Origin of the sequence: uncultured Aquimarina sp. (assembly GCF_947495315.1) — a bacterium.
GTDB lineage: Bacteria > Bacteroidota > Bacteroidia > Flavobacteriales > Flavobacteriaceae > Aquimarina.
On sequence record NZ_CANLYD010000006.1, the window covers coordinates 230686 to 346028 of the forward strand.

The window sequence follows — 115343 nt, forward strand, 5'->3', positions numbered from 1 at the left end:
AGAATTTAGATGAATATTAATTTTTAAATGTAAATAAAATATAAACTTTTCATAAATTAAGTATTTAAAGTTGATTTAAGCTGTATTTTGATTCCGTTAACCATCACATAATCAGTATAAATACAAAATATAAGGTGTATGGAATTGCAAAATAAATTTCTGATGTTATTAATTTTGATTGAAATTAATTTAGGACAGGCTCAATATAAAGAGAATGATTGGAAGGAAAGAGATACTTGGATGAAAGTGTCAGAGATATTTGAGATAGCAGAAATCAAACCAGGCAGTAAAGTTGCGGATATAGGCTGCCATGAAGGGTATTTATCGATTCATATGGCTAAGGTAGTTGGAGCATCCGGAAAAGTCTTAGCAGTCGATGTTAGAGAAGATAGATTAGAGAAACTGGATGAGCACCTGAAGAAACGAAAGATTAAAAATGTAAAAACTATTTTAGGAGATTATGACGATCCAAAACTACCCGATAATTCCTTAGACGTTGTGGTCATTTTGGATACGTATCATGAAATGGATGATTATAAAGAAATATTAGCACACGTTAAAAAGGCTTTGAAACCAACAGGCAACATTGTACTCATAGAAAAATTTAAGGAACATATGCTAAATAAGTCCAGAGATGAGCAAATGGAGGCTCATACATTAGCTATGCATTATGTGAAAGAAGAATTAGAAACAGCAGGATTTACAATAAAAAAGGAAATTGAAGACTTTGGTAGATGGAAAAAAGAGGAGGATAAACAAATATGGATTTTAGTAGGGACAAATAAGTAATGAATATTCGAATTCTTTATTTCTGAATATATAGAATTTACAATGAAAGTTAGAAAAACTATTTATTTAACTTCTCATAATATTCACTCTATTGATTTGCAAAAAAAAAAATAGTGTAAGAAGCAAATTTGGTTTTAAAAAGAGTTTGCGCACATTATAATTTATAGAGTTTAGCAACTCCATTGCATTAGATTTCATTTATATTTGTAAATGAAATGAAGTTTTTTACAATCATATTATCTTTTTTTATATTAGGCTTGGCACTTATACCTTGTTCCGATGCATTTAATCCAGAACATCAAGAAGGAGTATCATGTACTGACGAACATGATCATTCTCAGGATACCGATGACTCTTGTACTTCAATATGTATATGTGCTTGTTGTGGAGTAACAATTACGCATGAGTTGTTGAAACAATTTAATGTAGCTATAAGAACCGTTATCATTTCTAAAGATGATTGTATCTATCAATCAGACTATACTTTTTATTTCTTTCCCAATATATGGCAACCACCTCAGGAAATTAGCTAGAAACTCAGTTGGCTTATGCAAAAATTGGCCATAGATCAAATTTGGAGAATTAAAAAAACTAAAATTTAGAATGAAAAATATATTATGGAGCATAATGCTCTCTATATTACTATGTGCATATGCTAATGCACAAACAAGTACCTTAAAAATAAAGGTACTATCAGAATCTAATAGCGAGCCTCTTGTTGGAGCTACTATCTACTCACCACAAATAGAAAAAGGATCTGTGACGGATCTTGATGGTATGGCAACTATTAATGAAATTCCGTCGGGAATTTATGATTTTACGATATCATTTTTAGGTTTTGAATCAGTTAAAAAATCAATAAAGGTTCCGTATAAAGAAGTATTGGTTATAAAACTAAAAGAAGAAGGAGAATCTTTAGAAGAAGTAGTTTTACAGTCCAATCGAAGTACCAGAATCATCAAAAGAATTCCTACTAGAATCGAGTTTATAGGAGCAGAAGAGTTAGGAGAGAAAAATGCTATGAATGCTACTAATATTTCCATGGTATTGAGAGAAAGTACAGGGATACAGATGCAGCAAACATCTTTAAGTAGTGGAAATTCCAATATTAGAATTCAAGGACTGGATGGGCGATATACGCAGCTATTAAGAGATGGATTTCCTCTATATGGAGGATTTTCTAGCGGTTTGAGTATTATGCAGATACCTCCTTTGGATATAAAACAATTCGAAATCATAAAAGGAAGCTCCTCTACACTCTATGGTGGAGGTGCCATTGCTGGACTGGTAAATATGATCTCTAAAACTCCTGAAGAAGAGCCTGATCTGGATATTATGCTTACACAAACACACGCATTGGGTACAACAACTAATGTTTTTTATAGTAAACGAAATAATAAATTTGGTGTTACGCTATATGGGTCAGGTCATTATCAAAAGGAATTTGATCCAGAAGATGATGGGTTTAGTAATTTACCACGAACAAAATCTGTCTCGATTAATCCTAAAATATTTTATTATCCATCAGAAAAAACCACGTTTTGGTTTGGTGTTAATGGAACATATGATGATAGGATAGGAGGTGATACGAATGGAATAGAAAATAATGATAATAATAATTTATACACAGAAGAGAATATTTCTAAACGTTTGAGTACTCAGGCAGTTTATACAACTGAAATAGATTCTGTACGATCATTAAACATAAAAAATAGTTTTGCCTATTTTAATCGTGACCTTACTGTTCCAAGCCTAAATTTTAAAGGGAATCAGTTCAATTCGTTTACAGAAATAGCCTATAATAAGCAGGGTGTAAGAGCTGATTGGACTTTAGGCGCAAATTTATATACTGTAGATTTTGATGAGGAATCCACTATTTTAGAACGCGATCAAAGCGATATCACGGCTGGATTGTTTATAAATAATATCTTCGACATTACTGATAACTGGATAGTAGAGACAGGTTTTAGAGCAGATTATGCTAAAGACTGGGGATTTTTTCCTTTACCAAAAATATCACTTCTCTTCAAAGCGAACAATTCGTTTTCAAGTAGAATAGGAGGAGGTTTAGGGTATAAAATTCCAGATATTTTTACTGAAGAAGCTGAATTTATTAATTTCAATAATGTATTGGCTATCGATAAAGATGGTTTAGACATAGAACGTTCTTATGGCGTAAATCTGGATTTTAATTATGATACCTACTTAACTGATGGGATTAGTTTTTCTATAAATCAATTATTTTATATGACAGCAATTCAGGATGGTTTATTGTTAACGGATACCAATACCGGTTTTTTTGAATTTGAAAATGCACAGGATGATATTGTTAGTAAAGGAGCGGAGACCAATATTAAATTTAGTTATAAGGATTTTAGATGGTTTCTTAATTATGCGTTTATTGACACTCGTTTAAATTACCTTAATGGTAATCCGCAAAAGCCCTTAACAGCAAGGCATAACGCAGGAAGTGTAGTGATGTATGAAAATAAAACATGGAGAATAGGTTTTGAAACCTATTATATAGGTAAGCAATTACTATCTAATGGAATAGAAACTACGGATTTTGTTTTAATGGGGTTATTAGGAATGCGTAATTTTAGTTGGGGAACAATTTTTGTAAATTTCGAGAATTTTACGGATAGAAGGCAAAGTAGATTCTCTCCATTGGTATTACCTCCAACTAATGATCCTACATTTACCGAAATTTATGCCCCTACAGATGGATTTATTCTTAGTGCGGGTGTTATTATAAAACCCTTTGGGCAAAAAGAACATCATTAATTCATATAATAAAGGATGCCTTGTTTCTTTATAACAAGGTATCCTACAAGTTTCGAGCTCCTAAACTAATCTAAACTTTCGTTTTAGTACCATTATATCTTAATGTCAATAAAGATTATAGCTTATTATTGTTAGCTATTTCTAGTCTATAACCGACACCGTGAACGTTTACAATTTTGACCTCCGAATCTTTACCGAGTTTTTTTCGTAGTTTAGAAATAAACATATCCAGACTTCTACCTACAACAACACCATTATCTTCCCAGACTTGTTTGATAAGCTGTTCTCTCTTAACAATCTGGTTAGGATAATGCGCAAAAATAGCTAGTAACTCACTTTCTTTAGCTGTCAATGAAATTTCAGTTTGATCTTTGTTTAACTTCTGCTGATCTGGATAAAATATAAGTGTACCCAGAACGATTTGGTTTGATGAAACTATTGGATTGTTTTCTCGATGTTTCTTTTTGAATAGGGTAGTACTAGTAATTATAATAATAAGCAATACTAATAAAGAAAAGGTGTACATATTACCCATTTCGCCATATAAAGAAGTAGTTTCTTCTTTGAACATAATAACCTGGATAGTATAACAACTTACAGGAAGTTTTCTGCCTAAGCATGAAATTTCAATTTCTTTTACAGGGCCTAATATTTCATAGCTATAGGATACTTCTTTTGTCTCACAATGAATCACCTCTGTAATATAATTGTCAGGGAGGTCTGTTTTTTTTAATTCAGCATCAATAATTGCTACTAAATCTTCTGGATTAATTGTTAATTCTTGCTGAAAAGATAACTCAAATTTATAATCAGAAATCTCTTTTATCGGTAATACTAAAGATGTAGAGTCATTATTTTTTAATAATAACTTGTTTCCAACAGCTCTTAAGGCTACTTTAATCTTTTCTGCATAAAACAAATCTTCTTTTGGAGAAAAACTATGAATCGTCATTATACTCATCAATAAGATGATAGCGGTTATTAGTATTTTGAATTTATTCTTCACGTTAAAAATGTTTCTTATTTACAAATAACTAAAAATTTACAATTGCTATACACTTTTTTACAATTGATTTAGCATTGTAGGATAGGGGTTGGATTATTTTCGTCTCAACTAAAATTTAAAAATATTATAATAGATGAAAACTAATGTAAGAATTCAACTTAATAAATTGAATACCAATATTGTTAAAATATACATAAGCATGCTTGTACTTATGGTGTTTTTTGGGTGTTCGAGTAAAACGGACTTTACGAGTACAGCCTCAGGACTTCAATATAAAATAGTAAAACCCGGTTCAGGCCCTGCAGTTGTGAAGGGACAAGAAGTCCTTATTCATGAAACTACAAAATACACTAATGAATTTATAGTATACACTTCTAAAGATAGACCGAAACCTATTAAAATTCTGGTAGGAGGTAATCAGGTTATAGATGGAGTTGATGAAGGACTGTTAGGTATGCAAAAAGGAGAGATTCGTAAACTTATTGTTCCGCCTTTATTGAGCAAAAGAATGGGAAATGCAACATTTCCTCATCCAGATTCTACATTGTTGTATGATATAGAATTGATCGATATTGTACAAAAGAAACCTGTTCCAAAAATTACTCAAGGAAACATTTTAAAAATAGATAAAGAAAATAGTAATTTAAGATGGGAAGGATTTAATAAACTGCAAAGTGATGGACATTATGGATCTGTAGCTTTTGATAGCGGAGAATTTCATTTAAAAGACAGCAAAATTATTGGCGGAACTTTTGTAATTGATATGAATACCATTGCAAATATAGATGGTGGATATAGTGAGATGTTAGTAGATCATCTGAAAAATGAAGATTTTTTTGATGTAGAAAAATATCCCGTTTCTAGACTTTCGATACTTGTAATAAAATATCTGGATGATTCTAATATTTTGGTAACGGGGGATTTGACAATAAAAGATGTAAAACAACCTATAGAATTTAATGCTCTTTTGACTTATAATGATAAGAAATTGATCTTTACATCAAAATTTGTAATTGATAGGACAAGATGGAATATACATTACAAATCTGGTAGTATTTTTAATGGTTTAGGTGATGATTTGATCTCGGATGAAATACAGTTTGAAGCGACTTTATTAACAGAATAAATAACCTTTCAGTATCTGATTTTATTCATTAGCAAACAAATTGTAGAAAAAAATAACATATTTTATGATAAAAATTCTGCAAAAATGCATAAAAGGAAGTAGTTTTGCAGCCCTAGAAATCAGAAAATATGTCGGATACCACAACAGAATTACAAGAAAAAAAAACAGGTAAGGATTTATATAGCTATCAAAAAGGAGCGATTAATAAGATTTTCAAAAGTTTTGAAGATGCTCGTGAAGATTACCACTTGTTATATCAATTGCCAACAGGAGGTGGAAAAACAGTTATTTTTTCTGAGATTGTAAGACAATATCTGAAACATCACAATAGAAAAGTGTTAGTGATGACACATCGTATCGAATTGTGTAAACAAACATCTACTATGCTTACGGGGTTTGGTGTTGATAACAAAGTAGTGGATAGCAAAGCAAATCTGGATGATCAGGATAAATATAGTTGTTTTGTAGCAATGGTAGAAACTTTAAACAATAGACTGAATGAGGGTAAGTTAGATATTTCTGATATCGGTTTAGTGATTATTGATGAGGCACATTATAATTCATTTACTAAGCTATTTAAATTTTTCGAAAAGTCTTTTATTTTAGGAGTTACGGCTACGCCATTAAGCTCTAATATAAAATTACCAATGAAAGACAATTATGACGAGTTAATTGTTGGTGAAACTATAGAGTCCCTAATTGAGAATGAATTTTTGGCGCGAGCAGATGTATTTGCATATAATATGGGATTAACTTCCCTGGAAGTAGGATCTAATGGAGATTATACGGTAAAATCTTCAGAAGATTTATACACCAATAGTAATATGCTTAGTCAGCTATTGCAATCTTATGAAAAACATTCTAAAGGGAAGAAGACGTTAATATTTAATAATGGTATTAACACTTCATTACATGTATATGATACTTTTAGATCGGCAGGATATCCTATTGCACACCTAGACAACACGGCTACTAAGAAACAGAGAAAACAGATTCTCCAATGGTTTAAGGAGACGCCTGATGCTATTTTAACTTCTGTAAGTATTTTGACTACAGGATTTGATGAACCTACGGTAGATACTATTATCTTAAATCGTGCAACAAAATCATTGACTTTGTATTATCAGATGATTGGACGTGGTTCTCGTATTCTGAAAAATAAATCTACATTTAACGTTATTGATCTAGGAAATAACTATCATCGTTTTGGGCCTTGGGGAGCAGATTTAGATTGGCAGAAAATATTCAACTCTCCCGATTATTATATGGATAAACTCCTTAATGATGAGGATATTGAGAATAAATTCAGGCACGAAATGCCAGAAGAATTAAGAGCTGAATTTGCTAATTCTGAAGAAGTGTATTTTGATATTAAAGAGACCTATAAAGATTCTGTTAGAAAAGGAGAGTCTTCTAAAGTTGTTTTAGAACGATCCATAGCACAACACGCAAAGATTTGTATAGAAAACAGTGAAGATGTTTATGACGCTATAGCTTTAGCCAAGATGTTAGGAGATGATATAGATCATAGGATACAGAGTTATGCTAAATGTATAAGCAGAAGTACTTATAATTTTTTATCCTGGTTAAAGGATGATTACAGAAAAAAGCTGAATACTTATTTGAGGGAAAATTTTGATACCAAATTCGAAGAAATTCATGGTAGACCTCCTGAATAATCTATGATCGTTTATTTTTATTCTTTTGGGAATTTCCAGGCTATAAATCGACTTTGTTTGTTTCCTTGAGACATCTCTACAGTTTTGTGAACCGCTTTTAGTTTATTAAGCTGTTTGTGAATTTTTGGTAAATTATCTTTTTTGGAAACTAAAGAAGTAAACCAGCCTACCTGAGTTTTGTAATTTACGCTTTGCTTAATCATTCGTTTAATAAACAAAGCTTCACCACCGTTACACCATAGTTCATTAGCTTGTCCACCAAAATTTAATACTAAAGGTTCGGCTTTTGTGTTAATTGAAGACAGATTTTCTAATTTACGCAGTGTTCCTTTGGTAGCTTCTTTTTCTGAAGAATGAAAAGGAGGGTTGCACATAGAAAAATGGTAATATTCCTTAGGTTTAATAACACCTTCAAAAATGTTAGCATTATTCTCTTGGTGTCTTATCTCAATGTTATTTTTTAAATTAGAAGTCAGATCTACATTAGTCTGAGCAGCAGAAACTGCAGCTGTATTAATATCTACACCAACCATTTTCCAGTTGTATATTTGAGATCCTAAGATGGGGTAAATACAATTTGCACCGACACCAATGTCTAACCCTTTTATTTGATGACCAATACTATCTTCTCCTAATAGATCAGCAATATGATGAATGTAATCAGCTCTTCCTGGAATAGGTGGGCATAAATAGCCTTTTGGAATATTCCAGTCATCTAATCGATAATGATGCTTTAGAATTGCTTTATTCAGTTCTAGTACAGCATTATTGTTAGAAAAATCAATACTCTTATTACCGTAGAGGTTTATCAAAAGATAATTTGATAAATCCTGATGAGCTACAACTAGGGCATCAAAATCGTAAGGCGAATTATGAATATTATTTGGATGCAAAATAAAAATAGAATTAGTAACGCGTAAATATACAGATTATAATTCCTGATATACTGAAGGAATTTATAACATTATTGGTAATGTCAAAATAGATAAATTAAATCATGATTCTAAGAAAATTGTGGAGCTAAATTAACAAGATGGAATACTATCTAGAGGATATTATTAAAAGAGTTTTTTCTTGATTTTGTTCTTGTTTAATTTAATTTTATCGATTAAAAATGCGTTTGAACGATAAATTTAAAATTTATATTATGTTAAATAAATGTTAAAAATAGTAATATTTTATTTCTCATAAATAAGGTTTAACCATAATATAAGTGATTTTATAGAGTAATAAAAGAATCTTCTGTTCAAATATATAAATACATTCTATTGTATAAAAAGTCAATAAATTCCCTTAGTAAAAGGTGATAATTCCCTTTATGTATTTCAATAGCACAAATTAAAAAATAAAATATAACTCTTTAAAATATACAAGTATATTATTTTTTATAAGGGAAAATACCCTTATTATGTATTCTATTTATATTTATATTTACACTATTAAATCGTCATAGATGTTTTCACACAATATCAATCTAGCGCAATTAAAGATATTATTGCCTTATTGATCATCTTATTTGAAAACTCTCTTAAAGTGAAAATTATGATTATTAATTTTTGTTATAATAACTATAACAGGAATTAACTTACAAATTTCACTACTCACAAAATGTATTCAAGTCATTTTTGACAATGTGTGAATGCATTATACCCAATAACCAAAATTGTGTAATATCTAATATTCGATTTATGAAGTTTTTTACAGTTGTACTATTCTTATTCTTTTTTATTTCCTGTACGGTTGAAGATGATTATGTTCCTTTCCAGATTGAACAAGTTTTTTCTGATGATCTTCAGCAAACCATTAAGGTTGATATTATTTATGTACAGCCCTCTATAACTTCCAGTCAATCTTCTTTCAATTTAGATGAAACAGCTTTTATCCAGAATCTGAATGGTAGTTTTTTTCATAGATATGGCATTGGACTTGAAATTGGAGACATTAAGACACTTGTAAATGACGAATTGTATGATTTGAGGGATAATAGTGGAGAGGAGTCAAGGGTGTTTTTAACTCAAACACAGAATTTGTATAACAAAAATAGAATGAACATATATGTCGTAAAGAGGGCTCATACCTCTGCAATAGCTGGTATAGGAAAAGATCAAAGGGCTTTAATTACTGATGAGTTTTTGTTTACGCCGACGGCTCCACATGAAATTGGTCATGCTTTAGGGTTGTTTCATTCTACAATAGAAGGGAATGTAATGAGTAAAATAAGACCACATATGAGAAAGGATTTCACAAATGCGCAAGTTGATCAAATGAAGAATACTATGAAAAAAATTGAAAATTTTTAGGTTATGATTTTTGCTATGATTCATGTCTAGACTGTTTTTTAATTTTCTATACTATTCTTTTCAACTAAGTTTACTTTTTTTTATGTAATTAATAATGCTATCCCGGTTACTCCTATGTTGAGCTACTCTAATTTCTTTTGTTATAAAGCAAAAGATGAAACAGGCTGTAAAAACAGCCTGTTTTTTAATAATCAAAAGATTTTGGAAAATCATCATATCATTTCACCAACATGGATAGGGTTCAATTCATTGATTTCCTCGTTACTATATATTCGCGATTTAATGATGAATCTAACTCCTAATGGAATTTCTAAAGAGAAACTAGAACCGCGACCTTCAATTACATCCACAGTTAATTGTGTGTGTTTCCAGTATTCAAATTGATCTGCTGACATATAAAAGTCACAGTTATGGATTGTGCCTAGCCAAACATCTGTTTCATTGATCATCAACTCGCCTTTTTCAAAACACATAGGTGATGATCCGTCACAGCACCCTCCACTTTGGTGAAACATTAGTTCTCCATGTGCTGCTGTAAGGGTGTTTATAGTTGTTTTGGCAGCTTCTGTAATCTTAACTCGTGGTGTCATGTTTTAGTTTAATTTTTAGAAAAATCCAAGAGGTTTTTTGTCATAAGAAATGAGCATGTTTTTAGTCTGGCGGTAATGGTTAAGCATCATTTTGTGATTTTCTCTTCCAATACCAGATTTCTTATAACCACCGAAAGGAGCATGAGCAGGATATGTATGGTAACAATTTACCCAAACGCGACCAGCTTGTACGGCTCTGGATATCTGATAGGCTTGATGCATATCGCGAGTCCAAACACCTGCACCTAAGCCATATAATGTGTCATTGGCTATTTCTATAGCTTCCGCTTCATCCTTGAAAGTTGTTACACAAGCAACAGGACCAAAGATTTCTTCCTGGAATACACGCATTTTATTATTTCCCAGTAATAAAGTTGGCTCAATGTAATATCCATTTTCCAGGCCTTCTACATAAGCGGCTTTACCACCTGATAGTACTTCGCATCCTTCATCTTTACCTATATTAATATAATTAAGGATCTTTTCGTACTGATCATTTGATGCTTGTGCTCCCATCATAGTTTCAGGATCTAATGGGTGTCCTAGTTCGATTGCTTCGGTGCGTTCGATAACTCGTTCTATGAATTGCTCATAAATACTTTCCTGGATTAATATCCTGGATGGACAAGTGCAGACTTCACCTTGATTAAGCGCAAATAATACAGCGCCTTCGATACATTTGTCAAAAAACGTATCATCTGCTTCCATGATACTCTCAAAAAAGATATTAGGAGATTTACCTCCAAGTTCTAATGTAACAGGAGTAATATTTTTAGAGGCATATTGCATGATAAGCTGACCTGTTGTAGTCTCACCTGTAAAAGCTACTTTTTTAATTCTGGTACTAGAAGCTAATGGTTTTCCAGCTTCAATTCCAAATCCATTGACTACATTAAGAACACCGTCCGGAAGTATTCCTTCAATCAATTCCATAAGGATCATAATTCCTACTGGAGTTTGTTCCGCAGGTTTTAGTACAATACAATTTCCTGCTGCCAGGGCAGGAGCTATTTTCCAAGTTGCCATTAAGATCGGAAAGTTCCAGGGGATAATCTGGCCTACAACACCTAAAGGTTCTAAAATGTTTATTGAAACTGTGTTAGAGTCTAATTCACTCGCTGATCCTTCTTCTGCACGAATTACACCTGCAAAATATCTAAAATGATCAACGGCTAATGGGAGGTCGGCCGCTAAGGTTTCGCGCAAAGCTTTTCCGTTATCCCAGGTTTCTGCTCGTGCTAGTGTATCCAGGTTTTTTTCGATTACATCAGCAATTTTTAATAAACAATTGCTACGAAATGTAGCAGAAGAGTTATTCCATTCCGGAGCAGCTTTCCATGCTGCGTCGATAGCTAGTTCAATATCTTCGGCAGTTGATCTGGCAATTTTGGTGAAGCTGGTTCCATCAACAGGAGAAATGTTGTCAAAATATTGGCCTTTAACAGGAGCGGTCCATTTTCCACCAATGTAGTTGTTGTATTGGTCTTTGAAGTCAGGTCTTCTTACCTTACCTTTTGGGGTTGGTCTTACGATACTCATAGTAATAATAGAATTAAAAAGGTTAAAACAGTTGTTAGAATAGGAATTCTAGTTTTTTGTCAAGCAAAAAGATGTAATATGCTGACAATAAAGGACGTATCCTTAAATATACTATATTTTAAAGAATTTTAGAGAATGAAAATTGTTAATATTACTATTAATTTTTGTGAAAAATCTGTTATAAAATTATATCAAACAGCATAGATCAATACTGAAAATTTTTATTGATTATAAGGTGAATTGAAGGAGTGGTAATAGTATTAATCAGCTCTTTACTCTTATCGCTTCAAAGGTCTTAAATAGTATCCCTTTATAAGCTCTTATGTAACATAAATCCGTATTATCTGAATCAATCCATACTTTTACAGTATATGTTTTTCCGCTATCCGCATTATAGATAGTTCCACCAGATAATTCTCCATCTTCAAAATTTAGGTCATTAAGAATATCTATTCCTAATAGTTGACGCTGCCTAAGAGTAGGATTGGGATTTTTGTTGTCTAAGCCATTAAGGTTTGAGATAGGTTGTTCTGCTCGTTTATTAATTTTTCCAAAAAAACGATCTCCATCCTTGTAGATCTCTATTATAGAGCCACCTTCTATACGCCATTTACCAATATATGTTTCGGGTTTTATTGATGATATGCAAAGAGAGGCTAAGAACAAAAAGAGAGTTAATCTCATCGAGAAGAATGTGTTATTTAGATTAGTTTTCTTCGGAAATATAAGTATAAAAGTTTGATTTTGGTTTTATCACAATCAATTATACTAAATATTGCGTGATCATTTCAGGGAATAATCAAGAAAAAACAGCACGCCATTTTATGTAGCAGCTGTAAAACTAATCATTATCGCGATCCAGCGAACTAACGGACTATTTATTGTTATCTATAATATCTTTAATATCCACTTCCATATAATCAGCAATTCTTTGTAGTCGTTCAAAATCTTTAGCAAGATTTTTTCTTTTTACTACATAATCTCCTGCTTGTGGACTTACCCCTAAAGTTTTAGAAATACCATATACCGTTTTAGCTCCTTTGCTTTTTTTTAGGAGCTTTTTCAAATTCTTATTTACCATAATTCAAACATACATGTATTTTTTTAATATTCAAATAAAATTTTATTAAAAAAATATTTGTATAATCAAATTATATATGTATATTCGTCAGAACAAATCTGAAAAATCATCACTTATGAAACTCCTTATTATTACTGCATTATTCTGTGTGTCTTTTAGCTATGCAACAACAAATCCGAGAAACGAAAAGGAAAAAAATAAAAAAGAGAAGAAGGCTGTTAAAGAAGAAAACTCATTAGTCTCTAAGAATTTTCATTCTGTAAAAAAATGGAAAATGACAATTGAATATAAAAGTGGAGAGGTGATTTCTAAGACAATTACTTTAGATCAAAATTCATCTGTAAGTCCAATGGAAAGTGCTTTTATTGAGGCGGAAAAATATATGAAAACATTAAAAAATGTAAAAAGCTATAATGTGTCTCCAGTTGCAGGCAATTCTTTTGTTTTGTTGGCAGGAAACTAAAAATCTTAAATGAGTCTCAAAACTACTACTGAGATAATATACCTACTTAATTATGGAAAAGGCAGTTAATCACACTGCCTTTTTTTAATTTATGGTAAACCTTAATGAATACTTTTGATTAATACTTTCTTCGTTAGAACTGTTCTTGATTTCTTTATCAAATAATCGACTAAGGTTGTTACCTGCTAAATCTTCAATTTCTGGATTACATAAAATTTGATAATTACCTTTTTTCCAAGGTTCTCTTGGTTGGAATGATAGTATAGTCTCTTCTTCTAATAGTTGCCATGTACCCTTTATTTCTTGCATACTATTGTCGATTATATGAATGTTATCTTGGATGCTACCATAATCTATAGATTCACTACATTCAATTAAAAGCTTTGATATAGAATTAATTTCCGGAATATCTATTTTCCAGTCATCTATAGTCGGTTTTATGCGATCTGTATTTCCTATACTGAAAGAATGTATAAAATCTTCTTGCATAGAAACTCCGTTATTATCTTTTATATCTTTTGTAACTATCAAGCGATATGTTTCTTTGTTAAAAACAGGTCCTAATTGTTTATTTGGCCCTAAACCTCGTTTCTGTCTTCCTGGTTCTATCCATAGTGTTAAGAGTGTTCTATCATCAGAAATAAGTGGGTTTTCTAATGGAAGTATGGTTCTAGGTAGTGTATCTCCCACAACATTAATGAATCTAATGTGATCATATACAAAGGTGGTGTTAATCGGTCTTGAAAATCTGATATATAACTTTAAAAGATTGGAAGGTAGGATAGGAGCAGATGGGTATATTTCCGTTACTGAGAGAGATTCATAACTATCAGGAATTGTTAGTTTGAAATATTCTATGATATGATTATATACTAAAGTGTATTTTTGACTCCATCCAAATGGGACTACAGGTATAAATAGGATCCCATTATCTGTCTTAAGGGTTTTTCCCAGAATTGGAGTAGAAGAATTCAACTTATCCTCAGAAATCTCACCCTTGAATACGAGAATCCTTCCTTTCTGTAGTTTGTCGTTTTTAATTAGAATTTGGTTTTTAGTAAAAGTGAATTCAAGTGATGACTGAGCTTGCATTACTTCCATTAAACTAATAAAAACTAATAAAATCTTGAAAAGATTCTTCACAATAAAATATCAATAAAAAAATGAGTTGTACGTTATAAATTTCATTATTTAACCCACCAACTATTTCCTGTTTTTAGCGCTAGATTTCCATTAGATTCTCTTTGTACCATAAGAAAACTATCACCTAGTTTATCTAATTGCTGTACATTAACAAATGGTAGGTTTACATAATCTACACCCACTGCAGCTCCTTTTTTAGAGACAGGTGTAGTAAGAGAGCCTTCATATGCTTCAAGATCTTTAAAATCCATTTTCATTAATGGTCTATTGCTATTAGCAATAAGTAAATAACGACTTCCTTCATTTTCAATCTCAATCATATCTATCGGAGAGTTTCCACTTCCTAGTTCAGCAACTGTTCTACCTTTATTATGTTCACCAGGTTTAATTTCATTCATAGGAAAAACAACCAATGGTGTACATGTATAGCCTGCAACTACGTGTGGATTTCCATTAATATTAGTTGGAATAAACGCTTTTATTGGAGCATGAGTCTCGTATTTCCCGTGTGCAGCGTGATAAATCTCTAAGGAGCTATAGTTTTGTTTTTCAATAAAAGGAAAATCAATTGATCTAAATGTAGAAGCAAATTCTTGATTGCTCAAACCTGATAACAATACTTTTCCTTCCATATATTTAATATCAGCCACAGCCCATTTACGTAATTTGCGGCCTCTACGATCTTGTGCTTCTTCGGTAACAGGGTTGAGTAAAGTTGTTTTGCTATAGGAAACATTGTCAAGTGGAACCTGCTTTAGCACATTATCTTCTACTCTTAATAATATGGGTACTCCAGAACTGTGGTTAATAGAGAGATAGATATTGTCATTCTCCGGATTTACCACCATATCTGTAATCTGTATCTGATCGATGGTCGTACCCATCATATCAGCTATTAGTTTGTCCAATTGATCTAATTTTACTTTAGAGTTATCTAATTTCGGATGTTCGCTAAGGTCGACTGCTACAATCTGGGCGGCATTACTGTCGCCAATAAATAGAATGCCTTCAGGACCAAACGTCATTTTATGAATAGAAGTAATGCCTGGATTACCGGTTTTAAAATTTGCTTTTAATATAGAATTTGCTTGAGCATTATTAACAAAAAAGGATAGGATCAATGAAATAATGAAAGTGATAAGTGTTTTCATGATGTGTGATTTATGAATAGATCAATGGTTTTAAAAGTAATAAAAATGAAGAATTCTTACAGTTAAATAATTGCCAATACTGTAATTCTGCATAGAATTAAATCTCAAGGTTCACTTTTGAAAACTGATTAACTTTTTACTTATACTAATCACACAGAAATTCTATAAAAATCTTATTTGAAACCCTTTATAATATTTAAAACCGGAAAATGGATGCTATTTTCCGGTTTATACTATCATGATCTTTTTATTAATTCAATTCTCCTTCACCTACAGGCTCACTAGCCGTAGATATTCTAGAGTTATTAAATCCGTTGTCATTATTGAAGTAGACATAAATTGGACTTTCATTTCGTAACATGTCTATCAAATGTTGCAATTGATTGTGATGATAATAGAAACTATAATAAGAACCGGATTGTGTTGCATTCGGAAGAACCGCATCTGGATCTTCTATAAACCTAACTGAGCAGGTTTGTCCACCAGATCCTCTTAAAATTAAATTTGTTTTTCCTGCATTTCTGGAAGACCAGTTATAATACGAATACGTCTGAACTTGAAAAGATGATTGTGCCATAATTATTTTATTTTTTTGTGTAGGCACAATCTATATTTTGTTAATTCAAAATTCAAGAGTTAAATAACTGATAATTAATAGGGTAAAACCCCTTGTCTTTTCAGTTTAAAATAACTGCTCTTTAACTAATTCGTAGTAACTAGAGCTTACTGGTATTTTAGTTTCCGATAAGAAAAGGTCTTTTCCTTTTAGTGATGTGACTTTATGCTTATTGACAATAAATGAGCGGTGAACCCTCATAAAAGAGCTATCTGGTAATGCTTCATTAAGAGATTTTAAGGTTTGATGACTCATTATTTTTTTATGAACTGTATTAAAAACAACATATTCGCTATCACTTTCTATATAAAGAATGTCACTATACTTAATTTTGTGTAAATCATATCCTGATTTAATCGTAATAGTCTCTTCTGTATCTAGAGATGTAATGTTTTTATTGATCTTATTTACAGCGACCAAAAACCGATCAAAAGTGATAGGTTTTAGTAAATAATCTAACGCATTTAACTCAAACCCTTCTAGTGCATATTCAGAATAGGCAGTTGTGAAAATTATTTGGGTGGATGGAGGAATTATTTTCGCAAAATCAGTGCCTTTTAATTCCGGCATTTGGATATCTAAGAAAATAACATCAATTGATTCATCTTTAAAAGATTCCATAGCTTCAATTGGGTTTTCAAACGAACCTATTATATCAATAAAATCTAATTTATCGATATACGTTTTTAGAAGAGCTCTTGCTAATTCTTCATCATCTATTATAAGGCATTTAAGCATGATCAATAAATTTTATGTTTAACATAACCTTAAATTTCTCTTCAGATTCATCAATTTCTAATTGATGTGTTTCCGGATATAATATACTCAATCTTTTTTTAACATTTTCTAGTCCAATTCCGCCAACATTATCTTTCTGTATCTTTTCTTTCGGAATGCTGTTTTCAATTTCAAATACAATATTTTGTGTCGTAACGTTGATTTTTATATGTATAAATGAACTATTGGGCTTCTCAATGTTACTATGCTTAAAAGCATTTTCAATAAAAGGAATGAATAGCATTGGAGCTATCATCAAATTATTGTCAGAAACATTAAAATTAGTTTGTATAGGATATGGTTTACTGCTTTTTAGCGAAAATAACTTGATATAGTTTTCGATATAAGTGATTTCTTTTTCGAGTGGTACTAGTGGTCGTTCACATTCATATAATACATACCGAAGCATATTAGATAAATAACTAATACTTTGTTGTGTTTTATCAGAATCCATTACGGAAAGCGCATAAATATTATTAAGAGAATTAAATAAGAAATGCGGATTGATCTGTGATTTAAGAAGTTTAAGCTCAGTCTGAAGGTTCTCATTTTTACTTCTAATGGTTTCTTCTTCTTTCTTCTGCGCAAATAAAAAAGTTTCTATAAATGTGGCAATTACATATGAAATGGTTAAGAACAGTAATGTAATCAAAAACTTGGATGGAGGCCTTCTGGGCAAACGTCTTAAGTCTTCAATCGGAGGCATTCTTGGAGGAGTGAATAGATTAGAAGAAATAAATGTGCATATACCTATTGCCGAAATAGAAATTACTAAAAAGAGCACATATTTTTTCTTAAATAAAAATTTCTCTGCAAGATAAAATATAAGACCTGCGATAAGAAAAACCTGAAAGCCAAAAACTAACAAATTTTCAATAAACAACCTATGATTACCAACTTGACCTAATGATAAAATCATCCAGACAGTTAACCATAAAAGTATTTGAAAAAAGAATCTTTTTGATGTACTCATATTGCAAATTAAGGAAAAATAAAGTCAGTGATTTTGCAAAACTTGGTTCAAATCTTTTTTATAAATGCTATCTGTGTACTATAAACTATCATCCACTGAAAAGATAGTGTTATTCACTGAAAACAGGGATTTGCTCCACTACTTTTGTTTAATTTAATAGTCTATATAAGAAATAATAATACATATAGATATGAATTTGAGAAGAAATAAAATGAATTTAGGATTGTTAATAGGATTGTTAGCTTTTATGGTGTCTTGTACATCAAATGCTCAATCTAAAGATAGCAAGGAAAGAGGTCAAAAACCTCCAAGTGTAGAAGAAATATTTAAAATGATGGATGCTGATGAAGATGGAAAACTAACTAAAGAAGAAGTAAAAGGACCATTAAAAAGAGACTTCTCTAAAATCGATACAGATGAAGATGGATTTATTACAAAAGAAGAGTTAGAGAAAGCCCCTAAGCCAGAAAGAAAAGATCCTCCGAATAGAGAACAATAGAATAATATTAATTAACTAAACCCTAAAATAATGAACCTGAACCTGAAAAGAAACAGAATAATGGCAATAATACCTGGACTATTCATGTTAGTCATCACTTTTATTGCTTGTAGTGGTGATGATAACAACATCAATACGACAGATAATGATGGAACAGTTGCTGAACTTCATGCAGCCTTTGCTGAGTTTGATATAGACGAAACTGATATTTATCTAGATGGATCTAATGTGGTAATAGAAACTACAGGAAGACCAAATCATACTAGTTCTTATTGGGGAGTGGGCAATGCGTTATACATAGAGGAGCCTGATGTTGCAGCAACACCGAGTTTGATTCCAAATTTTGATGGTTCTGCTACTTTAAGGGTTTCTACTGATCCTCAATTGGCAAATAGTACAACGTCTACATCTCTTGGAGCTATTGGGATAGCTATAAGCGGAGCAGCACTTTTTAACGATCAAGAAGGGAATGGAGCTTTAGATCAAGCTGCAGCATCCTTAGATTATTCTGGAGGACATATTGGACCAGCAGAATATCATTATCATTTAGAACCAAGAGCTTGGTCAGATGATGATGAGGATCTTATAGGGATCATTGCGGATGGTTTCTTTATTTATGGTAGAAAATGTAATTCTACAGGAACATATCCTACAGATTTAGATACGTCTGGAGGACATACAAGTACTACTCAGCATACAGACGAGGCTGAATATCATTATCATATAATTAATGAATTATATTCTACCACAGGTAGTTATATAGTTTTTGCCGGACCATATAATGGAACTCCAAATGCAATTAATTAAAGTAATTTATATCGCCATTTTCCTTTGTTTGATCAGTTGTAAAAATACTTCAGAAAGTATAGATATATACACTGAAAATGTTACAAGTATTCATAATAAACTGGTGCCTAAGAAAAAGTTAGTTCTTAATTCAAATGAGGGGAAATGGTATTATAATAAACAACCTTTTTCTGGATATGCAGTGAGTTACCATCCAAATAACGCTTTAGAGGAAAAGATTGGTTACTATAAGGGAAAAAAACAAGGAATAGCCCAAAAGTGGTTTTCTGACGGAACACTACGCAAGCAATGTTTATATAAAAGCAATCGTCTTGATGGAGTCGCAGAAATCTGGTGGAACAATGGCTCTTTAGCTTCAAAATCAAATTATATAAATGGAGAAAAGCATGGTATTCAACAAAAATGGTATCCGACCGGACAGTTATCTAAACAAACCCATATGAATCGTGGGAAAGAAGAAGGTATGCAAAAAGCTTGGTTAGAGAATGGTAAAATATACGTCAATTATGAAGCTAAAAATGGTCGCATTTTTGGTCTTAGACGTTCAAATTTATGTTATGAACTGGAAAAAGAAGTGGTGCAATATCAATAAAATAATATATTTATTTATAGGTTTTTCGATTATCGTAAGTGGTTGTAAAGATTCTAAAACAAAGGAAACAAGTAGGGTAGAGTCGTTACCTTATTTTAATGAAGCTACATTTACTCCGCATTGGTTAACACCTGGTAGTCAAGAAGAAAAAGAATTTCATGTAATACCAGATTTTACTTTGATAAATCAACTTGGAGATACGATTACAAATGAAACTTTTGAAAATAAGATATATATAACAGATTTCTTTTTTACCACTTGTCCTGGTATTTGCCCAAAAATGACTGATAATATGTCTAAGCTTCAGAAAGAATTTAAAGATGATTCAACCATAATGTTACTGTCTCATTCTGTGACTCCCGAATATGATTCTGTTCCTGTATTGCAAGAATATGCTAAAGCGAAAGAGATTATCGATAATAAATGGCACTTGGTGACTGGTGATAGAAATCAGATTTATGATTTAGGAAGGAATCATTATTTTGTGGAAGAGGATCTGGGAGTAGAAAAGAATGAAGATGATTTCTTGCATACAGAGAATTTTTTATTAATTGATAAAAACAAACATATCCGTGGAATTTATAATGGGCTCAATAGAGCTTCAATTGCACAATTAATTATTGATATCAATACATTAAAATCAGAAAAGAATTTTTAAAAGTTTATTACCCTAAGACTATAATAACAGAAGATATAGTTTCTTCTGCATTTATGGACAGATTTGTTTATTGAAAATCTCTGTAGTTATTATTAATTACAGAGATTTATTTATGAAACAACTTCTAAAAGCATAAAACATTATAATTTATGTTTAAATCAATATATAAAGGATGAAATTATCTTATAATCAAAAGGCTGAATTCTTAAGAATCCAGCCTTTCTTGATATCAATCATCTAAAATAAACAATTCTTCATAGCAATTTCACCCCATTGACTTTTCTATAAAAGCAGTTTCAATTAAATAATTGATCTATCTATACTTTTTATATGAATAATTAGTTTTTACTAGGCGTGTTCAAACCAAGATATACTGGTTTTTGCTGTTACACATAATTCATTACTAGCATTAAAAAAACTATTTCTAACAATTAGTTTTTGTTGTTTTTCATCAAATGACAAGAGTTCCATATTTATAAAAAAATCTTGCATGAACATTAAATGTTTTCTGATTTTTTTTGTTTCTAAGAATTCTTGCAAATCAAAGTTGATTGTTTTTCTCTTTTGCTTAGCGTATCCTTTTTCAAATAAATAAGCACTAAGTATTGACGATGTATAGCTTTGATAAGCATTTTCCTGCATTACCATAAAATCATCAACATCTTCTCCTTTAACTTTAAAATTTCTTCTAAACATTTTATTCATAGTATAATTTGTTTAATATTTATTTTGATAGTAGCCTTACTTATCTACAGACCGGCCTCTTTCATTGCTTTCAGTTTCTTTTTTTTCTTATTTCCAATTTGGAAAGCTCTTGAAATATTAAAACCGAGATGTATATCACCTTCAAAAAAATCATCTGTGGATTCAGTGATAAAACTTTTTTCTATCATAGTTATAGAATTAGAGAGTATTATCTGGAAGATGTGTCCTCCAGTTTCTATATCTACTCCAAAGGCTAATGAATTTGATGCATCAATTGATTCTAATGGGTTTACTGTATAAAAGTATTCTCCATTAATCGAAACTCTCTTCGTTAATTTCACTCTACTGCCAACACCGACAGCAAATATGCCATGTGGATCTTCATTGATTTTGACAGAATTTCTATGAATATAAGTAGGAGTAATTTGTAATGAAAACCCCGAACTGAATTTTCTAGCCATTAATACTTGAGTAACATAAGACAACTTTTGACTAAAGCTCGGTTCATTATTTGGATCAAAATCTTTTAGCGTTCTATATGCAATACTCGTAAAAAGAGAGGCTGTAAAAGGAAATGAATTTTTACCAGTGCTTTGTTTTAAGAACTTGTACTTAACAAATCCATCGTATGTTTTATCAAAACTACTTCTACCAACTCCTAGCATGATATCATCAGTTAATCCATACTCAAAAGCAAAACGAATGTTGGATTGATCTAATCCATATAGTTCATCAGCTCCCAAATTAACTCTACCAAAACGATGTGATATCACAAACTCTAAGGTTCCTTTTTTTCGATTCTCGATTGAATGTCCGTTTAATATTCGGGTTCCTTTAAAAGTAGAGGTAATGTAATTTTTAGTTTGTGGAGTTTCATCTTCTAAAATATCCAGCAGATCTTGGGCAAATGTTTGTGAACTAATCACCCATATCATAAAAATAATTAACTTTTTTTTCATGTTATTTTTTATATGGTTTATGATCTAATTCGAATGTAACTTTTATTGTCTCAGCTATGTTATTTGCAACTATTGATGGTATTTTAATTCCGAAATCAGCAACTTTTACCGGAAAATCTCCTGTTAGCTTTATGCTTCCCTCTGTCTTATTGATTTTTCCTTTTGTTTCTATTTTTTTAGTAATTCCATGAATAGTAATATCGCCCACAATGGTTACCATTGGTTCGTTTTCATTTGCATCACTAAAGTCCAGTATTTGACCTTTAAAAATTGCTTTTGGATATTCATCAGATTCTACATAGTTCTCATTAAAATGCTCTTGCATTAATGATTTTTCGAACATAAAGGATTTCATAAGTATAGAAATAGCGATTGTCCCTGTTGATGAATCTATGATACTCAACACCTGGTTATTGTCTGCTTTAATATCTTCTATAGGAGTGCTGGAAAAAAATGATGTATATCCTTTTTTTGTAAGAAATTTACCCTGTCCGAATGAAACGGCAGAACATAATAAACTGAATAATAATATATTTAATAATTTCATTTCTTTATAATTAGATTGTTAATTAATGATTACACATTTTACCAATATTACATCCATTAAATATCCGGTACAGATGCCTTTAATATTGATTTTTTGACCTATTTTTAGGTTACTTGCTTTTTTGTTTTCTTCGGGTAATACATGACATATTACACTCTCGATATCATCATTTTTTCTCAAAGTGATAATAGAATTATCGTTTTTATCTGTGTCAATTTCCGCAATGGTTCCACTAACCTGAATTATTTGTTCTAAGTATTTTGAGTTTGCTTCTGTTTCGTTATTTAGAAACTCACCTAATAAAACACCTGCTTCCATTGATAAATCTGGTGTAGCTGCTGATACATCTATATGAGGTTTATTATATATATTGAAGTAGATAAAAGCACCAGCTAATAGAATAATTACTCCTCCAGCAATAAGAATTCTTTTGTTTATTTGTTTCTTCATTGGATTTGATTTAATTGTTTAAAGCACCACTTTCTATCCAACAGCGAATCAATTCTATTTCCTCATTGCTTAATGAACCGCCTTGTGGCATTGTTCTGTTAACAACTTGAGTTCTTACTCTATCCGCATTATTACTAATGCCATCATAAGTTCTTAAATCAGGAAATTGGCTTCCTCCATGACAGCTTATACAGTTACTATCGATAATTGGTTTAATGCTAGCTGCAAAGGAAATAGTGGTATCACAAGATTCTTCGTCAACTATACCAGAATCTTCTTCTACGTTAGTCTCGCAAGAGAAAAGAGTGATACTGAGTACGATTATCAGTGTGTTTTTAATTTTTGAGAGAATGTTCATTTTTGAAAAGAATTTTAAGTATAAGAGGAAGAAAGAAATTCTTATCTTCCTCTTATGATCAACTAACTAACTACTTATAAATAAACCAAGTTTTAATCTTCTAAAGTTCTGTAGTATCGGTATTAACAATTGGCCAAATACCTGGATTAGGAACATTGATTCCATAATTATCTCCTCTTTCTACATCTTGTCCAAAATAGTATAAAGGCCTTCCTTTATAGGTTAATTGTGGTGTGCCAAAAACATCGATGGTTCCAAAATCACTAGCATCAAGAATACTAGGTAATCTATCTATATCTATATGAAAAACTGGCCATGCTGCATTGTTAGAAAAATCTTCTGAAGTGAAGCTGTTTTTATCTTTTGTATCTTGGCTAAAGCTATATATGGTTCTTCCTTTACTACTTGTCATATAAAAGGTAAGCTCATCTCCAGGAGCATAATCACTAGTGAAATTTTGATCGTTTCCATCACCATCTCTACCCACTAATTGAGCTTCTGCATACATTAATGAATAATCCGGTTTGGCAATGTACCAGTTATTACCAATTTTATCACCGTTAGTATCGCCTGCTGCATTATCATTAGCAAAATAATATAATGGCCATCCTTTATATGTATTTTGTTTTTCTCCATCAGTTCTAGTTATTACACCAAAATCATTAGCATCTAAACCATCATCTAGAGTTAAGTCAGCTTTATAAAATATAGGCCAAGCAGTTTTACAATTACCTGAGCATTCTGATTGTTCTTTAGTATCTCTCGAGAAGAAATAAAGCGACATGCCTTCAGAATCGGTAAGAATTTTTCCGTGTACAGTGTTATCAGCTAGTTTTACATTATTAGCTTCAGGTTCTGTGATAATTTGTTCGTCTGAGTCATCACTACTACAACTTGATAATAATAATATTGAAGTGAGTAATAAGAAAATTGATTTTTTCATTTTTAAATTATTTATGATTTATGCTACAAATAACAATCAATGAAGGAGGTGAAATCAAATTAATGTATGTGAGAAGGAAAAAAAAGCCTTAAAAAGGAAAAAAAAGCTTTGAAATTATAAAACGCTTTTTGCTTTCAAGATTATATAAAAATCGAAGGAAAAATAAAAACATAAACACTTGAAAACAAGTGTTATATGTTGTCTTTATTGAGGTGTGTTCACATAATGTCTACCTAAATTATCTTTAAAAAAAGAATCCAGATCGGTCAAAATAGATGTTTCAAAGGAAAGATAGTAAGTGTTAATGTATGTTTATAAACTTTAAAAAGAATGTGTGATACAAAAAACAAATTTGCATTAAATATTTAGCCATTGTCTAAATTCTGCGGCTTTATTTTTACTTATAATTATTTCTACATCGGCATCTCTGATCAAAATTTTAAGTTGGCTATTTCCATATTTGATAATTTTTGCTATAGCAGTAATACTTATTATAAATTGACGATTTGCTCTAAAAAAGAGAGAAGTATCCATATTCATTAATATATCATCTAAGCTATCATTACTTGTGGATTTTTTGCCATCAAAACATACTATATATGTTATTGTGTTTTCTGTGTATATGTATGATATATTATTTATAGGAACAGGAATCAATTCATTCCTGATATAGGTTAGAATTCTTTTTTTGCCAGATTCCTTTGAAGATTCTACTGTTGATTCTACTGATTCTTCTTCAGTGTTTTTAACTACTTTTTGCTGATATGCAATAAGATCAGTATTTAATTTAGATAGGTTAAGTAATTCACTTTCTAAACTTGTGTTTTTTTGTTCTAATTGTTTTTCGTAATAGCTCCCTATAATTCGAACAGCAAAAAAAGAAGATAAAATAATCAATCCTCCCATTAGAGCAAAAATGGTATAAAAACTTGTTTTTAGCTTTCTTACTTGTGTAGATATTTTACTTAGGTTTACTTGTGCTGCTACAATTAGATCAGAGCCTTTTACTGGCGATATATAGACAATCTCAGATACGATTTCAGCGTTAGCAATGCTATCATTTTGCTTTCTTTGATTTATGAGTAAATCATATAATTTATCAGAACTATCTTCCTCATTTAGTGATTTTATTAGCGATTGATCTGAATTTACTTTTAAGCCTACTTTTGTGATATCGGGATGACATACTTGTTTTCCAGACCAATCAAACAAACAAATAAAAGAAGCTTCATTTTGAGTATTTTCAATAGCTTTTTGGATACTATTGACTATTTTTAATTTATCGATATCCTCTATTGTCCAATATTGAGCTAGTTTGGATATTTCGTTAGCTTCTCGTTTACTAGATTCTAATTGTATTTCTATTAATTGATTCGCACTTACTTTAATAAAGTACTTTACTCCAAAAGAAGCGATGATTAAAAAAATTACAGATATAGAAATAAAAGTTAAGAAATATAATTTATCTTTTCTCATTGACTATGTACCTATCGTTTTTAATAATTTAAAACTTAATATACTTATTGATTTTTTCTGAAACGAAAATACTATAATTTTCCTCCTATTGTTTTTAAACATTAAAATAATTATTGATCATTTTAATGTTTTTTTTTCCTTTTCAAACTCTGTTTTTCCTTTTTACACAGGTTATTAAGGATAGAATATCCTAATAACCGTTAATTTGTCTGTACTTTTAATTTTAAAAAATAAAACATGAAAGCAGATACATACTATAAACTTTTATCATTGTTAAGATTATATTTTATAAATTCAAAATAAGCACTAGTTTTGCTTTGATAACAAATGAGTAAAAAAAATAAAATAACTTGTTCTATTATCACCTTACTATTGTTAGGAGGTCTTTATATCTATTTTGAATTTTATAATTATCCACGTATTGATATCGATAAGGTATCTACGGAAATAAAAACGAGCTCTAAAAATCTTACAGCTTCATTTATTCAAAATGAAAAAAATGCAAATTCAATTTATAAAGGTAAAATAATAGAAGTAGAAGGTGTAGTAAAAGAAGTTTCTTTTTTAAATAACCGAAATACAGTAATATTGTATGGTGATAATAAATATTCTGGCGTATTATGTGATATGCAATCCAATCAAATGATTGAGATAAGAAAACTTGTAAAAGGCCAGAAGATTATGCTTAAAGGAGTTTGTAAGGGATTTCTTAAAGATGCTATATTACTAAATTGTATGCTGATTAACCAACAAAGCAATGAATAGAATTATTATTCTACTATCTCTTTTGATCAATTTTACAGACTCTGATAATAGATCAGATCAAGTTATTACGCGTCAAGGACAGGTATCTTTCTTTTCGTATACTTCTGTAGAAAATATTGAAGCCAAGAACAATCAAGTTTTAAGTATTATTGATTTTTCGAGGAGTGAGATAGCTATAAGTATGCTAATGAATGCATTTGTGTTTAAGAAATCACTAATGCATGAACATTTTAATGAAAGCTATATTGAATCGGATTTATATCCTAAAGCTACTTTTCAAGGTAGTATTATCGATTTTGATCCTTTAGCGGAAGGAATTCAAACCAAAATGGTAAAAGGAACACTTACTATTCGTGATATTGCTAAGGAAGTTGAAATTAAAACAAGTATTGAAAATATCGATGGAACGTATTTAATAACGGGGGATTTTGAAGTCGTGGTTAAAGACTTTGAGATTAAAATCCCTCCAATCTTAGCGCCCAACATAGCTAAAAATATATCAATTAAATTCAGATTTGAATATCAACCTTATGAAAAATAATATACTTTTTCTTTTGTTTATACTTATGCTAATTGGATTTAGTATTTCTGTGAATGCTCAAGACTTATTGGATAAACTAGAAAAAGAATATCCTGATAATACTGAGTACGAAATAGCTACGTTCAAAGGAACTCGTATTTCGTTAGGACATTCTATAGAAAACCGAAGAAAAGGAGTTTTAGAAGTAAAGGCTATGAATCTATTTTGGAACATACCTAATCGTCCCAGCCAAAGTTTTGTCGCTGATAAATGGACGGCCAGAATAGCTTTAGAATATGGTTTGTCTAATAGGTTAACTTTCGGAGCAGGAGGTACAACTTTAGAAGGAATCTTTGATGGATTTTTAAAATATAATCTCATACGACAGGTAAAAAAAGGTAAGGGATCTCCTTTTAGTGTAACTCTTTTTCAAAATGCTTCTTATAGAAGTAATGATGGTGGTATAGGGCTATCTGATGATTTTATAGATCGTACAGCATTTACTAGTCAGGTTTTAATAGCACGTAAATTTACCTCTCAGTTTTCATTACAACTATCACCTACATATATTCACAGAAGTTCTTCTTTTGATGAAGATCCAAATAATCATTTTGCATTAGGAATAGGAGCAAGGTATAAGGTAGGTGGTCATATATCTATAGTTTCAGAGTATTATTATTTAGCGAACCCTTTGAAATCAATTGACACTTATGATGCTTTTGTTTTAGGGGTTAATTGGGAAATGAGTGATTTAATGCTTCAATTTCAGATGACAAATGCCAGAAATATGGTGGAGGATGCATTTATAACACAAACACCTAATAATTTCAATCTTAGTGACGGAAATTTCGTTTTCGGTTTTAATGCAACGTATGTTTTACATTTTAATCAGAAAAAATTGTAAGACACGACTTTTATTTAAACAATCACGTTGGTAATAAATAAGAAAAAGAGGCCTGATTAAATTGATCGGGCCTCTTTTTTGTAATATGTACTTACTATTATTTCTTTTCAGCTTTATCTGCGACAATTCTGTTTTCACGGTTAGCTAATTCCCAAGCAGTATAAAATACCAATCTAGCTCTATTTTCTAATAAATCATATTCTATTTTATCAGGAGTATCACTTGGTTGGTGATAATCATCATGGGTACCATTAAAATAAAATATAACAGGAATATTATTTTTTGCAAAATTATAATGATCCGATCGGTAATAAAAACGATTAGGATCATTTTCATCATTGTATGTGTAATCCAATTCTACGTTGGTGTATTTAGTATTTACTTCTTCAGAAATGTTATGAAGTTCAGTACTTAACTTATCACTACCTATTAAATATACATAGTTTCTATTCTCGCTTTTACGTTTTGGGTCTATTCGACCTATCATATCAATGTTTAAATCTGCTACTGTGTTTTCTAATGGAAAAATAGGATCGATATCAGTATAATAGCGAGATCCCAAGAGACCTTTTTCCTCTCCAGTAACATTAAGGAATAAAATAGATCTTTTTGGTCCATTGCCATCTTTTACTGCTTTTGCGAAAGCTTCTGCAATTTCTACCACGGCAACAGTACCAGATCCATCATCATCGGCGCCATTATACACTTTGCCATCTTTAACTCCTTCGTGATCTAAATGAGCAGATATTACTATGATTTCATCCGGTTTCTCGGATCCTTTGATAAATGCAGCTACATTTTCTGAAGTTACTTTTTCAGAAACATTTTTGTAATCCAAAGTCATTTTAGTTTTTATGGTATTGGATATATCGTTTGTCTCGATATCACTTAACAAAGCTTTAGCCAAACTAGTATTAATTAGGAAGAAGTAAGCTTCTTCAGAATTATCAGAAAGCGTCATTCTACCAGACGCATTGCCAAATTGTGCTACAGCCATCTGATAAACTTCTGGGAAATAGAATAATATTGCCTTAGCACCTTTTTCTTTAGCGGCATTGCGTTTTGCTGCAAATTGCTGTCTCATATTAGACCATTTTGATCCTTCCGAAGTGCCAGTGATTGTAAATGTTCCATCAGTGTTTTTCGGTTCGCCTGATTTGATAAGAACTACTTTATCTTTGATATCTATATCTCCATAACTTGAGAATTTTTCGTCATCAATTCCAAATCCTGCATAAACGATTTCATCTAAAGAAAAGTTATCCGTTTTTCCCGATGAAAGAGAGATGAAATCATCTTTATAGGTAAAAGATTTATCATTAACACTAAGTTTTACATCAGGGTTACCTATAATATCAAGTGGTACTTCCTGAAAATAATTGCCATCACTTTTTGCAGCGGGCACACCATATTTCATATAATGGTCTTTCAGAAAATTAATAGCCAATTTTTGTCCTGGCTTACCAGTTTCTCTTCCTTGAAACTCATCGGAAGCATATGTGTATAATGCAGTTTTTAAATCTTCGGAAGTAATTGTATTGGCATAGGTCACTGGATCGTTAGTAACCTTTTTTGTCTCTGTTGATTTTGTTATTGTCTTAGTAGTACCACAAGCCGCAATAAGAGCTGTTACTGCTAATACAGAAAATATTTTTTTCATAAAAAATGTGTGAATGTTAATTTTTTGATTTTGCCAAAAATACAAGAATTTCCATATCATTTTGTTAAGTGACTGCAAAAATAAGCGTGATCTGATATTTTAGGGTACTTTTAATTATAATCCATAAGGATAGAAGTAAGCATAAATAGATCAAATTATATTTGTAATTTCGTTCTGTACATTTAAACAAATGATTAAAAATGTCTACTACTAACCAATGTAAAAATTGTGAACAATCTTTTGATGAATCCTTTGAATATTGTCCCTATTGTGGACAAGAAACTGCTGATAAGCTAACTTTTGGAGTGCTATTTAGTAATACGATAGGTAATTATTTTGCCGTTGATGCTCGTTTTTTCAAGAGTTTTATCCCTTTGATGACAAAACCAGGGGTCTTGGCAAGACTTTTTGTTGATGGAAAACGCCTTTCTTATCTCCATCCAGCGCAGTTTTATCTTTTTATCTCAGTTGTATTCTTTTTTGCTTTTTCGTTTACTGTTAGAAAAGCAGATGATAATCTAAATAGGACAATTAAAAAAGAATTTAGCAAAGAAAGCACTTTAGATCCGGAAGAAATAAAGAAAGATTCCATTGGTCTGGAAATTGCTAAAAAGGCATTAACGGAGAATGCAGGTCTTTCCAAAATAGCGGAAAAAGATCTTAAAGTTTTTGATTCTGTAATATCTGCCGAACAAAGATCCTCAGAAAATTCATTCAGTTTTAAACGAAAGCAAATGGATTCTTTAATAGCTATTGAGGCTCCTTTGGAAGAAAAATTAAAATTTATGGGATTAAACGAAGAGGATAGTGGGATCACTAAAATATTCTATACACAAATCCTAAAGTTTTATGAGCAAAAAGGGGGTGGAATCTTGAAGACATTATATGACACCATTCCTATTACTATGTTTTTGATGTTACCATTATTTGCTTTCATTCTAAAAATATTTTACTGGAAAAGAGCAACTTTTGCACATCATATGGTATTTAGTTTTTATTTTTTCACATTTGTTTTTACCTCGCTTTGTTTTCTAATTTTAATGAATTCGATTGTCGAAATATCTATTTGGTTGCAGGTTTTGTTCTTTTTATCTTTTATTATTTATTTAATCATTGCATTTAGAAATTTTTACAAGAGTAGCTGGATAGGAGCATTTTTTCGAGGATTGGTTGTTACTTATGTATATATGATGATTATAGTACCATTTGCTTTTAGTGGTATTATCTTGGTTTCAATATTTTTATATTAAAAGAATGATTAAAGTTTCTGGAGCAAACTATAAGTATTACTAAAAAGAAGTCAGTAATGAAATTAAATATAAACAATACTTTTTCTGAAGAATTGCCTTCAGATCCAGTACTTGAAAATTCCCGAAGACAGGTTAGAAATGCTTGTTTCTCATATGTGACTCCAAAGAAAACAAGTAACCCAGAGATGTTACATGTTTCAGAAGAAATGATGATGGAATTAGGGTTTTCTAAAGAAGATGTTCAATCAGAAGAGTTTTTACAGATAATGACTGGTAATAAGGTTATAGAACATACTAAGCCTTATGCTATGCACTATGGTGGACATCAATTTGGAAACTGGGCCGGACAATTAGGAGATGGTCGTGCTATCAATCTTGCTGAAGTTGTGAATGATTCAAATCGTTGGGCTATTCAGTTAAAAGGAGCTGGTGAAACTCCGTACTCTCGTACTGCTGATGGTTTAGCCGTTTTACGGTCTTCTATTCGCGAGTATTTATGTAGCGAAGCGATGTATCACTTGGGTGTTCCAACAACACGAGCATTGTCTCTTGCGGTTACAGGAGATCAAGTATTAAGAGATATGTTATATGATGGAAATGCAGCGTATGAAAAAGGAGCTATTGTATGTCGTGTAGCACCTTCTTTTATTCGTTTTGGAAACTTTGAAATCTTGGCGGCTCATGGAGATCATAAAAATCTAAAACTTCTAGCTGATTATACGATAAAGCATTTTTATCCAGAAATAAAAGATCGCGGTAAACAATCATATGTTGCACTTCTAAAAGAAGTCAGTAAAAGAAGCCTGAAAATGGTTATTGATTGGCAGCGAGTGGGTTTTGTTCATGGTGTTATGAATACAGATAATATGTCTATTTTGGGATTAACCATTGATTATGGTCCATATGGATGGTTAGAAGATTATGATCTAGGATGGACTCCAAATACCACAGATAGGCAATTTAAGCGCTACAGGTATGGAACGCAACCGGAAATCGTACTTTGGAATTTGTATCAACTGGCCAACGCATTGTATCCGTTAATTGAAGAAATAGATCCAATAGAAAATGTTTTAAATGAATATCAAGACGCATTTAAACAGGAATATATTGATATGATGTATACCAAGATTGGAATTTTCGCTAGTGAAGAAAAAGATCATCTATTTATACATGAGTTAGAAGAATTACTTCAGGCTGTAGAAACTGATATGACAATCTTTTTTAGAAATCTTGCTAACTATAGAAAAAGCAACCATATTCAAGGAATTGAAATTATTTATAATGCATTTTATAGTCTTAAGGATTTAAAAGATGATATTGTGAGTCGTTGGAATGCTTGGTTTTTAAAATATGATAATAGATTAAAGGAGGAGGTGTTGGGAGATGAACAACGTAAACAGAAAATGAATACCATAAATCCTAAATACGTTCTTCGCAATTATATGGCTCAATTGGCGATTTATGATGCTGATAAAGGTGATTATAGTTTAATAGATGAGTTATACCAAATGCTAAAAAAACCATATGATGAGCAACCAGAATATGACAAATGGTTTGTAAAACGTCCGGATTGGGCTAGAAACAAGGTTGGTTGTTCTATGTTATCCTGTAGTTCATAGTATCGCTATGTTGTTAGAGCACATAAAAAGAATTCCGGAAGGGTATTCTGAAGGAATGTACAAAAACATAAGATATAGTATTACTAAAGAGATTTTTAATAACGGAAAGTCTTTCAAAATATATGGCAAAGAACTTCAAGGAAATGATTTTATTAGTTTAAACTATTATATCACCTCCAATTCTGAATTATTAAAACCTTGCGAAATGCCTGAACAAAAAGTTATAGACTTCTTGAAAAATACACAATTATTATAGTGTATTTTTTAATTGATTTACAGATGCTTATGTTGTCTTATTTCAATTTTTAGTTTATGTTATTTTTCTCCAGGATGATATGTTTTTTTAGCACGTTTTAAGACATCATCTTTATAAAAAGCAGCTTCTTTAAATTGTACATCTACATATGGTTGTATTTGATCATCAAAATGTGGTGAATCTGGATTACCACTTTGGCCTCCGGCTAAACTGGTTTTCGCTTTTACTTTATTTCCAAATTCTACAACAGCAACAAAACTATTTCCTCTGGTACCATAGATTTTTTTGGTGTTATTTGTATAACGCTCGCCATACGCAGCAAGTGCTCCCCAACGTCCTGAAGCAAATCCAACAGCTGTACTTGGTTTAGAATCATCAAAAGGTTGTCTGATATTTCCATCAACACGCTGAAAACGATTGACTTCACCCCAAGGAAGAATCCCTCCAAAATCTTCTTGTAACTGAATAAGAGTTTCTTTAAAAATAGCAAGCCTTTCTTCTAAGGGTGATTTGGTGCCGAAATAGGTGAGAAGTGCCATATCACTGATACGCTCTTCGGGTCTTTTTCCTTTTCTAGCATAATTCGTTCCATAAAAATGAGCTAACGTCATGGCTTTAGATTCTTTTGATGTTCTATAATCCCAATTTCGTAAGATTTCGATACTACTTCCTAATTTTTTGGTTTTATCTATTTTATCATACGCTTCTACCAATCCAGGAATTAATTTTGCAAATGCAGGTAGATATGGATCGTACGCTAATGCTATTAGACTATCTATAGTATAATCCTTTTTGTCTTTTAGTAATTCAATAGCGTGAACACCTCTGAAATTTTCTCGATCTATTGACATATAGCGAGGATACTCTTCTTTTTTAGGACTAAATTCTAATGCAGCGGTATATGGCGTAGAGTTACAATTTTGTAACCAGCCATTTTTCGGATTTAAGAGTGTTATCGCTTCATCAACTGGATGTAAGCCATTCCAGTCGGTTTTAGGATTACTGCCATCAACTGCTTTAGTGTAATCAAATGATGGATCCCTAACGGGAATAAAATTACCATGAAAGTATGCAATATTTCCTTCGGCATCCGCATAAACAGTATTATTAGATGAATTTGTCTTTATATCCATCATAGTACGAAATCCTTTATATCCATTCTGTTTTGTGCGGATATATGATTGTTCTAATGCTTTGACAGGTTCCCACATTAGCGCAGTTGCTGCCCATTTTCCTTCTTTAAGATGTGTGATAGGACCATGGTGTGTACGATATGCGGGAAATGTTTTTTCTTTTATAGAATCACCTTCCTTATACTTTAGGGTAATATCATATTGATCTATAGGGCGCAGTTCATCACCGTATTGATACATTGGTTTCCCTTCTTTCTTAACCGTTGTTTCTATAAATTCATCAATAACATCTGTATAAGTAGAGGTGTGCATCCAACCTGTTTTTTCATTAAAACCTTGATACACAAAAAACTGTCCCCAAGTTACAGCTCCATATGCATTTAAACCTTCTTCGCTTACTACGTGTACTTCTCCTCTAAAATAAAATGAAGTATGCGGATTAATTAATAACATTGCATTTCCAGATTTTGTAAGCGATCCTGAAATTGCTATTCCGTTAGAACCTTGTGGTTCTAGCATTTCCTTTTCTTTTTGAAGTGAAAGTTCTTCGGCGATTGGCATTTCCATATCGCCTTCATACATCGCTTTGATTTTACGAGTAGAAACGCGCTCTATATCTCCACCAATGGAACCTTCACTAAAATACATAGGCATCCATGGTTCAAAATGTGTAAGTAATCGAGGTTTTACTTCTGGATGTGTTTCCAAATAATAATTGATCCCATCGGCAAAAGCAATACATAATTCCTTAAGCCATTCTGGACTACTTTCATAATTAGCTATGGCTTCTTTTTCTGTCATAAAAAGCTTTGCTCTTAAATCACTATAAATAGCCTTTTCTCCTTCCACTTCGGCTAAACGACCGATTGCCCAAATATAATTTTGTTCTACACGATTAAAATCATCTTCGCATTGAGCGTATAGTAAGCCAAAAACAGCGTCCGCATCTGTTTTTCCATAGATATGAGGTACACCAAAATCATCTCTAATGATGGTAGTATTTAGTGAATGTTCTTGCCATCGTTTTTCTTCTTTAGTAATTTCTACTTTTGTTTCTGTTTTACAAGAAAATAGGAGGAAAGTGGTAATACCAAAAATTATGACTTTAAATCGTATCATAGAGCTTATTTTATAATCGGAAGAAAGGGTAAGTAATTATTTTAGGAGTGTATGAACTCCGTTTTCTAATGTATATAATGTGGTGATTTCTTTTTGAGTAAGATGTCTGTTATAAATAGAAAGTTCATCCATTAACCCTATATATCCTAATCCTAAATAAATATTTGATTTATCTAATTCCCAGGTAAAAGGATCCGTAATGTTTTCTCTTTTTCCTTTTAGTTCACCGTTTATATACAAAGAAGCTTTGCCTGTTTCTGTATTTAGGTTTTCAAAATTAATAAAGATATGGGTCCAGGTACCCTTGGCAAATGGTGGTTTAGAGACTGGAATTAATTGATTCTTAAAAACAGGGTCATTATTATCAGATATGGTAGTATCTTTTTTCCAAGAAATTTTATCTCCAATAACTCCAAGCCTGAAATCTCTAGGGTTTTCTTTTGTAAAGTCAACCCATATGGATGCATCGTTATAACTAACATCTGTAATTTGAATGGGATCGCAGTATCCAGGTTTTAGATCTGTAGCAGGATCAAGGTTTAGCCAAAAAGATACAGCACCATTCCAGTTTTCAGTATTGTAAGCAATATTATCGGTACTAGGATAATAGATATACCCCTTACTATCAGAACCGTATAGCAATCCATCGCCATGTAAACCTTGACCTTTGGCGATACTAATATCTTTTTTATGGATTCCTACCTGAGCAGAATCTCTGGCTTTACGAGAAGGTACCGTATATAATTGTGGATCTCCTAATGCAAAATCTGCCTGAACACCTTTATCAAAAGAAGCATAAAATGTAAGTGCTTTTTTTAATGCAGTTTTTGTAGTATCCTTTTTAACTACATCGTTTTGGGTTTTGTCTTTTTTGTTCTTGTCTTTTCCACAAGATACTGCAATAAAAGATAGTGCTAAGGTAAAAATAATACTGTAGTAAAGAGAAGATTGTGTAGATTTCATGAGATGATAGGTGTGTGTTTATATGGTTATAAATATATAAAAATATACCCACCAAATAATGAGGTCGTTAATAGATAGGAAAGTTTTAAATAAATTTTATGATATCAAAGGAATCAAATTTGAAAGAATGAATTGAAACAAACGTCCTACTGTATTAACAGCTTTTAGTGTTTTGATTAATCTTATAATTCTATTGAGCGATATAACATCTATTAAGTATTAATTTATAAACACTTAATCTTCAGATAATACATTGTGCATGGTTTGAAATATTTTTTCTATTGTTAAAATGAATATTACGCTAACCATAATACATACTAGTATAATAGGTGTTTTTTGAATAAATTTTAGAGCAGAATAAATAATATCTAAAAACACGCTGTTTATCTCCATTTGCTCTGAATTAGTATACATTTCGAAAAACAAAGAAAGAAGAAGAATACTCGAAATGATAGCACCTAAAACTTTCTTGGATATCAAAGGTTCAATTACTTGAGTATCATCATTCTTTTCTATCAAAGAAACAACACGTTTTGTGAAATCACTATCGATAGGGTCTAGCGTATTATGGAATAAAATCTCATCTGATTTAACATCTTCTGTTCTTAAGAAAGTTTCATTCTCCAGAAGTATTTTCAAAAAATCTCCTGTAAAATCAGCTTTAGGATGCTCTAATTGCTCATTTTTAATCCATTTTATTAGAAGTTTGTCTTTTTTATTCATTTTATAGAATATTTTTTAATTCATCTTTCAATAAGTCATTCAATTGTTTTCTTAACTTCTTTCTTGCTCTAAATAATTTAATTTTAATATTTGCTTTAGATAAACCAGTAATGACGTGTATTTCTTCAATACTGTTTTCATCAATATAAAATAAGGTAATTAAAAGTCCTTCTATACTGGGTAATGAATCGATCGCTAATTTCACAAAATACTGTTTATCTTTATATTGTAGACTTTCTTCCTGAGAGATGGCTGAGGACTTTAATTTCTCGTGATCTTCATTAACAATCGTTTGTGTATTGATTTTGTTTTTCCGAAGATCATACAGTGCAGTCCTGTAGGTAATAGTATACAGCCAGGTAGAAAATTTCGATTCTTTCTTAAAAGCGTGTATTTGTTGATATACCTTTATAAAACTTTCCTGAGCTATATCTTCTGCTTCAATTTTGTTTTTTACGATTTTTAAAGCAATGTTATACACCATATCCTTGTACTTATCCACAATATATGATAATGCTTCAAAATCTCCTTGCTGTATTTTTTCGATATATATAAAGTCTTCTTCCGAGCTCATCCATACTTAGGATGCTATTTTATGTCTAATGGTTACACTTAATTTGTTTTTAATCAAAAATTAATTAATCATTATCTACTAATGTGTAACCACATATCTAAAAAGTGCATCTTATTAGATAACAGTTAAAAAATTTAAGAATATGGATGGAAATATCTTAGTACCTATTTCATTTTTAGTTTCTGTGTTTGGAATCATTTACATATATATTACCTCCAGACATAGGGAACGTATTACCATGATAAAATATGGAGTGAATGCTTCTCAATTAGCAAATAAGAAAAAGGATTTAGCACAATCATTAAAATATGGAATGTTTCTTATAGGTATTGCTGTAGGGATTTTAGTGGGATACGGTATAAATTTATTCATGCCAGAAAAAGATCACCCCGTATTTTATTTTTCTATGACATTTTTATTTGGAGGAATCAGCATTATTATTAACTATAAAATGGAAAAAAAGAAAACAAGTATCTAAAAATTAGTCTATTACTATATTAGAATTTATAATCAAAATAATCATTTCATCAATCAATTTTAATCAACTATGACACAATCAAAACGAGTAGGTATAAAAATCATTTCGGTATGCATCTACATGCTTTCAATAGGCACAGTACAATCTCAAAATTCTACAGTACAAGTTGGAAAAATAGATATGTTATTTAATGACTGGAACCAAGGTGAAACTCCTGGAGCTTCGGTTGCAGTTATCAAAAATGGAACTATTATTTTTAAAAAAGCGTATGGCTTAGGAAATATCGAAAATAATATCCCTAATACAACCTCCAGTCTTTTTAATATAGCATCTAATTCTAAGCAGTTTACTGCATTTGCAGCACTATTACTAGAAGAAGAAGGAAAATTATCCTTAGAAGATGATATTCGAAAATACATTCCTGAACTTCCTGATTTTGGATATACTATAAAAGTAAAGAATCTCGCACAGCATACTCATGGAATACGAGGTGTAATTTACCTATTAGGAATGGCAGGGTGGAATATAGAAGATGTTATCACAAAAAAAGATGTTTTTAAGTTATTTAGACAGCAAAGAGAATTGAATTTTCCGCCAGAGACCGATTTTTTATATAATAATTCTGGATATATATTACTGGCAGAAATTATAACAAGGGTATCAGGAAAACCATTTCATATGTATCTGAGAGATCATATTTTTATGCCTTTGGAAATGAGAAATACTATAACATTAGAAGATAATAGTAAGATCATTAACAATATATCATATCCATATTATTATGATGGGAAATCATATAAAGTAGCTATTAGAAATTCAAAAGATATCGTAGGGCCTACTGGTATCAGAACCTCTACAGAAGACTTAACTAAATGGTTGAAGAATTTTGAAAACCCAAAAGTAGGTAATAGAAAAATGATGACTAAATTAATCACTCCAACTATATTGAAAAACGGAGATACGTTATCTTACGCCTTAGGTCAGGTAGTACATTCATATAAAAATCACAAAGTCATTAGTCATGGAGGTTCAGATGCGGGATATAAAAGTCAGATTTTACGCTTTCCTGAGGAAAAACTATCTATTATTGTTTTAACAAATAATGGATCCTTAAATGCAGAAGAAAAGGCATATCGGATTGCAGATTTATATTTAAATAATGATATGAAATCTTTAAAAACCGGACCAAATCCAAAAGTACTATCAACTCCGGCTATCACGGAAGAAACGTTAACCAAGTATGAAGGAAAGTTTCAATTGCAACCAGGTTTTGTATTAGAATTCAATCAGAAGGAGGGAAGTCTATTTATTACAGCTACTGGACAAGGGACACTACCTTTAGAAATAATTAGTGAAACTCAATTCAGGATTAGAAGAATAGATGCTATAATCACATTTATAAAGGATAAAGATGGGGTTGTAAACATAGTAAGTTTTGATCATAATGGAACTGTTAATTCTGCAAAAAGAATAACCTATGATATTGATAAATCTATTCTAGAAAAGTATGCTGGTACTTATTATAGTGAAGAGTTAAATACGTCCTATAAATTATCAATACAAAATGGTCAATTAATTGCCAGTCATCAACGACAAGACAATACTAAACTTACAGCATTAGAACGTACTAAGTTTACTGGGAACACATGGTTCTTTGGGATATTAGACTTTATAATTCATGAAGATGATGTTACTGGGTTTAAAGTTTCTTCGGAAAGAGTAAAGAATCTTTGGTTTGAAAAAAGGATTTGATTATTGTTTTTGAATGAAGCAATAAACACCTCTTCATTTGTGAAATTCTTCTATAGAATATAGTGATAACTAATACACTTTGAATTCGTTACGAAAGAACATGTATCGTAACGAATTCAGAGTGCAAAGGATGTCATTATTTTCTCAACTGATACCTTCTGGTTAAGAAACCAATAGTTCCTAAAGTTATAGTTACTATTATTAGTGATATTATATAATTAGAACTATGAATAAGTCCACCGAAATAATCAGCAAATGGTATTTTATTAATGTTTGCATATGTGATCATGAAAAATAGTATTTCGAATAGTTTTTTTCCTTTAGTAAGTATCCCTAGTGCAGAAGCCAGCAAAACAATAAATACGGATCCTGTTATGATATAACCTACAGATGAAAAATCCTGTGTAATTATCAATCTAATTAATAGAGGAGTGGCTAAAAACAATATGATGGCTATCCCAGCAATTATTTGTGAGGTTAATAATCGACCTAACGGTTTATGCGAACTAAATGCAAAATAATGAACATTATGGTAAATTTCTTTAGATGATATTTCCGAAAGCCGATGTACTTGTAAAAACCATAGTATGGGTAGGATCAATGGGTATGCAATCTCAACGGGAGTTATTGCTAGCAAAACCATTCCTATAAGATTTATAGCCCATAACCATCTTTTTCCTTTTCGGAAAAGTAACATTAGTTCAGTTTTTACTAGAGAAAATATTCCATAATCAATTTCAGATTGATATAAATTCGATAGAACGATTTCTTTACCTTCCTTTTTATTAAAGAATTTAGGAATTGTACTTGTGATTTTAGGTCTGTCTTTTGTGTTAAACCGGTGAAAAAATGGAGATATACATACAATTAGTATTGTTCCCAGTAAGATCCACGCTATTCGACTTATTAAAAAGGATAAAGGAAAAGATATTCCATTGAATTCGAATTTCTTTGGTTTCTGAACATTTCCTAAAACATACCCTATCGATAAATTAGTCTGCTCATCCACTTGTAAAATATTTTTAACACTTTCTTCCATTTGATGCATTACTATTTTAGTTCCAAAAGGATCTAATACATATTGAATCTCATTTGGGGAAGTAGAAAATACGGTTGCAGAAAATAAAAAGAAGAAACCTATATTTTGAATTACTGAATATTTTTTGAATAGAACTTCGAAAACTACTGCCAATACAGCAATAAAAAACATAGCCGGAATAGGAATCAATAAGTATGGAACTATAAATTGTGACAGTTCAAAAGGAAACCCTTCATTGTATAAAAAGAAGAGAATTATACTCATGATGAAAATAATAAATACAATGGTAGATAATATCAAAAAATTACTGAATACCTTCGATAATAAATATCTAAAGTTAGATGCAGGCGTAGCGGCAGTTATTTGTCCAATTTTGGTTACTTGATCAGTTTTAATGCTACTATTAACAAGATAAAAACCAACCAATGATAAAAACACACTCGTCATAATTGCAGTTACATAACCAAACCAGGCCGAATTGTAATATCCAACATAATCAGAAATTCTTATGGTTGAGTATGATGCATTGGGCTCTGGTACAAATGTATACGCTACTGCTAAACTAATACACAAGGTTATTAGAAAACTATAGGTTCTGGTACGTTGTAGATAATCGAACTTTATGGTTGATAAAAATGATTTCATAATAAATGTATTAGTGAGCATTATAGACTCCGATATGTATATTGTTTAAGAAAATCAGAGCAGTGATTAGAATCATTATAAAAACAATAGAAATTCCTGTCATTGCTTTTTTATTTATTGAATTTTTCATGGTTTTAATTTGTTTTAGTTAAGTATAAATATGCATCTTCTAGATTTGCTTGCTCAGGGATAGAATGTTCCTTTGGAGTTTCCGAAATGTATCTAACGTTTAGCATTCCTTCTTTTCGGGAAGTACTCACCACTATTTGATTATTTTTAAAATTTGTAAGTTGTTCTTTATCTATGATAATGCTAAAAACCTTTTGATCTACGTGTGCTATCAACTTTTCTTGATCCCCATATGAAAGCAAAGAGCCATTTTTCATTACGGCGACTTGATCTGCAATTGTATCAATATCTGATACAATATGGGAGGACAAAATCACGATACAATCCTGTGCTAAATCCGAAATAAGATTTCTAAAACGAACTCGTTCTTCTGGGTCAAGCCCAACCGTTGGTTCATCAAAAATTACAATTTTGGGATCATTAAGAAGTGCCTGTGCAATTCCTACCCGTTGTTTCATTCCTCCAGAATAACTTCCTATAGGTTTTTTTGCAGCGTCTAATAGATTAAGTCCATCTAGCAACTGCTCAATTTTTGATTTGAGATTGGATCCTCCAATACCTTTCATCGCTGCTATATATTCTAAAAACTCAAAAGCATTAAGGTTAGGATATACTCCAAAATCTTGAGGAAGAAAACCTAGCTGTTTTCGCATATAATTAGCATCTTTCAGAATATTGTTTTTATTCAAAATAATGACTCCTTGTGTTGGTTTACTTACTGTCGCTATCATTTTTAGAAGTGTAGACTTTCCAGCTCCATTAGGTCCTAATAACCCTAATATCCCTTTCTCTATAGTTATAGAGAAATCTTTTAAACCATACTTATTTCTATTATATTTTTTTGATACGTTTTGAATTTCGAGTGTCATAATTATCGATTTTATTTACTTAATGCTTTTTTGCTAATGGTCGTTACAAAACCATTTTGGCTAAACGATAAACTATTAGTATCATCTTCTATTTGTGTTAATACAACTCCAACAGTAGTGTCATAAAGTGATTTGTCATCTTTTTGGATAAGTTCACTTTTAACCCCTTGAGCTTCAGAAACTAAATACATTTTATCATTCTCAAGAATAATTTCCAAAGTGAGATTAGCTTCTTTAAGCAAATAAGTTCCGGTATATTTTTTGAAATTGTTTAAATCAATACTTTTGAAACTTTCTATAGGTTTATTATTCATATATGCTATTAGGTCAGTACTAATAGATTGTTTTGATGGAATTGACTTTGTATTAGTGAAAATTAAGTACAAATCTTTAGTGATTGGATTATATTCATTCCTGAATGCATACCCAATATTGTTTCCACCGTGTCCGTAATAATTCACTCCATCCTGATTGGATTTAAATAATCCATACCCATAATATTGGTTTCCAGATTCCATCATCATTTTTACTGTCTCTTTTTTCAGTAATTGTTCTGTTTCGAATAAGGATCGATAAAATATTTCCATATCTGTTAGGGTAGAAGCCATACTACCAGCTGCATACGCAATATTTGCAAAATAACGGTAGTCTAAATAGTCAGTCACATCTTTTCCTTTGTGATAAGGTGTGGCTAAATTCGGAATATTTCTATGCACGTATGGATGAGTGTTTTTCATTTTTAAAGGAATGAGAATGCGCTCTCGCAACAAATCAAAATAACTTTGATCTGTGATTTTTTCAATAATTTTTCCTAAAAGAAAATAATTGGTATTACAATAGTCGAATTTACCAACCATCTTAGAGCTTGATTTCTCTACTTGTTGTAATAAAGCAGTATTGTATAATGAATCGTTTTTTGCATAGAAAATATCTTGAATGTTTCTTCCTATTACTTCATCTAAACCACTTTCGTGTGTTAGTAGAGTTTCTATAGTCAAGGATCCATCTACGTTTTGTATTGGTGTTAAGTATTTACCAACACTGTCAGTTAGTCTTAAATTTCCTTTTTCGACTTCCTGAAGTATTAGTATTGCAGTAAAAGTTTTTGTTGCGCTACCAATATTAAAAACACTATGCGCTGTTAGATTAAAATTACCTAAACTGATTGTCTTTATTTCGTTATTTTTTTTGATTAAAATAGCTACTCCTTTGTTTTGTTCTTTTAATACGGAATTATATTTTTTAGAAATAATATCTAAATCATTTGTTTGGCCATATCCAATATACTTTATAAGGAAGAATACTAGTAATACGATTAATTGTCTTGAAGTTTTCATAAATCTGTTATTATAATTTGTTGGATCAAAACTCATTTAATTTAAGTTTAGAATAAAAAAAGAATGATGAGAGGAAGTGATAGAATGATATTAGGATAAAAATCATCTTAACACGAAAAAGAGGTCACATAGACCATAAAGGATAACTTACATCATTAAAAAGTGTTATTTCAAATACCAAAACCTATTTTTGATAAGAATTTTTAATCGGATACTATGTCAAAAATAGATACTTGGGTAGATAATAAGCTCTTACAAAACATAACAATATGGTTGTTTTTGATGCTTATTTTTATGATGGTCATTCAAGCAGAAAATAGATTTGTTACAAGTTTGAGTATTATCGCTTTTATAATGCCTCCAGTGTATATCTGTAACTTAAAGATATTGCCATTATTTTTCAAAAGTCAAAGAGCCTTGGGAACAACTCTCTTTCTTCTTAATATTTTCTTATTTACTTTTTTAGGAGTCTTTCTTTTGAGTAGTTTCTTTAATAATTTTCAATGGAAAATGCTTTTAAATGTTTTTGGAGGTCTGTTATTGGTGATCCTTTTCGGAACAGCCTTAAAACTTGCCAGAGATAGTTTTTTTCGTCGCCAAGAGGAGAAGGAAGCGGAGTTAAAACTTCTGAAAGCACAATTGAATCCACATTTTTTATTTAATACCTTGAATAACCTATATGGATTATCCGTAGTGAAATCAGAAAAATTACCTGATTTAATGTTGAAACTTTCTGACCTACTGCGGTATAGTTTGTACGAAACTAAAGAAATGTTTGTTCCTTTAGAAAAAGAAATTAAATATCTCGAAAACTATATCTCTTTAGAGAAAATACGCTTAGAAGATAAAGCAGATATTCAATTAAATATAAGTGGTAATATATCCAGTACTGTCATAGCACCAATGTTGCTAATTGTTTTTGTGGAGAACGCTTTTAAACATTTAGGAGTTCTGGAGAGTGTGAAGAGTAAAGTGTTGGTTGATGTTCGAGTAGGAGAGAGTTCACTTGTTTTCCAGTGTGTAAACACAACTGATTCTTTAGATATAAAGCATAATGATCTCGAAAAAGGAAAAAGCGGTATTGGTTTAAAAAATGCTAGAAAACGTTTAGATTTGATATATCCAGAAAAATATCAATTAGAAATAGCCGAACAAGAAGATTCTTATCAAGTAGCATTAACTCTTAATTTTTGAATGTGTGAAAATATTACAATGTTTAATAGCAGATGATGAGCCAATAGCTCGCCAGATCATTGAGAATTATATTAAAGAAATACCTTATCTAGAGGTAGTTTCTACGTGTAAAAATGCTTTTGAAGTTATGGCTTTTTTACAGGAAAACAATGTGGATTTATTATTCCTGGATATCAATATGCCCAAATTGTCTGGTATCAGTTTATTAAAGACAATGCAGCAAAAACCTCAGGTTATTATTACTACTGCATATCCAGAATATGCAGTAGAAGGATTTGAGTTATCCGTGACAGATTATTTACTCAAACCTTTTTCTTTAGAACGATTTATACAGGCTGTTATTAAGGTGCAACAAAAATCAAAGAATAATAATGTCAATAACGTGGCTATAGAGAAAGAAGATACTATTACATCTATATATGTAAAGAGTGATAAAAAGATTATCAAGCTTGATTTTGATGCTATCAATTATATAGAAGCGTACGGAAATTACATTAAAATATATACGGATCAAATGATTCTGACACCTACAACACTATCAGATTTTGCAGAAAAACTATCAGATGATTTCATAAGAATACACAAATCATTTATTGTAAATTTTAATAAACTGAAATTAATCGATGGTAATCAAATGGTATTAAAAAATGATAGTAAATTACCAATAAGTAAGTCTTACCGAAAAATGGTTTTAAATAAAATCGACAACGCTTAGCGTACTATAATTGGGATTCGTAAGATCATTTATCTAAATAATTGAGTAATATTAGTTTTATACATCGTTCCGATGGGTATTATATGATCCGAAATTAATATTCTATTTCCTTCGATACTTTTTATATGCTTTTTAGCCACTGCAAAGGACTTGTGTACCTGCAGAAAATCATCATTAGCTAGTGTCTCTATTAAATCAGTTATTTTTTCTCTAACAGTGATGGTTTCATCAATAGTTACCACCTTTACGTAGTTCCCGGCAGATTCCAAGTACTGAATAGCACCAAGTGGAACCTGTGTATATTTTTTATTGCTTTTTAGAAAAATACTTTTTTCTTCAGTTTCTAGCTTTACTTCCGAAGTAGATGAGGGTTTAGATGTTGTGGTTACTGCCTTATTGACTGCTTTTAGGAAACGCTCGAATCCAAAAGGTTTTAATAAATAATCGGTTACATTAAGTTCATATCCTTCCAAAGCATATTCGCTGTAAGCAGTTGTAACAATGACTTTGGGTGGCGAAGGAAGTGTTTTTAAAAAATCAAAACCTTTAAGTTTCGGCATATTAATATCAAGAAAAATTAAATCTACTTCATTAGTACTTAGGTATTCCAATGCTTCTAGCGCATCATAACAATCCTTCATTAACTTCATGTTTGGTAACAAATCGCAATAACGTTTGATAATACCGTGTGCCATATGTTCATCGTCTACGATTATATATTTGATCATATTTGTTCTAACGTTAATTGTACTTTATACACATCTTCTGTTACAGCAAAAGATAAAAAATGTTTCTTTGGATACACTAACTCTAGTCTTCTTTTTAAATTTTTAAGCCCAATACCTGGTTCTTTTGCGAGTTCTGTAGTGTCAAAATTATTTTCTATTTCAAAATGAATTTCTTTGGCTGTGGAAGTCAGGTTTAATCGAACAAAGGCATTTTCTCTTAGATTTTCTAAACCATGTTTAAATGCATTTTCCAGTAATATTATAAATAATAAAGGCATTATTTTGGATTTTTTATCTTCAATATTACAATTAAATTGAACATCGGTTTTTTTATGGTAGCGCATTTTATGAAGTTCGATATAATTCTGAAGATATTCAATCTCTTTATTAATTGTAACAAAATCGTGTTCTCCCTCATAAATGCTATATCGCATCATATCAGATAATTTTAATATTAACTCTTGAGCTTTTTTCGAATCTTCTTCTACTAAACCATACAGGTTATTAAGTGTATTAAAAAAGAAATGGGGATTAACTTGGCTTTTTAAGTGTAATAACTCAGTTTTAGTTTTTTCATTTTTAAGTCTAATGATGGATTTTATCTGCCTAATTAGCCAATTTAATATAAAAACCAAAACCATTAAAAACATCACTGGTATTAGAAGATCCATTAGTAAATCTTCCTCTTCTAATAATACTAAAGTTCCTTGTTTAGTTGCTTTTGCCTCGAATGTGTAGAAAACAATACTAAAAATAACGATAGAAATATTGATCATCAATGACCAAAAACCTAATCCAGGGACATTCAATTTTTTAAAAGCAGTACTTTCTCTTTTATCAATTCGATATCTGATATAAAGAAAGAGTACTACATAGGCACATGAAATTCCAAAGAGTATACTGAGTACTCCATGAGTCGGATCAGATTCCAGCATTCCTATCAAATAAAACACACCCAATAGAATAGCAATAACTAAGATTTCTTTTCGTATTAATGCGTTTAGGTCTTTGATATAATTTTTTCTTGTTAGAAACCAAAATAATAGCAAATAACCAAGTGTCCCAATAGAAGTTAATGTCAATAAAGTACCGGTGAATTTAATATCCAGTTTTATTAAGAACAAACCACTTATTAAAGAAAACACAAAGAGACTAAGTGTTATAAATACCCGATTATATCTGTCATTTTGTAACATCATACCCAATAATACTTAAATAAAGTATATCCTCCAAAGAAGTTGACATACACTGTTCATCTCTGTATGAACAATATCAAATCAGGGATAAACTTATTTACCATTTGTAGATCCTATTTGTATACCTATTTATATCCAGTTGATCACTATTATTTAATTATAAAAAAGCTTCTTGATAAGTTTAGAAAAAAATAAACAGTTTAATCAAAAAACGAACAATATGGAATTAACCATTAACAACTTATCAAAAACATATGCTAACGGAACCAAAGCATTACAAGATATTTCACTAAACATCCCAACAGGAATGTTTGGTTTGTTAGGTCCTAATGGAGCAGGAAAATCAACGTTAATGCGCACGATTGCTACTTTACAAGATGCGGATGAAGGCTCCATAACTCTCGGCGACACAGATTTGTTAAAGGAAAAAGATGAAATTAGAAAAGTGTTAGGATACCTACCTCAAGAATTTAGTTTATACCCTAAAGTATCCGCAGAGTTTTTGCTAAATCATTTGGCAGTACTTAAAGGATTGTCAAATAAGAAACAACGAAAAGAAGTTGTTGAAGCACTTTTGCATAAAACAAACTTATATATGCATAGAAAGAAAAATCTGGGAGGTTTTTCTGGAGGAATGAAGCAACGATTTGGTATTGCACAAGCTTTACTTTCTAACCCTAAACTTATTATAGTAGATGAACCTACAGCTGGACTTGATCCAGCGGAGCGAAACCGTTTCTATAATTTATTGAGTGAATTAGGAGAAAACACAGTGGTAATCCTATCCACTCATATTGTAGAAGATGTTAAAGAACTATGCACTAATATGGCTATCATCAATCAGGGACAGGTACTCCTAAAGGGAAATCCAATACAAGCTATCGAAGAACTTGAAGGTACGGTATATCAAAAAACGATTGAAAAAAGCGAACTAAATAGCTATAAGCAAGAATTTGCAGTCATTGCTGAAAAGTTTATACAAGGGAAACCAGTTATTCACATTTTGAGCAAAAATAATCCAGGGAAGGGATTTAAAGCTATTCCGACAGATTTAGAGCACGTATACTTCTCTAATATTTTTGGTGGACTTCAGAGCTAAACTATATGTTAATAGACATAGATACTTAACACTTTTCAATTCTCATTTAATACTAATCATCATGTTATTCGAAATATTCAAATTTGAAATTAAATACAGGGCAAAACGTCCTGATACCTATCTGTACTTTTTCATTCTATTGTTGTATTCAATGCTCGCGGTAGATATTATTTTTGAAGGTAATCTTAATATTCTAAAAAGAAATGCGCCTTATGTTATTGCCAGAACAATGACCATTAGTTCTGCATTTTTTCTGATGATTACTTCTATGATCATGGGAGTTGCAGCGTTACGAGATTTTGATCATCATATGGAATCATTGATGTTTGTGAACCCAATCAGAAAACGAGATTATCTATTGGGACGTTTTTTAGGTTCTTTTGTGATATTGCTGGTTATTTATGCTGCCTTGCCCTTAGGGATGATACTTAGTGAGTTTTTACCTTGGAGGAATAGTGATGCTCTGTTAGCCTTTAATCTTTGGCATTACCTGCATCCATTTCTAACGCTCATACTTCCTAGTTTGTTTTTTGGAGGTGCTGTATTTTTTATAAGCGGTGCTTTAAGCAGAAAATTGATGGTTGTCTATACACAAGGAGTACTACTATTAATGATGTATATCTTCTCGATGCAATTAGCAAATGGATCTAAAAATTTATTTCTATCTGGCCTTTTAGAACCATTTTCATTTCAAACAATTAGTTTGGTTACTCAATATTGGACGGTAGTAGAACGAAACACTATGATGCTTCCGTTAGAAGGTATTCTTTTGTATAATAGATTGTTATGGATGTCTATTGGATTGATAACTTTAATAGTCGGTTATTATAGGTTTGCTTTTAACGTGATTAAAAATGGTGTTATAAAAAGAAAAACTATCAATACAGATCTTAAAACTAAAACTAATGAAGAAATAGACGTGATACTGATTTCTAATAATAGTGTTTCTATGAATCCTAGAAAGATTGGTCTTCTTTGTCATCATTCTTTATTTTATTTTAAATCAATTCTAACATCAGTACCTTTTTTAGTAATTACAGCTTGTGCATTAGGAATCATACTCATCAGCTCAATAAGTTTAGATACAGCATTTGGTGTAGATAGTTATCCTACCACCTATATTATTGTAGGAGAGTTACTAGAAAATACCATACTATTTTTTTTATTGATCATCATATTTTACTCAGGAGAACTGATATGGAAGGAAAGAGATACAAAACTCAATCTAATTTATGATGCTTTGCCAGTTTCAGATATGGTGTATTTAACAAGTAAGTTGATAGGTCTTGTGCTTTCTTATAGCGTTTTGATGATTCTTATGATTCTTACCGGAATCCTTTTTCAAGCTTCTAAAGGATATTATGAATTTGAAATTGAATTGTATTTCACTTTCTTTTTCATTGAAATACTTCCGTTTTTGTTCCTTTTTACGATTATCTGTTTTTTCTGTCAAACGGTACTTAATCATAAGTTTTTATCTCATATCATAGCCATAGTTTTTACTTTCTGTGCTACCATTGGATTACAAGTATTAGGGTATGATCATGGATTATACAATTTAGGAGGTCCTGATTTAGGAATATATTCAGATATGAATGGTTATGGCCATTTTTGGGAGCCTTATATATGGTTCAAGATCTACTGGATTACGTTTTCAGCAATACTATTTATTGTAGCAATAGTTTTTGCAATTAGAGGTACAGAAACAAATATCAAAAGACGCTGGAGCTCAAGTAAACTAAGATTCACAAAACCATTAATGCGATTTGGTATCACTACGCTCTCTGTTTTTTTATTATCAGGTTGTTATATTTTTTATAATACTAATATTATTAATAGTTATTCAACCGTTGCTACACAGCAGGAACATAGAGTAAATTATGAAAAAACGTTAAAGAAATATGATCAACTCATACAGCCAAAAATTGTAGATGTTAACCTAAAAATAGAGCTATATCCCTATCAAAGAGATTATACAGCAGAAGGGTATTTCATACTAAGTAATCCTCACGATACCGTAATCAGTGAAATTCATATCCAAAAAGCACCTAATGACCAAGTAGAAATTGAATATTTAAATATCGAAAAAGGAGCCAGCGTCAACAAAAAACACGAATTATATGGGTACTATATTTATGAATTAGACCAACCATTACAGCCAGGTGATGCTATAAAAATGGAATTTAAGCAAACCCATACCACGAAAGGTTTTACAGAAGGCGCGAGTACTAATATCGTATACAATGGGACATTACTAAATAACTTTTACTTACCAACAATTGGATACAATAAGCATATTGAGTTAGAAGATGATTCAGAACGAAAAGAATATGGTTTACAACCACGAATGAGAAGAGCTAAAATAGATGATTCAAAAGCAGTTCTAGAAGGTATGTCTTCAGGTGACGGCGAAGAGATTAATTTTGAAATCATTATTGGGACTAGCATAAATCAAACTGCTGTAGCTCCAGGTTATTTACAGAAAGAATGGGAAGAAGGTGAACGCAAGTATTTCCACTATAAAATGGATAAACCTATGTCTAATTTCTATTCTATTATATCTGCAGAATATGAGGTAATGAAGGATCAATGGATATCGGAAGATTCAAGCCTTAAGCAAACAGTAGATCTTGAGATATACTATGATAAAGGACACGAATATAATCTGAATCGAATGATGCATGGTATGAAAAAGTCTTTTGATTATTTTACTGAAAATTTTGGTCCTTATCAATATCGTCAGATGAGAATCGTAGAAGCTACCAGTTATAAAAAGAGAGCACAATCATTTCCAAATACAGTACCTTTTTCAGAAAATATTGGTTTTATTATGGATATTGATGATCAAAAAGATGTGGATATGGCTTTTTATGTAACCGCTCACGAAATGGCGCATCAGTGGTGGGGTCATCAGGTAAATCCTGCTAATGTACAAGGAAAAGCTATGCTTTCCGAAACCTTAGCTCAGTATTCAGCTTTAATGGTATTGAAAGAAGAATATCCTGAAGAAAAAGTACAACAGTTTTTACATTCCAGAATGGATAATTATCTGAAAGGAAGAGCTAATGAGAAAATTAAAGAAATGCCACTAGCATTAGTAGAATCGGGACAACAATATATCTATTATGACAAAGGATTGATTAATATGTATTCCTTACAGGATTATATTTCTGAAGATAGCGTTAATGTAGCATTAAGAAGGTTTATTAGAGATTGGGATAGTTTTGAAGGTTTAAAAAAGACCAAAATAGACAGATATGCTACTACCAAAGATTTATTACCATATTTTAGGGAAGTAACTGCAGACAGTTTGCAATATGTGATTACAGATTTGTTTGAAACTGTTACACTTCATGAATGTCAGATAACGGAAGCTACTTATAACAAGGTTTCTGACAATCAGTATAAAGTAAAACTGAACTTAGATGTAGATAAGTATAAAGTAGCCGATATTAATAACGAAAGTAACATTCCGGTAAACGACTGGATTGACATAGGGGTATATGCACAAGGAACCAATGGAGAAGAAGAGTTGATATACCTAAAGAAACATAATATCACCAAACACGCTACAGAATTGCAAATTATAGTAGATCAAAAGCCTACTAGAGTTAGTGTGGATCCTAAAGGAAAAATAATTGATAAGAAAATAGAAAATAATTCTAGATCATTTTCAGAAAACGAATTATCGTTTTAGACGCTAGTTTTATAATATAATAGGGTAGTTCTATATGGTATTTAAGCACTTAATGGAATTACTTTATTATCAATTTTACATACCCATCAATTCCATTTCCCCATTCATCAACGTCAGGCCAAATAGTATCATAATTATATTTTTGTTTACTCAAATCATCATCAATATCCAGTAATCGTTCTCTTTGTTTATAATTAAATACCAGTGTTTTATGAGATTCTACAGGGTGATTTTTTAGAATACTAGCGATAGTTTCAAAATTTGGATGTCGATGCCGTCTTCCATTACTAGAAAAAAGATAATATTTTGCTTGTATCATTTTTATCAATTCAGGACTATTATTTTTCCATGCTCCGTGATGGGCAACTTTAAGAGCATCGATTTGTAATGGTAATTCATCTTCGGGGATCAACTTTTTTAATTGTTCTTCCACCTGGTTAGGAATTGCATCTCCGAGAAAGAGCATTTTTTTACCGTTGTATTCTAACAAAAAGATAATAGAAGATCCATTAGTAGGGGAGTTGTCCTCTTTCTCCCAAAATTTGGTATAGTTTTCCACCCAATCCCCAAAAGTGGATACCAACATTTCTTCATCAAGAATGGCTTCATCAAGATCTGCTTGTCTCATTTCTTCCATCATTTTCTCAAAAGCATCATCAAAAAATGCATCCTGGTTGATCTTACCTGCAAACATTTTTTTGAGATAACGATACCATGTATTCGCCATTTTATCAAGCGATGATTGCGTTGGACCTAATAAGGTTAAAAAAAGATCATTCGATAATTTTAGTTTTAATGGCTCGTCTGCTTTTACCGCTAATGAATTAAAAGTAGTATTCCAATTATAGGTATGTTTCAGCAATAAACTTCCTAAGGATGTGCCTTGTTCGTAACTTACTAATTGAATTTCGTCTTCCGTTTCTGCACTTTCTTTTCCTCCAATAATGTCAATCATAGGAGTCTCTCCTTCAAAATCACCATCATCTTTATCCTCAAAATTAAGATGTCTATAGCTATTAAACCATACTTCATCTATAGCAATCACAGATGGATTGTCAGCAGCTCCGTTTTCTTTAATAAAAGCTATAGCGCCTGATATGTGGTCAGCATCAATATGGGTTACTATAAATTTTGCGAGTCGGCGACCTTCGTTATGAAGGGCTTTTAACCTGGGTTTTACATAATCCCGAAAGGTAGAAGTGTATCCGGCATCAATCAAAATGAGAGCTTCGCCAAAATCTAAAAGTATTGCATCACCGTTTCCCGCTGGAAATAATTCGATGGATATAGGGTTTGGCATATATGTTTTTTATGAAGTTAAATAGTATGATGGATTATCTTAATAGTAATACAATCAAATTGTTGTAAATTAATGATAATTGTTATTTTCCCCAATTTTTATTACCTTAATAGTCACAATATCATCTAATGGCCGACCCTTTAATTAAACTGTTTCGTAAGAGAACAGTGCTTGTTCGTGCAAAAAACTCAATAGGAACAGGTACCCTCATCGCTCCAGGAAAAGTTCTTACATGTGCACATGTTGTAAGAAAGTCAATAGATAATATAGGTTCCATCAAAATATTGTTCCCAAATTTAGAAGAACCTGGTCATTTTGAATGGGAAGAGAGTGCAGTAAAAGTATATGTTTCTAAAATATATGAAGAACCAAATGAAACAACTGATACTGAAAGTGAATTAGCATCTTTAAAAAAAGAGTATCCAGATGTTGCTATTATAGAAATCTCCAAAAAAGATCACTCTTTAATGATGTTTCCGGATATTGATGACATTCCTGATGATTTACAGGATCGTCAATTTTTAGCATTTGGTTTTCAAAAAAAGGATAGAGATCTTAAACGAAATGTTCCCCAAGCAGTAAGCCTAAATTATAATGGCGAAGAAATTGATTCTGATGTTATTAGGAAATTAGTATTTGTAAATGGATTGATAAGACCCGGAATGAGTGGTGCTGCTTTAATAGAAAGAGAAACTGGTAACATCATCGGTATTATACAGATGACCCGTAACCCTAATGATGATCTTGGGGCCTTCGTAATACCTGTAGATATTATTTGGAGAGTTTTTAAGAGATGGGAAGAAGATGGTGATACTAATATCTTTTCCGAATTAACGAGTAAAGCAGTTAAAAAACAGATTCAGGAAGAATATAATCTGGAATATCCCAAATATCCAATGTATCGCAAATATGGGATTAGGTTGATCATTTTGCCAGTATTAATTTTTCTGTTGATTTGGTGGATGTTTTATCATCTTGGACAAATACAAGAATCTGGATTGATAGCAATAATATTGGTAACTGTTACAATCACAGGTAAAATAATGGGAGATTGGCTTGGTGAAGATATAAATAGTGAATCAAGCAAGCTTAAGAATACCATTGGATCATTATTTTTTGGTAATATATCATTGATAAGTCTTGGTGTCATTACATTCTTTTTATGGACGTTTACTACATCTGTATGGGTTCATGGAAATTCAGAATTTGATAAAGTACCAATTACCTTGTTTAGTGGTAAAGAATTTAAAGAAGGACGGCAAAAAAGCTTGAATCCAATAGGTGACACAAAATTTTTGATATGGACAACATTTATAGGTGATTCTGTGAAGATTGTTCCAGAAGGAAGAGAAGAATTACCTCTCTTTGTTTCTCCATTTTCTAAAAAAGAATTGTATTACCCCAAAAGCTTTTTACGAGAACCTATATTATTAATACGCTTTGATCCTAAGCGAGCAAGATTAATGAAAAAGTTTCGTTTAGAGGTCCGAATAGAAAAGCACAATAGTGAAGTTATCAAGTTTACGGATAGCATATTACAAGATAAAGGAGCAATGGTATTAGGAAAACGAAAGTTGAAAATTACCAAAGAACGTGAAAGAGAGTGGAAGCAATTCCACGAAAATGACCAGTTAACTGCTGCTATATTGGAAAAATGGTCGCAGCATTGGAAAAAAATAAAGCCCCATAATGAAGTTGACTTAGATATAGATGATAAGATTACGGTAAAGGTTATTAAAAAGTCAGATAGCACTGTTGTAAACGAACAATCGTATCGGATACGATCTGATAACACAGATAAATTATTAAAATTTACATTTCAATAACGGGGATTATGGGAAAAACAAGAATTAACGGATGGATCACTTGTACATTTCTACTCTGTACAGTACTGGTTATGGCGCAAAAACCGGAAATACAAGTGAGTTTTGATATCACTTCAGATAATTTATTTTTTGAAATATTTGAAAGCGATATAGATGAAATGAAAACCAAAGCATTGCCAATACTCATGGATGGACTTAATGAGTATATAGGATTCGTCTCTTTTTTAAAGGAATCTGCATCAAACAAACTAACGATCACATTAAAAAATAAGAATGTTGGTAGTACAGGTTTTAATGAAGAGTATTGGTTATTTTTTGAATTAAAGGATTCAGAAAACTCAGTATTTTCTCATGAATGGCAGTTTCTGGATTACGAAGAGTTTGATGCGTATCAGAGCTCTACTGTAATGATGTTAGAGAAGTTACAAGAAGATTGGAAAGCTTATTTAAATAAATCATATAACCAGGAATTGGTAAGTATTTTGTTTGATAAAATCTCAATCACTATTCCGGATGGTAATCATTATTATATCGATGATACTTCCGGTATAAAAGAGGCGATTCTTCCTTTTAAAAAAGAAGTGCTGATGATGGATCCCATTGATAGTGAGTTTAAAGTGATTGTCAATGGTAAGACCAATAGCGGAGTTCCTACAGTATCTAAGCATGAAGAAGCTCAGTTTTCAGGGACTGTGCAGGAAAATATGGCAGGAATACCTTTACCTCTAATGGGATGCCTAAGAATACAGCTTAAAGAATTACCTGTTATGGAACTACTTAATGGGGAAATCTTTATTACTAAATACAGAAGGAAAGTATATACTACTATTGCTACTTCGAGTGACTTTTTTGAATCTAACATTGAGTAAGATGAAAACTAAAAATTTATTTTCGATAGTATTTACTGCAATACTTTTTACCTCTTGTTTTGGGCAGGATGGTGCTCCTTCTCCCGCGAGCTACAAAGAGAGTAGTAGAATATTAATAAAAGATGTGAATCTTACGATTGGAGAGTTTCTTGCAAAAGGTGAGGTAGCAGAAGCTGCAAAACATATAAAAAATAAAATGTCCGATTGTCTTGAATTGGGAGATGGGAGTAAGCTTTGTGAGGCTGGACTAAACTTTACAAGTGGTTATTTATATCAGCAAGCGGCGCTTGAAGATGTCAAAAACAGTAGCGCATATCAAAAAAGAGCGCTTACTTATTATGAAAAAGTTTTGGCTTCATATCCTGATAATAAGGCTGCTTGGTCAAATTTTATTCAGTTGATTGAATTACAGGATATTGATCCGTCAATAATCAAAAAATTAGAAGGAATGGCCAAAAGGTATCCTTCAGAACGGATTAATATTTATGTACGGATTGGTGACATGTATAAAAGTGATAATGATTTGCAAAAAGCTTGTGATTATTATCAAAAAGCATATGCAGAAGACCCATTTTCAGAAAAAGCTTGTGGTGCTATGGTAGCATTGTATACAAGATATGAGTTTTCTTGTGTCACGCGGAACAACATCAGGCAGTTAGCATTAGATTGTCAGGAAATTGATCTACCCAATTATTCAGAAGAACTTCTAAGGAAAGAACTAATCACATCTTTTAACAATAAAAAATATAAAAAGGCCTTAGAATCTTTAGTGCTATGGACTCATGTAATGGTAGATAATAACTGGCTTAATTCGAAGAAAATCAATAGATTAAAAGTTAAATTGTTTAGAGGTCAAGAAAGTGAAACCAGAGCTGAGAATATAATTTATAATGCATTAAATGAACTTCAGCGTATAATTCAGGCAGAACAAATAGAAGATATTGGTGATATCCAGTTTTGGAATGGATATAGTCCGGAAATTTATATGTCTGGTGAATGGAGTAAGATCAATCCAAAATCAGTGCTATATAAAGTTTACCACACAAAAGGAAAAAAAGCATATTTCAGAGGTGATCTAAAACAAGCTGAAACTTTTTGGCAAGCTGCACTAGATGGAGTAAGGAATTCTGATCGTGCATTTTACACCTATGTGGCATCGGATATGGCAAGATTGTATAATAATAACCCACGTTTAGATCCTTCTGACAAGAAACTAAATAAGCTTATCATCAGGCTTTTTAATATGAAAGGTGCTGCATACGGAGATAACGATCTACGAATGATCCGAAAATACCATATCACACTTGGAGGTATTTTTTATGACAAGAAGAAATGGGATGGACCTGGCGGAGCAAATGCTAAATTTCAGCTAAGCAGGGCAGTATCAAGTCGATTCGGACCAATAGTAAATCCAAAACTTAGAAGAATGTTAGGAGATGTCTACAACGAGTTAAATCAAGATAGTAATGCTATCAATGCTTATACTAAGTCTGTTGAAGATTATTTATCGCTGGATTTGATAAAAGATGCGGATAAACTTATGGGGATCACTAGAGAGAAGTATAGTACCGCAATGAATTCAAATCAGTTAAAAAAGATTAATGGAATTCAAATCATAATTGATTGGAGAAAAGAAACTAAGGACCCTAATAATGACCTGCTTAAAAATAAGGTAACCGTGACGGATTATTTGGAGAAAGTTTCTACAGCAGAAAATGAAGCTAAAAAAGCGGTATCCGATAAGTTTGTAAAACTTCAGTTTTTTAAAGGTCTTTCGGATTTAGGAGTAACGATTTCTGAGGATCGAAAGATTGATAGACAAATCATTTTAGCGAATGCATTAGGAAAGATAGATAAAGTATACCAACTATCTTCGCCAACAGATTTTAATAGAATAAAAAACATAAAAATTACTTTAGAACAAAGTGTAGCGCAGCCAAAAAGATTAGAGAGCGCACAAATGCATAAAAAAGCAAATCTATCCTATAGCACTTCAGGATCAAAATCTGGTTTCAAAACATATAGTGTTACCGCCCTTAATAAGGAAATTGTTGTTCCTGATCAATTATTTGAATTAAAGGGAGTTCTTAAGGACCATTATTCTGTAAATCAAGTAGTAAAAGAAGCGAAAATTGAAATACTTGATGGAAAATTTAAGATTAAAAATTAACCTTAAATTTTCCGTCTTAACTATAGAGGTTATTTCATATACATAAAACCCATCATATTAATTGTTTGTTTGTATGAGTCCTAAAACAAAAAGCATCAATAGTGTATATTTTGTTGATGCTTTTCAATAAACAAAATTAAATATGTTATCAATAGTTGGTTTTAAAACCCAACAAATAGAACGATTACTTTCGAATACTTATTTTGCTGAAATATGATTGTTTATTGTCTAGGATTTTTATAATATAAACACCAGTATTCAAATGTTTTAAGTCCAAAGTCGCTGATCCTCCTTTAATACTTTCCGAGTGTAATCGTTGACCAGCTAAATTATAAACCTCCACTTGAGCTGAAACCGAACCGGAAATAGTGATATTTAATAAATCAGAGTTGTTCAAAGGATTAGGATATACTAGAGGAGCCTCTTTTGCTATCCCTTCAGGGGATTTGTTATCTCCTTTAAAACGATCTCTACCGGCTAGCCATTCCATATCCCAGCGAACACCTCTTAGTAAACATCCTTCAACACCCATATCAACTCTACCTGGACACAATGGTTCATCATCCGAATCATTTATAGGTCCATTTCCGCATTGAACATCATTATATATATTGTCTCCATTATTTCTGGATCTAAATAAAGGATGTTTTTCTAATTCATCACAAATATCGACTACACTGTACTGAGTTCCATTAACAATTACTTTTTTACTACCTAAATTGTGATCAAAATTAGTACTACACCAGCAAAATCCATTAGCCTCGTAGCTATCATGCCAAGAAACTCCTCCTGGGTTTAAAGGAATATCTCCACAATCCTGTATTAAAATGAGGTGTGCTATGTTGTATTCACAATCTCCACCTGCATATCTAGCAGCTACTTGATATTCTGCATTACTTAAACCCGTAAAACTATAAGAACCAGCGTTGTCATTAACGGTAATAGGGTATGAGTTTCCTCCATCAATACTGAATTGAATTTGTGTATACGCATCAGAATCTTCGAAATTGATAATAATTTGACCATTATTGTTGGAACAACCAGGATTCGTTTGCGTAATTGAAAGTCCTCCAAAAAAATCTGAACAATCTCCACCAATAGTAGTACAAGCCAATGCAGAGACGTTCGGTCCTGTAACTACCATATAATCAATATTACCAAGTCCGGAGCTATTCGTAGCTTCAAGGCGTAGGTCTTTTACTCCAGCAGAAAGATTCACTGTTACTGATTCTGTTTCCCAAGTAGTCCAACTTCCCGTAGTATTAAAACTGATATTGTTCGCTACTGTGGATCCATCAACAACTAATTTTGCAGATCTGTTACTTGTACTGGCATATCTCCAAGTAATGGTATATGATCCAGCTGATCCATCAATTTTCCAATCTATCCCATTCCCAAGTGCGTTAGCTGTATTGACAAATCCTGTTCCTGTATGCCCATTATGATTGTTGTCAATTGAACCATCATAAGAGCAGAATCCGGTTTCCTCTTCTTGAATAGTTACTGTATTATTGTTATCAATCGTACTTTCCGATATACTAATATTCGAAATATAATAAGTTTCGGAAGCTACGCTGGTGGCACCATTGATAATTATTTCGATATTGCTGCCAGTAATATCATTAACTGAAACAGTTTTTTCAGAAAAGGCATTTACATTTTCAGAGATAACCTGTGGCGAGCCACCGTTTATAGAATAATAAATATTTAGATAGTCTGAATCCTCCATAGATCCCATGCCCTCTATATCCATAGATACTTTAAGACTTGTAGAAGCACAGGAAATATCAATGACTCCGGAACTATAGTTTACCATCTGATCGGAAATAGTAAAGTCGTTATCGGTCCAAGGAATTGAACACCCCTCAGAATCAGAAGTCACATATAGGTTTGAAATGTTTTGTTTTGTTATCCCGGGTCCTTCATAAGCTACTGACAATACATTTCCTCCGGTTTTTTCAAAAAACTGAACCTCAATTTGATGATATCCAGCTTCTAAACAAATCGTTCCAGATTCTTCACGTGCACCATGTAACCCATCATTGTCAACTACCTTAATTCCATCAATCCAAAGTGTAGAACCATCATCAGAAGTTGTATAAAACGTGTAGCTACCATCATTTGGAATATTAATATAACCATCAAAGGTTAACCCGAAATTATCTCCACTTGTAGCATTACTTAGATCAATAGATGATGCTAAACCACTTGAAACAGGTGTAAGTGAACTGAAATTAGGTAAAGAATTCCAAGAACCTTCATAATAATCATAATTTATACCACCTGTTAGATTAGAAGGCGGAGTAATAGCTGCCAAAGGTGAATTACAAGGGTTTGTTGTGGTATCTTCTAAAAACTTAAACCAATCGACATCTAATAAATACCCACTTCCTCCAGTAAATACAAAATAAATATCCTGTTCTCCACTTACTTGTGATATACTTGCTGTTAGGGTTTCCCATGATGTAAAAGATCCTGTATTGGTAACTTCTGCCGCTCCCAATAAAGTTCCGGAAACACTTCCTTGCCTTATTTCGATAGTCCCTCCTGAAGTACCACTTGATGCAGAAATTTCTATTGAATTTGCTCCAGAACCAAAGTCTACATTTTCATATTCTACCCAATCGCCATCATTTACCCAACCTACAAAAGAATTGGCAGTTCCTGTTTGTATACCTGATTGTTCACAAAAATCTTCTGCTTCTATTTGCGAAAACGCATCATGACTGTCACAAACATCTACAGTGTTTTCACAAGTTTCACTTGAATCACTTACATTGCTTGACTGAGAAACCGCACTGGTAACGTCATAATCATCTCCATTCCCATAAGAATTACAATTTGAAATTTTTCCAGTAGCTCCAGATTTAGCATAAATACCGTCTTTTGCATTATTTGCTACACAGTTATTTTTCCAATCGATATCTCTTGTAGTAAAGTTTTCACTATTTGCACCTAATCCAAAATCACCATTGTCAGTGATAATACAATCATGTACCAAATATCCTTCAGTATCTGCAGCACGTACTCCTCTGAAATAGTTTCCTGACATTTCACAATTATAGATTTCAATATCTTCACTATAAGAAATATTAATTCCATTGGCAGAAGTAGAGTTGTTAAATGTAGAGTTTCTAACAACAGCACCATAACATCTCCTTAGGTACATATTATGTGCAAAACCTTCTTTACCTGCTGTTCCGTTTTCACTAAAATCACAGTTCTCTACTAAAACATTTTTAACACCTTTAATATGCACTCCCCATCCCGTGTTGTAACAACGAACACTTGAAATTTTTACCGTATCGTGATCAGCGCCATAGGAGATAATTTCTATCCCTCCACCGTCAGATGCATTGGTACCAGTTAAAGTTAGGTTCTGAATGGTAATGTTTTTTAAGCCATTACCAGATTGAACAATCATTTTTATATTTTGAGTTGTCTTAATGGTAGTGCCGTATGTACCTGAACCTTGTAGTTTTGTGTTACTAGATATTTTAAGTGAAGAAGTAATCGTAAATGTACCAGAAGCAAGTGTTACAGTGCCACCTCCGCTAGAGCCTACATCATCGAGTGCATCCTGAATGTTCCCACCTAAAGGCACTGTTATATCAGCAGCACTTAACGAGAGGTTTATTAACAAGATAAAAACCTTTGTTATATTAATTAAATAGTTTGTTTTGTCCATAATTAAATCATTTTAATTTGTAGACATATCTCAACCTTCACTTTAGGAGGAATATTTATGTCAATTTTGTTATGCAAAAAATATTTTTTTGTTTTTCAAAATACGATTGTATCGAATTATGTTTAATTATAAATTGGTTGACCAATTTAGGAAAAAGTAAAAATAGTATACAATTTTAAAGAATCAATTAACCTTTAGAATATGTAGGTGATGATTTAGAATTCGTTTGTTATTCACTTTAATATCCCGAATAAGAACAAAATCAAATACTTTTAAATTAAATTAATTTCTAATTGTTGTAGAATACTAGTATTTTTATGTTTTGAATTATATTCATGATTCAATTAAGAATTTTTTGAAAATCAATACTTAATTTTTATATGAAAACTAACATCATCAATCTACTTCTTATTGTCCCAGCGCTTTTTATAGCCTGTAATACTGCAAAAGAAGAAAAACCTGAAGAAAAACCTCATGAATCATTAGAGGCTCCGGTTGCTAAAAAAATAGCTGAAGAGTTAAAAGCTCATGGAGATACACGGATAGATAATTATTTCTGGATGCGTCTAAGTGACGAACAGAAAAATGCAGAAACTCCAGATCCACAAACACAGGATGTATTAGACTATCTAAATGCAGAAAATGACTATAAAGATGCTGCGATGAAGCATACAGATAGTCTGCAGAAAACATTATTTGATGAAATTGTAGGACGTATCAAGAAAGACGACTCATCAGTGCCTTATAATGACAATGGATATTCTTATTACACACGATTCGAAAAAGGGATGGACTATGCTTTGTACTGCCGTAAAAAGCTGGAAGAAGGTGCCAAAGAAGAAATTATGCTTAATGGTCCGGAAATGGCTAAAGGTCTTGCTTATTTTGCATTGGGCGGTAGATCCGTTAGTCCTGACAACAAAATGATATCATATGGTATTGATACAGTATCCAGACGTAGGTATACCATTTATTTTAAAAATTTAGTTACTAATGAAATCCTTTCTGACAAACTGTTAAACACAACAGGAAGTGTGGCTTGGGCTAATGACAATAAGACGGTATTTTATACATCTAAAGATTCAACAACACTAAGAGCTAATAAAATTTACAAGCATGTATTAGGTACAGATCAATCAAAAGATGAATTGATTTTTAATGAAGAAGACGATACATTCAGCACCTTTGTGTATAAATCAAGATCCGATAAGTATATCATTAGCGGTAGTTATCAAACACTATCTACAGAATATAGATATCTGGATGCAAATACTCCAAATGGAGAGTGGAAAGTAATACAACCTAGAGAAAAAGATTTAGAGTATAGTGTTGCGCATTTTGGAGATCATTTTTATATCAGTACGAATCTGGATGCAAAAAACTTTAAGTTAGTAAAAACACCAGCTACCGCAACAACCAAGGAAAATTGGGTGGATGTAATACCGCATAGAGATGATATTTTATTGCAAGATTTTACAGTGTTTAAAAATCACCTAGTACTTAGTGAAAGAAAGGAAGGATTAAGTACAATTCGGATAAAAAAATGGAATGATGAAGACGATCATTATATTTCATTTAATGATCCGGCGTATCTTACTTATCCTACGACTAATCTGGATTTTGACACTAATATCTTACGTTATAGTTATACTTCCTTAACAACTCCTAATAGTGTTATCGATTATAATATGGATACAAAGGAACAGACAGTTTTAAAAGAGCAAGAAGTATTAGATCCTAATTTTTCTAAAGATAATTATATATCAGAGCGTTTATACGCTACAGCAAGAGATGGTGTGAAGGTTCCTATCTCATTAGTGTACAAAAAAGGAACACAGAAAAATGCACAAACACCTTTGTTATTATACTCTTATGGTTCCTACGGAAGTAGTACGGAACCGTATTTTAGTTCCACGCGTTTAAGTTTGTTGGATCGTGGTTTTGTATACGCTATAGCACATATTAGAGGTGGACAAGAAATGGGTAGATATTGGTATGAAGATGGTAAACTGCTAAAAAAGAAAAATACATTCACAGATTTTATTGATGTAGGTGATTTTTTAGTGAAAGAAGGATATACCAGTTCTGACCATATGTATGCTTATGGAGGTAGTGCTGGAGGTCTGCTAATGGGAGCAGTTTTAAATATGAAACCTGATCTTTGGAATGGAGTAGTGGCTGCTGTACCATTTGTAGATGTAATATCGACTATGATGGATGAAACCATACCTTTAACTACTTTTGAATTTGATGAGTGGGGGAATCCTAAGAATAAAGAATATTATGAGTATATGAAATCATATTCTCCGTATGATAATGTGGAAGCCAAAGATTATCCTAACATATTAATTACTACAGGTTATTGGGATAGCCAGGTACAGTATTGGGAACCTGCTAAGTGGATTGCGAAACTAAGAGAACTAAAAACAGATGATAATCTTCTAATTATGGATTGTGATATGGAAACAGGTCATGGAGGAGCATCAGGACGTTTTGAACGTTATAAAAGGACTGCTCTTAATTATGCTTTTATGTTAGATCTTGAGGGAATAGAGAAATAAACTTTTGTTTATTAAAAGATCAAAAACCAGTAAGAATCTAAATGCTTACTGGTTTTTTTATAAATTTGAAAAAAGTGGTAGAACCAATCAATAAGATTTTTAGAAAAGTAATAATTACCGTAATGTTATCGGTTCTCACATTTTCTGTTAGTCATAGCCAAATTATTCTTCAAGATACTGAAGGCAGTCTTTCCAAAAGATGGCAAATAAAAAGTGATAGTATAAAACGCTTTAAAATTGAACCCTATAAACCAGTCTATTTTTTATTAGCTAACTATACTACTGATATTAATAACTTTCCAACTAGTGACAATCCTCTCAATTCAGTAGAAGAACCTTCTGATTTTTCTGATACCGAGTTAAAATTTCAATTAAGTTTCAAAACCAGGGCAGTTAGAAATTTATTTGGAAAAAAAATAGGGGGTGATCTTTGGGTTGGGTATACTCAATCTTCTAGATGGCAGCTATATAGTGCTAATATTTCTAGACCATTTAGGGAAACTAATTATGAACCCGAATTGATGCTAGTTTTTCCTACTCCTTATAAAATTTTAGGATTGAATGGAGTATTAGCCGGTGTAGGAATAAATCATCAGAGTAATGGGAGATCGAATCCTTTATCAAGAAGCTGGAATCGAATTATATTACAGTTTGGATGGGAAAATCCTTCTTGGAGTTTTATGCTTAGACCTTGGTGGCGATTACCAGAAGATGCGGTAGAAGATAATAATCCAGGAATAGAAAACTATGTTGGTAGAACAGAGTTTTTAGCAGTTTTTTCCAAAGGAAAGCATGACATAAGTATACTAGCAAAGCATTCTCTACGTGGTGGAGATAAAAACAGAGGTAGCATACGACTAGATTATGCAATTGAGGTTTTAGGCCAACTACAGATTCACGCACAAATATTTCACGGATATGGAGAAAGTTTAATAGATTACAACCATAGTCAAACTACTTTCGGAATTGGTTTATCTCTTTTACAATGGAGATGATTTACATGCTATTATTTTAGAAATTTTTAGTATCAGTAATATATAAAAAGGCTGTCGATCATAGTGACGACAGCCTTTTCTAATACTTATTGGCTAATAAATATTTATAGTTATTTCTTTACAATAAATCGCTTTGTAATTGCTAATCCATCAGAATTAGTAAATCTAACAAAATACAATCCATCAGCGAATTGAGAAATATCAACTCCAAAAGAAGATTTTTTTGGATTTATCTTTTTCACAATAGTACCATTTGAAGAAATCATAATAATTTCATCAAATTTCCCTTCATTAATCTCAATATTTAATGTCGAAGTTGCTGGAATAGGATATAATTGGATACTCTTATCAGCTATTCTTGTGAACGATACTACTTCTGCAATTTCATCTGTATCTTCCACATTTCTTGGAGTAGTACTTCTTGCATTATCACCACTAATAATTATTTGATCAAAATATACCTGATCATTATTTACACTAGCATCGCAGCGTATACGAAATCTATTGTTCGCATTAAAATTATAAGTACCAGCATCTAGTACAATAGTATCTGTAAAGAAAGAACCATTATTAAAATCTGTTCCTGTTACATATTGACCAATCACTTCATAAGAAGAGCCATTAAAAAACTCAATAAAGTAATCTTCTCCATTTTCCATGGCATTTGCAAAGGTGTGAAATTCGATAGATACTTCTGTATTTCCTGTTAAATCAAGTATTGGTGATACTGCGTTAGATGAAGCACTATTATCACGAAGTCTAATCGAAAAATCTCCCTCGAATGCACGTGCACTATTATTAATACGAGCACAATCACTTCCTCCATCTATCCAACCTTCAAATCCTGTTTCAAAATAGTATGCTGCAATTTCGCCAGGTGTTCCGCCACCTCCATTGGTGCCTAAATTAATAGTGTAATCTTCTACTTCACCATAGGTAAACGTTTCACAAGAAGTCGGAATCGCATTATATTTCATAGAAACTCTCATTCTCACTGAAGTTTCAGAAGTTCCTGTTGGAACTGTAAATGATCCACTATTAGGAGTATCTGTAGATGGTGATTTTGAGAAAACAAGCTCTCCAGCATCATCAAAATCTCCGTTATTATTATAATCAATCCAAACGGCATATCCTTCTGCGTATACAGTACCGGTCCAGGTTGGAGTTACGGTAATCTTATATGTCTGACCTTCATTTAAATCAGTAGAAATTGAAGTAAAATCAGAATAAAACTGAGCCCCAGAAGCATTATTAATTGTATTCAATTGAACATTACTAATAAATTCATCATTTACATTAGTACTTGCAGAATCACAATAAACAGTAGAACTTCCATCTATAGTAGTAAATGAGGTAGTTGCATTTCCTGAAACATTTCCAGCTGCGTCTTCTGCATTTACAGAGGCAGTGTATGAGGTTAAAGGAGAAAGTCCTGTAACATCAAAACTGGTTGTTGTAGAGGTTCCGACTACAGAACCATCGATAGAAATAGTATATCGAGCTACCCCTACATTATCGGTAGAAGCAGTCCAGTTAAGAGTTGCTCCGCTAGATGTGATATTACTAGCTGTTAAATTTGTTGGATCAGAAGGCGCTTCTGTGTCAGGAACACCTGCTTCGATTTGGAATTTACCAACAACACCTCTTCTGCCGCCATTTACATATTCATTGATAAACCAAAACGAAGAATCATCTGATGGATCTACATCTATTTTACTATAATCTCCATATCGTGTACCAGGAATATTACCAGTTCCATTTGCTATAAGTTCTTCTGCAGTAGTCATAGTTCCTAAAGGATCAGAACTTAATCTACCTGTAAAATAAGAACTTACTCTTACTGTTGATGGAGTAGTAGGGCCCGACATAGAAGTATATCCCATCCCGATATTTCCTTGACCATCCATTGCTAAACTTGCATGCCAAGCGTGTCTTCCATCAGGAGCTGTATAAGTACCTTCTTGATATAAAGACCAAGGTTGGTTATCTCCACTTTGTCTAAATTCATACCATCGTATCGCTGCCAATTCTCCAGAACTAGCATCAGCATCTACTACAAAATTAAATACTGCAGAATTATGAGTAGCAAATTTTCTAAATTGTGCTTGGTTCATAATTGTTGCTTGTAAAGCATCAATAGATGTACCTCCTCCTGGTTGTGATAAATTAACAAAGCTTCCTCCATCAAAAACGCTAATAAAAGGTGTTGTAACAATTTCCTGTGGGCTAGAAACTGTAGAGCTTCCTGGGTTATTCCAGTTTACATCTGCTGTCCATACCTTAATATGATCTACAGATACACCACTCCATGCATTATCTTGTAAATAAACAATAGTTGCACCTCCAGGAGCTGGTAAATTACCATTGGTAACATTTAAAGCCTGAGGGCTAAAAAATCCACTAGTAACAATTCCAGGAAGGTTAAAACCAAGAATTTGTGCATTTGGATCTCCTGCTAACATAGCATCTCTTTCTAAGGCCCATAATTTATTAGTTCCACCTGTATTTTCGGTAATGTAATATCCATCACTCCAAACAGATAATTTTTGATAATCTTGTATTCCGGAGATGTTATAAACGTACCATCCAGAAGTTACTGGGTTAGGTCCATCAGAAACTGCTACCTGGGCACCTGACCCTAAAAATGATAGTACCCATCTATCCGCTGCATTATCGTAAGATGCTGTAAGATCACAGCAACCACCTGAAGGAAAAATTGCGGGGTTAGGAGATGTTTGTCCAACTAGTTGATTACCGGATTTGTCATAAATCATAAATCCAGTATTATACACAACAACTACATGATTAGGACCTACAGCAATAGAAGGATCTGTAGGTTGAGAATTTGATGTATAGGTATCAAAAACTAGACTAGCAGGAGCTCTTTGTACACTTTGCTCCATTTTACTTCGATTTTTGAAAAAATAATCGTTTTCAGTTTGTGGGTCTTTACCAGAGATAATTTGATTTCCTAATGATCTTTTATCTTTTGCTTCTCTAACCGAATTATCAGGAGGAATAAGATCATTGGGTCTTGATGCTATTGAGGAAACATATTCTACAGATGATACTTTTCCATGATAGAATGCTTTTGTTCCAGTTTGTTGTGCTTGAGTCATAAAACAGGCCATAACAAAGGCTGTTAATAATAAGAGTTTTAATTTCATTTGTGTTAATTTAAATGGTTAATTGATTTAAAATTAACTTAAATTTTAACAGCATATTGAAATTATTTCAGGTTTTTTTTTAATGAAAGGGAAGACCATATTTAGGTTGTGTCATAACCATTTATTTAGCCAGTTAGAGTTAAATCATTACTAATTTATCTTCTCTGATATACCAAAAAAAAGTTGTTAACTAATCAATAGGTTCGTTTTATATTATAACCAGTCTAAAAATAAATTTGTAACCTTTTTTGAACTCATTTTGTCCAATAAATGTGAATTCACAATCAAATAAATAATCACTTTTAAAATTAGACAAAATGATTCAGTCAAGACGAACTTTCATTCTAACTATATTTGGATGTTTAGCATATATGCTAAATACCTTTGGACAAGCTAATTATGATTTAATTAAAGCTCCTGATGGAAAAAATGTTACTATTTCTTCACTTGATAAGCATATTAAGAAAGTAATGGATTCTGCAAAAGTACCAGGACTTTCTATTGCCATTATTAATGATTCAAAAATTGTTTATCATAATGTTTTTGGGGTTACCAATACTGAAACTAAACTACCGATAATAGATGAAAGTATTTTTGAAGGAGCTTCACTTTCCAAACCCATATTTGCTTATTTCGCTATGAAAATGGTTGAAAAAGGGGTTTTGAATTTAGACAAACCATTATACCAATATTTAGAACATCCAGGAATTGCAGAAGAATCAAAAGAAGATTACAAATTAATAACAGCAAGAATGGTTTTGTCACACAGTAGTGGTTTTCCCAATCACGCTAAGGGAGAAAAAATTAAACTTCCTTTTAGACCAGGCACTGGTTTTTTATATTCTGGTGAAGGATATCAGTATCTAGCAGCTGTTATTGGAAAGTTACATGGTATAGGTGTTAAAGATGATCTTAATTCCTTATTTCAGCAAGTCGTGACCAAACCTTTTGGAATGACAAATACCACTTTTGTATGGAATGATTACCTAAGTACTCATAAAGTATTTGGTCATGATACCAATGGAAAACCTACGCAGAATAGTCCTAAAAATGGATGGTGGAGTGGTAAAACATTTAATGCATATTCTAGTTTGCATAGTGAATCCTTAGAATATGCGAGATTTATTATTGCTCTTTTAAGACAAGAAGGACTTACATCCGAAGCTTTTGATGAAATGCTAAAAGAACACACTCATTTTAAGGAAGATAACCCATTAAAAAAAGCAGTAGGACAAACAGGTTGGGGATTAGGCTTAGCGCAAAAACCTACTAAATATGGGATGATGCATTTACATACAGGTAATAATCACGATTTCCAATCTTATATGATGATGATTCCCAAAAAAAACTTTGGTATTGTGTTTTTTATGAATGGAGATAAAGCAATACCTTTCATTGAGGGGTTAAGTCGTATGATAGGGCCAATATTTTAAAACAATTAAAAATTATAAAAGATATGAATACAGTAACACAGGAAATTATATTTGGTTTGATGTTTTTCGTTTTAATTATCACTTTGGTATTCATTATTGCCAGGTATATGTACTTAATCAAAAAAGCATTAATTGAAAAAGGACAATATCAAGATCATAAAAATAATACGTTGAAATATTTAGACATTGGTTGTATTGTGTTTGGCTTAGGTGTTGGGTTATTTGTTTCTTCTATTTTCACGACTATAGAATTATCAGAAGACACTGCAGATTTATTAATATGGGGTACGATTCTAATTTTTGGTGCAGCAGGATTAATTGTCGCGCATTTTATAAGAAATAGACTTGGAAAATAGTCTTAAACATAGGGATTATGAATTAATCCGTAAGATAGGTGATGGTGATACATCTGCATTTAGACAATTAGTCTATTTATATAAAGATGTATCGCTATCACTTGCTGTTTCAATTATAAAAAATCCAGTAATAGCGGAAGATGTACTACAAGATGTTTTCATAAAAGTGTATCACAAATTACATACATTTCAATACAAAGCTTCATTTTCTACTTGGCTATATAGAATTGTTATTAATACTTGCTATAATGAACTTAAAAAGAAAAAAGACACTACAGATATACAAGATATAAGAGACACGCTGAATCTTCCTTCTGTAGATAGAGATAATATGAATGAAGCTGATCAAAAAAAGTATATAAACCTAGCATTACAGCAACTACGAGCAGATGAAGCTTTACTATTGCGTCTTTTTTACCTATGTGAGTATAAGATTAAAGAAATCGAGGAAATAACCGGCTTTAAACCATCAAAAATCAAGGTAGATCTACATAGAGGAAGAGAAAACATTCACTTTCATCTAAAACAATTACTAGGAGATGATTTAAATAATTTATTATGAAAGAAGAAAATTTAAAAAAACTTATTAGCAAAAGTACTGTCGAAACTTCTAATGATTTTATTAATAACTTAATGAACGCTATAGAAGCTCAGAAAGAAACAAAAAAAATGTCATTTAGGTTTTCCTTTAAAATGGTTTTATTAGTTTGTTCTACACTTACCCTAATTCTATCCGGTTTATTATTTAACATTTTAGGGAAAGAGAGTAGGTTATTTGATTCACTTACTGAAGACATCCCTAAAACACCCGTATTTTTGGTTATAACCTTAACATTATTGTATTATATTAATTCAATTATAAGATTAAATTATTATAATACTAAAAAGTAATTTTTGCTAAGTAAAGTTTATAAAACGGGTTAAACCTAAATGGTCTTGTCCAACAACTAAATAGACAAGACCATTTCTTATTTTACGACATATGTTAATACGCCATCTCTACAATTTCAGCAGCTATTTCTGGTGTGATATCTTGATGTTCACCCAGCGCAGTCATTCCGTGATCGGTTAGATTTTTAGCAACTTTCTGAGAAAATCCATCATAATCATCTGTATAATCCCGTAATCTAGTGTCAATACCTAAAGACTGAAAAAAGCTTTCCGTTCTCTTAATGGCTTCTCTTGCTTTTTCTTCTGTATTACCTTCTTTGATATTAAAAATTCGCTCAGCGTATTGCGCTAATTTCTCTTTTTTCTGCTCAAACTTCTTTGCATAAGCACTTGGTAGAATTACTGCTAGGGTTCTAGCATGATCAATTCCATAAAAGGCAGTCAGTTCATGTGCGATCATATGTACACTCCAATCCGTAGGAACACCTTTTTGGATATATCCATTAAGAGCCATAGTACAACACCACATAAAATTAGATGCAGCTTTATAATTACTAGGATCTTTAATTACGGTAGGAGCAATTTCTATTAAGGTTTGTAAAATTCCTTCAGAGAAACGATCCTGAAGTGGTGCATCCGCTGGATAGGTCATATATTGCTCCAGTACATGAGTATAAGCATCTACAATACCATTAGCCAATTGTCTTTTTGGAATACTGTGAACTACTGTAGGGTCACAAATTGAAAATTCTGGAAATAATCCGGGTCCCCCCATCACCATTTTTTCATTTGTTTCTGATCTACTTACCACAGCACCACTGTTCATTTCACTTCCCGTAGCAGGTAAGGTTAGTACAGTACCAAAAGGTAAGCCTTTTAATGTTCTGATTCTCTTTGCTAAAATATCCCATGGACTGTCTCCTTCATAAAGTGCTGCTGAAGATAAAAACTTCGTTCCATCAATAACAGAACCACCACCAACAGCCAGCATATAGCCGATATCTTCTTTCTTTATTACCTCTAAAGCCTTTAATAATGTAGTATATTCAGGGTTGGCTTCAATTCCGGAAAACTCTATAACATTATGATCTTTAAGAGCAGATTTTACCTGGTCATAAACTCCATTTTTCTTGATGCTTCCTCCACCGTAAAGTAATAAGACTCTCTTATCCTTCGGTACTTCTGTGGTGAGTTTCTCAATTTGTCCTTTACCAAAAATCATTTTGGTTGGTACATATAATTCAAAATTTCTCATGATTTTATATTATTATTTAAGTTGACTAAACTTTGATTTAAAATTACATATACAAATTTCAAAATAAAAAAGCACTAAATTGTTGATCTATGGTAAGAAATAACAAAATCTTACGACTTTAAGTAAATAAAACCTTATAACTTGTACGGTAATCACCGGAATTAGAATCAGATTATTTTTTAGATTTACCCCAATGATAGCGCCTATATTTCCTAAAAACGAAAAACATCGACAAATAGCTGTGGAGAAGTATGGATTATTAGATACTTTGCCAGAAGAAAGTTACGATAATATCACATCCATTATGTCATATATCTGTGATGTACCAATATCACTTATTACATTACTGGATAAAGATCGGAATTTTTTAAAATCACATCACGGAATTCCTTTTAATGAATCTCCTAGAGAAATTTCATTTTGTGGTCATGCTATCAATTCTGATGACCCAATAACTATCATAACAGATTCCAGAAAAGATAAACGGTTTAAAGGAAATCCTTTAGTCGATGAACATCAAGCTATTTTTTATGCCGGCGCACAGTTAATAGATTCTGATGGTTTTAAGTTAGGGACTTTGTGTGTGTATGACACCAAACCAAGAGAGTTAACTTCTGAACAAAAAGGTGCATTACTTGCGATGTCTAAGCAAGTTGTAAATTTGTTTGAGCAACGATATCAGAACTTAAAACTCACACAACTTCGTGATAAGCTCGAAAAAAGAAACGAAGATCTTAAAAAGTTTGCCAGTGTTGTTTCACATGATCTTAAATCCCCTTTAGCTAATATTATTTCACTTACAGAGTTGTTAGAAGATGATAACAAAGATAAACTTAATGAAGAATCTTTACAGTATTTAGAATATTTAAAGACTTCTTCTTATTCTCTAAGAGACTATATTGATGGGATTCTCAAGTTTTATAAAAGTGATGATATAATAAAAGACAGAAAAACCGAAATACAAATTAACCATTTGCTGGAAGAATTAAAGAGAATAACTGATTCTGAGCATAAAGCCAGATTTAATATTTCTTTGGATGTTGAACATATTTTCGCAAATGAAACTGCCTTAATGCAAATCCTAATCAATCTAATTACCAATGCTATTAAGTATAATTCAAAACCTGAGATAATAATTGGTATAGTTATAACAGAAGAAGAAAATTTTTACAATTTTGTGGTTAAGGATAATGGTGATGGAATTCCAAAGGGTTTTTTAGATAAAATATTTGATCTTTTTACGGTTGTTGGAGTAGAAGACAGGGACGGTAATGTTGGTACTGGTATTGGATTAGCAACTGTAAAGAAAATAGTTAAAAATTTGGGCGGAGCTATTTCTGTTACTTCTACAGAAGGAATGGGTAGCACGTTTACCTTTTCTATATCTAAAACTTAGAAGATTGCGAATTGTAAGTTTAAATAAGTTTGGTGATAGTTTTTTAAAATTCTACTATAAATACTTCCTTGTTCGTATTGAAAATATCAATTTCTTTAAGAAAGCAATTACTTAATACAGAATAGATTCTACTGAAAAAGAATTGTATTTCGTTGAAAACCTCTTCTAACGATTAAACTTTTCAATGTTTTTATAGTCATTAATATGTAGTTCAAAATCTATAGATTATGAAACCAAACATATTAAGAACAGTAACACTATTCGGTATGATTGTGTTTTTTGGAATTATAAGTATACATCCAGAATACAATCAAACTGAACAGGAAAACACTTCAATATACCGACTATTAATTGATGATACCACCTTCAATATTATAGAAGCTAAAGTGTCTTTTATCAATGATATAAGATCAATTCATCGAGTTTGGTTCTTAATTGTTATGAGTATACTATTAATTGCTGTACTAATACGGATATCAATATTCCCTAAAATAGAACCATTATCATCAAACACCTAAAATACTATGAAAAATATATTCTTAACCCTCTTATGTTTATCCTTTGTAAATATTATAACGGCTGATCCTCTAATTGCTAATAGTCCTATAGATACTACAACAGTAGTTTCTAATACGGAATCATATTCTGTATATCAGGATAATACACATATTTACCTAACTATAAATACAATAGATCCCAAAATAGCTACCTCTATATTACGTCAAGGAGTAACAATTTATTTTGATGTAAAAGGAAGAAAGAAAAAGAACGTATCCATAACGTATCCAATTATAAAAAATCAAAGACCACCTAGAAGAAATGAAGATGAATCTCAGGAAATGAGGCGTCCCAAAGAAGATAGTAGTTTAATGAAACAAATAGATCATATGCTACAGAATGATCCCCCACAGAAGGCATTGTATACATATTATGATAGTATTAAAGAATTTAATACACTTCTTAATAATGATGGAATCTCTATAAACATAGACTTAGATAATAAAAAAAACAGCCTAATATACAGTTTGAAAATACCAAAATTAAAAATTAATAATGATACAGACATTGATCTGAATAAATTAACCATAGGTGTTAAAACGCCAGAAATGTCAAGAAACAAACCAGAAGAAGCTAGACCATCTAATCCACAACAGTCGGGAAGAGGTGGAGGTAGAGGTGGAGGTAGAGGTGGACCTCCAAGAGGTGGTGGATCACAGGGACGATCTGGTAACGGTCCTTCAGGAAATCAAGGAAGGGCACAATCTTCTGATATATTATTAGATTTTTGGTTTAAAGCAAAATTAAAATAATTAGATAAGATAAATAGACACATGCAGAAGGTAAGATATAAGATTTCTGATGCAGTTAATGATGTTTACCTAACTTCTAATTGATTTTGTGTTAAATATGCTCTTTTAGAGTTTTTATTAATTAGTTAGTTTTTTGAGATAAGCTTCGTAAATAATTACGGAGCTTATTGATTTGATAAAATACCAGCTTAAGGCATATTATAGGTTAACGGAATTATCATTTCAATTGGTTTTCTTTATTATTTACATTCTATAATTTCTAGTCTTTTTTTAAGTATATTTCCTTTACTCATATTTTGTGTTTTATAAGCGAAAAGGTTTTGTTATTTGTGATTATTACAAATTAGGTTATCTATTGGATTCTATATTTGTTTTAGTAAATAATATAAACAATCACGAGTATATGAAGTTAAAGAATAATACATCCGTTTTAAAGTTTTTTTTAGTCCTATTGATTTTATCTGGTTGTGCAGATCCATCATTAGATGGAGAATACATAACAAATGATTGCGATGCGATATTTGAGTTAGATACAACCAGAGGAGACGTTATACTAACATCACAAGAAGAAATAAATAATTGGAGTCAAGATGTAGATCAAATTAAAGGCAGTTTATATATCGGAAAATGTTTTGTTGATGATCCAACAAGTAATGATATAGTAAATCTTAATACTTTAAGTACTATTAAAAAGGTCGAAGGAGATGTTATTCTTATTAGTAATCCTCTTACTTCTCTTGAAGGATTAGAAAATCTTGAACATATTGGAGGTGATTTAATATTAAATAGTAATGGAAGTCTAAAATCACTACAAGGATTACAAAACCTAAAACAGATAGATGGAACTCTGAAACTTTCGGGAATGTATCAACTGGAAAATATAGATGATTTAAGCAGTGTTAAAACTCTGGGAGGAGGTTTAGATTTTTGGTTAAATTCAAGTCTTAAAAACATTGATGGATTAGCTCAGGTAAATTCCTTTGGAGGATATATTTCGATCATATTTAACGAAGCACTTACCAATATAAAAGGTTTGGGAAATACTGACGCTTATACTTTGGATTATGTGAATATAGAACATAATCCAGAGCTTACCACATTAGATGGATTAGAAGGACTAGAAAATATAAATTCAGATGTCGTTGGGGGGATCTCAGAACAAGGGTCATTGCTAATTAGTAGTAACCCCAAATTAGAAGAGGTTAATGCATTGAGTAATCTTATATCCGTTCAAAAAGATGTAGATATCAGAAAAAATGATATACTAAAAGATATCGAAGGATGCTCTAGTATTACAGAAGTTGGTGCACGTTTATGGGTGCTAGAAAACCCAGCATTAGCTACTATAGATGGATTACGAAATGTTACTAAAGTTTCAGGAAGTTTTACAATATATGATAATGATGTAATAACTGATCTCGAAGGCTTACATTCGCTTTTGCAGGTTGATTCATTCCTTATCGTTTCTAACAATGATAACCTTACGAATCTTTGTGGGTTATCTAATTTAATACAATCCGAAAATGGTTTAAACATTGGATTGGCAGCTAATGATATACCATTTTTTGAGATAAAAGAAAATAGTTTTAATCCTACAAGAGAAAATCTGGAAAACAATATTTGTAGTGAATAAAAATTTGGGTTGTAAATAAATGATTTAGCTGATATGTGAGCCTTTCATATAATACTTAAGAAAGTGGGGCATATCAGCTAAATTATTTAATCTTCATAACATAATATACTCTGACGGAATTATCATTTCGACATATTTTGTCTAATACTTACTATTACTTCGTGCTATAATTTTTAAAAACTAATAGCATGTTCAAAAAATATCGAATTCTTAAATGGAGTATAATCTCTATTCTATCTATTGTTCTTTCACTTTTTATTTTTGGTTGGTGGTTTATGGGTTTATTACCATCTTCAGAAAATAGAAAGGATATAATTATTACCCAAATATCAGATTTACCATATCTTTCGAAAAATACTATTCCAAAACGTGGGAAGATTTTGATAATCGTTACCAGTACAGCTACTATGGGTAATACTGATAAAAGTACGGGCTATGAATTAACCGAATTGTCACGGGCATATTACGTTTTTCAGGCTAATGGTTTTGAGGTAGATATTGCCAGTCCATTAGGTGGAGAACCACCTGTAGTAATTGATGACGAAGATATGGGCCCCTACGATTTTGCTTTCTTAAATGATAGTTTGGCTCAATATAAAGCGAAGCATACTATTCCGGTTCAGGATATTAATTCCGAATTGTATGAAGCCGTATTCTTTGCGGGAGGAAAGGGGGCTATGTTTGATTTCCCAGAAAATACTTCCATTCAGTCTATTGTTAGAAACTTGTATCAGTCTGATAAGGTTATCGGAGCGGTATGTCACGGACCTGCAGCACTAGTAAATGTAACTCTTGATAATGGTCGTCCATTACTGGAGAACAAAAAAGTGAGCGGTTTCACTAACGATGAAGAATTATTATTAATTTCGGATGCAAAAAATATATTTCCTTTTCTATTACAAGATGAGTTAGAAGCTCAAGGAGGGATTTTTAATGAGGGTACTATGTATTTGGAAAATATAAGTCAGGAGAATAATTTGGTAACTGGTCAAAATCCTTGGTCCACCTGGAAATTAGCAGAAACTATGATCACTCAATTGGGATACGCACCAAAATACAGAGAAATCACAGCAGAAGAAAATGCAGTAAAAGTTTTGAAGGTATATGAAGCAGAGGGATCTGACGAAGCCAAAGAATTAATAAATCGAATGATTTCTATAGATACCATACCTATGGACAGAATACTAATAGCAAAACACGGTATTATAGCGGCCATGCAGGGTAAAATTGGAAAGTTTTTTAGCTTAGTTGGGTTGACATCTTATGCAAAGAGCATATCAAAAGATCAGGGAAATTAAAAGAATAAAAAGATATTATTGCTAAACAGAAAGTATAAATTCTTCTATGAGTTTATACTTTCTTGGAATATCAAATATCCCTACATTTGGAAAAATTAGTCTATTGAGCTTTTTAGATATATTATTGGTGATTATTAGCAGTGCTGGACTTTTACACGGAGTACTTTTTGCCTGTTATTTAGTCGTTTTCAAAAAGAAAAAGACATTAACCAATCGTTTACTTGGATTGATCCTCGTATTTATGGCTTTTCGAATAGGAAAATCAGTAATGCTCAATTTTGGTGATGGTCTAGAACCTATTTTTATTTTTATAGGATTGGCTTTTCTTTTATTAATTGGACCATTATTTAGATGGTATGTTTTAGGAATGACCTCTCCAAATTTTAAACTTCCGAAATACTATTACTTAGAAATTATTCCTTTTGTTTTGATTTTCACCTCTAGTCTTTTTGTTACCAAAGAATGGTATGAAAACAGTAAACTGGTCATTGTCATTTTTGGAAGTGGTCTTTTATTTATATATCTGCATTTAGTCTTTTATATAATGTTTAGTTGGTGGATCTTAAAAAAAACAAAGCAACAATATCGGCAAACCTTACAAACAAAATCCCAGAAAGCTATATTTAGTTGGTTAGCTTTCCTTATTGCTGGTTTTATAGTTATCTGGATAACCTATGTGCTAAACATTTTAGATGAAACTGTACCATATATTGTTGGACCCATTTTATATTCTGTAATCATTTATTTTTTAAGTTATAAGGCATTTCAATTAAAAGCTACGGATCTGGATGGAGATGTATTTAGTACAAATGATAATAATCTTTTATTTGATCAGATTTCAAAACTAGTTACGGATACAAAATTATATCTCGAACCAGATGTTTCTTTAGTAAAGCTTAGTAAACTGTTAGGAAAAAGCACACAAATTACTTCGTCGGTTATCAATCAATATGCTAAACGAAATTTTAATGATTTTATTAATCATTACCGTGTTCAGGAAGCTAAGAAATTACTTTCTACTATAGAAGGTGATAAATATACTATTTCGGCTATCGCCTTTGATATAGGCTTTAGCAGCCTTTCTTCTTTTAACAGTGCATTTAAGAAGTTTGAAGGAATGACTCCATCTAAATACAGAAAAGACAAAGCTTAGCTTCAGTGATTTACGCAAATAAGGACAGGTTTTTTATAATAAATTGAAAATAAGTTAATTAATATGTTGTATATCGAAAAAAAGGGGTCACTTTTGCACTTTAAAAACAATATTTTAATTTAATTACATTACAATGAATAAAGGAACAGTAAAATTCTTCAATGACGCTAAAGGTTTTGGATTTATCACTGAAGAAGGTGCTAACAAAGATCACTTTGTACACATTTCTGGATTAGTAGACGAAGTTCGTGAAGGCGATACTGTAGAATTTGATCTACAAGAAGGAAACAAAGGATTAAACGCAGTGAACGTAAAAGTTATCTAATACATACATATACTTTCAAGTTTAATGAAAAGCCCATCAATATTGATGGGCTTTTTTTATGATCTTATTCCTTCAATTGTAATTCCTTTAATTTTAGGAAAATATCAATAGCTTCTTTTTGTTGCGCCGTATGAGGTCATTACGATCGACTTTTATCCATGAGACCCCAAAAATTAAAAGTTTTGATAGGACGCCCCAAGATTGGCTTCATACAAAAATTGACAAAATGCTACGGAAGCTAGAAAATCAATAGCATGTATTTACAAATATTTGTCAATCGTACAACTCCAAAAAAAAAAGCATTAATGATAATCCTAAGCTTAAAATCAACCTAGCTTACCTGATATATGTCATTGACTCATAATTAGATAGATAGTAGCTTTGATCTTCGAACTATTGATCTAATTAATTATGAAAAATAAAGTAATTGTCTTAGGTATATTCACTTTCTGCATTTTTTTATCGGCTAAAGTTTTTGCCCAGACCGAACAAACCGAAAAGCAAAAAGTTGATCGCCCACATACCATAGGAAGTATTCTGAGGGTTATTGCCAATGCTTTAGACGATCCTGATCATTTCTACAATCTAAGTTATGGGTGCCAATTCACAGAAAAAGACAACATAATAGTGGATTTATCAACTTGGACTTATGACGAACCTTTAGGTGAATATGGGGCTGCGGATGAATTCTATCCAGGTGATGTAAAGGCATTCGGTATTGGATTTGGGTATCAACGATTCCTCTGGAAGAAATCATTTGCAACAATACATGCGACCAACTTTCTGCAGAAATTCCGTGATGCAGAAGGTGAAAAAATCCAAACTGGGTATCAGTTATATCTTCAACTTATTGTAGGCTACCATTTTGAATTCTTTAAAAAACGTTGGTATGTAGAACCTGCTTATTCGTTTAGATATTAGCCTATTAATACTAATTTTCCCGAAGCTTTTGCGGCAATTGAAAGAGGAAAAAATAATTATATAATAGAGCCTAGTCTAAATTTTGGCCTTAGATTTTGATAACCAAATTACGTACTGAATAATTAAAGCAAAATACAATTATTATGAAAAAATCATTTTTAACAAGCTTGATTCTTCTTGCAACTATCTTTAGTATATCGGCACAAAACGAATCAGGTAATACACAACCTAGGTTTGAAGTTAAAGTAATTACCAGTGTAGAATCTATAGTTCCCCTTGGATTAGGTCGCTCGCGCCTTATTTCTTCAAATGTAGCTCGTGATTATAAGGAATTCTCATCTGAACAAACGGAAGAAGATAACACCCGAAACAAATCGAAACGATATCCGTGTTAAGGATTTTGAAGAAACAAAACTATTGAACTTCTATAACATAGCAGGTATACGTTTTCAAAATATTGCTGCCAATGACGCCGTAATATCCTCAAAGTTAACAGCTATGTTAGTAGGTGGATGGGATTTGATATTTGTCACCAGTGCCGTAGAAACTGATGCTGGAGAAAAAGATGGACAAGGTATATTTATAACACGCTATATTTTTAAAAGGCGGCTATAATAACATTCTGAAATATGGGAATTGAAAACTTTAAATCATCAATCCTCTATTCAACGAAAAGGAATTAACATGAATTTTTTTCTCTCTAACATATCGTCAAGAAAAGCTGCAATAGTTGTAGGGATTGCATTTATTACCTCTGTTTTTATCGTAACCTTAGTTGATGATTTTCTCTTGGCAAATTTTGTTGTGCCTGGAGATACTGAAGCTTTGGCCAGAGATATAGAGGCTAATAAGAAGCTGTTTGGTTTTGCGGTTATTGGCTATCTACTTGTACTTGTCTTAGATTCTATTATTGGTCTCGCACTTTATGTAGTTCTTAAGCCAGCCAATAAAAACCTAGCATCGGTTACCGGAGCGCTTAGGCTGCTATATGCTTTTTCATTGATAATTGGACTATTTGCTTTGGTTTTTCAAATTATTGATGTTTATAGCTATGAGTCTATAAAACTTTTTGGATACCTGTTTTTTGCGTTGCACATCCTTGTGCTTGGTTATTCGGTTTTCAAGTCTGGATATATACCTAAAAGCCTTGGTGTATTATTAATGTTTGCATCGTTCACATACGTTGTTTTTTTTGTAGAAATAAACCTACCTAAAACAATCAAGGTAAGTATTATGGTGATTATGGCTCTTGCGGAACTTTTACTTAGTATATGGCTTGTAGCGAAAAGAAAGAAACTACCTTAAAAATTAGATATTATGGATTCAAATAAGCGTATAGCCAAAATTGTCGGAATATTATTTATAACTGCTACGGTTGCTTCTTCACTGAGTATCTGGCTTACCGAACCCGTTATTGAAGCTACGAATTTGCTTGAGGCATTTTCTAATCAATCAAGTCAAATTTCAGGAGCAGCGATTCTCATGCTCATAGATGCTATATCTGTTGTATTTATCGCGATACTATTGTTCCCTATTCTTAAAAAGAAAAGTGAAAGTTTGGCCTTGGGATATGTTGCTATGCGAATCATGGAAGGTATTCTATTCGCAGCTTATGTTTCAGTATTGTTAGCTGTTTTGTTTATAAGCAAAGAATATTCAGCCAGCAATGTTCAAGACGCAAGTAACTTAAAACTTATAGGTCAATCTTTTTTGATTTTAGCAGAATGGACATTCGACATAGGACTCGGAATAGTTTTTACTATTTCAGCCCTTATATTGAATTACATATTATTCCGATTTGCACTCGTTCCTAGATGGTTGTCCGGTTGGGGTTTTCTTGGTGCACTTATAACAATGATCATAGTGCTATTGAAATTTTATGATATTCAAGTAGCCGAAGTTCTGGATTTTGTAATAGGAATACAAGAAATGGTTTTTGCAATATGGCTTATTATTAAAGGGTTTAATGAATCTGCAATGATTTCTGAACCTATCAAAACAGGTCACTAATTCTAAAAAATTGATGATGAAAAAATGTTTCAATTGCGATAAAAATGGTAAAAACATGTATGGCTATGCTATATGTGATTCCTGCAAGTCCAAATTACGGTTATTTACGAAGGATACCATAAAGAGATATTATTCTGAAAATCCTGAAAGTTTTCCTGAGGAAATTCAAAGAAGATTAGATGTTTTAGATAAAGATTATATCAAAAAGAGAATGAAACTTCTTCATATTCAAGAACAACTGAAGAATAGTCAAATCTCATAGCAACCATATAGAACAAGATCTAAATAAAATGAATGCATCTTATCACCCTTTTAAGTCAGAAAAAGCAAAAGAGGAATATCTTGCTTTTTATGATGAACATGCTAAACTGTGGCCTGTTCTATCAAAAAACAAATATGTTGAAACTTCTTATGGTCAAACCTTTGTCCGAATAAGTGGTTCAGAGGATAAACCACCTTTAATTCTTTTGCCTGGGGATACTGAAAATTCACTGTCCTGGATTCCTCAGATAAAGGCGTTTTCAGCACATTATAGAACCTATGCTTTAGACAACATCTTTGATAATGGCCGTAGTATATATTCACGTCCTTTGAAAGAACCACAAGATTTTGTTAACTGGTTAGATGAATTGTTTAGCGCACTGTATTTGAAAAATGATATTAATCTCCTGGGATTCTCATACGGTGGATGGCAAACAAGTATGTATGCCCTTGCACATCCCGAAAGGCTTCATAAAGTTATACTTATTTCTCCCTCATCAACAGTGATGCAACCAAGAGTTAGGTACTTGATACTTGCCATAACTACTCATTTCTTCCCAATTTATTTTTTTGCAAAAAGACTAGTGTATTGGGAAAGGAAATGTTTGGTAAAACAAGGAGAAGCCGGTCGGGCTATTGCGGATCAAATGATTGAGGAGGTTGTATTGGCTGGGAAATGTTTTAAAAAAAGAAAATTTGTCAATTCGACTCTTTTGTCGGATGATGATTTGCAAAAACTTAAAATCCCCGTATTGTACCTCATTGGGGATAAAGAAGTGTTATACGCTCCTAGTAAAGTGGTTCAACGTCTTAATAATGTAGCACCTCAAATAAAAACAATTAGTATTCCTGATGCTAGCCATGATATAACGCATTCGCAAGCAGCGATAGTAAATAAAAAGATTTTCGATTTTTTACAAGAGGAATACGGTTTATAAACAAGCCAGCCAATATTATTTTTCAAAGGGAAAAGTTCGAATGATAAAAATCATTGTTTAATAAAATTTTCAATTCTAACTTTCTGAAAAGTATAGAAATCATGAAAAAATTTGTAACAATCTTATTTATTCTGATAATAAACTTTTCTTATTGTCAGACAAAAGATCCATCAACTAACAGCACAACTATAGGTTTTGAGCTAGATGCATTACCATATATTACCGGAGGATATTACGGCTCGGTTTGGGTTGGTCATAATCATTTTAGATACAGAGCGGTAATTGCAAAAGCAGAAACGCCAGACTTTATTTTAGAAGATGGTTTTACCAATAATGAAATTAAAGCTTATGCAGCTATTGTAGATTACTTTTTTAAACCTGACTTAAAAGGTTGGTGGATAGGAACTGGCTTAGAGTATTGGGATGCCAGTATACAAACGGATGCAGAGATAAATACAGTAGAATACAACAACACAGTATTTACTTTAGGTGGAGGTTATGTTTGGAAGTTTTATAAAAATTTCTATTTGAACCCTTGGGTTGCTGGGCATTTAAGAATAGCTGGAGATAAAGACGTCATAGTAGATCAAAAGACGTTTGAAACCAAACTATTTATCCCTGAAGTATCCTTAAAATTAGGCTGGCATTTCTAATAATAGACGATAAATCATGAAAAGAAGAAAGTTTATTACTCTTGCGGGAGCAGGAACTATTGTTATTGGTGGATCGGTGTATTTTTTAAACAACAACTATCAGAATAATAAATACGAAGATAGAATTAATGAGATATGGAGTCATTCAACCAAATTTTCTGGATCGAATAATGAAGTGATGAAAGAATTGGTAAGATATGCCACTTTAGCAGCTAATAGCCATAATACACAGCCTTGGTTATTCAAAATAGGGAACCGTAGTATCAGTATATCTCCCGATTTTAGTCGCAGATGTCCGGTGGTCGACCCAGACGATCATCATGTATATGCAAGTCTTGGTTGTGCTACAGAAAACATTGTACACGCAGCTAAAGCCTTTGGATTGAAGGCCAACGTTAGCGTTCAAAATAAGATGATTGAAGTAGATTTTGAGCCCATATCAATTAAGAAAACCGAATTGTTTCAGGCCATACCCAAAAGACAATGTACAAAAGTTACATATGATGGAAAGAAAGTAGCTGGAAATGAGCTAAAGATATTGGAAATGTCCGCTCAAGATGAAGGGATATCCACGCAACTATTTACTGATAAAAAGGATATGGAAACCATCCTGGAATATTTAGTTGAAGGAAACAGTGCTCAAATGAGAGATAAAGCTTTTGTAAAAGAACTCAAAGATTGGATACGATTTAATCCTTCTGAAGCTATAAAATATAGCGATGGATTATATTCTGCAGTGTCTGGAAATCCTACCTCGCCATCCTGGCTAGGAAATTTCATCTTTAATATGGCTTTTACGGAAAAGTCGGAAAATGATAAATATATGGAACAAATGAGAAGCTCTGCAGGTGCGATAGCTTTTATTTCAGAACAAGATACTATTGAACACTGGATTAAAGCTGGAAGAAGTTATCAGCGTTTTGCCTTACAAGCTACAGCTTTAGGGTTAAAGCATGCCTTTATAAATCAACCTGTTGAAGTACCTCAAGTAAGAGCTCAATTTGCAGACTATTTGGGCATTGGAGAGCGCCGAACAGATTTACTGGTGCGTTTTGGGTATGGCCCTGAAATGCCAAAATCGCTACGTCGTCCTGTAAATGAAGTCATTATCTAAAATTACAAGTACCAATGTCGTTATGCGTAGAAAAACTAACATTCTAGGTGTCTTACAAGCTTTTGTGGGATTAGGTGCCATCTCTGCAGGACTTTTTTTGCTTATCGATCCTTCGGGAGAAAGTTTAGGATATCCCATAGAAATGCTTGAGCATTCACCATTCCGAGATTTCTTTATTCCGGGTCTTGTACTATTTACCGTCAACGGTCTCTTTCATATTCTGGGAGCTTGGGCTTCGTTTACTAAACAATGGTATGCTGGAAAACTCGGTTTAGGTCTTGGACTGTTTCTCGTGGCATGGATAATTATCCAGGTCTGTTTCATTCGAAGCACTCATTTCTTACATTTTTTGTATTTGGGCATTGGTATTATAGAGATAGTTATTGCTTCTAAAATTGGTTCAAGTCTAAAAAAAAAAATCAAGGCCCAAAGAAGCAACAGTATCCCAAAAGGATCTCTGATATCACAGAAATTTGATGACTTTCATTATTGCGATTCATTTTCGATAGTTATACAAAGTGATGATTCTATAGATACTATCACTACTGAAATTTTCAAAACGCCTAAATGGGCAGATTTACTTATGGGTATGAGAAATGCAATGTTTAGTCTTTTTGGTTTAGACAAAGGTGGTTATAAGGATCGTAGGTACATTGCAGATTATTATCCTGTGGGTTCTAGAGCAGTTTACTTTACTGTTATCGACAGAAACGATAATGAAATTGTCACTGCAGAGAATGATAAACATTTAGATTTTAGGATTTCTGTGTTTGAAAATGAAGAAGAACATAATAGAAGAATTCATTTAACGACTTTAGTAAAATATCATAATACCTTAGGACGCTTCTATTTTTTTATTATAAGAGCGTTTCACAGAAGAATAGTTGTTGGTTTGTTGAAAAGATTAATGAAGAAGTAAATGGTATACAGCGGTATAATCTTTATTATTATTGGTCTTGGATTGAGTCCATTTGTTTTTGTGCATAATTATAAAATGAACGACTCCATTTGGATTAGCCTCGGTATCATTCTGTCCATCACTATTCCATTCGTTATTGTAGGAGTTCTCTTTATCGTGAGTCATTTTCTTAAGAAAAAAGAATCCTATCACCCTTTTAAGTCAGAAAAAGCAAAAGAAGAATATCTTGATTTTTATGATGAACATGCTAAAATGTGGCCTGCTCCATCAAAAAATAAATATATTGAAACTTCTTATGGTCAAACCTTTGTCCGGATAAGTGGTCCAAAAGATAAACCACCTTTAATTCTTTTGCCTGGAGATACTGAAAATTCACTTTCTTGGATACCTTAGACAAAGGAGTTTTCGGAACATTATAAAACATATGCAATAGACTACATCTTTGATAACCTACTGTTTTAACGGATGATGATTTGCAAAAACTGAAAGCTCCTGTATTGTACCTTATTAGGGGTAAAGAAGTTTTGTATTCTCCTGATAAAGTTGTTCAGCGCCTTAATGATGTTGCACCTCAAATAAAAACAATAGTTATTCCTGATGCCAGCCATGATATAACTCATTCGCAAGCAGAGATAGTAAATAAAAAGATTCTTGCTTTTTTTAGCTTTTGACTGGTTAATGATCTTATTCTTTTAATTGCAGTTCCTTTAATTTTAGGAAAATATCGATAGCTTCTTTTTGTTGTTCTGTAATAACAGATTTATTTTTTGTACGGCTAGCGATTCCTGAAAGATTCTCCATAGATAATAATATGTGCCAGTTGGTGGCCATATCCAGATCGAAAATCTTAATAGCTTCAGGTTTATGAGAATCCAGAGAACTTTGGTGACAACTACCACAATGGGTAATGAGAACTGCTCTTGTAATTTTGGAATTCTCTTCAAATGTGCTCTTATCAGCGTTAACCGGACGTGGTTTTTCTTCTGAAGAAGTTATGTCTTTTTTTACATAAGAACTGTTTGTATCCTGAACACAATTGTGAACAGACAGTGCAACAAGGGCAAATACATATATCAATATATTATTGTAGCTAAACATCTCTATTTAAAAGAATTAAGATACAATATTCTATCTTAAACTATTCTTAATTAAGAACCATATTTTTATTAAAATACTGATTACAACAGAACGTTGAACAATATAAATGATGTTTCATTCATATTTATGTATGTACCATTTGTTGTTAAAAAGAATAATTCAATTCTTTTTAACACGATATGTAATCTTTCTATTAGTAATTACTATGCTACGCAAAAAACCTAATGTGAACCTACTATCATTTTGTATTTCAGCAATAATCTCAAAACTATAGATATTACCTCCCAAATCAATAGGTGTAGTGTTTATTGGTAATTCATCATTAAAAAAACCATCATTATCGCTATCCACAAGAATCCTAAGTAGGTTTGGGTTAATTGCACCAATACCAGAAAGATCAAAACGCATTTCTATAGTTCCAACATCTACAGTACCACCCGAAGTGTTTTTTTCACTAACTCTCCAGACTCTATCTAATCTGTTTGTAATTTTACTTGATACATCGGTAGTATTATCAAAAAGAAAGTTGCCATTATCATGTCCCCATATCAAAAACTCGTTATCATCTAAGGATGAAGGGTTCAGAATCCTTACTTCTCCAGTACCTTGAGAGTCTATATGAAGGTTTGATGCATTCACTCTTCCGATTCCCGCTACATCATAGTCATAATTACCGTTCGCAGCAATATCTTGTGTATAAATGTCATTCTCAGCACTTGTTAACCCATATTTTGCAGCTAAATAGTTTTCTATTATAATACGTTGTGCAGTATTAATTTTGGCATTAAACACGATAATTTCGGTTAGATCGCCAACGTAACCATTAGTACCCGATGTATTTCCTCCCAGATTGAAACGAAAAGAAGCATGATTCGTAAAAGATGTTGTATTTGCACGATTTTGTAGTAAAGTTCCATTCCTATATAATTGTTTACCGGTTGTTGGGCTTGCGTCATAAGACCAAAAGGAATAATTTGTAGTAAGACCACTTAGTCCTCCAACTTGTATTCGTGCATTCGTTCCACAACACACTCCAATATCAAAATATACGATGCCACTCCAAGGTATATGATTTGTAAACCTACTTGATCCAATTAATGGAGAAGTGGTATAGACACAAGATGTTTGGGTAGTATTATCTGCAACATTAACAATAAAAGAGGATGCTTGATTAGTAACAAAATTAGAAGTGGTTAAATTAAATCCAGTTTCCAATCGGTTAGAACCAGAAAAGCTTATAGCATCAAATCCATTAACGGCTGCTGGAACAATAGTTGGTCTCTGACCTCCGGTTTCACTCAAATCTAAATCTGAAATACCTGCCTGATTGGTAACAACATCAACCAATGTACCTGTTAAAGATACTCCCACGGAAGCATCGTACCATATTTTTAAAGTAGATGTGCCATCATTGGATCCCACTCCTCCAGGACCTGTTTGTGCAAACCCTATTTGGAATATAAAAAAAACAAAAAGCAACTTTTTAATCACAAGAGAATTGTTGAAAAATTCCCCACTAATTTAGATATTTATTTTCTTTTAATGAGGTTAAGACATGTATTTTTTAAAAACTGATTAATTAAGCTAATTCAATGTCGGTAGGCTTATACATTGGATCATAAAAATATAAAAAAAGCACGAAAATATACTAGCAAAAGTGCTAATACTCGCTTACAAATCAAGGTGTTTTTAGTAAGAAACTTAATGGGTATTATATTAAATAATTTTACCAGGTTTAAAAAAACAGGTTGATTAACCACTTTAAAAATAACTACATACAATAAATTAAAAAGGTAAGCGATATAATGTATACAAAACAGAATGTTTTATTACTTGTAAAAAGAGTTTCTAACATGTTTTTTTAATCTCAAATCATTATACACTAATCATCATGAAAACAACAACTCAAAAAAAGCAAATCTTCAAGAATATGCGGGTCTTGCTATTTAGTGGATTGCTATTAACTTCTACACAATCAATTTCTCCACACGGTACCGTAACCAGTCCACCTAGTCGCGTTTGGATTTGCTTTCAGGAGAATCCTGAAAGTCCAGATTCACCGGCATGTATAGATATGGTTGCTTCTCACGGTACACAAGCTTTATACGACTGGAATGAAGTAGCACGAATGGATGCCAACGGCATGCATCGAGACATCATACCGGATGGTAATTTAGCTAGTGCAGGACGACCGGATAAGTACGGAGGATTGGATCAAGTAAGAGACGATTGGGTGGCAACACCTGTTTCTCCTGGACCGCTCACAATTACTTGGTCGATTACAGCTCCTCACGCAACATTATATTATGAAGTGTATATTACCAAAGAAGGTTGGACTCCTAATCAACCGCTTACTTGGGATAGTTTAGAGCTTCTGGAACGTACTGGAGAGCTACCATTATCAGACGAAGATAATATCGAAGTAATCTTACCAGAAAGAACAGGTAAACATGTAATCTATAGTATTTGGCAGCGTTCACTTAGTCCAGAAGCGTTTTATTCTACCAGTGATGTAGATTTTGGTAATACGTTATCGATTGATGAGCTAAAAAAGCCTTCAGCCAACTTAGAACAAAATTATCCAAATCCATTTAGCGGACAGAGTACTATAAAGTATAGTTTAGAGAGTGAATCTGCAGTAAACATTAAAGTTTATGACATTCTGGGGCAGGAGATTACTACGCTTGTTGACGAAGTTAAAAATGCCGGAGAACACGAGATTATTTTTAATGCAGATCATATACACGGTAAAGGCGTATATTTTTATGTATTTAAAGCAGGAAACTATACGGAAACAAGACGTATGGTTATACAAAATTAGCAGAATATTAAAAATTCAAGAAAACTAGTGGTTTTGATAAAATTCTAGTAATTATTGCCTTTATACAGATACATTATTTAGGGATTTAGGTCCAAGAATAAAGAATTTGTATAAAGGCAATTTGCTTTGTAAAATATTAAGTTATCTAATTATTAAATAATTCTAGAGCACGATCTATCCCAGTATCTATTCCTTCTTCAAAATCTAAAGTTGAAAGAAATGGAACTCTATTTTCTTGATTTTCAGGCCCAATCCCTACTGATTCAAAAATGACTCCTTGTGGATCTTCATATACCTCATTAGATAAACCTATTTCTGCACCATTTGGTAATGTGTGACTAAGAACATTAGAAAAAGCTCCTGCTGTGTTCTCTCCCACAATAGTAACATAAGGTAAGTCTTTCATACATAAAGCGAAAAGGTCTGCTGCACTTATGGATGCAGGACTGGTAAGCAATACGATATCTCCGGTAAATTGAAAATCTCCTTTAGGACCTACAGAAACAGCTCTTTTTTCTGTAAAACTATTACCTAATCTAAATTTTTTGGTATATAAAAATCTTTCTTGATCCATAAAACGAGATACAATATCCAAAGCAGCCGTATCATGTCCTCCTCCATTAAAACGTATATCGATAATCAGTTTAGAAACTCCTGATGCAGAAATATCGTTCATAATTGTGTCTAATAAATCATTTAATGTTGACAACTCATTACTAAAATCATTTCCATATCCTGCCATCGTTAAAATATTAACGTATCCTATAGTATCATTGACCAATCCCCATAGTATATTCTCTCTTTCATCTATTTCAAAATCTCCTCCTAAATATTCTGTTACTATTGTTGTGGCTTTTTGACCCAAAAGATCTCCTAAATCATCTCCATTTTCTACAATAAAATCTCCACTTAAGTTGCTGTTGAATATTTCTAATAATTTTGGAAACCCGGAATCAATTTGAATACCATTTTCTTCATCGAAGATACTTACATGACCATCTTCTAATAAAAGAACTAAGTCTTCTAAAATATCATAAAAGTTATCCGTAGTCACTTGATCTCTTAAACTTTCATACTGCGACCAGTCTACATTTCTGGTTTCAAAAAAAGCATAATAATCATTAAAGATATTCCAGAAATGATCAAAATTCACCTTTGGATCATCAGTATCGGCTATCTGATCAGGAAGACAAGTTGGGTTTTGATTTGACAATCGAGTAAATTCAAAATCAGATTCATTTAAGTCTGTAGTTAATATCATGTCATTTGCACTTACTAGATTTGGAACAAAATCTTCTAGTTCAAAATCATCATCTATAATTGAGCATCCTGCGGTATTTATATTATAAACTGCATCATTTCCGTCTGTAAACTCCAAAATGTATCCTAGTTCTTCTGAGAACCAAAAACCATTGATCGAATCTTCTGCGGGAAGAGTTGGATTGTCATCATCCATTTGACAAGAAACAATTAATAATAACAGGAAGCATACGCATAGATTTTTAATAATTATAAAATGGATTTCTTTTTTGATAGTATGTAATATCATAATGCTAATTTTTGATTTTTATTAAAAGTAAAATGTAAGGAGATTCATAAAAGTTTTATTGTATTAAAACTGAAGAAAACATTAAAAACGATATCCAATTTTGAGGTTGAAATATGGTGTTAAACCAATTTCTCTTCCAGTGTTGTTCCCAAATCCAAGTCCTCCACCAACTCCAATTTCATAATTAAAATGATTACCAATATTCCTTCTAATTCCCCAGCTTATTGCTGTAAATGGATGATTTGATAAATTTCTTTGAGTATCTGTATCAACATCGTCATAAAAATAGTAACTACCTCGTAACGAAACATAGTTACCACTGTTACCATCTATTCTTTTGCCTTGTTTTGCTCGTTTGTTTAGATTATAGTACCACCTAGGTTCTAATGCTACTATAGGTAATGAGTAACCATTACCGACTTGGGTATCATTCCCATCTGCCCATAAACCAACAATCGCTATTCCTATTTCACTTCGTAAAGCTATTTGATTAGATAATTTCAATTCATTATGAACCCATACGCCCATAACGCCGATTTGAATTCCAAAGATTGATTTTTCTACAGATGCTTCTTCTGCATTTTGTGAAAATCCAGAATAAGAAGTGTAAAGGAATAATAAAACAAAAGCTACTTTTTTCATACTAAATATTAATTTAAAGGATATTATTAATTAAGACTAAGTAGTGTTGATTCATTTATATATTTTTTGATTCCCGATATAAAAGTATCAGAATCAAAAAGGAAAGAGAATGATTTTAGTGTTGGAGAAGTACTAAAACAGTAGGATTACACAAATTAGGACGTTTTTTGAAGTTTTCTATAAGCACCAGGAGACATACTTAAATTAGTTTTAAAAGTACTATAGAAAACACTCTTAGATTTAAAACCAGCTTCTAAGCCTATAGCCTCTATAGAATATTTATTAAATATTGGATTATGTAATAAATTTTTAGCGGCTTCTATTCGATATTCATTTACAAACTGAATAACACTTTTATTAATTTCTTGATTTATAATCTGTGATAAATATCCTTCGCTTGTTTCTAATCGAGTTGCAAGATCTAACCTGCTTAAAAGAGGGTTTTTATATAATTCCTCTTCTTCCATTAATGTATAGAGTTGAGTAATAATTTTAGAAACTGTGGTTTCATTTATTTGTTTTTTTATAGGAGTTTTATCGATCTTTCCTGAAACCAAATATCGATGTATTTCTTCTTTTTGAACAATGATTTGTAATCTGAATATTCCATAATACAAAACCCACCAGAATAAAAATGAAAGTGATATCCATAAAAAATTGGTAACATATTCTGAATCGTATATATATAGTTCAATATTAGACAAAAGCCAAACGATAATAATGCATATAATGAAAAGATTTAATCGTAATAACCAACGTCTTTTGTCTTCAGAAATAGTAGTGGCCTTTTTTATTAATCTCCTTGCCCAAAAGATTAAAAACACATTATAAGCAAAACCTAAAATGTCCTTAATGTCATATATTATAACATCAAAGTCAGAATTATAAAGATTAAAAAAAGCATGAAAAAAGGTAATAAAAACCTCAATTGCCAAAGAGCAAAAAAAAGGAATATAAAGCAATTTGTACCATCTTTTTTTTAGGTAGCTATGCTGAATTTGGATTAGAAAATAGGTAAACAAAGTAACGGTAACCAAAAATTCTAACATGATATTGTCTAAAAACTGTAAGACATAACCTTCTATGTCGTACCAACCTAAGAAGGTCAAACTTGTCAATAAGAATAAAGAAAAGGCTAGATATTTATTTGCACGATTCTTATAAAAAGAAGTCGTCACTAATGAGATACTTATAAAATATCCCATAATTCCACTTGCAATTACTATAAAATCTAGTATTGTTGTATCCAATCTTTAAAGAATTAATGGTATTAAAATTCAATGAGAAATATAAATTATTGTAGCACGAATGTTTCAGATACCAAATATTCTATACATCATACCAATAACTGTAAATATTCTGGGATGTTACACGAGTTTTACAATTAATTATAAAATCAATTTTTAATATCTACGAGTTCATCTAATTATTCAATTAGTAGGAGAGGAGTATAATTTATGTAAAATAATTATTTATGTGGTAGTATTTAATTCTTTAATTATTTCATTTAAAGATAACCTTGCTTCTTTCATAATGGGTAGAAATGGCCAAATATGTGGCATGTTTTCACCTTCAATTACTTTAATTTTCACCTGAGCTGCTTTCAACTTATCGACAACCAATTTTTGATCAGGATAGGTAATGTCGTTTTCTCCTAGAAATAGAATAGTCTCAGGAAATCCTTCGAAATTTCCGTATAACGGTGAAATCATCTCGTTTTTTAAATCAACATGTCCAGCACACATTTTTTTAGCACTTAACAATCCAGCTTTTGAGAGCATTGGGTCAATTACATCTATTATATCAATTTCTGAATTAGTCATAGATGAATCCATTACTGGCGAAACAAGAATTAGTTTATTGGGTAGTTGTTGCTTATTGGTAATTAACCTCTGTATAAGTGCAATAATTAATGTACCTCCTACAGAATCACCTATTAACGAAATTTGATTTGATTTGTAGTTCTTTAAGGCCTCATTATAGATTGAATTTACATTTTCGGAGATTTCAGATATTTTATGCTCAGGTGCTTTTGGATAGTTACACATCCATACGTTATAGTCAGTTTGCTTGGTAATAGTTTTGATTGTATCCCAATGATGTTTTGCTGGACCTGAAATGAATGCGCCTCCATGAATAAATATCAATAATTTATCTGAATCATTTTTTTGCCCTATTTCTGTTACTAAGGAATTAGATATTTTGAAATCTCTTGTTACATTTTTTTTATAAAAACTACCTTTTGGTTTATAAACATCTTCTTTTCTAAGTTTCTCAAAATCTACAGGATCCTTACTAAAAATCTTTTTTAAACCTTTTATTTTGATAACCGATAACGTCAGATAATATGTAAAACTTTGCTTCATTATTCTCTTTTTAGTAATTCTTAATAAACCTCATTCATATGTTCTTATGGGCTTTAGAATGATAATAAGTATATATTCTTAAGTGTACGATTTTTGTTGTTTCTAAATTAGGAGCGTATTTCACTTTAAAAGTTTGTCATTTCAATAACTTTTGTTTCATTATCTGATAATTTTATATGCTGCATTATCCCTCCGCCTATTTCATCCCAAAGCATAAATGCGATAACATAATAATCTCCTGCAGGCAAATCTTTAAATTCGAATTCTCCTTTTTCATTGCACATTATCTTTCTTGTTTTATGGTAACCTTCCGGATCAGGAACAAACTTTGGGATTCCATTTTCTATGTATACATAGCCAGAATCATCATTCTTGTAAATATGATTTAATCGTTCTTTGGTATAAGCAGAGTATGGATTTAATTCTATTCTAAAATCTTTTCCAAAACGGATATCTCCACTTTTTGACTTGAATTTTGCCACTCCCTTAATAGCAGAAGTTCCTGCATTCTTAAACCAACTAACTTCATCTTTATTAAATTCGTTTTCTATCTTTATTGTTGTTTCGTTTCTTGTGGTCTTATCTGCACAACTACAAAAAATAGCAGCTAGAGAAAATAATATATATCTCATTGGTTTTAAGTGTCTAATGGTTAATCGAAATTCTTTTTTATACTTTTTATTGTAGAATTAATTCTTTCTGCGTGTATTAATCTCACTTTTTCTTTATATAATGTTCCACCTAGAATAATCATTTCTTTCTTATTAAATCTTTTTCCAAGTCTATCATCAAGCATTACATTTCTCATGCTTCTCGCTATTCCAATCTCTTCCAAAAACTTATTCGGATGACCAGCTGTACAAATTACAATACCCTGAGGTACTCGTTTCATCATCTGAGTATTATCCTTTTCTTTATTTTCTCCATATGCATATCCAACAGCATAGACTCTATCAAACCAACCTTTTAACTTTGCCGGGCAATCGCTCCACCAGACTGGATATAAAAATATAATACAATCCGCTCCAGCAATTTTTTGATGTTCTTTTTTCACATCATTTGCTATTGGTAAATCAAGATTAGCAAAACCTTCTCGCCGATATTCTTCTTCACTCATATCAGTTTTAAAGTTCATTGCATATAAATCAGAAACCTGAAACTCAATTCTTTCTTTTTTTAGGTGTAATTCCAATTGCTGTAAAATCTCATAAGTATATGATTTTTTACTTGGGTGGCAATATATAATAAGAACTTTCATGTCTTTCTAGAATTAATTTTCCTTTGTAATTTATGGTTTACGAATCATAGCTATTCCTATCCATAAAAACCAAATTATTTGACTAACTCCAAAGATTTCTGTAAAAATATCTAATGGATAAATTGTTAGTATACCTGCAATCCCGACGAATATTCCTAATAAAGCCAAAGCTCTAGAAAATGCCTTATTATATAAGGTTATAATACTAATGAGTAATACCCAAATTCCACCAACAATCTCATTTCCACCACCAAGTCCTTCAGAAACAATACTTACACTAGACCATATTTGCATGGCATTTTCTGGTGATGTTATTCCAATTTCAATTATAGAATTGAGTCCAATATTTGTTATCATTCCGCAGGCAATTACCAATCCGACCCAAATAACACCAAAGATAAAAGCTAATTTAGATAGGTTTGGTGAATCCTTTTTTAGACGTTCATGAATTGCTAGTACTAATACCGCTAATAATATCCCAAATAATATATAGCTAGTGAAGTTTAAAATCGATAAGGTTATGTAATTCTCAGACAGAAAAATTAATTCTTCATTAGCACTTGCATTTTTATCAGGATATATTAAAACACCTCCATATATAATGAAAGCCATAATATAAATAATGGCTTCAAAAATTGAACATACTCCGCCTAACTTTTGTATATTTTTTATTTCCATTTTTTGTGTTTAGGTTATAACTTCAAAGATTATAATTTAGAAAACGAAAAGAATTGATATTTATCAAATAATGTATATGATTAGGTTTTAACCCATTATTTATTGTAAAATAAACATATCGTGGTAACAAAAATTATAGTTAATAGTCTATTCTATAACATATAAATACTATATAGACTAAAAAATGCAAAACTTAATAGAGACATTTAGGGAAATTGGAAATCTCTCTAAGGAAAATGAGAAAGCATTATTTAATGCGATAGAACGTATAGAATTCCCTTCAAAAACGATGCTTCATGAAACAGGTAAAGTATGTGATAGTATTTATTTTATTGAAAAAGGAATTGCCAGAACATTTTATTATAAAAAAGGAAAAGACATTACCTATTGGATTGCTCCAGAAAATGAATTTGTAGGGGCAATGGCAAGTTTCTTTTCTAGAGAACCTAGTAACAAAATGGTTGAAACTATAGAATCTTGTATTCTATGGAAATTTGAACACCATAAACTAGAACAATTATTTTCTACTAATCGTGAATTAGAGAAGGCTGCAAGATTATTTGCTAATCATGGAATTTCACTCTTAGAAAAACGATTTGATACGCTACATTTTAATACTGCAAAAGAACGTTATGACTTGTTAGTAAATCAGCAATCTGACATTTTGCAAAGAGTTCCTTTAGGAATGATTGCTTCATATCTAGGAATTACTCAAGAAACTTTAAGTCGAATACGGCATCAAAAATAGTTTTGGATGAAAATTAGAAACAAAATTATTCCCAGAAAACGATAGGATTGGACTTTTTAATAATCAAATATCAATAAGAAACGAAATTAAAATTATTCACAAAAAACAAATTCCCTATGGTTCAGAATGGATTGAAAATCTGGAAAATGATTTTAATTTAATGGTAGATTTTCAAAAAAATGAAATCATAAAATAAGATTTAGTAGAACGGAATAAAAATCATAAGTAGATTCTGTTCTAATAAAACTGACCTAAATTTAATAACAAAAGGAAGAATTTAAGAAGTAGAATTATAACTAAATTTAGCTATTATTTACATTAAAAAACCTCGCATACTAAGATACGAGGCTTTTATTGAGATACTAGTTCTTCAATCTAATTTTCTGTTTTCATTATCGAAAACACGTGTAATACTTAAATAATAATTTTGATTGGCTTAACTCACTTTTATTCTTTTATTATCTTAAGTATTGTACTAGTCCTTTTTCCGCTTACTTTTCCATAATAAATACCTGTACTAAATTCACTTATATCTATAATTTCATTATCGCTAGAAATTGATTTAGTAAGTACTTTACTTCCCTTGATATCATAAATTGTTATGATTGAATTTGAAGCATTTTGAATAGTAGCCGTTGTCTTTACAGGGTTTGGATATATAATTATATCGGATGTAATTTTAATAGTATCAATATCACTATTATTACTTCTCAAACTTGTATTGAATTCGATCCAGTTAACATTGAATAAATAACCACTTCCACCTGTAAATACTAAGTATACATCCTGTGTTCCACTAACATTACTAATGCCTGTGTTTACCGTAGTCCAATTCTGAAATCCACCGGTGTTACTTACATTAACAGACCCTATTAATGTTCCTGTAAGACTTCCTGTACGAACCTCTATAGTTCCTCCGGCATTTCTTGTCGCTATACGTGCATCCATATTAGAAATACCTGAAAGATTAATATTATCAAAGCGGAGCCAATCTCCATTATTTATCCACCCCACATTTTCTCCACTTTCTGTGCTGTTTTCTGTTTGAATGCCTGACATATCATTATAATCTTCTGCTTCTAAACGAATATCTACGGTAGCTATGGGAGTTATATACCATTGTAAATTCTGACTAGAAGAACTTGAGTTCCATAGATTAACATCTCTGCCTTCTACACCTCCTGATCCGCCATTGATTGCGTATCCAGTTGCATTCCTTTTAATCAGCTTATAACCACCATCAGCCAGAGCTATTTTTTGCCATTGTTGATTTTGATTGGTATCATTTGTTTCCCACAAGTATACGGTTTGATTATTCGCACCTCCGTCATCTCCATCAAGACTGTAATTGGTTCCATATTTCTGATAAGAATAATATCCATTTCCACGATCTATTTCGACCCAAAGTTGACCTTCATCAGAGGTGTCGGCAGAGGAGAGGGTTACATTTTGTCCATTCGTTCCGCCAGTACCTCCATCAATAGCAAATCCTGTAGCATTACGTTTGGTAATATGAACTAAAGTTTCATTTGTAGGGGAATTATCCAATATTTCGTAGTCAAAGGTTTCCCAAGTTCCATCAGCATTTCCTAAAGGAAAAAGAGTGCTGTTATCCACGTTCCAATTTGCTTGAACCCATCCATTATTGAATAGACTTTTCAGTGCTATTTGATTAGCACCCTTTTGTTCCCATCCAAAATTCTCCCAGGTTCCTGGAGCATTACCATTTGCACGAATTGCTGCATTTGTATTCGCGCCAACTACTTGAACGTATTTATCTGTAGCTACTGATCTAAGAGCGATGCATCCGTTAGTATGCTGTTCTACATAAAACAATGCTCTATCGGCTTCTTCTCCATTGGCAATAAGATTAGAATTGGAGCTATCAATAGTAATCCACTTTTGATCACCTCCAGATTTTCTAAATGCAATTATTTCTCCTATTGGTGCATCAGTATTACAGGTTGGAGTAGAAGGATTATCACCCCATCCTAATGTTTCTAAATCCTCGGTGGGAAATTCCGTCTCAGATTTTATTCTGATATTACGATAGTATAATTCTGCACCTTCAGATTGTATTTGTATTTGACCACTAGTAACTGCATTTCCATTCCAAGTAGCATCTTGCAGTGCATTTACCATAACACCATTTACATAATGAATCGCTCTATCACCGATTACAATAACCTCTAATAAATTCCATTGTCCATTAGGTAATTCCGGGTTTGATCCTGCTCTTATTAATGTTCCGGTATTTAGCGGAGCCATAGGTGTGAATGTCAATCCACCGTTATTCTCTGAAGGTATTAAGCCCCGAGTACCTGCTAAACCGATATAATCTCCCAAGTCACCTTCTTGTACCTGAAACTCCAAAGAAGATTTCCAAACATCCCAAAACGATCCATGTTCTCCGTTACAGTGATAAAGAATACCACTGTCTCTTAACTGGTTTAATCTAGGTTCCCATTTTAATTCTCCCCATTTAAACTCCATACTAAGATGGTAATTCTCATATTCATTTAAAGTGGTAAGACCACCATATACTTCTCCTGTGATATATAATTGTTTTTCTCCTTCAACTTCTATAACGGAATATACATTTCTAGGGTCATTTTCTAATCCCAGAGGAGTCCCTGAACCATTGGTTACATTATTACTGCTACCAGGTAAACCGGTAGTAGTATGTGGTACTCCCATCCATATTTCCCAACATTCTAAATCATTTTCCAGTAAGTCTGTCCATTGATTAGTTAATGTCGCGCCACAATCATTTATAATATCTGTATCCAGTCTGTTAGCAGTCCAAAGCACCGCCTTTTCAATCATTTGCCTAAATGTTTGATTATTCTCATAAGTACTTCCATTATGACCTAGTGCAGTATAAAATGACCTTCCACCATCGAACTCTTTTAACCAAGTTATTGGACGAGTGGCATCGTAACTTTGATTACCTGTAGCTTGGACTTCTAACAGGTTTTGATTTGTGTTACTTAATTGACCTCCATTAAGCTCCCAGTAGTACCATTCTTCTTCATGTGACCAAGTATCTCCAGCATTCCCAATGTGATCGGTAACAGGATGATTGACCAACAGATTCATAACTCCTGGTAAATTATTAGAAGTATGATTAGGACTTGTTTGAACAATTGCGCCAACTAACTCATTATACCATGGCCAAGTCGACGCAGCATTCGTACCTCTATAGGTATCGGTTGCAGAATGAAAACCAACAAAACCACCTCCATTTTGTACAAAGGATTCCATGGCGGCTTGTTGACTATCGTTTAGAAGATCACCACCAGTTGTATTAGAAAAAACTATAACTTCATAATTGGCTAAATTTTCCGTTGTAAAAACAGATGCATCTCTTGTGGAATCTACAGACCAGGTATCATGACCGACATTAGATCCCAATTCTTCCAACATTGTGATACTGGCATTTATCGCACCCGTATGTCTAAATCCATTAGTTTCATGAAAAACTAAAATATTAAAATCTTGGCCATATGTAAACTGAATCAACAAGGAAAAAAAACAGACAGCTAACAGGAGCACTTTATTTTTAAATTGAGATATCTTTTTCATAATTTTTACTTTAACTAATTTACTTCTTTATAATTTTTAAGATCGTTTTATCCTTTTGTGATAACACCTTAGCATAATATAAACCAGTTGGTAAATTGCTTAAATCTATAGTTTCAGTGTTATTAGCGATCGTTGCACTATATACTTTTTTACCATTTACATCATAAATACTAATAACAGAATCTGCTGCTCTCTCAATAGTGATAGTATTTACTACTGGGTTTGGATATAACATTACTGCTTCATCTGCAGAAAGTTCTGGAGCTTTTGTATCATCAATGGATGTAATAATCCAATGTAAATTTTGTGATGTACTTGATGAATTATACAATTGTACATTTTGGCCATTCGTGCCATTAGAACCTCCATCAAGGGCATAACCAGAAGCATTACGCTTGATAAGCTTATAGGCTCCTCCGCCTACAGCTACTTTTTGCCACTGTTGGTTTTGGTTATTTTCTCCACAAGTCCATAAATATACGTTCTGTCTATCGGCTCCTCCGCCATTACCATCAATACAATAATTGGTGCCTTGCTTTTGGTAGGAGTAATAGCCATTACCACGATCAATCTCAATCCACTTTTGGTTGACATTGTTTTGATTGGCCTCCCATAGATATATATTCTGTCCATCAGCACCGCCACCCATACCATCAATAGCAAAGTCTGGTGCGTTACGCTTGGTAATATGTACAATATTCGTTGTATTCACCTCAGTAATGGTGAAAGACTCCCAAGAACCATCTGAACTGGTACTCATAAAACGAACTAAACCTTCTCTGTTGACCTGCAAACGTTGACGTCCGGCAGGACCATCTGGCAAGGTTAAGAAATGAGTGTCTGAACTGGCTCCTTGCGTAAAATTATAATACGTGAAAGAGCCGGAATTAGCAGTTGCTTGCATGTCAGCAAACTCAGTGTTATCAGTCCTAAGCCTAGGGAGAGAACCTCCTGCTGCTCGTTGTATATGCCATGATCCATTTCCTTTAGCAATAAACTTCCATTCTACATCGTCTCCCGTAGTATCCGTTGAGGTGGTGTACGGTTCTTCACTTGATCCATTAGCAGCTAATCGTAAATTATGTATAGGCACATCAATGTAATAAGTTTTATTTGGGTCTGGATCGAAAGAAGAATCATTACAAGCTGTAACATTAGTTCCAAGTGAAGCACATTCACACGGTTCTTGATTAAGGCTCGATACATTAATCACTGTATTGGATCCATTGCTAGAATCAATTACATTTCCAATGGAATAAATCGTTGAATTTGTAACATTACTAGATAATGTAATTGACTGCTTAGTCATATTACAAAGTAAAAGTCCAGAAGTAGCTTGATTACCTACCTTTATAACCAAGTCTTCATCAAGAGCTTGCCCATCACGTTTCCATAAACGAAGTTTATGATCACTACCACTAATAAGCGCAAGTGCTGTTGACCCTTGAGGACGCATATAACCATTATCTGGATCAAGTATTTCCATATCTGCTGTAACCTCTTTACGAGCACCAGCGAGTTCCAAAACCGTGGAGTATGCTGCATCAGCTTGTATATTCTTAACAACAGCATAAGAAGGAATATCCAAAGCACTAGCATCACCCTCACCTCCGTTACTACTATTCCAAGCACCATTACAAGCAGGAACACCATGTCCTGCAGTACCCTTAATTGTCATACCATCAATTTCAAGGCCTTTACTTGCAATACCAAGTGCAACGCCACTGCGAGCTCCTATCACATAAGCATTACGAATTATAAGGTTTTCAATAAGATCTTGATTATATCCACGAAAAGCATCTTCAGTTAAACTAAATTGATAATTGTTACGAATAGGAGATGCCTGAAATCCACTATCTAAACTTTGGCATTGATCTAGGTTATCAGTGTCAAAATAATCAAAGAAGACATTGTTATCTGAAGTTCCTGTTAAAACCGTTCCGTTATAGTTTAGTCCAAAAGGCACACCATTCCTATCGATTCCGTCAATACCATTTGCTCTAAGATCATTAGTTGATCTAGATTCTGCAATAACAGTAGCATTTTCTATGACAACATTGTTAATTGGTCCATCAAAGAATAAAGTATGACCAAATGCACTATGATCAACTAAAACATTATTGAAAGTACTGTTAGTTAATTTTTTTAAGACAACACCACTCTTTTTGCCAAGACGTGACCCTGGTAGCATACCAGTACTACTTCCTGTTTTTCCATAGAGAGATCCAAAACCATAAGGGTGAGAGTAACGAGCTTTTAAGGTAAGGTTTTCAAAATGATGTTCACTACCTGTAATTTCCAATACAACTCCTCCGGAAACATGAATATATACACCATAAGTATCGTTGTTTCCTGGTAACTCCTGTAAATTAAAACCAAGCCAGGTATTATTTGTACCTCCAAGTCTTACAAGAGTTCCATGTGCCAAATTTGGCATTTCATTTATTATTGTTGAGTCAAACGTAAATGTTACTCCAGTTAAGTCGAATATGTTATTGTTTCCTGTAAAGTCGAAAAGTCCTGGCCAAGAACCCCGTGTGCGAACAATCCAATTTCCACCCTCGAACAATGTTTTTGTTGAAGAAGAAATGTGGTATGTGCCAGGAGCCATTTTAATATTTTGATTACTAGCATCCTGAAGTTCAATAAACTCTTCAAGACTCGAAATGGTTCTCTGGGCAAGAATGACTTGCGAAACGATTAGGCTAAATAAAAAGAATAATACTGTTTTTTTCATAATTTGTGTATGTTAGTAAGATCATGTACTTTCTATTGTTTCAATTTTTTTACAATAGAAACATTTTGCGCCCCCTTTAATTTTATCATAGTAAATACGTCATATCGATAGTATTACCAGATCCTATACAATTAATAACTCTTGAAGTACTTGGTAAATACTCTAGATAATGGGTAACCGATTCCAAAATAATCTCTTGATTATTGTTTAGAAATGGTCTTTGAAATTCTTTTAATGAATTGACAACGGTTGTTTGTGCATGTTTAGAATAAACAGGATACGACGAAACCATTAGAATAATCAGTATTGTATAATGGTAATCTTGTTTTAGTTTTTTGTAGCTTATTTTCAATAGGCAATGAGGGCGTATAGCTTTCATTAGGTAGTTTTGGTTAATAGGCTTTAGGAGATTAACCAAATAAAATTGGTCAACCAATTATCTAATATATATAACTATTTAGTATTGCAGAACTGTTTTTTAGAATTCGTAAGCAATCTTTTAGAATATGATGGTAATGCAATGAAATCAAAGACTTAAATCATTCCAATTCGAATATTTTACCTGTATTGATCTTACTTATGAAATTTTAGTAAGAAATAAACGTATCGAAATCAAACTACCTTTTGTATAATTCTCTATAATTTCTAAATAATCATACCAATCTATTTTATAGCTTAGTTTTCAGATTATCAAATTGTTGCCAAAACGAATAAGTAGAGTAGTATAATGTAGTTTATCGTTTGTTTAGTTTGCTTATTTTTTTACAATTTTGAATACTGTTTTTGTATTGTCACCATTCACTTTGGCATAATAAACTCCTGTAGTCAACTTCCCTAAATCTAAGTATTCTTTTTCACTAATAATAGTTTGTGTGAACACAGTTCTACCATTTACATCATAAATACTAATAATAGAATCTGCTGCTCTCTCAATAGTGACAGTATTTGCCACTGGATTTGGATATAAACTAGGTGTAAGAAGTTTATTATCATCTACTGAAAGCAAAGTGTCCTCTGAGAAGCTAAAAGAATCGATATCTAACAAATATCCCGAACCTCCAGAAAATACGAAGTAAATGTCTTGTACTCCAGTTACCAAAGAAATATTTGTTGAAACCGTTTCCCAGCTAGTCCATGATCCTGTATTCTGAACTTCTAAAGTTCCAAGCAAATTACCCGTAACACTTGTTTGTCTTACTTCGATAGTTCCACCTGAATTTCCACTAGACACCAATGCAGATATTGATGTTGCTCCTGAGCTAAAATCTATTGCTTCAAACTTTATCCAATCACCATTTTGTATATAACCCACTGCATCACCAGTAATTTGTACTCCTAACATATCGCAAAAATCTTCTGCTTCAATTTGTGTAAATGCATCGTGACTGTCACATGGTTGAACAATATCGTTACAATCATCAGCATATGTAATATCATTGTTAGCACCATTATCAGTTACTGGCCCACAGCTAATTATTGTATTTCCACTGGCAGATGATTCTAGAATAATACGGTATTCTGTTTCGTTTACAATGGTAGAGTTATCGCCTGTGACTACAATGGCACGTGTTTCGTCGGTATCCAATGGACCTGGCGTTCTATGAAAGATAATGTTATGGTCATTTCCTAGAATATCAGCTATGTTATGAGGACCAATAGCATTCGGAGAAGGTATAATGGTCATTTCGATATTTTGACGAGAGCGACTTAAACGAAAGTCACTTAAGGGAGCATACGTAAAATTACCACTTGATCCAGTTATTGTTCCACCTGCAGGCATATTGTAGTTAGTCCCCCCAGAACCACAGTCTATAGCTTGACTATTTGTAACTATTGCACTAGAAGCTAAGTAAAGACGAATACCGCCTCGCATTTGTTTTACTGTACAGTTTTCAACAGTTACGCTTCCAGTATTATTATATGAGCGAATTCCATCTTCAGAAAGAGGATATACATGATTATAAGGAATATCATAGGATTCTTCAAAAGGAAGTCTCCAAGAACCGTCACCTGTTGGAAACTTGTAGTCTGTTAGATAAGGTAGATCATAGGTTTCTGTATCATTGTACATATCGTCACTCAAGCGCATTCTACCTTCTATATAACAATTTCTAATTGTTGTTTCTGTAGCTCCACTTTGCATAAAAATACCATGTCCAAATGCATAGTGATACATTGTAATACCATCTAGGGTATTTCCAATTCCTCCTCCATCACTTCCTGTAATTAAAATTCCACAACGCTTGCTCAAACCAAAGGTGTTTTGGGAGCCAATACCATACTGACTTCCGTAACCATAGGGAAAGGACCCTTTTACAATCATTTCAAGACCTTTTACTAAATTCTGATTTCCCGTAATTGACATAATAGGATCACCTCTTAATCCATACGCCAGATTATCTCTATCATTATTATAAGCACTAAAATCAGTCACTTCCTCCAAACCATTTCTATAGAAATCTTCAATAGCACCATTTCGTAGAACATTGTTATCACCTGAAATAATAAAATAGACCTCCCTAATAGAGCCCACCAAGGTATTAATATGTGCCCCAGTCATATCTATAGTATTACCAGATCCTGTACAATTAATAACCCTTGAATTACTTGGTAGATCCTCTAGATAGTAATTACCTGCTTCCAAAACGATCTCCTGATTGTTGTTTTGAACCGCTATTCGAAATTCTTCTAATGAATTAACAACGGTTGTTTGTGCATTTGTAGAATAAGTAGGATACAATGACGCCATTAAAATAAGGAGTATTGTATAATGGTACTTTTGTTTTAGTTTTGTGTTATATATTTTCAATAGGATGTGAGGACATATAGTTTTCATTGTATAGTTGGTTAATAGGTTTTATTGGATTAACTAAATTAAAAATTGGTCAACCAATTACCTAATGTATCTAACAATTTAGTATGGATACATGCTTTTTTAGAATTCGTAGGTAATTTTTTAGAATATGGAGATGATGTAATGAAATCAAAAACTTAAATTATCCAGATCCGAATATTTTACCCGAATTGATCTTACTTATGAAATTAATAGTTGACTTTATTCTAATAACTTGTTTAACGATATAAAACATTAACCTTGTTGTTATAGCTATAATTATAATAGGGTTATCTTATAAATTTCTTCTTTTAGTAGCAGGTTTATTAAAAACTTTTGTCCAAAAAGGAATTAAAATATAAACCATAGACGGTACTAAAATAAGAGTAAGAATTAGTGTTCTTAAAAGAGTTGGTAATTCATTCAGCATATCACCAAACAACAGCATTATTGTGGTAATTGCCGGATAAATCGCTATCCAAATAATCAACATGCTTTTTAGCTTTTTCATTTTAATCTTGTTTTATAAAACCCAATACATCCGTATTAAATCTTTTTGACTCTTCTACCATTGGCGAGTGACCACTTTCCTCATAAATAATAGTCTTATTGTTAGGTATCAATGTTTCAAGAATCTTGATAGTTTTCATAGGAACTACAGCATCGTGTTTTCCGTGAATAATTAAAGTTGGAACGTCTATTTTGTGTAAATCATCTCTCAACAAATCTTTTTTGGCAATTAATGATTTTATGATTTGATAGACAGTGTAGCCATCATTCCAACTCAGCTTCTTTGTGAGCATAGTTTTTAGATTATCATCACTTAATAATTTTGAATTTTGGAAGTAAATCTTTTTTACATATCTCTTCATATCCGCTAATGTCGAGGGATTTGCAAAAGCGTAAATCGTTTCTGCATTAGCATCTTCAGGTAATCCAAGAAGAAATGCCGGATTTACTAAAATGAGTTTTTTAACCTTTTCGGGATGTGTTTTTACAAATAGTGCCGAAATCCATCCACCCATAGAATTTCCAATGAGGGTTGCCTTTTTAATCTTCTTTTCTATCATAAATTGATTAAGAAATTCTACTAAAGTCGCTCCTCGATATGACATCATAGGTTTATCCGAATTCCCAAAGCCTATTAGGTCTAAAGCGATTACGTTATATGATTTTGACAATGAATCTATGTTATATATCCAACGTTCGTAATTACTACCTAAACCGTGCAATAATATTAAGGTTTCTCCTTTACCTTTTTCAATATATTTAAGTGTTTGCCCAAAGACTTCTACACTATCTAATCGTCTTATCTTTTCTTCTTGGGCATAAATGGATACTGTAGTAAATAGTAGTAATAATGATGTGATTTTTATAGTTTTCATAGCTTGTCATTTATGTTTTTATAAATCTCTAATATCATTTGCTCTCCTTCTTTTCCAGAAACGCTGTTTACGTGCTCCATATCGATAAAGCCTTTATAACCTTTGTCATAAATATATTTTAGAATATTCTGGTAGTTCATTTCGCCAGTTCCAGGTTCACTTCTTCCTGGGTTATCTGCCATATGCATATAGGTGATTTCATCCCAAGTTTTGTTCAAATTGTTAATAATGTTACCGTTTTCAATTTGTACGTGGTACATATCAAAGGTTAGTTTAATTGATGGACTGTTTACAGCTTTAACAATTTCGTAGGCATCTGTTACTTTTGTAATGAAAGTACCTGGAAATTCTCTGTCATTAATAGCTTCAAGACCTAATATGATTCCTGCTTTTTCTGCTTCAGAAGCTATAACTCTTAAATTCTCAATAAAATTTGCTTTCTGATATTGCCTCTCTAGTGTGGGGTTGCTTTTACCAGATAGCAAAGTCAAATATTTGCCTTCGACACGTTTTGCCACTTCTATAGTTTCCTTAATCTCTTTTAGTATTATTTCTTGCACCTTTGATGGTTCTGAAACTAATGTTGAGTCTTGCCAAGTTGTAGTATTATGCACAAAAGAACCTAGTTGCATTCCTTGCCTTTTTAATTCTTCTGCAATAGCAATTTGTTGTTCGACAGGTCTTATCTTCATGAAATTATCTTCTATCCCCTTAAAACCTTGAGATGCGATAAATTGAATCTGGGCAATTGGGTCTTTACCAGCGTGATTGACAAACATCCCATCTTCAGTACTAGTTAATCCAATGTGTGGTGTAAATTTTAATTTGAATTCAGTCTTATTGGTATGTGATGTTTTGTAAACTTTGAAGTTCCCCTTTTGTAAATCAATACCATCATTTAAACTTGGAAGTCTATGGAATTGTGCTGTGGTGAAATATATGTTTCCATCTTTATCAAAATCGATACTATCTGGCCAAGAAATTTCTGAACCGCTTACAACCGTTGAAAGCTGTTTTGTCACTAAATTATATTTTGAAATAGCATTGCGTTCTAAGTCTGTAAGGTAAATGTTGCCATCCTTAAATTTTATACCATCTGCGATAACGGTGTTGTTTACAAGTTCAACCTTATTGTTCAGCTCTTTTGAGTCAAGTGAAAAATCATTTAATAATTTAGCGTCAATACGCATTAAAACTGAACTTCCTGAAAATGGTCTATATTGATAATAGATAAAATCATTTTCAGAATCATAAGCTATACCGTCAGTAGCATAAAAATTTGAAACTTTGTTCAGAACGATCCCTTCAACGACAGGTGTTTTTTGATTATCGTTTTTTGAATGGGTTGGTTTATCTAAAACTTTTCTTTGGTTCCCTGTATTCAAATCAACTGTTATAATACCACCATCTATACTATCAGTAATGTAGGCAAAGGATTGGTTTTTGTTTATTCGTACATCATTCAAATAACTCATTTTAGTAAGAATGGAATTATCAATAACAACAATATGTTTTACCGTGTTACTTTTTAAATCTACTTGAATTAATTTAGCGCCATCTTTGATAACGCCTTTTCGCTTTGGTGAGCCGGTGTCCAAAATCCATAAATCATTTTTAGCATCAATGGTTAAGCTTTGAACATTGATAAAGTGATTATTGCTTTTTTCGAAAACAAGGCTTTTCTCATTCCAAGTGGCATTTGGAAAAGGTTGCTGTGTACCATCTTCAAAAATTTCTAATACCGAATTGGTATGAGAATTTGATGAGTAACTTGAATAAGGAAGGTTTGTAAAAATACGTCCTTCTTTTGATACTGCGACTGCTGTTGGTCTATTCTCTTTAAATGAAGCAACCTCTTTTAATTGAAATTGTTCTTGGGCGTTTAAGCCGATGATTCCTATCAGCATTAAAAATATAGTTATATACGTCTTCATTGTTTTATTTTTTATTAATTCTAGTATCTTTTATAGGCCCTGCAAATTCAATGACATTACCATTTAAGTCTTTTATAAAAGCAACACGCCTTTTGTAAAAATTAAGTGGATAGGTTTCTGCTTTTACAAAGGTTTCAATCCCTTTTTTATTAAGTTGATGCATTGCTAAATCAATATCATCTACCTGAAAGCAAATGTGTGCAAATCCTTGGTGCGAAAGGTGTTCGCCAAAATCTCTAACTTGCTTGTTGTTTTGAGTACTGCTTTTATCTCCTATAATTTCTATTCTAAAATCTCCATTGCTTAGGTAGGCCAAGTCTAGATTGTCCAATCCTTTTACTTTCCATTGAACCTCGACATCAAAACCTAATATATCTTGATACCAATCTATAGTCTCTTCAAAATTACTTACTCCTAAAAGCAGGTGGTCAGCTTTAAGTGTTGATAATCCTTTATCTGATTGCTTTTGGTTATTTACATTGAAACTATAGATTCCAAATGCAGCTATTATTAATAAGATTGCCATTATTACTCTTTTCATCATTTCTAATTTTTAAATTCTTGTTTATTTATTTTAAAATTCGATTCTTATAGCATAAGAAGCCAAATTCTCCATCAGATGTTTTTCTGAAGATGTTCCAGGAATGGAAATCACATTGGGCGCATAGTTCAATAACCACGATAAGGAAAGTTGATTTGTTGAGATGTTTTCTTTTTGCGCTTTTACTAAAGCATTGTCATCCCAACTATTTTTTGCTACAGGTGTATGGGCTATAAAGGGAATACAATCTTTTGTGGTTTTATTCACAACCGCTTCGTAACGTCTATCTTTAAAACTGAAAGCGTTTTGAACCGCCTCAATCTTGGCAACAGTTTGTGCCTTTTCTAATTGCTCTAGTGTCACATTAGAAATGCCGATATGTTTGATTTTGCCCTCTTTTTGAAATTGAGACAGTGCGCCCACTGATTCTTCAATAGGAATATTTGGGTCTACACGATGTAAAAAATACAGGCCAATAATCTCCGATTGAAGCCTCTTTAAACTTCCTTCAATGGCAGTTCGCAAATAATAAGGATGTCCATTAGATAAGATAGCTCCAGGTTTGTATTTTACTGCTCCACCTTTTGTAGCAACCATTACTTGGTCCTTAAAAGGTCTTACTGCTTCTTCAACTAAAAGCTCTGAAGTGTATGGTCCATAAGCATCTGCGGTATCAATAAAATTAACCCCGTTTTCAATGGCAGTTCTAATGACCTTAATAGCATTTTCTTTATTAAGTGTATCTCCCCAAATACCTGCTCCTGTAGAAACTCTCATTGTACCAAAACCAATCCTGTTGATTTCGAAATCGCCTAATTTAAATGTTGTATCCGTTTTCATTTTATACTGTGTTTTAATTACAGTACAAATGTCGTTCAAGAGTAGGGTAGTGCTATGGTGAGAAAATAAGAGATGCTGGTGAAAATCCCAGTTTATAGTATTATATATCTATTTTAATCGATAATTTACAGGCGAAACACCAGTTTTGGATTTGAAAAACTTTGTAAAGTTAGAAGCGTCCTGAAATTTTAGGAAGTACGCAATTTCATTAATCGCCATATCAGTATTGTAAAGTAGTGATTTTGCTTCCAGAGCAATTCTATCTGAAAGAATTTCTTTTGGCGTTTTTCCAGTTGTTTTTTTAAGAACTTCACCTAAATAAGTTGCATTAATATTTATTTGCTTAGCAATTTCAGAGATAGTCAATAGTCTTTCTACCTTATTTTGAGTAATATCATAAAGATGTTGTTCCGTAATTCTTTCGAATTCCTTTACGATATGATGCTGTTTTGATTCTTTTTGTGAATTATATCTTTTTTGGTAATGCTCTTGGGATTGAAGAATTAATAATTCCAGTAGCGATTTAGCTTTTTGAAATTTTAATGTACTTTCCGAATAACTTACGTCATATAGTAATTGTAGAATTCTCTCCGTTTCTAAAAGAGCTTCATTTTCCAATGGAACAACCACTTTTGAAGTAATCTTAAAACCGTCAAAATTGGTAATTAGATTTTTTAGATATACATCATCTTCAAAAAAAGATTCCATAAAAACCAAAACATAACCATCCCATTCAGATAAGCGGTTGTAGTACCTTAAATGCTGTGGTGCTTGAAAATACAAACTACCATCGCCAATTTCATAATCGGTTAAACCAATTTTATATTTAGCTTTTCCTTTAGTTAGTAAAATAATCGAATACGTATCGCTTCTAAAAATGCTTGTTTCTTTAACCCAAGTATCTGGTGTATCTTTAAATTGATGTATATGAAAGTCGTTACTAATTGGTCTTACAGTCTTAAGGCCATCGAGTAAGGTTTTAATATCCTTATAATATGACGTTATATGTTTCATTGTTTAAATATACTGAATTGTGTTGTTCAGTGTACGACCTCATAAAATTTTGCCTAAACACGAGATATAATAGCATTCTTCTTATTCGAAACAGCTTGATCTCTAAATTATTATACTGAGTTTATTGAAGTTTCAAAGTGTTTTCAAATGGGTAGGAGTTAATCATAATGTATGTGAAATGGAAACAATGGAAAACATCTTATTAACATAAACAGAATTTCTATGCGGTTTTAGTTGGATAATTCTCAACTACAAAATCTCCCCAATCCGCAATAGATTGTAGTATTGGAATGAGTGTTTTACCTAAATCTGTTAAAGAATACTCAACCTTAAGAGGTGGCTTAGAAGTGTAAACTTTTCTATTAATAATACCATCTTCTTCTAATTTTTTAAGTTGTAGACTCAAGGTTCGTTCTGTTACCGTCGGCATAATTTTTCGTAATTCATTATAGCGTAGTGTTCCATCTATAAGGTGAAATAGAATTACTGTTTTCCATTTTCCGCCTATAATCCCCATAGTTAAACTCGCGCAACAAGGGTATTCTTTACCTTTAAATGTATGCATCTCATTAGATTTTAGTTATATTTTTTATACTATCCTTTTTGACCGTTATTGTACAGTCACAAAACTATACTTAATTTTGTAACTATAAAAATTATAGTAAAATTATTTGGACATTAAAACTAAAAACCATGAATCATTATTCAGTATTAGACGTAACACCAACAAACACTGATTGGGTTGAAGAGTATGTTGCTGTATCCGGGAAAATTGCTGCTAAACATGGAGGGAAGTATTTAGCAAGAACAGCTAATCATGAGCAAATAGAAGGCGATAACCAACCCGCAGCACTACGTATTATTTTAGAATGGCCATCTAAAGCAGCAGCAGAAAATTTTATGAAAGACCCTGAATACCTGCCGCATTTAGAAGCACGAACAAAAGGTTCTGTAAGTCATCATTACTTAATTGAAAAGAAAGACGATTTAGCTTAAATGTATTTCGAACAAATAAATAAAGCTTTTAACAGTACATTTCAACCCAATACGTTGAGCATTGGTGTGGTTATTCCTATAGAAAATTACGCTAATATTCCAATCCCAACATTAGAAAACCACTTAGAACGTGTGAAGCTTATTGAGGAACTTGGTTTTAAAGCACTTTGGGTACGTGATGTTCCGTTTCACGTACCATCCTTTGGTGATGCTGGACAAACGTATGATCCATTTACATATTTAGGATATTTAGCAGGACAAACTTCTAAAATTACATTAGGAGTTGCAAGTATTGCGTTGCCATTGCATCATCCAGTTCATGTGGTAAAATCAGCTGTCACTATTGACCAATTATCTGACGGAAGATTAATTCTTGGAGTAGCTTCTGGTGATAGATATGATGAATATCCAGCAATGAATGTCGATTATCAAAAACGTGGTAAACTGTTCAAAGAAGCCTTTGAATATATAAGAAAGTCACAAGATAATTTTCCTGTTTTAGATGATAATTCCTTTGGAAGTTTACAAGGGAAAATTGATGTATTGCCAAAAGCGACTTCACATAAAATTCCAATGTTGATTACTGGCTACAGTCAACAATCTTTAGAATGGAATGCAGAAAATGGAGATGGCTGGATGTATTATCCAAGAAATCCGTTACAACATCAATATACTATTGCACAATGGCGTGAGCTAATTCCACAAGAAAACAGCAAACCTTTTATGCAGCCATTATATATAGATTTGCAAAAAAATAATGATTTTAAACCACAACCTATTCATTTAGGATTTAAAACAGGTGCTAATTATTTAATTGACTATTTTCAAAACTTACAAGACATTGGAGTCAATCATATTGCTTTGAATTTGCGATTTAACACAAATAATATTGAAGATACTTTAGAACAGTTGTCAAAAAAAGTATTACCACATTTTCATCGAGAGGTAAACGAAGAAATCAAATTATGAAAACTATATTAATTACTGGAAGTACAGATGGTATAGGAAAACTAACAGCTATCAAACTCGCTAAAGATGGACACCAGATCTATCTTCACGGAAGAAGTCTAGAAAAATTAGCAAATGTGATTTCAGAAATAAAACAAGAATCTAATAATCCAAATATTGAAGGTTTTGTCGCTGATTTTTCAAATTTAGAAGCCGTTAAATCAATGGTTGATGAAATTAAAGCTAAACTCTCAAAAATAGATGTGCTTATCAATAACGCTGGAATTTTTAAAAGTTCTATCGACCATACTAAATATGGTGATATTCGTATTGTAGTAAATTACCTTGCTCCATATATAGTAACCAAATCTTTAATGCCTTTATTAGAAATGGGTAATGAATCACGAATTGTAAATTTAAGTTCTGCTGCACAATCACCCGTTTCTTTAGATGCTATTACAGGAGTGAAGATTTCTAATGTAAATTCAGCGTATGCCCAAAGTAAATTGGCATTAACAATGTGGAGTTTCTATTTAGCAAGTCAGCAAGATAA

Annotated in this window: 107 protein-coding genes and 1 pseudogene (1 of these 108 running past the window's edge); 55 read left to right on the forward strand and 53 right to left on the reverse strand. The window is 32.1% G+C overall.

The features are described 5' to 3' along the window. Window positions 1–138 precede the first annotated feature (138 nt). From Q0910_RS12955 to Q0910_RS12965, 3 genes are all read left to right on the forward strand, one after another. Window positions 139–789, forward strand: coding sequence for a class I SAM-dependent methyltransferase (locus Q0910_RS12955; protein WP_299217075.1), 651 nt, complete (start codon window positions 139–141; stop codon window positions 787–789). Between the two features lie 215 nt (window positions 790–1004). Beyond that, entirely contained in the window at window positions 1005–1322 is a 318-nt protein-coding gene (locus tag Q0910_RS12960; RefSeq protein WP_299217078.1) for a DUF6660 family protein, read from the forward strand. 70 nt (window positions 1323–1392) lie between these two features. After that, window positions 1393–3573, forward strand: a complete 2181-nt coding sequence (locus tag Q0910_RS12965; RefSeq protein ID WP_299217082.1) for a TonB-dependent receptor — start codon at window positions 1393–1395, stop codon at window positions 3571–3573. A 115-nt stretch (window positions 3574–3688) separates the two neighbouring features. Here Q0910_RS12965 and Q0910_RS12970 read toward each other — a convergent pair whose 3' ends face one another. Continuing rightward, entirely contained in the window at window positions 3689–4579 is an 891-nt protein-coding gene (locus Q0910_RS12970) for a winged helix-turn-helix domain-containing protein (RefSeq protein ID WP_299217085.1), read from the reverse strand. A 133-nt stretch (window positions 4580–4712) separates the two neighbouring features. Here Q0910_RS12970 and Q0910_RS12975 point away from each other — a divergent pair, with 133 nt between their 5' ends. Both Q0910_RS12975 and Q0910_RS12980 read left to right on the forward strand, forming a co-directional pair. Further along, a complete protein-coding gene (locus Q0910_RS12975) occupies window positions 4713–5705 on the forward strand; it encodes a YceI family protein (protein ID WP_299217088.1) in 993 nt (330 codons plus the stop codon). Window positions 5706–5833: 128 nt separating this feature from the next. Beyond that, window positions 5834–7384, forward strand: a complete 1551-nt coding sequence (locus Q0910_RS12980; RefSeq protein WP_299217091.1) for a DEAD/DEAH box helicase family protein — start codon at window positions 5834–5836, stop codon at window positions 7382–7384. A gap of 17 nt (window positions 7385–7401) precedes the next feature. On the opposite strand, the gene rlmF is transcribed toward Q0910_RS12980, so the two are convergent. Then, window positions 7402–8277, reverse strand: a complete 876-nt coding sequence (gene rlmF, locus Q0910_RS12985) for a 23S rRNA (adenine(1618)-N(6))-methyltransferase RlmF (RefSeq protein WP_299217094.1) — start codon at window positions 8275–8277, stop codon at window positions 7402–7404. A gap of 795 nt (window positions 8278–9072) precedes the next feature. Here rlmF and Q0910_RS12990 point away from each other — a divergent pair. Then, window positions 9073–9684 (forward strand): matrixin family metalloprotease, encoded by a 612-nt coding sequence (locus Q0910_RS12990; RefSeq protein WP_299217097.1) that lies wholly within the window; start codon window positions 9073–9075, stop codon window positions 9682–9684. Between the two features lie 212 nt (window positions 9685–9896). On the opposite strand, the gene Q0910_RS12995 is transcribed toward Q0910_RS12990, so the two are convergent. From Q0910_RS12995 to Q0910_RS13010, 4 genes are all read right to left on the reverse strand, one after another. Next, window positions 9897–10274, reverse strand: coding sequence for a DUF779 domain-containing protein (locus Q0910_RS12995; RefSeq protein WP_299217100.1), 378 nt, complete (start codon window positions 10272–10274; stop codon window positions 9897–9899). A 15-nt stretch (window positions 10275–10289) separates the two neighbouring features. Continuing rightward, complete coding sequence (locus tag Q0910_RS13000; protein WP_299217104.1) at window positions 10290–11813, reverse strand: aldehyde dehydrogenase family protein; 1524 nt, start codon at window positions 11811–11813, stop codon at window positions 10290–10292. Between the two features lie 264 nt (window positions 11814–12077). Then, the gene (locus tag Q0910_RS13005) at window positions 12078–12497 is read right to left on the reverse strand and encodes a DUF2147 domain-containing protein (RefSeq protein ID WP_299217108.1); all 420 of its coding nucleotides are present in this window, start codon (window positions 12495–12497) and stop codon (window positions 12078–12080) included. 190 nt (window positions 12498–12687) lie between these two features. Beyond that, the gene (locus tag Q0910_RS13010; RefSeq protein WP_299217111.1) at window positions 12688–12879 is read right to left on the reverse strand and encodes a hypothetical protein; all 192 of its coding nucleotides are present in this window, start codon (window positions 12877–12879) and stop codon (window positions 12688–12690) included. A 130-nt stretch (window positions 12880–13009) separates the two neighbouring features. Between Q0910_RS13010 and Q0910_RS13015 the strand changes: the two genes are divergently transcribed. Beyond that, window positions 13010–13357: a hypothetical protein gene (locus Q0910_RS13015; protein WP_299217114.1), complete on the forward strand. Its 348-nt coding sequence runs from the start codon at window positions 13010–13012 to the stop codon at window positions 13355–13357. Window positions 13358–13441: 84 nt separating this feature from the next. On the opposite strand, the gene Q0910_RS13020 is transcribed toward Q0910_RS13015, so the two are convergent. From Q0910_RS13020 to Q0910_RS13040, 5 genes are all read right to left on the reverse strand, one after another. Next, complete coding sequence (locus tag Q0910_RS13020; protein WP_299217117.1) at window positions 13442–14500, reverse strand: Ig-like domain-containing protein; 1059 nt, start codon at window positions 14498–14500, stop codon at window positions 13442–13444. Window positions 14501–14544: 44 nt separating this feature from the next. Next, the gene (locus tag Q0910_RS13025) at window positions 14545–15651 is read right to left on the reverse strand and encodes a hypothetical protein (RefSeq protein ID WP_299217120.1); all 1107 of its coding nucleotides are present in this window, start codon (window positions 15649–15651) and stop codon (window positions 14545–14547) included. Window positions 15652–15901: 250 nt separating this feature from the next. After that, window positions 15902–16228: a hypothetical protein gene (locus Q0910_RS13030; protein ID WP_299217124.1), complete on the reverse strand. Its 327-nt coding sequence runs from the start codon at window positions 16226–16228 to the stop codon at window positions 15902–15904. A gap of 105 nt (window positions 16229–16333) precedes the next feature. After that, window positions 16334–17005 (reverse strand): LytTR family DNA-binding domain-containing protein, encoded by a 672-nt coding sequence (locus Q0910_RS13035; RefSeq protein ID WP_299217129.1) that lies wholly within the window; start codon window positions 17003–17005, stop codon window positions 16334–16336. After that, window positions 16998–18017: a histidine kinase gene (locus Q0910_RS13040; protein WP_299217131.1), complete on the reverse strand. Its 1020-nt coding sequence runs from the start codon at window positions 18015–18017 to the stop codon at window positions 16998–17000. Before Q0910_RS13040 ends, Q0910_RS13035 begins: the two co-directional genes overlap by 8 nt. A 190-nt stretch (window positions 18018–18207) precedes the next feature. On the opposite strand from Q0910_RS13040, the gene Q0910_RS13045 reads away from it, so the two are divergent. Genes Q0910_RS13045 through Q0910_RS13060 form a run of 4 tightly spaced genes read left to right on the forward strand, consistent with a single transcriptional unit; the run spans window position 18208 to window position 20573 of the window. Beyond that, a complete protein-coding gene (locus tag Q0910_RS13045) occupies window positions 18208–18516 on the forward strand; it encodes an EF-hand domain-containing protein (protein ID WP_299217134.1) in 309 nt (102 codons plus the stop codon). Between the two features lie 30 nt (window positions 18517–18546). Continuing rightward, a complete protein-coding gene (locus Q0910_RS13050; RefSeq protein ID WP_299217137.1) occupies window positions 18547–19323 on the forward strand; it encodes a YHYH protein in 777 nt (258 codons plus the stop codon). Then, on the forward strand, window positions 19310–19915 hold the full coding sequence (locus tag Q0910_RS13055; RefSeq protein WP_299217140.1) for a hypothetical protein: 606 nt from the start codon (window positions 19310–19312) through the stop codon (window positions 19913–19915). The genes Q0910_RS13050 and Q0910_RS13055 overlap by 14 nt, the downstream gene beginning before the upstream one ends. Then, window positions 19881–20573 (forward strand): SCO family protein, encoded by a 693-nt coding sequence (locus Q0910_RS13060; RefSeq protein WP_299217143.1) that lies wholly within the window; start codon window positions 19881–19883, stop codon window positions 20571–20573. Before Q0910_RS13055 ends, Q0910_RS13060 begins: the two co-directional genes overlap by 35 nt. Before the next feature lie 348 nt (window positions 20574–20921). Here Q0910_RS13060 and Q0910_RS13065 read toward each other — a convergent pair whose 3' ends face one another. The 7 genes from Q0910_RS13065 to Q0910_RS13095 all read right to left on the reverse strand — a co-directional run bounded on the left by Q0910_RS13065 (window position 20922) and on the right by Q0910_RS13095 (window position 26011). Then, window positions 20922–21278 (reverse strand): hypothetical protein, encoded by a 357-nt coding sequence (locus Q0910_RS13065; RefSeq protein WP_299217147.1) that lies wholly within the window; start codon window positions 21276–21278, stop codon window positions 20922–20924. A 44-nt stretch (window positions 21279–21322) separates the two neighbouring features. Next, on the reverse strand, window positions 21323–22237 hold the full coding sequence (locus Q0910_RS13070; RefSeq protein ID WP_299217151.1) for a DUF5777 family beta-barrel protein: 915 nt from the start codon (window positions 22235–22237) through the stop codon (window positions 21323–21325). A 1-nt stretch (window position 22238) separates the two neighbouring features. Then, a complete protein-coding gene (locus tag Q0910_RS13075; protein WP_299217154.1) occupies window positions 22239–22784 on the reverse strand; it encodes a YceI family protein in 546 nt (181 codons plus the stop codon). Between the two features lie 18 nt (window positions 22785–22802). Beyond that, a complete protein-coding gene (locus tag Q0910_RS13080) occupies window positions 22803–23234 on the reverse strand; it encodes a hypothetical protein (protein ID WP_299217157.1) in 432 nt (143 codons plus the stop codon). Between the two features lie 10 nt (window positions 23235–23244). Beyond that, window positions 23245–23592 carry a cytochrome c gene (locus Q0910_RS13085; protein ID WP_299217160.1) on the reverse strand — a complete coding sequence of 116 codons (348 nt, stop codon included), beginning with the start codon at window positions 23590–23592 and terminating at the stop codon, window positions 23245–23247. A 100-nt stretch (window positions 23593–23692) separates the two neighbouring features. Beyond that, window positions 23693–24535 (reverse strand): hypothetical protein, encoded by an 843-nt coding sequence (locus Q0910_RS13090; RefSeq protein WP_299217163.1) that lies wholly within the window; start codon window positions 24533–24535, stop codon window positions 23693–23695. A 357-nt stretch (window positions 24536–24892) separates the two neighbouring features. Further along, the gene (locus tag Q0910_RS13095) at window positions 24893–26011 is read right to left on the reverse strand and encodes a LytTR family DNA-binding domain-containing protein (RefSeq protein ID WP_299217166.1); all 1119 of its coding nucleotides are present in this window, start codon (window positions 26009–26011) and stop codon (window positions 24893–24895) included. 327 nt (window positions 26012–26338) lie between these two features. On the opposite strand from Q0910_RS13095, the gene Q0910_RS13100 reads away from it, so the two are divergent. From Q0910_RS13100 to Q0910_RS13110, 3 genes are read left to right on the forward strand one after another with little or no spacing between them, the layout of a single operon-like run. Further along, entirely contained in the window at window positions 26339–26776 is a 438-nt protein-coding gene (locus Q0910_RS13100) for a hypothetical protein (protein WP_299217175.1), read from the forward strand. Next, window positions 26769–27317 carry a YceI family protein gene (locus tag Q0910_RS13105; RefSeq protein ID WP_299217178.1) on the forward strand — a complete coding sequence of 183 codons (549 nt, stop codon included), beginning with the start codon at window positions 26769–26771 and terminating at the stop codon, window positions 27315–27317. Before Q0910_RS13100 ends, Q0910_RS13105 begins: the two co-directional genes overlap by 8 nt. After that, window positions 27307–28200: a DUF5777 family beta-barrel protein gene (locus Q0910_RS13110; RefSeq protein ID WP_299217181.1), complete on the forward strand. Its 894-nt coding sequence runs from the start codon at window positions 27307–27309 to the stop codon at window positions 28198–28200. The genes Q0910_RS13105 and Q0910_RS13110 overlap by 11 nt, the downstream gene beginning before the upstream one ends. A gap of 97 nt (window positions 28201–28297) precedes the next feature. On the opposite strand, the gene Q0910_RS13115 is transcribed toward Q0910_RS13110, so the two are convergent. After that, window positions 28298–29860 carry a M28 family peptidase gene (locus Q0910_RS13115; protein ID WP_299217184.1) on the reverse strand — a complete coding sequence of 521 codons (1563 nt, stop codon included), beginning with the start codon at window positions 29858–29860 and terminating at the stop codon, window positions 28298–28300. Window positions 29861–30060: 200 nt separating this feature from the next. Here Q0910_RS13115 and Q0910_RS13120 point away from each other — a divergent pair, with 200 nt between their 5' ends. The 3 genes from Q0910_RS13120 to Q0910_RS13130 are packed head-to-tail and all read left to right on the forward strand — an operon-like array spanning window position 30061 to window position 32985. Continuing rightward, the gene (locus Q0910_RS13120; protein WP_299217187.1) at window positions 30061–31110 is read left to right on the forward strand and encodes a DUF3667 domain-containing protein; all 1050 of its coding nucleotides are present in this window, start codon (window positions 30061–30063) and stop codon (window positions 31108–31110) included. Window positions 31111–31166: 56 nt separating this feature from the next. Further along, on the forward strand, window positions 31167–32729 hold the full coding sequence (locus Q0910_RS13125; protein ID WP_299217190.1) for a protein adenylyltransferase SelO: 1563 nt from the start codon (window positions 31167–31169) through the stop codon (window positions 32727–32729). A gap of 7 nt (window positions 32730–32736) precedes the next feature. Next, the gene (locus tag Q0910_RS13130; protein WP_299217193.1) at window positions 32737–32985 is read left to right on the forward strand and encodes a peptide methionine sulfoxide reductase; all 249 of its coding nucleotides are present in this window, start codon (window positions 32737–32739) and stop codon (window positions 32983–32985) included. A 59-nt stretch (window positions 32986–33044) separates the two neighbouring features. Here the strand turns inward: Q0910_RS13130 and Q0910_RS13135 are convergent, their stop codons facing one another. The 4 genes from Q0910_RS13135 to Q0910_RS13150 all read right to left on the reverse strand — a co-directional run bounded on the left by Q0910_RS13135 (window position 33045) and on the right by Q0910_RS13150 (window position 37497). Continuing rightward, window positions 33045–35237, reverse strand: coding sequence for an acylase (locus Q0910_RS13135; RefSeq protein WP_299217196.1), 2193 nt, complete (start codon window positions 35235–35237; stop codon window positions 33045–33047). Window positions 35238–35273: 36 nt separating this feature from the next. After that, window positions 35274–36200, reverse strand: coding sequence for a LamG-like jellyroll fold domain-containing protein (locus tag Q0910_RS13140; RefSeq protein WP_299217199.1), 927 nt, complete (start codon window positions 36198–36200; stop codon window positions 35274–35276). Window positions 36201–36434: 234 nt separating this feature from the next. Continuing rightward, entirely contained in the window at window positions 36435–36923 is a 489-nt protein-coding gene (locus Q0910_RS13145; protein ID WP_299217202.1) for a hypothetical protein, read from the reverse strand. A gap of 1 nt (window position 36924) precedes the next feature. Continuing rightward, window positions 36925–37497: a sigma-70 family RNA polymerase sigma factor gene (locus tag Q0910_RS13150; protein WP_299217205.1), complete on the reverse strand. Its 573-nt coding sequence runs from the start codon at window positions 37495–37497 to the stop codon at window positions 36925–36927. Between the two features lie 142 nt (window positions 37498–37639). Here Q0910_RS13150 and Q0910_RS13155 point away from each other — a divergent pair, with 142 nt between their 5' ends. Together Q0910_RS13155 and Q0910_RS13160 are read left to right on the forward strand one after the other, a co-directional pair. Beyond that, window positions 37640–37975, forward strand: coding sequence for a DUF6249 domain-containing protein (locus tag Q0910_RS13155; protein ID WP_299217209.1), 336 nt, complete (start codon window positions 37640–37642; stop codon window positions 37973–37975). Window positions 37976–38044: 69 nt separating this feature from the next. Further along, complete coding sequence (locus Q0910_RS13160; protein WP_299217213.1) at window positions 38045–39727, forward strand: serine hydrolase domain-containing protein; 1683 nt, start codon at window positions 38045–38047, stop codon at window positions 39725–39727. A gap of 136 nt (window positions 39728–39863) precedes the next feature. On the opposite strand, the gene Q0910_RS13165 is transcribed toward Q0910_RS13160, so the two are convergent. The 3 genes from Q0910_RS13165 to Q0910_RS13175 all read right to left on the reverse strand — a co-directional run bounded on the left by Q0910_RS13165 (window position 39864) and on the right by Q0910_RS13175 (window position 43746). Beyond that, window positions 39864–41411: a hypothetical protein gene (locus tag Q0910_RS13165; RefSeq protein ID WP_299217216.1), complete on the reverse strand. Its 1548-nt coding sequence runs from the start codon at window positions 41409–41411 to the stop codon at window positions 39864–39866. Between the two features lie 134 nt (window positions 41412–41545). Further along, complete coding sequence (locus tag Q0910_RS13170) at window positions 41546–42409, reverse strand: ABC transporter ATP-binding protein (RefSeq protein ID WP_299217219.1); 864 nt, start codon at window positions 42407–42409, stop codon at window positions 41546–41548. Between the two features lie 11 nt (window positions 42410–42420). After that, window positions 42421–43746, reverse strand: coding sequence for a serine hydrolase domain-containing protein (locus Q0910_RS13175; protein ID WP_299217222.1), 1326 nt, complete (start codon window positions 43744–43746; stop codon window positions 42421–42423). A gap of 216 nt (window positions 43747–43962) precedes the next feature. Between Q0910_RS13175 and Q0910_RS13180 the strand changes: the two genes are divergently transcribed. Next, window positions 43963–44940, forward strand: coding sequence for a histidine kinase (locus Q0910_RS13180; RefSeq protein ID WP_299217225.1), 978 nt, complete (start codon window positions 43963–43965; stop codon window positions 44938–44940). A gap of 4 nt (window positions 44941–44944) precedes the next feature. Continuing rightward, the gene (locus tag Q0910_RS13185) at window positions 44945–45655 is read left to right on the forward strand and encodes a LytTR family DNA-binding domain-containing protein (protein WP_299217228.1); all 711 of its coding nucleotides are present in this window, start codon (window positions 44945–44947) and stop codon (window positions 45653–45655) included. Window positions 45656–45684: 29 nt separating this feature from the next. On the opposite strand, the gene Q0910_RS13190 is transcribed toward Q0910_RS13185, so the two are convergent. Together Q0910_RS13190 and Q0910_RS13195 are read right to left on the reverse strand one after the other, a co-directional pair. Then, on the reverse strand, window positions 45685–46383 hold the full coding sequence (locus Q0910_RS13190; protein WP_299217231.1) for a LytTR family DNA-binding domain-containing protein: 699 nt from the start codon (window positions 46381–46383) through the stop codon (window positions 45685–45687). Further along, window positions 46380–47582, reverse strand: coding sequence for a histidine kinase (locus tag Q0910_RS13195; protein ID WP_299217235.1), 1203 nt, complete (start codon window positions 47580–47582; stop codon window positions 46380–46382). The genes Q0910_RS13190 and Q0910_RS13195 overlap by 4 nt, the downstream gene beginning before the upstream one ends. A gap of 217 nt (window positions 47583–47799) precedes the next feature. On the opposite strand from Q0910_RS13195, the gene Q0910_RS13200 reads away from it, so the two are divergent. Next, a complete protein-coding gene (locus Q0910_RS13200; protein ID WP_299217239.1) occupies window positions 47800–48678 on the forward strand; it encodes an ABC transporter ATP-binding protein in 879 nt (292 codons plus the stop codon). 61 nt (window positions 48679–48739) lie between these two features. Next, the gene (locus tag Q0910_RS13205; protein ID WP_299217242.1) at window positions 48740–52375 is read left to right on the forward strand and encodes a M1 family aminopeptidase; all 3636 of its coding nucleotides are present in this window, start codon (window positions 48740–48742) and stop codon (window positions 52373–52375) included. Window positions 52376–52433: 58 nt separating this feature from the next. On the opposite strand, the gene Q0910_RS13210 is transcribed toward Q0910_RS13205, so the two are convergent. Beyond that, window positions 52434–53675 (reverse strand): MBL fold metallo-hydrolase, encoded by a 1242-nt coding sequence (locus Q0910_RS13210; RefSeq protein WP_299217245.1) that lies wholly within the window; start codon window positions 53673–53675, stop codon window positions 52434–52436. Between the two features lie 128 nt (window positions 53676–53803). Here Q0910_RS13210 and Q0910_RS13215 point away from each other — a divergent pair, with 128 nt between their 5' ends. From Q0910_RS13215 to Q0910_RS13225, 3 genes are read left to right on the forward strand one after another with little or no spacing between them, the layout of a single operon-like run. Next, entirely contained in the window at window positions 53804–55501 is a 1698-nt protein-coding gene (locus Q0910_RS13215; RefSeq protein ID WP_299217248.1) for a trypsin-like peptidase domain-containing protein, read from the forward strand. Between the two features lie 8 nt (window positions 55502–55509). Beyond that, the gene (locus Q0910_RS13220; protein ID WP_299217252.1) at window positions 55510–56370 is read left to right on the forward strand and encodes a hypothetical protein; all 861 of its coding nucleotides are present in this window, start codon (window positions 55510–55512) and stop codon (window positions 56368–56370) included. 1 nt (window position 56371) lies between these two features. Beyond that, a complete protein-coding gene (locus tag Q0910_RS13225; protein WP_299217256.1) occupies window positions 56372–58540 on the forward strand; it encodes a hypothetical protein in 2169 nt (722 codons plus the stop codon). Window positions 58541–58724: 184 nt separating this feature from the next. On the opposite strand, the gene Q0910_RS13230 is transcribed toward Q0910_RS13225, so the two are convergent. Further along, entirely contained in the window at window positions 58725–62228 is a 3504-nt protein-coding gene (locus tag Q0910_RS13230) for a carbohydrate-binding protein (protein ID WP_299217259.1), read from the reverse strand. A 380-nt stretch (window positions 62229–62608) separates the two neighbouring features. Here Q0910_RS13230 and Q0910_RS13235 point away from each other — a divergent pair, with 380 nt between their 5' ends. Further along, a complete protein-coding gene (locus Q0910_RS13235; RefSeq protein WP_299217262.1) occupies window positions 62609–64789 on the forward strand; it encodes a S9 family peptidase in 2181 nt (726 codons plus the stop codon). A gap of 74 nt (window positions 64790–64863) precedes the next feature. Continuing rightward, a complete protein-coding gene (locus tag Q0910_RS13240) occupies window positions 64864–65784 on the forward strand; it encodes a phospholipase A (RefSeq protein WP_299217265.1) in 921 nt (306 codons plus the stop codon). A 110-nt stretch (window positions 65785–65894) separates the two neighbouring features. On the opposite strand, the gene Q0910_RS13245 is transcribed toward Q0910_RS13240, so the two are convergent. After that, entirely contained in the window at window positions 65895–68951 is a 3057-nt protein-coding gene (locus Q0910_RS13245) for a GEVED domain-containing protein (RefSeq protein ID WP_299217268.1), read from the reverse strand. A 317-nt stretch (window positions 68952–69268) separates the two neighbouring features. Here Q0910_RS13245 and Q0910_RS13250 point away from each other — a divergent pair, with 317 nt between their 5' ends. Genes Q0910_RS13250 through Q0910_RS13265 form a run of 4 tightly spaced genes read left to right on the forward strand, consistent with a single transcriptional unit; the run spans window position 69269 to window position 71631 of the window. Continuing rightward, the gene (locus tag Q0910_RS13250) at window positions 69269–70384 is read left to right on the forward strand and encodes a serine hydrolase domain-containing protein (RefSeq protein WP_299217271.1); all 1116 of its coding nucleotides are present in this window, start codon (window positions 69269–69271) and stop codon (window positions 70382–70384) included. A 23-nt stretch (window positions 70385–70407) separates the two neighbouring features. Then, window positions 70408–70740, forward strand: coding sequence for a DUF6249 domain-containing protein (locus Q0910_RS13255; protein ID WP_299217274.1), 333 nt, complete (start codon window positions 70408–70410; stop codon window positions 70738–70740). Then, complete coding sequence (locus Q0910_RS13260; protein WP_299217277.1) at window positions 70730–71302, forward strand: RNA polymerase sigma factor; 573 nt, start codon at window positions 70730–70732, stop codon at window positions 71300–71302. The genes Q0910_RS13255 and Q0910_RS13260 overlap by 11 nt, the downstream gene beginning before the upstream one ends. Continuing rightward, window positions 71299–71631: a hypothetical protein gene (locus tag Q0910_RS13265; protein ID WP_299217279.1), complete on the forward strand. Its 333-nt coding sequence runs from the start codon at window positions 71299–71301 to the stop codon at window positions 71629–71631. Before Q0910_RS13260 ends, Q0910_RS13265 begins: the two co-directional genes overlap by 4 nt. A 94-nt stretch (window positions 71632–71725) precedes the next feature. Here the strand turns inward: Q0910_RS13265 and Q0910_RS13270 are convergent, their stop codons facing one another. Continuing rightward, window positions 71726–72886: an iron-containing alcohol dehydrogenase gene (locus tag Q0910_RS13270; protein ID WP_299217282.1), complete on the reverse strand. Its 1161-nt coding sequence runs from the start codon at window positions 72884–72886 to the stop codon at window positions 71726–71728. A gap of 193 nt (window positions 72887–73079) precedes the next feature. On the opposite strand from Q0910_RS13270, the gene Q0910_RS13275 reads away from it, so the two are divergent. From Q0910_RS13275 to Q0910_RS13350, 16 genes and pseudogenes are all read left to right on the forward strand, one after another. Continuing rightward, window positions 73080–74282: a GAF domain-containing sensor histidine kinase gene (locus Q0910_RS13275; RefSeq protein ID WP_299217284.1), complete on the forward strand. Its 1203-nt coding sequence runs from the start codon at window positions 73080–73082 to the stop codon at window positions 74280–74282. Between the two features lie 227 nt (window positions 74283–74509). Then, window positions 74510–74800 carry a hypothetical protein gene (locus tag Q0910_RS13280; protein WP_299217287.1) on the forward strand — a complete coding sequence of 97 codons (291 nt, stop codon included), beginning with the start codon at window positions 74510–74512 and terminating at the stop codon, window positions 74798–74800. Window positions 74801–74806: 6 nt separating this feature from the next. Next, the gene (locus Q0910_RS13285; protein WP_299217290.1) at window positions 74807–75592 is read left to right on the forward strand and encodes a hypothetical protein; all 786 of its coding nucleotides are present in this window, start codon (window positions 74807–74809) and stop codon (window positions 75590–75592) included. Window positions 75593–75995: 403 nt separating this feature from the next. Next, on the forward strand, window positions 75996–77225 hold the full coding sequence (locus tag Q0910_RS13290; protein WP_299217293.1) for a hypothetical protein: 1230 nt from the start codon (window positions 75996–75998) through the stop codon (window positions 77223–77225). Between the two features lie 188 nt (window positions 77226–77413). After that, a complete protein-coding gene (locus Q0910_RS13295) occupies window positions 77414–78523 on the forward strand; it encodes a type 1 glutamine amidotransferase domain-containing protein (RefSeq protein WP_299217296.1) in 1110 nt (369 codons plus the stop codon). A 46-nt stretch (window positions 78524–78569) separates the two neighbouring features. Then, complete coding sequence (locus Q0910_RS13300; protein WP_299217298.1) at window positions 78570–79676, forward strand: helix-turn-helix domain-containing protein; 1107 nt, start codon at window positions 78570–78572, stop codon at window positions 79674–79676. 133 nt (window positions 79677–79809) lie between these two features. Next, window positions 79810–80001 (forward strand): cold shock domain-containing protein, encoded by a 192-nt coding sequence (locus Q0910_RS13305; RefSeq protein WP_118456039.1) that lies wholly within the window; start codon window positions 79810–79812, stop codon window positions 79999–80001. Window positions 80002–80412: 411 nt separating this feature from the next. Next, window positions 80413–80922 carry a hypothetical protein gene (locus Q0910_RS13310; RefSeq protein ID WP_299217302.1) on the forward strand — a complete coding sequence of 170 codons (510 nt, stop codon included), beginning with the start codon at window positions 80413–80415 and terminating at the stop codon, window positions 80920–80922. A 143-nt stretch (window positions 80923–81065) separates the two neighbouring features. Next, a pseudogene (locus Q0910_RS13315) lies at window positions 81066–81537 on the forward strand (hypothetical protein). Window positions 81538–81606: 69 nt separating this feature from the next. Then, on the forward strand, window positions 81607–82227 hold the full coding sequence (locus Q0910_RS13320) for a DUF4386 domain-containing protein (RefSeq protein WP_299217305.1): 621 nt from the start codon (window positions 81607–81609) through the stop codon (window positions 82225–82227). A 12-nt stretch (window positions 82228–82239) separates the two neighbouring features. Continuing rightward, window positions 82240–82932, forward strand: a complete 693-nt coding sequence (locus Q0910_RS13325; protein ID WP_299217307.1) for a DUF4386 domain-containing protein — start codon at window positions 82240–82242, stop codon at window positions 82930–82932. Window positions 82933–82948: 16 nt separating this feature from the next. Next, window positions 82949–83194: a hypothetical protein gene (locus Q0910_RS13330; protein WP_299217310.1), complete on the forward strand. Its 246-nt coding sequence runs from the start codon at window positions 82949–82951 to the stop codon at window positions 83192–83194. Window positions 83195–83222: 28 nt separating this feature from the next. After that, window positions 83223–84131: an alpha/beta hydrolase gene (locus tag Q0910_RS13335; protein WP_299217314.1), complete on the forward strand. Its 909-nt coding sequence runs from the start codon at window positions 83223–83225 to the stop codon at window positions 84129–84131. Between the two features lie 101 nt (window positions 84132–84232). Beyond that, window positions 84233–84784 carry a hypothetical protein gene (locus Q0910_RS13340; protein WP_299217316.1) on the forward strand — a complete coding sequence of 184 codons (552 nt, stop codon included), beginning with the start codon at window positions 84233–84235 and terminating at the stop codon, window positions 84782–84784. A 16-nt stretch (window positions 84785–84800) separates the two neighbouring features. Next, window positions 84801–85898, forward strand: a complete 1098-nt coding sequence (locus Q0910_RS13345; RefSeq protein ID WP_299217319.1) for a hypothetical protein — start codon at window positions 84801–84803, stop codon at window positions 85896–85898. Beyond that, window positions 85882–86817: a DUF2867 domain-containing protein gene (locus Q0910_RS13350; protein WP_299217322.1), complete on the forward strand. Its 936-nt coding sequence runs from the start codon at window positions 85882–85884 to the stop codon at window positions 86815–86817. Before Q0910_RS13345 ends, Q0910_RS13350 begins: the two co-directional genes overlap by 17 nt. Here the strand turns inward: Q0910_RS13350 and Q0910_RS13355 are convergent. Further along, window positions 86803–86982, reverse strand: a complete 180-nt coding sequence (locus Q0910_RS13355) for a hypothetical protein (protein ID WP_299217325.1) — start codon at window positions 86980–86982, stop codon at window positions 86803–86805. The genes Q0910_RS13350 and Q0910_RS13355 overlap by 15 nt on opposite strands. On the opposite strand from Q0910_RS13355, the gene Q0910_RS13360 reads away from it, so the two are divergent. Together Q0910_RS13360 and Q0910_RS13365 are read left to right on the forward strand one after the other, a co-directional pair. Next, window positions 86974–87210 carry a hypothetical protein gene (locus Q0910_RS13360; RefSeq protein ID WP_299217328.1) on the forward strand — a complete coding sequence of 79 codons (237 nt, stop codon included), beginning with the start codon at window positions 86974–86976 and terminating at the stop codon, window positions 87208–87210. The genes Q0910_RS13355 and Q0910_RS13360 overlap by 9 nt on opposite strands. Before the next feature lie 80 nt (window positions 87211–87290). Then, entirely contained in the window at window positions 87291–87488 is a 198-nt protein-coding gene (locus Q0910_RS13365) for an alpha/beta hydrolase (protein ID WP_299217332.1), read from the forward strand. A 13-nt stretch (window positions 87489–87501) separates the two neighbouring features. Here Q0910_RS13365 and Q0910_RS13370 read toward each other — a convergent pair whose 3' ends face one another. Beyond that, complete coding sequence (locus Q0910_RS13370; RefSeq protein ID WP_299217336.1) at window positions 87502–87915, reverse strand: hypothetical protein; 414 nt, start codon at window positions 87913–87915, stop codon at window positions 87502–87504. 159 nt (window positions 87916–88074) lie between these two features. After that, window positions 88075–89406, reverse strand: coding sequence for a hypothetical protein (locus Q0910_RS13375; protein WP_299217339.1), 1332 nt, complete (start codon window positions 89404–89406; stop codon window positions 88075–88077). A gap of 400 nt (window positions 89407–89806) precedes the next feature. On the opposite strand from Q0910_RS13375, the gene Q0910_RS13380 reads away from it, so the two are divergent. Next, on the forward strand, window positions 89807–90736 hold the full coding sequence (locus tag Q0910_RS13380; RefSeq protein ID WP_299217342.1) for a lytic polysaccharide monooxygenase: 930 nt from the start codon (window positions 89807–89809) through the stop codon (window positions 90734–90736). A 145-nt stretch (window positions 90737–90881) separates the two neighbouring features. On the opposite strand, the gene Q0910_RS13385 is transcribed toward Q0910_RS13380, so the two are convergent. The 7 genes from Q0910_RS13385 to Q0910_RS13415 all read right to left on the reverse strand — a co-directional run bounded on the left by Q0910_RS13385 (window position 90882) and on the right by Q0910_RS13415 (window position 97229). Next, window positions 90882–92285 carry a S41 family peptidase gene (locus tag Q0910_RS13385; protein ID WP_299217345.1) on the reverse strand — a complete coding sequence of 468 codons (1404 nt, stop codon included), beginning with the start codon at window positions 92283–92285 and terminating at the stop codon, window positions 90882–90884. Between the two features lie 81 nt (window positions 92286–92366). Beyond that, window positions 92367–92927 carry a hypothetical protein gene (locus Q0910_RS13390; RefSeq protein ID WP_299217348.1) on the reverse strand — a complete coding sequence of 187 codons (561 nt, stop codon included), beginning with the start codon at window positions 92925–92927 and terminating at the stop codon, window positions 92367–92369. Window positions 92928–93082: 155 nt separating this feature from the next. Continuing rightward, a complete protein-coding gene (locus Q0910_RS13395; RefSeq protein ID WP_299217351.1) occupies window positions 93083–94177 on the reverse strand; it encodes a helix-turn-helix domain-containing protein in 1095 nt (364 codons plus the stop codon). A 222-nt stretch (window positions 94178–94399) separates the two neighbouring features. After that, the gene (locus Q0910_RS13400) at window positions 94400–95293 is read right to left on the reverse strand and encodes an alpha/beta hydrolase (RefSeq protein ID WP_299217354.1); all 894 of its coding nucleotides are present in this window, start codon (window positions 95291–95293) and stop codon (window positions 94400–94402) included. Between the two features lie 125 nt (window positions 95294–95418). Then, on the reverse strand, window positions 95419–95925 hold the full coding sequence (locus Q0910_RS13405; RefSeq protein ID WP_299217358.1) for a hypothetical protein: 507 nt from the start codon (window positions 95923–95925) through the stop codon (window positions 95419–95421). A gap of 20 nt (window positions 95926–95945) precedes the next feature. Then, on the reverse strand, window positions 95946–96551 hold the full coding sequence (locus Q0910_RS13410; protein ID WP_299217361.1) for an NAD(P)H-dependent oxidoreductase: 606 nt from the start codon (window positions 96549–96551) through the stop codon (window positions 95946–95948). 30 nt (window positions 96552–96581) lie between these two features. Continuing rightward, on the reverse strand, window positions 96582–97229 hold the full coding sequence (locus Q0910_RS13415; RefSeq protein WP_299217364.1) for a hypothetical protein: 648 nt from the start codon (window positions 97227–97229) through the stop codon (window positions 96582–96584). Between the two features lie 184 nt (window positions 97230–97413). Between Q0910_RS13415 and Q0910_RS13420 the strand changes: the two genes are divergently transcribed. Beyond that, entirely contained in the window at window positions 97414–97977 is a 564-nt protein-coding gene (locus Q0910_RS13420) for a Crp/Fnr family transcriptional regulator (protein WP_299217367.1), read from the forward strand. A gap of 447 nt (window positions 97978–98424) precedes the next feature. Here the strand turns inward: Q0910_RS13420 and Q0910_RS13425 are convergent, their stop codons facing one another. The 11 genes from Q0910_RS13425 to Q0910_RS13475 form a co-directional block, all read right to left on the reverse strand. Continuing rightward, window positions 98425–101562 (reverse strand): ThuA domain-containing protein, encoded by a 3138-nt coding sequence (locus Q0910_RS13425; RefSeq protein WP_299217369.1) that lies wholly within the window; start codon window positions 101560–101562, stop codon window positions 98425–98427. 19 nt (window positions 101563–101581) lie between these two features. Continuing rightward, on the reverse strand, window positions 101582–104299 hold the full coding sequence (locus Q0910_RS13430; protein ID WP_299217370.1) for an RICIN domain-containing protein: 2718 nt from the start codon (window positions 104297–104299) through the stop codon (window positions 101582–101584). An 85-nt stretch (window positions 104300–104384) separates the two neighbouring features. Next, on the reverse strand, window positions 104385–104678 hold the full coding sequence (locus Q0910_RS13435; RefSeq protein WP_299217373.1) for a hypothetical protein: 294 nt from the start codon (window positions 104676–104678) through the stop codon (window positions 104385–104387). 375 nt (window positions 104679–105053) lie between these two features. After that, window positions 105054–107135, reverse strand: coding sequence for a carbohydrate-binding protein (locus Q0910_RS13440; protein WP_299217376.1), 2082 nt, complete (start codon window positions 107133–107135; stop codon window positions 105054–105056). Window positions 107136–107427: 292 nt separating this feature from the next. Beyond that, window positions 107428–107643: a hypothetical protein gene (locus tag Q0910_RS13445; RefSeq protein ID WP_299217379.1), complete on the reverse strand. Its 216-nt coding sequence runs from the start codon at window positions 107641–107643 to the stop codon at window positions 107428–107430. Window position 107644: 1 nt separating this feature from the next. Then, a complete protein-coding gene (locus Q0910_RS13450) occupies window positions 107645–108517 on the reverse strand; it encodes an alpha/beta hydrolase (protein ID WP_299217382.1) in 873 nt (290 codons plus the stop codon). After that, entirely contained in the window at window positions 108514–110451 is a 1938-nt protein-coding gene (locus Q0910_RS13455) for an L-dopachrome tautomerase-related protein (RefSeq protein WP_299217385.1), read from the reverse strand. Before Q0910_RS13455 ends, Q0910_RS13450 begins: the two co-directional genes overlap by 4 nt. Before the next feature lie 4 nt (window positions 110452–110455). Further along, complete coding sequence (locus Q0910_RS13460; RefSeq protein WP_299217388.1) at window positions 110456–110992, reverse strand: VOC family protein; 537 nt, start codon at window positions 110990–110992, stop codon at window positions 110456–110458. A 33-nt stretch (window positions 110993–111025) separates the two neighbouring features. Further along, complete coding sequence (locus Q0910_RS13465) at window positions 111026–111832, reverse strand: aldo/keto reductase (protein WP_299217392.1); 807 nt, start codon at window positions 111830–111832, stop codon at window positions 111026–111028. Between the two features lie 108 nt (window positions 111833–111940). Next, the gene (locus tag Q0910_RS13470; protein WP_299217396.1) at window positions 111941–112846 is read right to left on the reverse strand and encodes a response regulator transcription factor; all 906 of its coding nucleotides are present in this window, start codon (window positions 112844–112846) and stop codon (window positions 111941–111943) included. A 220-nt stretch (window positions 112847–113066) separates the two neighbouring features. Then, the gene (locus Q0910_RS13475) at window positions 113067–113411 is read right to left on the reverse strand and encodes a winged helix-turn-helix transcriptional regulator (RefSeq protein WP_299217399.1); all 345 of its coding nucleotides are present in this window, start codon (window positions 113409–113411) and stop codon (window positions 113067–113069) included. Between the two features lie 128 nt (window positions 113412–113539). Between Q0910_RS13475 and Q0910_RS13480 the strand changes: the two genes are divergently transcribed. The 3 genes in view from Q0910_RS13480 to Q0910_RS13490 are tightly spaced (each overlapping or abutting the next) and all read left to right on the forward strand, a layout consistent with a single transcriptional unit that may run on beyond the window. After that, entirely contained in the window at window positions 113540–113842 is a 303-nt protein-coding gene (locus Q0910_RS13480; protein ID WP_299217402.1) for a DUF1330 domain-containing protein, read from the forward strand. Further along, window positions 113843–114811, forward strand: coding sequence for an LLM class oxidoreductase (locus Q0910_RS13485; protein ID WP_299217405.1), 969 nt, complete (start codon window positions 113843–113845; stop codon window positions 114809–114811). Continuing rightward, window positions 114808–115343 carry the 5' portion of an SDR family NAD(P)-dependent oxidoreductase gene (locus tag Q0910_RS13490; RefSeq protein WP_299217408.1) on the forward strand. The gene runs 277 nt beyond the window's last position, so the window shows 536 of its 813 coding nt (coding positions 1–536); the start codon lies at window positions 114808–114810; its stop codon lies beyond the right edge, outside the window. Before Q0910_RS13485 ends, Q0910_RS13490 begins: the two co-directional genes overlap by 4 nt.

Coding starts and splice junctions, on each gene's coding strand:
- Q0910_RS12955 (WP_299217075.1), top strand. CDS start 139: ATGGAATTGCAAAATAAATTTCTGATGTTATTAATTTTGATTGAAATT.
- Q0910_RS12960 (WP_299217078.1), top strand. CDS start 1,005: ATGAAGTTTTTTACAATCATATTATCTTTTTTTATATTAGGCTTGGCA.
- Q0910_RS12965 (WP_299217082.1), top strand. CDS start 1,393: ATGAAAAATATATTATGGAGCATAATGCTCTCTATATTACTATGTGCA.
- Q0910_RS12975 (WP_299217088.1), top strand. CDS start 4,713: ATGAAAACTAATGTAAGAATTCAACTTAATAAATTGAATACCAATATT.
- Q0910_RS12980 (WP_299217091.1), top strand. CDS start 5,834: ATGTCGGATACCACAACAGAATTACAAGAAAAAAAAACAGGTAAGGAT.
- Q0910_RS12990 (WP_299217097.1), top strand. CDS start 9,073: ATGAAGTTTTTTACAGTTGTACTATTCTTATTCTTTTTTATTTCCTGT.
- Q0910_RS12995 (WP_299217100.1), bottom strand. CDS start 10,274: ATGACACCACGAGTTAAGATTACAGAAGCTGCCAAAACAACTATAAAC.
- Q0910_RS13000 (WP_299217104.1), bottom strand. CDS start 11,813: ATGAGTATCGTAAGACCAACCCCAAAAGGTAAGGTAAGAAGACCTGAC.
- Q0910_RS13005 (WP_299217108.1), bottom strand. CDS start 12,497: ATGAGATTAACTCTCTTTTTGTTCTTAGCCTCTCTTTGCATATCATCA.
- Q0910_RS13015 (WP_299217114.1), top strand. CDS start 13,010: ATGAAACTCCTTATTATTACTGCATTATTCTGTGTGTCTTTTAGCTAT.
- Q0910_RS13025 (WP_299217120.1), bottom strand. CDS start 15,651: ATGAAAACACTTATCACTTTCATTATTTCATTGATCCTATCCTTTTTT.
- Q0910_RS13030 (WP_299217124.1), bottom strand. CDS start 16,228: ATGGCACAATCATCTTTTCAAGTTCAGACGTATTCGTATTATAACTGG.
- Q0910_RS13035 (WP_299217129.1), bottom strand. CDS start 17,005: ATGCTTAAATGCCTTATAATAGATGATGAAGAATTAGCAAGAGCTCTT.
- Q0910_RS13040 (WP_299217131.1), bottom strand. CDS start 18,017: ATGAGTACATCAAAAAGATTCTTTTTTCAAATACTTTTATGGTTAACT.
- Q0910_RS13045 (WP_299217134.1), top strand. CDS start 18,208: ATGAATTTGAGAAGAAATAAAATGAATTTAGGATTGTTAATAGGATTG.
- Q0910_RS13050 (WP_299217137.1), top strand. CDS start 18,547: ATGAACCTGAACCTGAAAAGAAACAGAATAATGGCAATAATACCTGGA.
- Q0910_RS13055 (WP_299217140.1), top strand. CDS start 19,310: ATGCAATTAATTAAAGTAATTTATATCGCCATTTTCCTTTGTTTGATC.
- Q0910_RS13060 (WP_299217143.1), top strand. CDS start 19,881: ATGAACTGGAAAAAGAAGTGGTGCAATATCAATAAAATAATATATTTA.
- Q0910_RS13065 (WP_299217147.1), bottom strand. CDS start 21,278: ATGAATAAAATGTTTAGAAGAAATTTTAAAGTTAAAGGAGAAGATGTT.
- Q0910_RS13070 (WP_299217151.1), bottom strand. CDS start 22,237: ATGAAAAAAAAGTTAATTATTTTTATGATATGGGTGATTAGTTCACAA.
- Q0910_RS13075 (WP_299217154.1), bottom strand. CDS start 22,784: ATGAAATTATTAAATATATTATTATTCAGTTTATTATGTTCTGCCGTT.
- Q0910_RS13080 (WP_299217157.1), bottom strand. CDS start 23,234: ATGAAGAAACAAATAAACAAAAGAATTCTTATTGCTGGAGGAGTAATT.
- Q0910_RS13085 (WP_299217160.1), bottom strand. CDS start 23,592: ATGAACATTCTCTCAAAAATTAAAAACACACTGATAATCGTACTCAGT.
- Q0910_RS13090 (WP_299217163.1), bottom strand. CDS start 24,535: ATGAAAAAATCAATTTTCTTATTACTCACTTCAATATTATTATTATCA.
- Q0910_RS13095 (WP_299217166.1), bottom strand. CDS start 26,011: ATGAGAAAAGATAAATTATATTTCTTAACTTTTATTTCTATATCTGTA.
- Q0910_RS13100 (WP_299217175.1), top strand. CDS start 26,339: ATGAGTAAAAAAAATAAAATAACTTGTTCTATTATCACCTTACTATTG.
- Q0910_RS13105 (WP_299217178.1), top strand. CDS start 26,769: ATGAATAGAATTATTATTCTACTATCTCTTTTGATCAATTTTACAGAC.
- Q0910_RS13110 (WP_299217181.1), top strand. CDS start 27,307: ATGAAAAATAATATACTTTTTCTTTTGTTTATACTTATGCTAATTGGA.
- Q0910_RS13115 (WP_299217184.1), bottom strand. CDS start 29,860: ATGAAAAAAATATTTTCTGTATTAGCAGTAACAGCTCTTATTGCGGCT.
- Q0910_RS13120 (WP_299217187.1), top strand. CDS start 30,061: ATGTCTACTACTAACCAATGTAAAAATTGTGAACAATCTTTTGATGAA.
- Q0910_RS13125 (WP_299217190.1), top strand. CDS start 31,167: ATGAAATTAAATATAAACAATACTTTTTCTGAAGAATTGCCTTCAGAT.
- Q0910_RS13130 (WP_299217193.1), top strand. CDS start 32,737: ATGTTGTTAGAGCACATAAAAAGAATTCCGGAAGGGTATTCTGAAGGA.
- Q0910_RS13135 (WP_299217196.1), bottom strand. CDS start 35,237: ATGATACGATTTAAAGTCATAATTTTTGGTATTACCACTTTCCTCCTA.
- Q0910_RS13140 (WP_299217199.1), bottom strand. CDS start 36,200: ATGAAATCTACACAATCTTCTCTTTACTACAGTATTATTTTTACCTTA.
- Q0910_RS13145 (WP_299217202.1), bottom strand. CDS start 36,923: ATGAATAAAAAAGACAAACTTCTAATAAAATGGATTAAAAATGAGCAA.
- Q0910_RS13150 (WP_299217205.1), bottom strand. CDS start 37,497: ATGAGCTCGGAAGAAGACTTTATATATATCGAAAAAATACAGCAAGGA.
- Q0910_RS13155 (WP_299217209.1), top strand. CDS start 37,640: ATGGATGGAAATATCTTAGTACCTATTTCATTTTTAGTTTCTGTGTTT.
- Q0910_RS13160 (WP_299217213.1), top strand. CDS start 38,045: ATGACACAATCAAAACGAGTAGGTATAAAAATCATTTCGGTATGCATC.
- Q0910_RS13165 (WP_299217216.1), bottom strand. CDS start 41,411: ATGAAATCATTTTTATCAACCATAAAGTTCGATTATCTACAACGTACC.
- Q0910_RS13170 (WP_299217219.1), bottom strand. CDS start 42,409: ATGACACTCGAAATTCAAAACGTATCAAAAAAATATAATAGAAATAAG.
- Q0910_RS13175 (WP_299217222.1), bottom strand. CDS start 43,746: ATGAAAACTTCAAGACAATTAATCGTATTACTAGTATTCTTCCTTATA.
- Q0910_RS13180 (WP_299217225.1), top strand. CDS start 43,963: ATGTCAAAAATAGATACTTGGGTAGATAATAAGCTCTTACAAAACATA.
- Q0910_RS13190 (WP_299217231.1), bottom strand. CDS start 46,383: ATGATCAAATATATAATCGTAGACGATGAACATATGGCACACGGTATT.
- Q0910_RS13195 (WP_299217235.1), bottom strand. CDS start 47,582: ATGATGTTACAAAATGACAGATATAATCGGGTATTTATAACACTTAGT.
- Q0910_RS13200 (WP_299217239.1), top strand. CDS start 47,800: ATGGAATTAACCATTAACAACTTATCAAAAACATATGCTAACGGAACC.
- Q0910_RS13205 (WP_299217242.1), top strand. CDS start 48,740: ATGTTATTCGAAATATTCAAATTTGAAATTAAATACAGGGCAAAACGT.
- Q0910_RS13210 (WP_299217245.1), bottom strand. CDS start 53,675: ATGCCAAACCCTATATCCATCGAATTATTTCCAGCGGGAAACGGTGAT.
- Q0910_RS13215 (WP_299217248.1), top strand. CDS start 53,804: ATGGCCGACCCTTTAATTAAACTGTTTCGTAAGAGAACAGTGCTTGTT.
- Q0910_RS13220 (WP_299217252.1), top strand. CDS start 55,510: ATGGGAAAAACAAGAATTAACGGATGGATCACTTGTACATTTCTACTC.
- Q0910_RS13225 (WP_299217256.1), top strand. CDS start 56,372: ATGAAAACTAAAAATTTATTTTCGATAGTATTTACTGCAATACTTTTT.
- Q0910_RS13230 (WP_299217259.1), bottom strand. CDS start 62,228: ATGGACAAAACAAACTATTTAATTAATATAACAAAGGTTTTTATCTTG.
- Q0910_RS13235 (WP_299217262.1), top strand. CDS start 62,609: ATGAAAACTAACATCATCAATCTACTTCTTATTGTCCCAGCGCTTTTT.
- Q0910_RS13245 (WP_299217268.1), bottom strand. CDS start 68,951: ATGAAATTAAAACTCTTATTATTAACAGCCTTTGTTATGGCCTGTTTT.
- Q0910_RS13250 (WP_299217271.1), top strand. CDS start 69,269: ATGATTCAGTCAAGACGAACTTTCATTCTAACTATATTTGGATGTTTA.
- Q0910_RS13255 (WP_299217274.1), top strand. CDS start 70,408: ATGAATACAGTAACACAGGAAATTATATTTGGTTTGATGTTTTTCGTT.
- Q0910_RS13265 (WP_299217279.1), top strand. CDS start 71,299: ATGAAAGAAGAAAATTTAAAAAAACTTATTAGCAAAAGTACTGTCGAA.
- Q0910_RS13270 (WP_299217282.1), bottom strand. CDS start 72,886: ATGAGAAATTTTGAATTATATGTACCAACCAAAATGATTTTTGGTAAA.
- Q0910_RS13275 (WP_299217284.1), top strand. CDS start 73,080: ATGATAGCGCCTATATTTCCTAAAAACGAAAAACATCGACAAATAGCT.
- Q0910_RS13280 (WP_299217287.1), top strand. CDS start 74,510: ATGAAACCAAACATATTAAGAACAGTAACACTATTCGGTATGATTGTG.
- Q0910_RS13285 (WP_299217290.1), top strand. CDS start 74,807: ATGAAAAATATATTCTTAACCCTCTTATGTTTATCCTTTGTAAATATT.
- Q0910_RS13290 (WP_299217293.1), top strand. CDS start 75,996: ATGAAGTTAAAGAATAATACATCCGTTTTAAAGTTTTTTTTAGTCCTA.
- Q0910_RS13295 (WP_299217296.1), top strand. CDS start 77,414: ATGTTCAAAAAATATCGAATTCTTAAATGGAGTATAATCTCTATTCTA.
- Q0910_RS13300 (WP_299217298.1), top strand. CDS start 78,570: ATGAGTTTATACTTTCTTGGAATATCAAATATCCCTACATTTGGAAAA.
- Q0910_RS13305 (WP_118456039.1), top strand. CDS start 79,810: ATGAATAAAGGAACAGTAAAATTCTTCAATGACGCTAAAGGTTTTGGA.
- Q0910_RS13310 (WP_299217302.1), top strand. CDS start 80,413: ATGAAAAATAAAGTAATTGTCTTAGGTATATTCACTTTCTGCATTTTT.
- Q0910_RS13320 (WP_299217305.1), top strand. CDS start 81,607: ATGAATTTTTTTCTCTCTAACATATCGTCAAGAAAAGCTGCAATAGTT.
- Q0910_RS13325 (WP_299217307.1), top strand. CDS start 82,240: ATGGATTCAAATAAGCGTATAGCCAAAATTGTCGGAATATTATTTATA.
- Q0910_RS13330 (WP_299217310.1), top strand. CDS start 82,949: ATGAAAAAATGTTTCAATTGCGATAAAAATGGTAAAAACATGTATGGC.
- Q0910_RS13335 (WP_299217314.1), top strand. CDS start 83,223: ATGAATGCATCTTATCACCCTTTTAAGTCAGAAAAAGCAAAAGAGGAA.
- Q0910_RS13340 (WP_299217316.1), top strand. CDS start 84,233: ATGAAAAAATTTGTAACAATCTTATTTATTCTGATAATAAACTTTTCT.
- Q0910_RS13345 (WP_299217319.1), top strand. CDS start 84,801: ATGAAAAGAAGAAAGTTTATTACTCTTGCGGGAGCAGGAACTATTGTT.
- Q0910_RS13350 (WP_299217322.1), top strand. CDS start 85,882: ATGAAGTCATTATCTAAAATTACAAGTACCAATGTCGTTATGCGTAGA.
- Q0910_RS13355 (WP_299217325.1), bottom strand. CDS start 86,982: ATGACTCACGATAAAGAGAACTCCTACAATAACGAATGGAATAGTGAT.
- Q0910_RS13370 (WP_299217336.1), bottom strand. CDS start 87,915: ATGTTTAGCTACAATAATATATTGATATATGTATTTGCCCTTGTTGCA.
- Q0910_RS13380 (WP_299217342.1), top strand. CDS start 89,807: ATGAAAACAACAACTCAAAAAAAGCAAATCTTCAAGAATATGCGGGTC.
- Q0910_RS13385 (WP_299217345.1), bottom strand. CDS start 92,285: ATGATATTACATACTATCAAAAAAGAAATCCATTTTATAATTATTAAA.
- Q0910_RS13390 (WP_299217348.1), bottom strand. CDS start 92,927: ATGAAAAAAGTAGCTTTTGTTTTATTATTCCTTTACACTTCTTATTCT.
- Q0910_RS13400 (WP_299217354.1), bottom strand. CDS start 95,293: ATGAAGCAAAGTTTTACATATTATCTGACGTTATCGGTTATCAAAATA.
- Q0910_RS13405 (WP_299217358.1), bottom strand. CDS start 95,925: ATGAGATATATATTATTTTCTCTAGCTGCTATTTTTTGTAGTTGTGCA.
- Q0910_RS13410 (WP_299217361.1), bottom strand. CDS start 96,551: ATGAAAGTTCTTATTATATATTGCCACCCAAGTAAAAAATCATATACT.
- Q0910_RS13415 (WP_299217364.1), bottom strand. CDS start 97,229: ATGGAAATAAAAAATATACAAAAGTTAGGCGGAGTATGTTCAATTTTT.
- Q0910_RS13420 (WP_299217367.1), top strand. CDS start 97,414: ATGCAAAACTTAATAGAGACATTTAGGGAAATTGGAAATCTCTCTAAG.
- Q0910_RS13425 (WP_299217369.1), bottom strand. CDS start 101,562: ATGAAAAAGATATCTCAATTTAAAAATAAAGTGCTCCTGTTAGCTGTC.
- Q0910_RS13430 (WP_299217370.1), bottom strand. CDS start 104,299: ATGAAAAAAACAGTATTATTCTTTTTATTTAGCCTAATCGTTTCGCAA.
- Q0910_RS13435 (WP_299217373.1), bottom strand. CDS start 104,678: ATGAAAGCTATACGCCCTCATTGCCTATTGAAAATAAGCTACAAAAAA.
- Q0910_RS13440 (WP_299217376.1), bottom strand. CDS start 107,135: ATGAAAACTATATGTCCTCACATCCTATTGAAAATATATAACACAAAA.
- Q0910_RS13445 (WP_299217379.1), bottom strand. CDS start 107,643: ATGAAAAAGCTAAAAAGCATGTTGATTATTTGGATAGCGATTTATCCG.
- Q0910_RS13450 (WP_299217382.1), bottom strand. CDS start 108,517: ATGAAAACTATAAAAATCACATCATTATTACTACTATTTACTACAGTA.
- Q0910_RS13455 (WP_299217385.1), bottom strand. CDS start 110,451: ATGAAGACGTATATAACTATATTTTTAATGCTGATAGGAATCATCGGC.
- Q0910_RS13460 (WP_299217388.1), bottom strand. CDS start 110,992: ATGAAAAGAGTAATAATGGCAATCTTATTAATAATAGCTGCATTTGGA.
- Q0910_RS13465 (WP_299217392.1), bottom strand. CDS start 111,832: ATGAAAACGGATACAACATTTAAATTAGGCGATTTCGAAATCAACAGG.
- Q0910_RS13470 (WP_299217396.1), bottom strand. CDS start 112,846: ATGAAACATATAACGTCATATTATAAGGATATTAAAACCTTACTCGAT.
- Q0910_RS13475 (WP_299217399.1), bottom strand. CDS start 113,411: ATGCATACATTTAAAGGTAAAGAATACCCTTGTTGCGCGAGTTTAACT.
- Q0910_RS13480 (WP_299217402.1), top strand. CDS start 113,540: ATGAATCATTATTCAGTATTAGACGTAACACCAACAAACACTGATTGG.
- Q0910_RS13485 (WP_299217405.1), top strand. CDS start 113,843: ATGTATTTCGAACAAATAAATAAAGCTTTTAACAGTACATTTCAACCC.